Genomic DNA, 115343 nt, shown 5'->3' with positions numbered 1-115343 from the left:
CGGTGGCATAGCGCATCAGGCGGAATGCCATGTGCTGCACAGCTGTACTCTGATGTTCGATGACACAATAGATATAGCCATCACCTTCGTGGGTCTTTAGCGACCACAATATGTCGGAGTAGTACGCGCGGAGATCCTGTTCGATAAAACTGGTGGACTCCAGCTTCAGCGTTTGCAAATTGCAAATCTCACGTAATGTGACGGGGAGGTGAATCTCCAGAAAATCCCGGGCCATCTCAGGATAAGAAATGATCTTTTTAAAAACCGCATCATGCGGTGTGGATGTGGTGGGTTTAGCCATGGTAGTCCGTCACCAGAAAGAGAAGATGGCGTGACGGTATCCACTTTTCGCAAGTGCTGCATATGAGAAATTGATTCTTTGCGTGGGTGAATCAGAGATAAATACGCCCGACTGCAACGTATTCAAATAAGCGGAACTGGATGCACAAAAATGCCCGGTAGCAAACATCACCGGGCAACTGAGTTACCCCAACGCTTTGGCAAGCAGGGTGATAGGATGTTCGCAACGCTTACTTGTCGACATCTCAATCTGCCATTTACACGTTTCGCAGTCGGTCACGACGATATCCGCGCCGCTTTCTTCAATCTGGCGGAATAGCGGTGCGCCAATTGACTGTGACGTCGGATAGTTTTCCTTTTTGAATCCGTAAGTTCCGGCGATCCCGCAGCACTGTGAATCCAGCACGGTCAGTTCAAGTCCCGGAATTTGTCGCAGCAGTTCCAGCGTATAGAGTGTCCAGCCCATTTTCTCCATATGACATGGTGTGTGATAGACCACTTTTAGCGGCAACGTTTTCAGCGGCAACGTTTTCCCTTCGTCCAGCTTGCGCCACAGCCAGCGTGTAGCCAGTTCAATATGTTCGCGTAGCCCTGAGTTGTCGACATCCAGCACTTCAGGGTATTCATCGCGTAGCGCAAAGGTACAGGTTGAAGAGGTGGCAATAACCGGGATGCCTTTTCCGTCAATCGCTTCTCGCAGTGAAGCCACATTACTTACCGCCTGCTTACGTGCTTTATCGGTGAAACCGTTGGCGATCAGTGGTACGCCACAGCATTTCTCTTTACTCAGCAGTTGTACGCCAGTACCCATCGCGTTCAGCACTTTTATCAGATCTTTACCGAGTTGCGGATGGTTGTAGTTCACAAAGCAACCGTGGAAAAATGCAACTTGATCCTGATACTGCGCCTGCTGTGCGGCTATGCTGCGATACCAGCGGCGGAAGGTACCGAAGGAGTACTTCGGCAGCGTACGGCGATGATCGATTTTTAGTGCATAATCAAGAAGCTGGCGCACCGGTTTCAGTGAAGTCGCGGTGTTCACGATGGGTGCGAACGGCGTAGAAACACTGCCCATCAAATCGGTATGGCTTAAGACAAAGTTACGTATCGACGGACGTGTCGTGTCGTATTTGGCACGCGCGCGCTGGATGATATCGCCAATTTTGACATCCGAAGGGCAGGCCACTTCACAGCGTTTGCAGTTGATGCAATATTTCAGCGCATCGTCATATAACGCACCATCTTTCAAACGCAGACGTTCACCGTCAGGGCCGGCTTGTTTAGGGCCTGGGTAACCTGGGTTGACACGGCTTACCGGGCAGGCAGTGGTGCACACTGTGCATTTGATACAACTTTCAAAACGTGTGTCGCTCATTGCTGGCCTCCTGCACGTTTCGCAATATGATGTGCGGCGTGTAAAGCGCTCACTGCGCACACTCCGCCTCCGCAACCCTGGGCGATAGGGTCAAAACCGCCAAGTACCGATCCGATGGCAAACATATTCTCTACTGTTTTTCCTGCAAGCGATGGACGCAGTTCAGCATCGGTGGTTACGCCAAACTGTTGCCACGGTTGCGGATCAAAGACGTCACGCTGATACCACTGCGCACGTGTGGCGGTTTGGTGCACATCCAGACCGAGAATCGGCTCATGAACGGCTTCGCGCGTGGCGACCAGTCCGCTGCTAAAGAAACTACCGCTGGCGAGTACGGCGAAGCGTGGGCGCAATGGAATATCGGCATGGTTGCGGGTCCAGATTTCGCTGACAACGCCGTCCTGACAGGTGATTTTCTTCACTTCATCACCCGGCATCCACACACCGCCCTGGCGCACAAACTGGCGCTGCAATTTGTTGTGCAAACGCATGCCCAGTACCGAAGGCGGTAGGGTCGGTAACAGCGACAGCGAGCAGGGAAGGCGCTCATTCAGCCACTGCCAGAGCCGCTCATCCGCCAGACCGAAGCAGGCCGGCATGATTATCATGTCGCAGGTTTTTGCGATCGGCAGTAATGCGTCATAAAGCAGCGACCATTTATCTTCGTTATCCAGCAGGCGCGCAATGTTGACGGCACGAAACTCGGTCGGGTTATCACGCAGGACATCCAGTTCCGGCAGTTCGATTTCTGCCGTCTCGACGCTGAGATTGCGTTGGCGCAGTGAGGCTGCGGCGAGATGCGCCTGAAAATCCAGTAAACCACTAATACCCACAACGCAGATACGCTCTGCGGATAGCGGCCAGACCGGCACTTCCGGGGAACTTAACCAGGTTGAGCGCAGGGTTCCCAACGGTGTTACACGTTGATGAGCCTGATGAAGCTTACCGTGCAAATGCGTTCCGCACTCTTCCAGCAGATTTTGCGCCTGTTGAGCCAGTTCCAGAACGTTGTGCGTTCCTATGGTGCTATACGGATGTGCGGGGGCCTGAGTGCGCAGCGCATCCAAACCCGCTTCTATATCGGTCACCGGTTGGCCATCGGGTAAGTTGCTGAGCAAATCCAGTGAGCCGGAGGAAAAATGCAGGGCGCTTTGGCCGCGAGTGACAATCGTGCAGCGCAAACCGCTTTTTTGCAGTTGCAGACCGCACAGCAACCCGGCGAGGCCGCCGCCGATAATGACGGTATCAAATTTCATCCTGGTGCTCCTTTTCCAGACCACACAATCCCTGATAGACCCAGCGCGTGAATTCGCTTTCGCGCAGCGCATCTCCCCACGCGATAGGCTGCACGCCTTTCCAGCGTTCGTTGAGGAATTCAGAAAGCTGGGTGATAGATTGTGCGGCGGTGGTGACATTAAAACGTTGTAGCAAACCTGCAGCGCGGCAGGCACACAATTCGCCCTGACACGTCCCCATTCCAACACGGGTACGGCGACGCAAATCCAGCAGGCTGTTGACGGTTAAATTTTCAACGGCATATTGCACTTCGCCTGCGGTGACGGCTTCACATTCACAGACCAGGCTGCGGTGCTGACGGCCTTCGCTAAGCCACGCCGGGGTGCGGTCGCCATGGCGGTAGACCGCCGAGCCGCGCAGTGGCGCTGGCAAAGAGATAACGCGTTTAAGCGTGTGTTCGGTCGACTCCTGTGAGCCTGGCAGAGCTGTCTCTGCGGTTGTACAAGGGCGAGTATTGCCCAGTTTGCGGCATACTGCGTCGGTGGCCCATTCCGCCATCAGGCGGTAGGTCATCAGTTTGCCACCGGTAATGGTGATAAATCCGTCCAGTCCGTCGCGCGTTGCGTGATCGAATAACACAATACCGCGGCTGACGTTACGACCGGTCGGATCGTCGTCGCTGGCCACCAGCGGACGCACACCGGAGTAAGCACGCAGGATGCGAGTTTTCGCCATAATTGGCGCCAGCTTCTCACCCTCACGCAGCAGAATATCCACCTCTTCTGCGGTGACGCGGTTGCTGTCGATATCGTCGTAATCAATGTGTTGTGAGGTTGTACCGATCAGCGAAATGGTATCGCCAGGCACCAGAATATCGGCATCAGATGGCTTACGGCAGCGGTTGATAACATGCTGATTTATGCGATGATCCATGATCAACAGAGAACCTTTCGCCGGGAACATACGGATGCTCAGATCGGCATATTCCGCAATGCGCTGGCCCCAGATCCCGGCGGCATTCACGACCACCGGCGCATGCAGAGATTGCATCTCGCCCGTCAGATGGTTGCGTACGTTCACCCCGCACACCGTCGCACCTTCACGAATCAGCCCCGTCACTTCATGGGCCGTTAAGATAATCGCACCGTGCTCTCGTGCATCCAGCATGTTGGCGGCGGTTAAGCGGAAAGGATCAACGGTACCGTCTGGTACTTTCACTGCGCCAATCAGCTGTGGATTCACGGAAGGTTCGATAATACGCGCCTGTTGTGGATCAATCGCTTCTGCGCGGATGCCCGCGTCTTCACAGGCACGAATAAAGGTTGCCTGGAAAGAGAGTTCATCTTCCGGCAGCGTAATAAACAGACCGTCCGTTGGCTCAACGCAATGGCGGGCGATACGTTTCAGAATTTGGTTTTCGCTAATGCATTCGCGGGCAGATTCAGCGTCAGTAACGGCGTAACGTGCTCCGCTGTGCAGCAGACCGTGGTTACGGCCCGTCGCGCCTGTCGCGATATCGTGGCGTTCTACTAAGATGACGCGCAATCCGCGCAGGGCACAGTCGCGTGCGATCCCTGCACCTGTTGCTCCTCCACCAATGATAATCACGTCACTTGTTTGCGAGTCGCGAGTTTTCATTGTTTTTCCTCACAGTTCGTTTTTTATCATTTAGCCACATAAAAAACATGGATTGTTTGTTTTGCGCATAATCGCTCATAATTCGAAAATGAAACGTGATTTCGTGCGCTTTTATGAACATTTGTCATAAATGTGTAACAATCTGTGCTGTAATTCACATTATTGCCCGGAATGTTTCCTTAACATCGCGGCCACACTGGGAGCGGTAGGGTTGTTACGGCAATCTGCAGTGTTTCCTTCGAATGAAAGACGGCCACGGAGGCTACTATATATGTTGAGCATTTTTAAACCTGCGCCACACAAAGCGCGTTTAGCTGCAGCGGAGATCGATCCGACTTATCGTCGATTGCGCTGGCAGATTTTCCTGGGAATATTTTTCGGTTATGCCGCGTACTATCTGGTACGTAAGAACTTTGCTCTGGCCATGCCGTATCTGGTTGAACAGGGTTTCTCGCGTGGCGATCTGGGTTTTGCGTTGTCCGGTATCTCCATTGCATACGGATTTTCGAAATTCATCATGGGGTCCGTCTCAGATCGCTCGAATCCGCGCGTTTTCCTGCCCGCGGGTCTGATTCTGGCTGCTGCGGTGATGCTGTTCATGGGCTTCGTGCCGTGGGCGACATCCAGCATTGCAGTCATGTTTGTGCTGCTGTTCCTCTGCGGTTGGTTCCAGGGGATGGGGTGGCCGCCGTGTGGTCGTACTATGGTGCACTGGTGGTCGCAGAAAGAGCGTGGCGGTATCGTTTCTGTCTGGAACTGTGCGCATAACGTAGGTGGCGGTCTGCCTCCGCTGCTGTTCCTGCTGGGTATGGCCTGGTTTAACGACTGGAAAGCGGCGCTGTACATGCCTGCCTTTGGTGCGATAGTCGTTGCGTTGTTTGCTTTTGCGATGATGCGAGATACGCCGCAGTCCTGTGGCCTGCCGCCTATCGAAGAGTACAAGAACGACTATCCGGATGATTACAACGAAAAAGCGGAAGAAGAGCTGACTGCGAAGCAGATCTTCATGCAATACGTACTACCGAATAAACTGTTGTGGTACATCGCTATCGCCAACGTGTTTGTGTATCTGCTGCGCTACGGCATCCTCGACTGGTCACCGACCTATCTGAAAGAAGTGAAGCATTTTGCACTGGATAAATCATCCTGGGCCTACTTCCTGTATGAATATGCGGGGATTCCTGGCACGCTGCTGTGTGGCTGGATGTCGGATAAAGTCTTCCGTGGTAACCGTGGTGCCACCGGCGTGTTCTTTATGACGCTGGTTACCATCGCGACCATCGTTTACTGGATGAACCCGGCAGGCAACCCGAACGTAGATATGGCTTGTATGATTATCATCGGCTTCCTGATCTACGGCCCGGTCATGTTGATCGGTCTGCATGCGCTGGAACTGGCACCGAAAAAAGCGGCGGGGACGGCGGCAGGCTTCACTGGACTGTTCGGTTACCTGGGCGGTTCTGTCGCGGCGAGCGCCATTGTCGGCTACACCGTCGACTTCTTCGGTTGGGATGGCGGCTTTATGGTGATGATTGGCGGTAGCGTGCTGGCGGTGATTCTGCTGGTAGTCGTCATGATTGGTGAAAAACGCCATCATGAAGAGATGCTGCTCAAGCGTAACGGGGGCTAATAGATGAAAACCACATTGAAAAGTCTTAGCGTGGCGCTGATGCTGGCAGGTATGGTTGTGAGCAGTGCGGCGGTTGCCGCAGATAAAATTGTCATTGCGCACCGTGGCGCCAGCGGATATTTACCGGAGCATACGTTACCTGCGAAAGCGATGGCTTATGCTCAGGGCGCGGATTTTCTGGAGCAGGATTTGGTGATGACTAAAGACGACCATCTGGTCGTCCTGCATGACCACTATCTTGACCGCGTCACCGATGTTGCTGATCGCTTCCCGGATCGTGCGCGTAAAGATGGGCGTTACTATGCCATCGACTTTACGCTGGATGAGATCAAATCGCTGAAATTTACCGAAGGTTTCGATATCGAAAATGGCAAAAAGGTACAGACATATCCAGGGCGTTTCCCGATGGGTAAATCTGATTTCCGTGTGCACACTTTCGAAGAAGAAATTGAATTTGTTCAGGGATTAAATCATTCAACCGGCAAAAATATCGGTATTTACCCGGAAATGAAAGCGCCGTGGTTCCATCATCAGGAAGGGAAGGACATTGCGGCTAAAACGCTGGAAGTACTGAAAAAGTACGGGTACACCGGTAAACAAGACAATGTCTATCTGCAGTGCTTTGATGTTGCGGAGTTAAAACGCATTAAGAATGAACTGGAACCGAAGATGGGGATGGATCTCAATCTGGTGCAGTTGATTGCGTACACTGACTGGAATGAAACTCAGGAGAAAAAGCCAGACGGCAGTTGGGTGAATTACAACTACGACTGGATGTTTAAACCGGGTGCCATGAAGCAGGTTGCGCAGTATGCGGACGGCATTGGGCCGGACTACCATATGCTGGTTGATGAGAAGTCCAGTAAGGGCAACATCTCATTGACGGGTATGGTACAGGACGCGCACCAGAACAAGATGGTGGTGCATCCTTATACTGTTCGTGCCGATCAGTTGCCGGATTATGCAACGGATGTAAACCAGCTGTATGACGTGTTGTACAACAAGGCGGGCGTTGACGGGCTGTTCACCGACTTCCCCGACAAAGCGGTGAAATTCCTGCATAAAGAGTAAGGGCAGAAGGCCTGCGATGAACGTATTTCCGCAGGCCTTATTTGTGAAGCGTGAGCAGATTGCTAGATGAGGCCGTCAGCAGTCAACGATTCCATATATGCCTGCAGTAGAAATAAAGGGCTGCCGTCTACCGGCGGCTCTTTTGCCAATAACGATATTTGTCGATAAAACGTTGGCTCCAGCGCCACTGAGCGAATTTCCCCGCCAACCGCCTTCAGTGTGAGTTCCGGTAATAATGCAATCCCCAGCCCCTGGCGAATAAAGCTCATTGCGGTATCTGGATGGTTAAATTCGTATTTAATGACCGGCTCGATACCTTTCTCTTTAAATAGCGTCATGATGCTTAATTCATAGCGGCCTTTACTGATAATCAGCGGTTCTCCCATCAGTTCTTCCAGCGAAATAGTGGTGTTGGCTGCCAGTGGGTGGCTTTCGGGGACCACTACGGTAAATTTATCGCGGTAGACCGGTACGCAGTACATGCCATTGACCGGGAAATGCACAAATCCAGCATTGATATCCCCGCTGCGCAGGGAATCAACGATCGCCGGGCTGTTCTCTTCGAAGGGGATAATTTTGATGTGCGGATGCTGCTGTTCAAAGTGGCGGATAATGCCAGGTAAAATGCAGGCGCAGGCGCTGGGAAAACAGCCGATACGCAGGGTTCGGGCTGGGTTTTGTCGTTCCTGCTCGGCAATTTCTTTCACCGCGTTGGTTTCTGACACGATGGCTCGCAGGCGTGGCACGATCCGGTGTCCCGCCGGGGTGAGCCTGATGTCTTTGCGACGTTCGCGGATTAAAATATCAACGCCCAGCTCTTCTTCTAATGCTGAAATTGCCTGACTCACGGCGGACTGGGTCATATACAGCCGCTTGCTGGCTTCGGTAAAACCGCCGTACTCGAGCACGGCAAGCAAAGCGTGGATCTGTGTTAGTGTCATTAGTTTCTTCTAATTAATAATATTAAAACGATTAATTTCTCTAATATCATGAGCTTATTTATACTGGCGTTCTGGTGTTTAACTCACATTTTGACGCACTTGTCCGTCGTTCAGTTGTGCTGAGCGTTGCCTGCGTGCGCCGTCTGGACAAGGTTGTCGAATATGAAAGAAAAACTGTGGACGAAGGATTTCTGGGCAATAACGATTATCAGCTTTATTATCTTTTTTGTTTTTTATGTCCTGCTGACCCTGCTTCCGATCTATATTTCGGATCGCCTGCATGCTACTCCTGATAAGGCCGGTTTATTAGTCACGTTCTTTTTGGGCTCTGCCATTCTTGTTCGTCCTTTTGCCGGGCAGTGGGTGGGGAAATATTCGAATAAAACGATTCTGGTGCTCTCTTCTCTGGCCTTTTTGGTGGTCACTGCGCTGTATCCGGTTTGCCATTCAATTGAATCACTCCTGCTGATTCGGGTGCTTCATGGTGTAACGTTTGGCGTTATAACCACGGTAAAAGGAACGATTTCCGCGCGGTTGATACCGGCCTCCCGACGTGGGGAGGGCATCAGTTTTTTCTCTTTAGCCATGGGACTGGCAATGGTTGTGGGGCCATGGGTAGGGCTGAACATGGCGCGCTGGGAAGCCTACACTGCTGCATTCTGGTTGTGCACGGTTGTGGCGGCGTTGGGGATTGTGCTGTCACTGATTGTCGCCGTACCGCCAGTGATTTGTCACGCTGATGGTTCCAAACCGAATCTGGGCTTTGCCGCCATGTTTGACCGCGCCGCGCTGCCTTTCGCGATGGTGACATTCTTTATGACCTTTTCCTATGCGGGTGTTTCAGCCTTCCTGGCACTGTATGCCCGCGAATTGGATTTGATGGCAGCCGCCAGTAATTTCCTGCTGTGCTACGCTATTTGCCTGATGGTCTGCCGAACCTTTACCGGCAATATCTGTGATAGAAAAGGGCCGAAATACGTGGTTTATCCGTGCTTACTGGCCTTCACCGTTGGGCTGGTAGCGCTGGGCTATACCAACGGCAGCATCATGATGATTATTGCCGGAGGATTAATTGGTATTGGTTACGGTTCGGTTACGCCGGTATTTCAGACACAAATTATTAGTTCAGTGGAGCCGCACAAAATCGGTGTTGCCAATTCGCTGTTTTTCAATGCAATGGACGCGGGAATGGCGATTGGTGCGTTCATTATGGGGATGATGGTTGAAGGCGTGGGGTATAGGGCGATTTACCTGGTCGGGGCTTTGCTGGTGGTGCTGGCCGGGGCGTTGTATATCATGCAGATGAAAAAACGCCCAGACGTGGTATTGGTCTCCACGCATGAAGTCCACTAAGCACTACATTTCAATCTCAATATCCCCGTTTGCCCGGCAACAGCAGGGCAATATCTCACCCGGCTGAATAAAGGCCAGAGGTTCTGCAATCCAGTCAACCTGTCCCGCCACCAGGCGGGTACGGCAGGAACCGCAGTAACCTTCACGGCACTGATACTCGACTTCGACGTTGTGCGATTCGAGCGCGGCGAGCAGGGAAGGATGTTCATCCTGGCACAGCAGTTGTGTGCCAGAGATGCGCAGAGTAACGCGACCCATCAGAGCTGGAAGTTACTCAGGTCGTCGGTATCAACTTCGGCGTCGATTTGGCCGACCAGGTAAGAGCTGACTTCGACTTCCTGCGGTGCAACCTGGACGTTATCGGATACCAGCCAGGTATTGATCCACGGGATCGGGTTAGAGCGTGTCTGGAATGGCAAGTCAAGGCCAACAGCCTGCATACGGATATTGGTGATGTACTCAACGTACTGGCACAGGATATCTTTGTTCAGACCGATCATCGAACCGTCACGGAACAGATAATCCGCCCACTCTTTTTCCTGCAGCGCGGCCTGTACAAACAGGTCATAGCACTCTTGTTTACACTCTTCGGCGATTTCCGCCATTTCCGGATCGTCCACGCCGCTGCGCAACAGGTTCAGCATATGCTGGGTGCCGGTCAGATGCAGGGCTTCATCACGGGCAATCAGACGAATGATTTTTGCATTACCTTCCATCAGTTCGCGTTCTGCAAAAGCGAAAGAGCAGGCAAAGCTGACGTAGAAGCGAATCGCTTCCAGCGCGTTAACGCTCATCAGGCACAGATACAGTTTTTTCTTCAGTTCACGCAGGTTGACGACAACCGTTTTACCATTGACTGTATGGGTGCCTTCGCCCAGCAGATGCCAGTAGCTGGTCATCTCGATCAACTCATCGTAGTAGCTGGAAATGCCTTCCGCGCGTTTCTGGATCTGTTCGTTGGTGACGATATCGTCGAACACCACCGCAGGATCGTTCACGATGTTACGAATGATGTGGGTGTAGGAGCGGGAATGGATCGTTTCAGAAAACGCCCACGTTTCCACCCAGGTTTCCAGCTCAGGGATAGAAATCAGCGGCAGCAGCGCCACGTTCGGGCTACGTCCCTGAATAGAGTCCAGCAGCGTCTGATACTTCAGGTTGCTGATGAAGATATGTTTTTCATGTTCCGGCAGTGCCTGGAAGTCAATGCGGTCACGTGAAACGTCGACTTCTTCCGGACGCCAGAAGAAAGAGAGCTGCTTTTCGATCAGTTTTTCGAAGATGTCATATTTTTGCTGATCGTAGCGGGCGACGTTCACCGGCTGGCCGAAAAACATCGGTTCCAGAAGCTGGTCATTTTTCGTCTGTGAAAAAGTGGTGTATGCCATTGATGTGAATCCTTTGTGGGATGAGCGCCGGAGGCGGTGCAAGCACCTTGTCCGGCCTACAAACCGTGCAATCGTGGCCGGGTAAGCGTAGCGCCACCCGGCATCATTCATCAGATCTTACATGCGCCGCTTTCGCAGCCATCATCCTGAATGGATGGCACCAGATCGTCCTGAGAATCTTCCGCACCGTCACGGGTGTTCTGATAATACAGCGTTTTGACACCAAATTTGTAGGCGGTGAGCAGGTCTTTCAGCAACTGCTGCATCGGTACTTTTCCGGACGGGAAGCGCGACGGATCGTAGTTGGTGTTGGCAGAAATCGACTGATCGATAAATTTCTGCATGATACCTACCAGCTGCAGATAGCCGTCGTTGTTCGGCATTTCCCACAGCAGTTCGTATGCGTCGTGCAGGTGTTCGTAGTCCGGCACAACCTGGCGCAGAATGCCATCTTTCGATGCTTTGATGCTCACGTAACCGCGTGGTGGTTCAATACCGTTGGTGGCGTTGGAGATCTGCGAAGAGGTCTCCGACGGCATCAGAGCGGAGAGCGTGGAGTTACGCAGACCGTGGGTCTTAATGGACTCACGCAGTTGCTCCCAGTCCAGGTGCAACGGCTCGTTGGCAATGGCATCGAGGTCTTTCTTATAGGTATCGATCGGCAAAATACCCTGCGCATAGGTGGTTTCGTTGAACCATGGGCATGCGCCTTGCTCTTTTGCCAGTTCGTTAGAGGCTTTCAGCAGGTAATACTGAATAGCTTCAAAGGTTTTGTGAGTCAGATTGTTCGCGCTGCCGTCAGAGTAACGTTTACCGTTTTTCGCCAGCCAGTAGGCGTAGTTGATTACGCCAATACCCAGCGTACGACGGCCCATGGCGCCACGTTTAGCGGCCGGAATTGGATAATCCTGGTAATCGAGCAGCGCATCGAGAGCACGCACAGCCAGTACGGCCAGCTCTTCCAGCTCGCTCAGATCTTTGATTGCCCCCAGGTTGAATGCGGACAGCGTACACAGAGCGATTTCACCGTTTTCGTCGTTAACGTCGGTCAGCGGTTTGGTCGGCAGGGCGATTTCCAGGCACAGGTTGGACTGGCGCACTGGCGCGACAACCGGATCGAACGGGCTGTGGGTATTGCAGTGGTCCACGTTCTGAATGTAAATACGGCCGGTAGAGGCACGTTCCTGCATCATCAGTGAGAACAGCTCAACCGCTTTCACGCGCTGCTTGCGGATGCTGTCGTCGTTTTCATATTGGGTATACAGACGTTCGAATTCGTCCTGATCGGCGAAGAACGCATCATACAGGCCCGGAACGTCGGACGGACTGAATAGCGTGATGTCGCCGCCTTTCAGCAGGCGGGTGTACATCAACTTGTTGATTTGTACGCCGTAGTCCATGTGACGAACGCGGTTGCCTTCGACGCCGCGGTTGTTTTTCAGCACCAGCAGGCTTTCAACTTCCAGATGCCACATTGGGTAGAACAACGTGGCTGCACCGCCGCGTACGCCACCTTGAGAGCAGGATTTCACCGCCGTCTGGAAATGCTTGTAGAACGGAATACAACCGGTGTGGAACGCTTCACCGCCGCGAATCGGGCTACCCAGCGCACGGATGCGGCCGGCGTTAATACCGATACCGGCACGTTGAGAAACATATTTCACAATCGCGCTGGAAGTTGCGTTGATGGAGTCAAGGCTGTCGCCGCACTCGATCAGTACGCAGGAGCTGAACTGACGCGTTGGGGTACGCACGCCGGACATAATCGGCGTCGGCAGCGAGATTTTGAACGTAGAAACGGCGTCGTAGAAACGTTTTACATATTGCAGACGTGTTTCACGCGGATAGTTAGAAAACAGGCAGGCTGCTACCAGAATGTAGAGGAACTGTGCGCTTTCATAGATCTCACCGGTAACACGGTTTTGCACCAGATATTTGCCCTCTAACTGCTTCACTGCAGCATAAGAGAAGGTCATATCACGATCGTGTATGATGAACGAGTCCATCTGCTTGAACTCTTCTTCCGTGTAGTCTTCCAGCAGATGATTGTCGTATTTGCCCATTTCAACCATTTTCACGACATGGTCAAACAGTTTTGGCGGTTCAAACTCGCCGTAGGCTTTTTTGCGCAGATGAAAAATCGCCAGACGGGCGGCCAGATACTGATAATCCGGCGCTTCGCGGGAGATCAGGTCGGCGGCAGCTTTGATGATTGTTTCATGGATATCGGAAGTCTTGATACCGTCATAAAACTGAATGTGGGAGCGCAACTCGACCTGTGAAATCGATACGTTATTCAGTCCTTCTGCCGCCCAATCCAGAACTCGATGGATTTTGTCGAGATTGATGCGCTCTGTACTACCATCACGCTTTGTCACCAGCAGACTCTGATTCATGTGGTTTTTACCTGTCCGTGAAAGAAAAAATATCCCCCATATTATCCACAGTGCCACGTTGTGACTAAGTCTGTGGGTAAATACTATATGTAGGGGTTGTTTGATAAAATAGACGCTATATGGTGAGTATTCTAGTAGGGATTCTTTTCAGCACAAGAGTTGATTTTGAGGTTAAATTGAGGTTGCAAAAGGGTAAGAATCGCTAAGTGCGCGTCTTATAAGGCCTGGCGGGGATGTCAATAATTGAGAAAAAAAATAGAAAATTTGATCGAGTGCTGATTTCTTCATCTAAGGCAAAGAAAGTTCTTATGATCTGGCACAAAAATTGCCCTGAGACGCCTACTCAGGATCAGTAGGCGATGCATAATCATGTAGGCCTGATAAGCGAAGCGCCATCAGGCGTTAAAGCCCGGAGTCGTGCCGGATGGCGGCGCTGGCGCGCTTTATCCGGCCTACAATCCAGCGTCATCAGGCCATGAGAGCCGGTTTATTCGCTTTTGGCGGTGGTATGCACCATATAGTTCACATCCACGCCGGGGCCCAGTTTAAAGGTGTTGGTAATGGGGTTGTAGTGCAGGCCGGTCATATGACGCTCTTTCAGTACGGTCTGGTCAACCCACTCTAACAGTTCAGCGGGCTTAATAAATTTTTTCACATCGTGCGTACCTTTCGGCACCATGCGCAGAATATATTCCGCGCCGACCACCGCCATCAGCCAGGATTTGCCGTTGCGGTTAAGCGTGGAGAAAAAGACTTCGCCGCCCGGTTTAACCAGTCTGGCACAGGCCCTGACCACCGACTGCGGGTCTGGTACGTGTTCCAGCATTTCCATACAGGTGACGACGTCATACTGGTGCGCATATTTCTCGGCGTGTTCTTCGACTGTCTCCTGCACATACTCAACATGAATGCCACTTTCCAGCGCATGCAGTTTTGCCACCTGTAAGGGTTCAAACCCCATATCCAGGCCGGTGACTGTTGCGCCTTCACGCGCCATGCTTTCTGCCAGAATCCCGCCGCCGCAGCCGACGTCGAGTACCTTTTTACCAAACAGACCACCTGACCGTTCGGCGATATAGCCCAGACGCAGCGGATTTATGCGGTGCAGAGGCTTAAATTCACCCTCAAGATCCCACCAGCGCGACGCGACTGCTTCAAATTTGGCAATTTCTTCATGGTCAACGTTGTGAGTTACCGGGGGTTTTTCGGCATTCATTGGGGCTTCTACTCCTAAATTTGCGATGCAAACGAGTATATCAGCCTGACGGGATGAATAAAGCCTCTGTCTGGGGGAATCCATTTACCTGAATCTTCACGTATGTGTTATAATTTGCGACCTTTGAATCCGGGATACAGTAGAGGGATAGCGGTTAGATGAGCGACCTTGCGAGAGAAATTACACCGGTCAACATTGAGGAAGAGCTGAAGAGCTCCTATCTGGATTATGCGATGTCGGTCATTGTTGGCCGTGCGCTGCCGGACGTCCGAGATGGCCTGAAGCCGGTACACCGTCGCGTACTTTACGCCATGAACGTATTGGGCAACGACTGGAATAAAGCCTATAAAAAATCTGCCCGTGTCGTTGGTGACGTAATCGGTAAATACCACCCTCATGGTGATACCGCCGTTTACGACACCATTGTTCGTATGGCGCAGCCATTCTCCTTGCGTTACATGCTGGTGGATGGTCAGGGTAACTTTGGTTCTGTCGATGGCGACTCCGCAGCTGCGATGCGTTATACGGAAATCCGTATGTCGAAAATCGCCCACGAGCTGATGGCTGACCTGGAAAAAGAAACGGTTGATTTCGTCGATAACTACGACGGCACCGAACGCATTCCAGACGTTATGCCAACCAAAATTCCTAACCTGCTGGTGAACGGTTCGTCCGGTATCGCGGTAGGTATGGCAACCAATATTCCGCCGCACAACCTGACGGAAGTGGTCAACGGCTGTCTGGCATATATTGACGATGAAGACATCAGCATTGAAGGGCTGATGGAACATATTCCGGGTCCGGACTTCCCGACCGCAGCGATCATCAATGGTCGTCGTGGTATCGAAGAAGCTTACCGTACCGGTCGCGGCAAGGTATACATTCGCGCACGTGCAGAAGTCGAAGCTGACGCGAAAACTGGCCGCGAAACCATCATCGTGCATGAAATTCCGTATCAGGTGAACAAAGCACGCCTGATCGAGAAAATCGCCGAGCTGGTAAAAGATAAACGCGTTGAAGGCATCAGCGCGCTGCGTGACGAGTCTGACAAAGACGGTATGCGCATCGTGATTGAAGTGAAACGCGATGCGGTCGGGGAAGTGGTGCTGAACAACCTCTACTCCCAGACCCAACTGCAGGTTTCTTTCGGTATCAACATGGTTGCGCTGCACCATGGTCAGCCGAAGATCATGAACCTGAAAGAGATTATCGCTGCATTTGTTCGTCACCGTCGTGAAGTGGTTACTCGCCGTACTATTTTTGAACTGCGTAAAGCCCGCGACCGTGCGCACATCCTCGAAGCGCTGGCGATTGCTCTTGCCAACATCGATCCGATCATCGAACTGATCCGTCGTGCGCCGACCCCGGCAGAAGCGAAAGCGGCGCTGGTTGCGCGCTCCTGGGAACTGGGGAACGTCTCTGCCATGCTGGAACGTGCGGGTGATGACGCTGCGCGTCCTGAGTGGCTGGAACCTGAGTTTGGCGTGCGTGATGGTCAGTACTACCTGACTGAACAGCAGGCCCAGGCGATTCTGGATCTGCGTCTGCAGAAACTGACCGGCCTTGAGCATGAAAAACTGCTCGACGAATACAAAGAGCTGCTGGAGCAGATCGCCGAACTGTTGCACATTCTGGGCAGTGCCGATCGTCTGATGGAAGTTATCCGTGAAGAGATGGAGCTGGTTCGCGAGCAGTTCGGCGACGCGCGTCGTACCGAAATCACCGCGAACAGCGCTGACATCAACATCGAAGATCTGATTAGCCAGGAAGATGTTGTCGTGACCTTGTCTCATCAGGGCTACGTGAAATATCAGCCGTTAACCGACTACGAAGCACAGCGTCGTGGCGGGAAAGGTAAATCAGCAGCACGCATTAAAGAAGAAGACTTTATCGACCGCCTGCTGGTGGCCAACACCCATGACACGATCCTCTGCTTCTCCAGCCGCGGTCGTTTGTACTGGATGAAGGTTTATCAGTTGCCAGAAGCCAGCCGTGGCGCGCGTGGACGTCCAATCGTCAACCTGCTGCCGCTGGAAGCTAACGAGCGTATCACCGCGATTCTGCCAGTACGCGAGTACGAAGAGGGCGTTAACGTCTTCATGGCGACCGCCAGCGGTACCGTGAAGAAAACGGCGCTGACCGAGTTCAGCCGTCCGCGTTCAGCCGGTATCATTGCGGTTAATCTGAACGAAGGCGACGAACTGATTGGCGTTGACCTGACGTCCGGTTCCGATGAAGTCATGCTGTTCTCTGCTGCCGGTAAAGTGGTGCGCTTCAAAGAAGACGCCGTTCGTGCTATGGGGCGTACCGCGACCGGTGTACGTGGTATCAAGCTGGCCGGGGAAGATAAAGTTGTTTCTCTGATTGTTCCGCGCGGTGAAGGTGCCATCCTGACCGTGACGCAGAACGGCTACGGTAAGCGTACCGCAGCGGAAGAGTATCCGACGAAGTCTCGTGCGACGCAGGGCGTTATCTCCATCAAAGTCACCGAACGCAACGGCTCTGTTGTTGGCGCGGTACAGGTTGAAGATACTGACCAGATCATGATGATCACCGATGCCGGTACGCTGGTGCGTACACGCGTGTCGGAAATCAGCGTGGTAGGGCGTAACACCCAGGGCGTGATCCTCATCCGTACTGCGGAAGATGAAAACGTTGTGGGCCTGCAACGTGTTGCTGAACCGGTTGATGATGAAGAGCTCGACTCCATCGACGGCAGCGCTGCGGAAGGGGACGAGGATATCGCTCCTGAAGCTGAAAGCGACGATGATGCGGCAGACGACGCAGAAGAGTAATTAAGTTGTGATGAGAAGGGCCGGAGAAATCCGGCCCTTTTTTTTAGTTCATGCGCTCCACGATCATCGCAATACCCTGGCCGCCGCCGATACACAGCGTTGCCAGACCGAGCGTTTTATCCCGTGCCTGTAACGCGTGCAGCAATGTGACCAGAATACGCGCGCCGCTGGCGCCAATAGGGTGACCCAGCGCAATCGCACCACCGTTAACGTTGACCTTTTGTGCATCAAACCCCAGTGTTTTACCCACCGCAAGAAACTGCGCGGCAAAGGCTTCGTTAGCTTCGATAAGATCGATATCCGACAGTTGCAGCCCGCTCCGTTGTAGCGCTTTTTGCGTGGCAGGAACGGGTCCCATGCCCATCATCGCCGGGGCGACGCCGCCGCTGGCCCAGGCTTTGATCCGCGCCAGCGGTTTTAGCCCAGCCGCCAGTGCTGCCGACTCTTCCATTACCACCAGAGCGGCAGCACCGTCGTTAATCCCCGAGGCGTTGCCAGCGGTAACAGTACCTGCTTTGTCGAAGGCCGGACGCAATGCGGCAAGACCTTCCGCCCTGGAGTCTGCCTTGGGAAACTCATCGCGTTCAAAAATGAGGGTTTTCTTACGTGATTGCACGCTGACAGGGACGATTTCGGCCTGGAAAGCGCCGGACTCTATTGCGGCAATGGCTTTCTGCTGTGATAACAGTGCCAGTTCATCCTGCATTTCGCGGCTGATACCGTACTCTTTAGCGACGTTCTCGGCGGTAATCCCCATATGATAGCCATGTTCGGCGCAGATCAGCCCATCGCGCAGAATGACGTCTGCCAATTGCCCGTCACCGAGGCGATACCCCCAACGGGCTTTCGCGTCTAACAGGTAGGGGGCCAGGCTCATGTTTTCCATCCCCCCCGCGACGATCGCCTGGGCTTGTCCTGCTTTGATTGCCTGGGCGGCAAGCGCCACGCTTTTCAGGCCGGATCCGCACACTTTGTTGACGGTGAAGCCGCAAACGGTGTCGGAAAGACCGCTTCTTAGCAATGCCTGACGCGCCGGATTCTGTCCCAGGCCGGACTGCAGTACGTTACCCATAATCACTTCTTCAACCTGCTGCGGATCAAGATGAGCGCGCTCGATTGCCGCTTTTATCACGGTTGATCCCAACTCGATAGCACTGGTGGTCGCCAGTGCGCCATTAAAGCTACCGATTGCGGTACGTGCCGCGCTGACAATGACACAGTTTTTCATTTTTCTGTTCCTTTATGTAAGTAATGGCTGTCAGAACAAGGTCAATCCAATGACAAAAATGACGCCTGAGAAGAGCAGGGCGGTGATGCAGTACCCCATGATGTCGCGCACCCCCAATCCGGCGATAGCCAATGCAGGTAGCGCCCAGAACGGCTGCGCCATGTTCATCCACTGCTCGCCATAGGCGATAGCCATCACTGACTTACCAAGATCGGCACCAAGCGCCTGAGCGGCGGGCATGACGAACGGTCCCTGAATAACCCAATGGCCGCCGCCGGATGGCACAGCAAAGTTAATCAGTGCTGAACTGAAGAAGGTCATCAGCGGGAAGGTGTCTTTGTTGGCGACGTTGATGAAGAACTCGGTAATCAATCCGCCGAGACCAGAGTGCTCCATCATCAATTGAATACCGGCGTAGAAGGGGAACTGCACCAGGATGCCGGCGGTGCTACGTGCGGCAGCGCTAACGGCACGCATATAGGCCATCGGCGTTTTATGCAGCAGCAGACCGGCAATCATAAACATCAGATTGACGGTGTTGATGGTGATGTTGAAGCCTTTCTCGGTGAAATAGAGGGCCAGATAAGCAATCCCTAATGCCCCGATGATCAGGGCCAGAATGCGGCTCTCTTCCAGTTTTTCCGATGGTGGAGCGTCGGGTGGCAGTTTTTTCTGGAAATCAGCTTCTTCCAGTAACAGCTTCGGATCGATGCTTACCACATCGGAAGGTTTTGGCGTCATCATGCGTGTGATGAACGGCATTACGACGATCAGTGCCACGGTGATGAAGATGTTGAAACCGGTAAATAGCGTGTCTGCGACCGGAATTAACCCTGCGACGTGCTCAACCGGGTTGCCTGGCGTTGCCGCCAGCAATGGCATTGAACCGGAGAAGCCACCCCCCCAGGTGAGAAAACCGATGTAGGCACAAGCAATCAGCAGGGGATAGTCGGAGCCGGGTACCCGGCGTGCGACTTCACGGGCAAACATCGCCCCCACTACCAGACCAAAACCCCAGTTGATGACGCAGGCGACTGAACCGAAAAACGTCACCAGCATGACACCCTGAGCGGGGGTTTTGGCGGCAGACGCCGCCGTTCGCAGCAGACTTTTCACCGGTCCTGAACTGGCTAACGCATGGCCTGTGACGATGATCAGCGCCATCTGCATACCAAACGCCAGCAGGTTCCAGAAACCATCACCCCAGAATCTCACCATGCTGACTGGCGTTTGTGGCGTCAGCCACAGCGCGATGCCGAAGGTCAACAGCGTTAGCAGCATGGCGAAAATTAGCGGATCAGGCAGCCAGCGGCTGACCACGCGCGTCATAAAACGAGCAATGCGGCCGATCATGCATCACCTCGCAGGATAATCAGCTCGGCGGCGACATCAAACTGCGCTTCGGTTTTTTCACGCAGCGTGGCGATATCGCATCCTTCCGCGATTTCCGTAAGCCACATTTTGCCGTCAATGAAGCGGAAAACGGCGAGTTCGGTGACCAGCATATGCACCGCATGTTGTGCCGTCAGCGGCATGGTGCAATGTCGGAGGATCTTCGCTGAGCCGTCTTTTGCGCAATGCTCCATCGCGATAATCACTTTGCGCGCACCGGTCACCAGATCCATCGCTCCTCCCATGCCGGGAACCATTTTGCCGGGAACGACCCAGTTGGCGAGGTTGGCCTGCTCATCGACCTGTAACCCACCGAGCACGCAGGCATCGACATGGCCCCCACGAATTAACGCAAACGACATGGCGCTATCAAACATCGCCGCGCCCGGCAAAATACCGCACGGTTGGCCACCCGCGTTCACCAGATCAGGATGTGCAGTGGTGACCGGGCCCAGACCGAGAAAACCATTTTCTGACTGCAATGTGATATGAATGTCAGCGGGCAGGTAGTTGGCAACCATCGTCGGCAGACCAATCCCCAGGTTGACGACATCCCCATCGTGAAGCTCAAGCGCCACACGGCGCGCAATACGTTGTTTAGCATCCATGATTAGCTCTCCTGTGGAATGACGATATGGTCGATAACGGCACCAGGGGTGACGATCTGGTCTGGCTGGAGTTCACCGATCTCGACCATTTCATCCGGTTCTACCAGTGTGATGTCGGCGGCAAGGGCAATCAGTGGGTTAAAATTACGGGCGCTAAGTTGATAGGTCAGGTTGCCAAGCGTGTCTGCGCGGTGTGCGCGGATCAGCGCCAGATCGGCACGTAATGGACGTTCGAGCAACCAGACTCTGCCATCGAGCGTCATGGTCTGCTTGCCATCTTCTACTACGGTGCCGACACCGGTTGGCGTCAGAAAACCGCCAAGGCCTGCGCCACCGCAGCGAATTTGCTCAATCAGAGTGCCTTGCGGCACCAGTTGTACGTCCATTTCGCCGGCAATCATGCGGCGACCGGTTTCAGGGTTGGTGCCAATGTGCGAGGCAATCACTTTGCTCACGCGACCGTTGACGATTAAGGGGCCGATACCGGTATCGACAAATGCGGTATCGTTGGCAATTAACGTCAAATCTCTGACGCCAGATTCAAGTAAGGCTTCGACAAGGCGAGGTGGCGTGCCAACCCCCATAAAACCGCCGACCATGATGGTCATGCCGTCACGAAAGAGGCTCGCTGCGTCTTGTAAAGTAATCAGTTTTGTTTTCATTATGTTTCCCTTTTGCATACTCCATTTTGGGTACGCTCAGGGAATTGCAAGCCGGGTGCCAGAATGATAATGGTAAAATTATTTTTTAATTATTTGAATTTTATGGTTTATTTTTTATTGTCTGGCGAGAGGAAGGTGGAGTTGCTATGCAGAGTTTTGCGCAGTGTGCAAAATTCTGCATAGCAAATTTAGGTATCAGGAGCCTGACGGGTCAATGCCATACTCTTGCAATTTGTACATCAGAGCGCGCCGACTGATCCCCAGCATTAGCGCGGTGCGGGTGCGGTTGCCATCCTGATTGTCGAGCACCTCAAGGATGATGCGTTTTTCCTCACGCTTAATTTCTTCCTTCAGATTGCGTTCTCCGGTCTGAACTGCTTTTACTTCTGTTACGGTACTGACAGGTGATCGGAACTGCGCAGGCAGGTCTTCGGCAAAAATCACCGCGCCGGTATTCATGACCACTGCACGTTCGATGACGTTAGACAGTTCACGAATGTTTCCTGGCCATGGCCAGGCTGTAAGCATGGACATCGCCGTTGGATCGATCTCAATGATATCCCGCTGATTTTCTGAGCTAAATTTTTGTAAAAAGTGATTCGCTAACAGAGCGATGTCTTCGCGGCGTTCGCGTAACGGGGGAAGGGTCAGATGAATCACGTTGAGCCGGTAAAACAGGTCTTCACGGAACGTTCCTTCCTTCACCATTGTTTGCAGGCAGCGATTGGTGGCGGCAACAATACGGATATCGACGCGAATAGTTTGGTGTCCGCCGATGCGCTCGAACTCTCTTTCCTGCAAAATACGCAGCAGTTTGGCCTGCAGAACCAGCGGCATTTCACCAATCTCGTCGAGCAGAAGCGTTCCCTGATGCGCACGTTCGAACAGTCCCTGGCGTAGGGTTTGTGCACCGGTAAATGCCCCCTTTTCGTGACCAAACAGTTCGCTTTCCAGTAATGATTCCGGTAAGGCCGCACAGTTGATTTTGATAAAGGGACCGTTGGCGCGTCTGCTGTTGTAGTGGATGGCGCGGGCAATCAGCTCTTTTCCTGTGCCACTTTCACCGCTAATCAGTACGTTCGCCTGTGAGAGGGCGATTTTTGCCGTGTCTTTACAAATATCCATCATCACCGGGCTGTTAGTCAGGATATGCCCCCATTGCCAGCTGGTGCTTAGCGCCTGATGTAGATTGCGGATCTCCTGCTTCATTGCCTGAAGCTGTAGTGCGCGCTGAATGACCAGATTGAGCTCATCCAAATCAAAGGGTTTAATCACATAGTCAAACGCGCCGCTACGGAGAGCCTCCACTGCGGTCTCCACTTCGGCGTAGGCCGTCATCAGAATAACGGGGATCCGCGGCTGCTGGGCGCGCATGACTTTCAAAGCATCAATACCGTCCATCTCTGGCATGCGGATGTCCATCAGTACCACGTCAGGATGCGTATCAGCAAACAGAGTCAGCGCGGCTTTTCCATCGCTGGCGCAGTGCGTCTCATGCCCTTGCAGGGAAAACGCAGTGGCAAGCATACGGCGAACATTTTCTTCGTCATCAACGATGAGAATACGGTAGGTCGTTTTCATTCTGACGGATTTCCCTGCGGGTTAAGAGGTAAAATCAGGGTGAAGGTTGCGCCGCAGCCCGGCATACTTGTCACGTGGATATCCCCCTGATGCGCGTTGATAATGCGCTGGCTTAGCGCCAGTCCAAGACCCGTACCTGATGCTTTGGTCGTAAAGAAGGGGTCGAATATTTTCTTCTGAATGGCAATATCGATACCGTTGCCATTATCTTCAATCATCACCGTCTGCTGTGAGGCCGAGTATTGCCAGGTGCGGATTCGAATTTCGCCCCGTGCGGCTATCGCCTGCACCGCATTGATTAAAATATTGAGGATCACCTGCTTGAGGAGTTCGCGATCGGCGACGATGGCTGGCAGGCTGGTATCTAATTCCGTGGTAAACGTGATTCGAGCCTGTAGGCCCGCGGTTTGCACGAGGATCAGCGTTTCTTCAATCAACGCATTGAGCTGTACCTGCTGCCACTGGCTTTGTCGCGGGCGTGAGAAATCCAACAGTTGTTGGATGACTTTATTGATTGAGTCAATTTCGTTCAGCACAACGGATAAATATTCCTGATGTTCTGGTAAAGATGTTTGTTGGCGGATGATCTGTACATAGCCACGGATTGCCGTCAGCGGGTTACGTACCTCATGCGCCACTCCAGCCATCAACTCGCCGAGCGTCGCGAGCCTTTCCGTTTGTGCCAGCCGGCGCTGTGTCTCTTTGCGGGCCGTTAAATCAGAGAAGATCACCAGAGCTCCGATTAGTTCGCCATGCGCGTTATGGATCCTGCTGGTGGTGACGCTTATTTCAATAGTGCGGTCGCGGCCAGGAAAACTCACCTCCTGGGCGACATGTTCGGTGCCGTGCTCCAGCGTATCCAGTACCGGGCTGGAGAACTGAGTATCGGCAAAGAGGGTTGCATAGGGTTGCCCGACCAGTTCATGCAACTGATAGCCAGTGATTTGCTCTGCCGCCGGATTCATGGTGGTGACATCACCCTGTCTGTCGATGGCAATGACGCCGTCTGCTGCGTTCTCAATTATCAGGTCGTTAAGGGTTTTGGTTTCCCGAAGCGTTTGTGCCAGCGCATTGACGCTGCGGCTGATTTGCCCCAGTTCGCCGGGCAGTTCAGGCAGGCGGGCTGGTGTTTTTTGCGCCAGCGTGGAGAGGCCGTCGGTGATAATATCGATATTCGCACTGAGACGGCGAGAGAAAAGCACAATCAACAGCAGGCTACTGATGAGTCCGGCAGCCAGTACGGCAATGATCCTGACGTCCATTTTCCAGGCTTGCTGGCGGATATCTTCCGTTAGTTCATTCGCCCAGATATAGCCAATGACTTCACCTTGCCGTTCGATGGGGATCATGGAGTTGAGGATGTCGCCACGAACCTGTCGTCCGGAAAAAACCACAGGTGCGTTGCTGCGCATCACTTCGCGACCGGGGTGATCCTCGGTGATGGTGATACCGACATTACTTTGGTACAACGCAGAGGGGGCGTAGGTGATGATTGCATCCAGTGCTTTGTTGTAATACCCCGCACCGATGCCAGGAAATGCCTGGGTGATCCGTTCGGTGATGGGCCCCAACTCAAGATTCAGCGCCCGAATGCGCGCTTCACGCGGTAAATCCGCGTAGTGGCTAAAGCGATCGCCCAGCGCGCCGTTAAGCAGAGTGAGCACCGATGACAGTTTTTTCTCTTTTTCAGATAAGACTGCTGACCGGCCTTCGGTTTCTACGATATAACCAATAGAAATCGTCGGCACAATGACCATCAGAATGGCCATCATGATCATTTGGTTGCGTAAACGTCGCGGGTATAAACGACGCGTCAGCCATCTCAGCTTGCGCATTCTCACATCCGTGCAGTGTTTTTTAGGCAAACGACGATTATCAGGGGTTAAGACAACGGTGTCAGAGCGGTGTATCATATTCCCGTAAAGAGAGGGCATTGCGACGTCGGACATTTACCGCTACCTTAACCACACTCTATTGATACCCTGAGGCGGAGCTTCGCCCCTTTGAAATACCTTGCTTCCGTTCATTCAACTCTAAAAGTCTCACGCTACCTGTTCAGAGCGCTGGCCTTACTGGTCTGGTGTCTGATTGCTTTGGCTTCGGTGTTCTACATTGTGAATGCGCTGCACCAGCGAGAGTCTGAGATCCGTCAGGAGTTTAATCTCAGCTCCGATCAGGCCCAACGCTACATTCAGCGTACTTCTGACGTAATAAAAGAGCTGAAATACATTGCTGAAAACCGATTAACGGCAGAAAACGGCGTGATGTCATTGCGGGCACGGGATGATAAAACCGTGGTGCCGAATTTTGAACCGCTGTTTGCCGATTCCGACTGTGCGGTGATGGGTAATGCCTGGCGTGGCTCGCTGGAGTCATTGGCGTGGTTTATGCGCTACTGGCGCGACAATTTCTCAGCGGCTTATGATTTGAACCGTGTGTTCCTGATCGGCAGCGATAACCTCTGCATGGCCAATTTCGGTCTGCGGGATATGCCTGTCGAACGTGACGAGGCGCTGAAAGCACTGCATGAGCGCATCATTAAGTATCGCAATGCGCCGCAGGAAGAAAACGGCAATAACCTGTTCTGGATAAGCCAGGGACCGCGTCCGGGCGTGGGGTATTTTTATGCGCTGACGCCGGTCTATCTTGCCAATCGTCTGCAGGCGTTGCTGGGTGTGGAACAGCCGATTCGTATGGAGAACTTCTTCACGCCGGGCAGTTTGCCGATGGGGGTGACAATCCTTGATGAAAATGGTCATGCGCTGATTTCACTCACCGGTCCTGAAGGCAATATTCAGTCTGAACCGCGCTGGATGCAGGAGCGCTCGTGGTTTGGCTACACGCCGGGTTTTCGCAATCTGGTGTTGAAGAAAAACCTGCCGCCATCATCGCTCAGTATTGTGTACTCCGTGCCGGTCGATCTGGTGCTGGAGCGGATACGCATGATGATCCTGAATGCGGTTCTGCTGAATGTGCTGGTAGGTGCGGCGTTGTTTATGCTGACGCGCATGTATGAGCGGCGTATTTTTATTCCAGCGGAAAGCGATGCCCAGCGCCTGGAAGAGCATGAACAGTTTAACCGTAAAATTGTGGCTTCTGCGCCGGTCGGTATTTGTATTCTGCGCACAATTGATGGCATTAACATTCTGAGCAACGAGCTGGCGCATACCTATCTCAACATGCTGACGCATGAAGACAGGCAACGGTTGACGCAAATTATCTGCGGCCAGCAGGTTAATTTCGTCGATGTGTTGACCAGCAATAATACCAATCTGCAAATCAGCTTTGTGCATTCACGTTATCGTAATGAGAACGTAGCCATATGCGTCCTGGTCGATGTGAGTGCGCGTGTGAAAATGGAAGAGTCGTTACAGGAGATGGCGCAGGCGGCGGAACAGGCCAGCCAGTCAAAATCAATGTTCCTTGCGACGGTGAGTCATGAACTACGCACGCCGCTGTATGGCATTATCGGCAACCTTGACCTGCTGCAAACGAAAGAACTGCCCAGCGGAGTGGATCGCCTGGTGACGGCGATGAATAACTCCTCCAGCCTGTTGTTGAAGATTATCAGCGATATTCTTGATTTCTCGAAAATTGAATCCGAACAGTTGAAGATTGAACCGCGCGAATTTTCACCGCGGGAAGTAATGAGCCATATTACGGCCAACTATCTGCCGCTGGTGGTACGCAAGCAACTGGGATTGTACTGTTTCATTGAGCCGGATGTGCCTGTGGCATTAAATGGCGATCCGATGCGCTTGCAGCAGGTCATTTCTAACCTGTTGAGTAATGCTATTAAATTCACCGATACCGGATGTATTGTGCTGCATGTTCAGTGCAGCGGCGACTACCTCAGCATTCGTGTGCGTGATACTGGCGTGGGGATCCCGGCCAAAGAAGTCGTTCGTCTGTTCGATCCCTTCTTCCAGGTGGGGACGGGCGTGCAGCGTAATTTCCAGGGGACCGGGTTAGGTCTGGCTATCTGTGAAAAACTGATCAGCATGATGGACGGGGATATTTCCGTTGATTCTGAACCGGGGATGGGGAGCCAGTTTACGCTGCGGATACCGCTGTATGGAGCCCAGTATCCACAGAATAAAAGTGTGGACGGTCTTGCCAGTACCCGCTGCTGGCTGGCGGTGCGAAACGCGTCACTCTATCACTTTATCGAATCCAGCCTCACGCGTACCGGGATGACGGTGCTGCGTTATGAGGGGCAGCAACCTGATGCAAATGATGTATTGATTGCTGATGATGTGCTGGATCAGGCGTGGCAGGGACGAGCCACGGTGATTTTCTGTCGTCGCCACATTGGTATTCCGCTGGAAAGAACGCCTGGCGAGTGGGTGCACAGCGTGGCATCACCGCACGAGCTGCCGGCGCTGCTGGCGCATATCTACAGCGTTGAACTGGGCAGTGAAGCGCTTTCCACCGCACTGCCAGCTCCGGACAAAGTGGGAGCCACAAACGATGACATGATGATTCTGGTGGTTGACGATCATCCGATTAACCGTCGTTTACTGGCCGATCAGTTGGGATCGTTGGGATATCAGTGTAAAACCGCCAACGACGGTGTGGACGCGCTCAATGTGTTGAGTAAAAACCATATTGATATCGTGCTGAGCGACGTCAACATGCCGAATATGGATGGTTATCGCTTGACGCAGCGTATTCGCCAACTGGGGTTAACGCTGCCGGTGATTGGTGTGACGGCCAATGCTCTGGCGGAAGAGAAGCAGCGTTGTCTGGAGTCGGGAATGGACAGTTGCTTATCCAAGCCAGTGACGCTAGACGTGCTGAAGCAGACGCTAACGGTCTATGCGGATCGCGTAAGAAAAACGCGGGGATAAAAGAGGCAGGGTAGCGGTGTTTGCCTTATCCGGCCTACAGAACATACACAACACTGTATTGTTCGTAGGCCAGATAAACGCGGTGCCATCAGGCAGATGATATGAAACCGAATTACTCTTTGTCTGACGGGCTTAACGTCACGGATGACAGGTAATTCAGCAGGGCGATATCGTTTTCCACGCCGAGCTTCATCATTGCAGACTTTTTCTGGCTACTGATGGTTTTAATACTGCGATTGAGTTTTTTAGCGATTTCAGTCACCAGGAAGCCTTCGGCAAACAGGCGCAGAACTTCACTTTCTTTCGGTGACAGGCGTTTGTCGCCATAACCGCTGGCGCTGATTTTTTCCAGCAGGCGAGAGACGCTTTCCGGGGTGAATTTCTTACCTTTTTGCAGCGCCGCCAGCGCCTTCGGCAGGTCAGTTGGCGCACCTTGTTTCAGCACGATCCCTTCAATGTCGAGATCCAGTACCGCGCTCAGGATGGCCGGGTTGTTGTTCATGGTCAAAACGATGATCGACAGGCTCGGGAAATGGCGTTTGATATATTTAATTAACGTGATCCCATCACCATATTTATCTCCCGGCATTGAGAGATCGGTAATCAACACATGAGCATCTAATTTAGGCAAATTGTTGATCAGTGCAGTGGAGTCTTCAAATTCGCCGACAACGTTCACCCATTCGATTTGTTCAAGTGATTTACGAATACCGAACAGTACAATCGGATGGTCATCGGCAATAATTACGTTCATAGTGTTCATGTATTGGGCCACCTTGCTACAGCAAGCTCTTGACGTAAACGTCAATGTCGCTGATGTACTTTTCTATACCTGGAGCATCTTTCTCTTGAATAAGATGTTCCAGCGCTTCACATAACTGCTTGCCGGGTACCAGATTAAGCATGGCAAACACGCCTTTCAGGCGATGGGCCGTTTGGGCTAACGCAGCGAAATCGCTGGTTGCTGCCTCAGTATACAACCTCTTAACATCATCCGGTACTGTGTCTACAAAGAGTGCATAGTAACCACTGGCATGAAGTTCGGCGTTTTCATCACCGCCGAGGGGGAGTTCCTGGATCTCTTCTTGCGCCAGTTGTTCTTCTATTAGCTCCAGGACAGCTTCCTGCATAGCATTGCTCATATTAAAGTTGACGCGCAGCTGACCGGGGCCAATTTTTCGCACGCCAGACTCATCATCGCTTAAAAGCAAGCCCGAGGCAGTAAGATTAGACGGATTATCAGTGATAAAGAGATCATATTCTTGACTATTCAGTCGCTCATCGGGCGTGATGCAGGTTGCTCCCCAGTTTTCCAGCTGACGCAATACAATGCTGCGTACGTCATTCGAGGTGACGTCAACCATCACGCAGACGTCATCTAACAGCCGTTCTTCATTATCAGCATGTTGGTCATGCAGCGGCATCTTAACATGGACGATATAACGCGTTCCAAGTTCTTCCCGCGCTTTAATATTCAGATGTCCACCCAGTTTGCGCGCTAGCTGATCGCACAACCAGAACGTGAGTGGATTCGCTTTGCCATATCGATCGCTCTGCGTGTCATTGCTGAACGGAAAGTGCAGATTATCAATTTCATTCAGCGCGACGCCTTCCCCGGTATCCAGAATACGGAAGGTCAGACGCTCTGCCTCCGACTCATCCTGGTCGACGTCCAGCGTAATTTTGCCAATCTGCGTTGTGGTCACGGCATATTGGATGAGTAGCAGCAAAATACGACGTAGGGCATCGCGGTCGCCGCGGCGCTCATCATTGGCGCTCAGGTGATTTTTAATCAGCAGCTGTAACCCTTTACGCTTGATGGCGGGTAGTACTTCAGGTACTACGTCGTCAATTAACGCCTGCACGGAAAACAGCGTTGATTCACTTTTCCAGTCATCGCTTTCCAGAAGATTGGCCAACTGAATCTCATCGACCATACGTACCAGAACGTCTGCCTGGTTTGCCAGTTTGTGGCTGTCGGGCGTATTGAGTGCGGCAGCATTGATGGCCAGCGTTTTGGCGGGATCTTTCAGTGCGCGACCAATGTTTTGCATAAAGGCGGCGCGAGCCTGTTGGTTTTTCTCATACAGTCGCTGCGCTTGTTTCAGCTTTTTATTTACCAGCACTTCGCGGTCCTGGTCGCGAATGATAAAGATCTGCGTGCGGGCTGAGATCTGGCTGCGGAACAGCCTGATCTCATACAATTCATTATTGATTGTGGCCTGGATGACCCCCTGATGCTGCTCCGCCATGCTGGTGATATTTTGCAGATTTAAATGTGGCAGCAGGTGGTCGGCAATTTTATTGCTGATAACCGTGCGGTTGGATTCCTGGTCGTGTACCAATAACCCCAGCGGCAGCAGCGAAACAATTTCTTCATTGATTGCACGAAGCACCCGGAGTTCATTATTTGCGGCAAGGTTTGGCACCACTTCGTTTGAGCGGGCAGGGAGGTGGCGGAAAGTGGTATAGCCAAACAGCGCCAGCGCCAGCAGAGCGATATTCAGTAACAGCGGCAGCAGAATGCTTTGCAGCGTATCAAGCAGTAATGAACCAAAGGGAACCTGCCAGACCAGTCGCATATCCGTTGAATTTAGCGCTGAAGAGATCTCAATCTTGCTATTGTTAAAGTTGATGCTGACGCTGTCAGGCGACTCTTTTTCACTGAGATGTTCAGCCGTAGACGTGGCATCGGGCTCCAGATGAAAGCTGTCCAACTGCATGCCCGGGGGGATCAAATCATTAATCGGCAGGTCAAACGCGACCACGGTTGCCAGATGCCCTGGCTGATTAAAGGTTGTGCGTAACGTGAAGTAATGACCGTTTTGCCAGACCAGCCGGCGAAGGGACGAGAAGCTTTCACGCTCATCGAGCGCATTGGCCTGTTGTAACATCTCAGCGCGGCGCGAGTCGACAATGTTGCCAATTGTCGATTCTTTAAAGCCGGAGGTGAGATCTTTCAGCGGCAATGTTGAGATAAGAATCAGGCTATTGTCCTGACCATTCAGATAATACATGGACCATGGGACATTCTCCGCGCCCCACAGTGTATCCAGATAGGTTGAGATCCGCTGGGTCATTTCCAGCGTAGAACTGTCATGCGAGCCGAAAATCAGCGCTTCAGTCTTTCTACGGGGTTTTTCAAGATAGTAGACATCTTGCTTGAGTCGGGTTTCCTGTAACCCGTCGGCAGTCGATGAGTTGGTTGTCGCTGCAATATTGTCATAGATTTGCCAGGTCACGTATCGCCAGGTATCTACCCTTTTATGAATAGCGTGGGTGATATCGACAATCTGATAGCTCTTATCTTTAAGCCAGGTGTTGACCGCGCTCTGGACCATCACGCCCATCATCACCAACAGCACCACGATCAGTAATAAGAAGAAACGGGTAATACTTCCCGGAAGCAGGGAGAATCGGGTAGAAGCCGTTGTGTCAGACTGACTCATTCGTGTTTATGACCTGTTAAAACGACGCTAAAGATGAAGGGGCAGTATAAAGGGTAATGTATGAATTGCCATACTTACGCAACATCTGCGGAGCTGCGTTTTTTATTGCTGTGTATCGTTGCCAGGCAGGCAATGCAAACGTGTACAGCCGGTCACTATCAGTACAAATAAAGGTATGAAACCTACAGATTTAGCATTAAATAACAAGAAATTATTTGCCTGATTTATATGCGATGGTGAACAGGTGAGATAGTTAATAGTCGTTATAGTTTTTCATCGGTAGCACAGAACCGCGATGTTTGTGTAAAGAAGGGTAAAAAAAAACCGAACGCAGAGCATTCGGTTGAAATAGGGGTAAACAGACATTCATGAATGAATGACGGTAATAAATAAAGTTAATGATGATAGCGAGTCTATTTTAGTTGCGAGTGAAGATTTTGTTTTATCATTCAGTGCTATGGCTGTGCTTTATGTAATTTATTGATTTATATATATTTTGTAATGGTTCTTGACTATTCGTGCTTATTCTCTCCATTTTCTTAATTAAAAAAAGTTCCCTTTTGTTAATGTTTTGAAACATCTACATAGATAAATGAAACATCTTTAAAGTATTAGTATCATATTCGTGTTGGATTATTCTGTGTTTTTGCGGAGAATGAAGTTGCCGACTGGTTAATGAGGGTTAGCCAGTGAGCAGTGGCATAAAAAAGCAATAAAGGCATATAACAGAGGGTTAATAACATGAAAGTTAAAGTACTGTCCCTCCTGGTACCGGCTCTGCTGGTAGCAGGCGCAGCAAATGCGGCTGAAATTTACAACAAAGACGGCAACAAATTAGATCTGTACGGTAAAGTCGACGGTCTGCACTATTTCTCTGATGACTCTACTAAAGATGGTGATCAGACCTATATGCGTATCGGCTTCAAAGGTGAAACCCAGGTTAACGACCAACTGACCGGTTACGGCCAGTGGGAATACCAGATCATGGGTAACTCCTCTGAAAACGAAAACAACGCCTGGACGCGTGTCGCGTTTGCCGGTCTGAAATTCGCTGATGCAGGTTCTTTCGACTACGGTCGTAACTACGGCGTGGTTTATGACGTCACGTCCTGGACCGACGTTCTGCCGGAATTCGGCGGCGATACCTACGGTTCTGACAACTTCATGCAGCAGCGTGGTAACGGCTTTGCAACCTACCGTAACACCGATTTCTTCGGTCTGGTTGATGGTCTGAACTTTGCCCTGCAGTACCAGGGTAAAAACGGCAGTCCGGAAGGTGAAGGCATGACCGGCGTGACTGGCAACGGTCGTGACGCACTGAATCAGAACGGTGACGGCGTCGGCGGATCTATCACTTATGATATCGGCGAAGGCTTCTCCCTGGGTACCGCGGTCACCAGCTCCAAACGTACTGATGAGCAGAACAAGCTGAACTTCGGTACCGGCGATCGTGCTGAAACCTACACTGGCGGTCTGAAATACGACGCGAACAATGTGTACCTGGCAGCACAGTACACCCAGACCTACAACGCAACGCGTGCAGGTAAACTGGGTTGGGCTAACAAAGCACAGAACGTTGAAGCTGTTGCACAGTACCAGTTCGACTTCGGTCTGCGTCCGTCCGTGGCTTACCTGCAGTCAAAAGGTAAAGATCTGGACAACGGCTATGGCGACCAGGATATCCTGAAATATGTTGATGTTGGCGCGACCTACTACTTCAACAAAAACATGTCTACCTATGTTGATTACAAAATCAACCTGCTGGATGACAACCAGTTCACCCGTAATGCAGGTATCTCTACCGATGATATCGTAGCACTGGGTCTGGTTTACCAGTTCTAATCTGTATCTATTTCTATCAAAGGCCCTACGGGGCCTTTTTTAATGCCGTTTTTCTGACGTACAAACACTCTTTTTTGGTGTACTCTTGCGCCCGTTTTCATAAGGGTAATCACGTATGGATATGATTTTTTGTCGTGCAGCGCTCCTGGCTGTAACACTCTTTTTTGTCGGGTGCGATGAGGCCCCGAAATCAACCCAGACCCCGTCCTCAACCGCGACAGTCCTGGAAGGCAAAACCATGGGTACTTTCTGGCGGGTCAGTGTGGTTGGCGTGGATGCCAAACGTGCCGGGGAGTTGCAGGTGAAGATCCAGACTCAGCTCGATGCTGATGATCAACTGCTTTCTACCTATAAGAATGATTCTGCGCTGATGCGTTTTAACCTGTCAAAAAGCTTGTCACCGTGGCCGGTGAATGATGCGCTGGCGGATATTGTGACATCGGCGTTACGTATTGGCGCAAAAACCGACGGCGCGATGGACATCACCGTCGGTCCGTTGGTCAACCTGTGGGGCTTTGGTCCACAGCAGCAACCGCTGCATACTCCTGTGCAGGCAAGAATTGATGCGGCAAAAGCGCAAACCGGGCTTTCACATCTGAAGGTTGTTAATGAGGCGCACCAGAATTATCTGCAGAAAGATCTGCCGGCGCTGTACGTTGATCTCTCCACCGTGGGGGAAGGGTATGCGGCTGACCATCTGGCGCGATTGATGGAACAGGAAGGGATCGCCCGCTATCTGGTTTCTGTTGGCGGCGCGCTGAATAGCCGTGGAATGAATGCCGAGGGGCAACCGTGGCGTGTGGCAATACAGAAACCGACCGATCGTGAAAACGCGGTCCAGGCGATTGTCGATATCAATGGGCATGGTATCAGCACCTCCGGTAGCTATCGCAACTATTACGAACTGGATGGCAAGCGTCTTTCCCATGTCATCGATCCGCAAACCGGCCGTCCGATTGAACACAATCTGGTCTCTGTGACGGTGATTGCACCCACGGCGCTGGAGGCTGATGGTTGGGATACCGGGCTAATGGTGCTTGGCCCGCAAAAAGCCAAAGAGGTTGTGCGTCGCGAAGGGTTAGCGGTGTATATGATTGTTAAAGAAGGCGAAGGGTTTAGCACCTGGATGTCGCCGCAGTTTAAAAGCTTCCTGGTCAGCGAAAAAAATTAAAAAGCAAGATTGCGGGTTTTTATAACCCGCAATGCGGACACACTGAGGCTAAGCGCTATGCTTAACAAAGGAGTCCATCATGACAAATCTCTTACACATCACTGATGATGAACGCTGGCAGTCTGTGCTGGATCGTGACGCCAGGGCTGACGGTCAGTTTGTTTTTGCTGTTCAGACTACAGGCATTTTTTGTCGACCGTCCTGTCGGGCAAAACATGCGCTGCGCAAAAATGTCAGTTTCTTCGCGGATGCCGAGCAGGCACAGGCGGCAGGGTTTCGTCCCTGCAAACGCTGCCGGCCGGACAAAGATAGCGCGCAACAGCAGCGGCTGGACAAAATAGCCCACGCCTGTCAGTTGCTGGAGCAGGAGTCCCCCCTCACACTGGAGGCTCTTGCGCAGCATGTTGCGATGAGCCCGTTTCACCTGCATCGCCTGTTCAAAGCCACCACCGGGATGACCCCCAAAGCCTGGCAACAGTCGTGGCGTGCCCGTCGCCTGCGTGACGCGCTGGCAAAAGGCGCACCGGTCACGCAGGCGATTCTTGACGCCGGATTCCCCGACAGCAGCAGCTATTACCGCAAAGCGGATCAGGCGTTAGGCATGACCGCCAGGCAATTTCGTCAAGGCGGCGGTAATGTTTCTGTGCGCTATACCCTCACAGATTGCGCCCTCGGCCGTTGCCTGGTGGCGGAAAGTGAACGGGGTATCTGCGCGATCTTGCTGGGCGACGACGATGCTACGCTGATAGCAGAATTGCATGAACTGTTTCCGACGGCACGTGACGAGCCCGCCGATACGGAGTTTCAACAACATGTGCGTGAGGTGATCGCCGTGATTAACACGCGCAATACCGCACTGTCACTGCCGCTGGATATTCAGGGAACCGCCTTTCAGCAGCAGGTATGGCAAGCGCTGCGGGCAATCCCTTGTGGTGAGACGGTGAGTTATCAGCAACTTGCCAGCACTATCGGCAAGCCGAAGGCGGTGCGTGCCGTAGCCAGCGCCTGCGCGGCGAACAAGCTGGCGATTGTGATCCCGTGTCACCGCGTAATCCGCGGTGATGGCGCGCTTTCTGGCTATCGTTGGGGAATAACGCGCAAGGCGCAACTGTTGCAACGTGAAGCCACCCGCGAGGAAACGTAATGCTCGATCTCTTTGCAGATGAGAAACCCTGGCACGAGCCGCTGGCGTCAGGTGCGGTGATTTTGCGGCGCTTTGCATTTGAATCCGCCCCCGCTTTACTGCGGGCAATCGCGGCGACAGCCAGACAGTCGCCGTTTCGCCAGATGGTCACCCCTGGCGGTTATACGATGTCGGTAGCCATGACGAATTGCGGCCATCTGGGCTGGACAACGGATCAACATGGCTACCTCTATTCACCGGTCGATCCATTAACCGGCGTTCACTGGCCGCCATTACCCGAGGTCTTTGCTGAGCTGTGCCAACAGGCGGCAACGGCCGCAGGCTATCCTGATTTTCAACCGGATGCTTGCCTTATTAATCGCTATACGCCGGGGGCAAAACTGTCTTTACATCAGGATAAAGATGAGCCTGACCTGCGAGCGCCTATCGTCTCTGTATCGCTGGGCCTGCCGGCGATTTTTCAGTTTGGCGGCTTACGGCGCAACGATCCCTTAAAGCGAGTATTGCTGGAGCATGGTGATGTGGTGGTATGGGGGGGAAACTCGCGGCTGTTTTATCATGGCGTCCAGCCGCTTAAGACGGGGTATCATCCATTGACGGGAGATTGTCGTTATAACCTGACGTTTCGCCAGGCAGGTAAAAAAGAATAAAAATAAGAATTATTATTGCTGTCAGCGAAGAGATGTTTAAACTGCGGGCTGTTATTACTTGTCCGGGTTGTTTGCATGGAACTTTTACTTCTTGTCTGGCGGCAGTATCGCTGGCCATTTATCAGCGTCATGGCGCTCAGCCTTGTCAGTGCCGCGCTGGGGATTGGGCTGATTGCGTTTATTAATCAGCGCCTGATTGAAACGGTCGACACCACGCTGATGGTGCTACCGGAGTTTCTTGGCCTGCTGCTGTTACTGATGGTCGTCACCCTCGGTTCACAGCTGGCGCTCACCACGCTGGGGCACCACTTTGTCTACCGTCTGCGTAGCGAATTTATCAAACGAATTCTGGACACCCACGTCGAACGTATCGAGCAAATCGGTAGCGCCTCGTTACTGGCCGGTTTAACCAGCGATATCCGTAACATTACCATTGCCTTTGTCCGCCTGCCTGAGCTGGTACAGGGGATTATTTTGACCGTGGGGTCGGCGGCGTATCTGGCCATGTTGTCGACGAAAATGCTGCTGGTGACGGCAATCTGGATGGCAATCACCATCTGGGGCGGATTTGTGCTGGTGGCGCGGGTGTATAAACACATGGCTACCCTGCGTGAAACCGAAGACAAGCTGTACAACGACTACCAGACGGTGCTGGAAGGGCGCAAAGAGCTGACGCTCAACCGGGAACGTGCGGAGCATATCTTTAATCAGCTGTACGTCCCGGATGCCAAAGAGTACCGTCATCATATTATCCGTGCCGATACCTTCCACCTGAGCGCGGTCAACTGGTCGAACATTATGATGCTGGGCGCCATTGGCCTGGTGTTCTGGATGGCCAACAGTCTGGGTTGGGCGGATACCGCCGTGGCGGCGACCTATTCGCTGACGCTGCTATTCCTGCGCACGCCGCTGCTCTCTGCCGTCGGCGCGCTGCCAACGCTGCTGACTGCACAGGTGGCGTTCAACAAGCTGAATAAGTTCTCCCTGGCCCCCTTCAAGGCTGAATTCCCACGGCCAACCGCATTTCCGGACTGGCAAACGCTGGAGTTGCGCGATGTGGTTTTCCGCTATCAGGATAATGCGTTCGCCGTTGGGTCAGTGAATCTGACCATTCATCGTGGTGAACTGATCTTCCTGATTGGCGGTAACGGCAGTGGGAAATCTACGCTGGCGATGTTGCTGACCGGGCTATACCAGCCGCAGTCTGGTGAGATTTTACTGGATGGCAAGGCGGTTGCTGTCGAAAAACCGGAGGACTACCGCAAGCTGTTCTCCGCGGTGTTTACCGACGTCTGGCTGTTTGACAAATTGCTGGGACCTGAAGGCAGAGACGCTTCTCCGGCGCTGGTAGCGAAGTGGCTGGATCATCTGCAAATGGCGCACAAGCTGGAACTGAACGACGGGCGCATTCTCAACCTGAAGCTGTCGAAAGGGCAGAAAAAGCGTGTGGCGCTGTTGCTGGCCTTAGCAGAGGAGCGCGACATTATTCTGCTGGATGAATGGGCCGCCGATCAGGATCCGCATTTCCGGCGTGAATTCTACCAGGTGTTGCTGCCGCTGATGCAGGAGATGGGCAAAACCATTTTCGCCATTAGTCATGACGATCATTACTTTATTCATGCAGACCGTTTGCTGGAAATGCGTAATGGGCAATTGAGTGAACTGCTGGGCGATGAACGCGATGCGGCTTCGCGCGATGCGGTGGCGCGCACTGCATGATCCCACATGCCGCCGGTTTTTTATCCACCCGGCGGCCTCGTTTATTGTTATTTACATAATTCGGCATCATGATTGATGATATTTCATATCATGGATTTATGATTAATGTCCGCAATAAACAAAAACAGCGCCAGGCTACGTGATGAAGAGCGTGCGCGTCTAATCTGGCTGCTGACCACTGATAAAGCCATTATTTCAACACTGTTGGGCAAGCTTACCCTGGCTGAGCAATATGACGTCGGCACGTTAGCCGACGATATTGCTGAGGTAGGGGCTCTGGTGGCGCATCTGCCGCCACCCGATCTGGCCGATACCCTTGAAGCACTGCCCTCCGAAGAGCGTCACGCCCTGTGGCGACTGGTCGAAAGTGAAAAACGCGGCAACGTCCTGCTTGAAGCATCAGAAAATGTGTGGGATGACCTGATCGACGAGATGAGCGACCGCGAGCTACTGGATGCGCTGCAATATCTCGATATCGACGAACAGATTTATCTGGTACAGCATTTACCCCGTAACCTTACCGGTCGACTGCTGGCATCATTGCCTGCTGAAGAGCGTGCGCGCGTACGTCAGGTGCTGCACTACGAGAAGAATCGCGTCGGTGCGATCATGGAGTTCGAAGTCATCACCGTACGTCCGGACGTGACGCTGGAAGTGGTGCAGCGGTACTTGCGGCGGCTGGGAAAAATGCCGGAGAACACCGATAAACTCTTCGTAACCGATCGCAATAAAGTGCTGGTGGGTGAACTGACGCTAACCTGTATTCTGCTCAATGACGTGCAGCGTAAAGTCAGCGAAGTGATGGAGGATGATCCGCTCACATTTTCTCCGGAAGATATCGCCGAGAATGCTGCGCGTACGTTTGAACGTGACAACCTGGTCAGTGCTGCGGTGGTTGATCCCTCAGGCAAACTGATGGGACGCTTAACCATCGATGAGATCGTCGACGTGGTTTATGAAGAAACCGATACCGATCTGCGTCGAATGGGGGGCTTAAGTGCCGAAGAGGATGTATTCGCTCCGGTCACTAAAGCGGTAAAAACCCGTTGGGCGTGGCTGGCAATTAATCTCTGTACCGCTTTTATCGCCTCGCGGGTAATCGACGGTTTCGAGCACACCATTTCACAACTGGTGGCGCTGGCCTCGCTGATGCCGATTGTGGCAGGGATTGGCGGTAATACGGGTAATCAGACCATCACCATGATTGTCCGGGCGCTGGCGTTGCAGAATATTCAGCCCGGCAACCTGACGTTTCTGATCCTGCGTGAGATGGGGGTAGCGCTGATCAACGGCCTTGTCTGGGGCGGCATCATGGGCGGCATCACCTGGTGGCTGTACGATGACATGGCGCTCGGCGGCGTGATGACCCTGGCAATGATGCTCAATCTGCTGATGGCGGCGCTGATGGGCGTTATCATTCCGATGACGATGGTGAAGCTCGGGCGCGATCCGGCGGTCGGCTCCAGCGTCATGATTACCGCTATCACCGACACCGGCGGATTCTTTATTTTTCTGGGTCTGGCGACGCTGTTTTTGATGTAGACGCCCGTTTCCTACTGCCGATGCGCGGCAGTATCAACATCGTGATCACGCCGGCAACCACGCCAATCGCCAGGTTGCCGGTAGAGACTGTCGCGGCGACGGTAACCAACATTGCCAGCGTTTCGGTGACCGGCATGTTGGTCAGCGTCGCGGGTCGGATGCTGTGCCAGCTAAACGTTTTTACCGCCACAATCACCATAATTCCCGCCAGTACTGACATTGGTATCTTTGCCATCACCTCGCTGAGTGCGGTGACGAGCAGCAGCAAGACCAGGCTGGCGGCAAACGTGGAAACACGGCTGCGAGCTTTCCCCATCTCAACGTTGACAATCGTTTGACCGATCATCGCGCATCCGGCGATGCCGCCATAAAAACCGGCCAGGATATTGGCTACGCCCAGTCCGGTGCTTTCACGGTTTTTATTCGACGGGGTGACCGTCAGGTCGTCAACCAGCCGGGCAGTTAATAGCGATTCCATCAATCCAACAAAAGCGATGCTCAGCGCGCAGGGCCAGATAATGGCTAACGTTTGCAGGTTGAGTGGTACAAGTAACTGCGTCAAGCCCGGCAGACCGCCGCTCATTGAACCTTCGTCACCGACGGTCGGTAACAGTTGCCCGCTGGTGACAGTGAACACCGTCAGCAGCACGATAGCGATCAGCGGCGCGGGGATGGCTTTGATAAACCGCGGAACCCACAGCACAATCAGCAGCGTCAGGACGAACAGCCCCCAGATGAGCGGGCTTTTCCCCCAGAAATGCGGGACCTGGGCAAAGAAAATCAAAATACCCAGCGCGTTGACAAATCCTGTCATCACGGCCGTAGGGATGAACCGCATCAAACGCGCCATTCCTGACACACCAAACAGGATCTGAATAATCCCGGCCAGCACTACCGCAGGCAGGATGTACTGCACGCCGTGTTGATGCGCCATCGGGCCAATGACTAATGCAACCGATCCTGCAGCGGCGGTAACCATTGCCGGACGCCCACCTAAAAAGGACATCGCCAGGCATAGTACGACCGAGGCTATCAGGCTGACTTTCGGATCGACGCCAGCAATAACGGAAAAAGAGATCACTTCCGGGATCAGCGCCAGGGCGGTTACCACACCGGCCAGCGTTTCACGAACCAGCAGGCGGGGGTGGCGTAACACGGTGTGGGTGGTGTGTTCTGCCACCGCGGCAGGGGAAGAGTGTGTTGCAGACATAGTTACTCTCAGGTCAGAAAAGGCCTGATGACAGCAGACCGACAGGCATCCGTGCGGTGAATAGCAAAGCGCAGCATAGTACCCGTCTGACGGGGAGGTTTCCAGAAATGATTGTCAATAACCATATAAAGAATCAACGTATTAATAACATTTTTAAAATTTAAATATAATTTATAAACAATATTTAATTATTTTTACTTAAGTGTTACCGTTGTTACCGCTCGATTTTCACCTGCATAAAAAGCAAAAAGCGATACTAAAAGTAAGGCATTAACATTATGAAAAAAGTGACTGCCATGCTCTTCACCATGGCTGTAGGGCTGAATGTTGTCTCGATGGCAGCAAAAGCGAAAGCGGCGGAAGAGCAGGAAACGGATGTACTGTTGATTGGCGGCGGCATCATGAGCGCCACACTGGGAACCTATTTACAGGAGCTGGAGCCGCAATGGTCAATGACCATGGTAGAGCGACTGGATGGCGTTGCTCAGGAAAGTTCAAACGGCTGGAACAACGCCGGAACAGGCCACTCCGCACTGATGGAACTGAACTACACGCCTAAAAAGGCTGACGGTAGCATCAGTATTGAAAAGGCAGTCGAAATTAACGAAGCCTTCCAGATTTCCCGCCAGTTCTGGGCGTATCAGGTCAACAACGGCGTGATGCATGAACCCCGCTCGTTTATCACCACTGTTCCCCATATGAGCTTTGTCTGGGGCGACGAGAACGTGAATTTCCTGCGTGCCCGTTACACGGCACTCCAGCAAAGCACCCTGTTCCGCGGTATGCGCTACTCTGAAGATCACGCGCAGATTAAAGAATGGGCGCCTTTGGTTATGGAAGGTCGCGATCCGAAACAGAAAGTTGCGGCAACGCGTACCGAGATCGGTACTGACGTGAACTACGGTGAAATTACGCGCCAGCTGATTGCATCGTTGCAGAAAAAACCTAATTTTGCGCTGCAACTGAGCACCGAAGTTCGCGGCTTTAAGCGTAACGCGGATAATAGCTGGACCGTCACGGTTGCTGATCTGAAAAACAATGAAGCGGAACACGCTATTAAGGCGAAGTTTGTCTTTATCGGTGCCGGTGGCGCTGCCCTGAAGCTGTTGCAGGAAACCGACATTCCGGAAGCGAAAGGCTATGCCGGATTCCCGGTTGGCGGGCAGTTCCTGGTGGCGGAAAACCCTGATGTGGTCAATCGTCATCTGGCGAAAGTGTATGGTCAGGCCTCCGTTGGTGCGCCGCCGATGTCCGTACCGCACATTGACACGCGTATTCTGGATGGTAAACGCGTAGTGCTGTTTGGGCCGTTCGCAACCTTCTCCACTAAGTTCCTGAAAAACGGTTCATTGTGGGATCTGCTCAGTTCTACCACCACGTCGAACTTTATGCCGATGGTTAACGTAGGTCTGGATAACTTCGATCTGGTCAAATATCTGGTAAGCCAGGTGATGCTCAGCGACGACGATCGTTTTGCCGCGCTGCAAGAGTACTATCCACAGGCGAAAAAAGAAGACTGGCGTTTATGGCAGGCAGGCCAGCGTGTGCAGATTATCAAAAGTGATGCGGAGAAGGGCGGCGTTCTGCGTCTGGGGACTGAAGTGGTCAGCGATAAAGAAGGCACCATTGCTGCGCTGCTGGGTGCATCACCGGGGGCATCAACCGCGGCACCGATCATGCTGCATCTGATGGAAAAAGTGTTTAAAGATAAAGTTGCCAGCCCGGAATGGCAGGCGAAGCTGAAAACGATTATTCCGTCTTATGGCACGAAGCTGAACGGCAACGTTGAGGCTACGGAGCAAGAGCTGCAATACACCAGCGAAGTACTGGGTCTGAAGTACGATAAACCGCAGGTTGCTGATGAAGCGCCGAAACCACAGCTAAAACCTCAGGCGCAACCGCAGCCTGAGCAGAAAGCCGTGGCGGATATCGCGCTGTAAAAAAAGGCCGGATGGCGCTGCGCTTATCCGGCCTACTTCTACTTCATGCGTCTGTATGCCGGATAAGGCGGTACGCCGCCATCCGGCACATTCTCACTTATCGCACGACGGCGTCCTGAATTTTATCTTCTGCTTTCCAGATGCGGTATTTCACCTCCACGTTTTCCGGGGTGTAAACCACAATCGGTAATTTGCTGTTGTAACGCAGCATACCGTCTTCACCCAGATACGCGGTGATGAATTTCTTCTCTTTCTTGCCGTCCGGGCAGGCCATCATGGTTGAAACCGGAGACGTAACTTTGTCGAATACATAGTAGTCATAACCCCAACCTTCCAGCGTTTTGCTGTCCAGTTCTCCGCCAAGGCGATGTTTGTTGCAATCAACTTCCAGCGTTTGTCCGATCAGCAGTTCTACTTTCAGAGTAGATTCATCTTTCTCAGGAGTAAGCTGAATAACCTGACGCTTCATTCCCTTGTCCGCTTTAGGATAAGGGGCGACTTTTTCCAGCGGCTGAGCGCTGGCATCGGTGGTTGTCGCCCACACAGAGGTGCTGGCGAAGGCGGCAAGGAGTACGGCAGGGACAATTGTCTTCATCTTATTGTTCACAGTGTTTCCTTTCTTCTGTCTTATGAACGTATCAAGGGCAGGTTAGCATATTCATATCGTCTATTAATCTAAATTTACTTATATTTTAAGTGCATTAATTAAAGGTTTATAAGTTGTGTAGCGATAAATACCAGGAGTTATCTTAATTGTGAGATTATTCTCTGTTTTATGTTTTCGTTATATAATTGATTATATAACTCATTGAAATGTGAGCAAAAGCGCACTTTTTCCCGCCAACTCAACACTCTTTTGATCCGGCAACAGCATTTACCCCAATTGGGGTATGCACCTCAAACACATCCTGAAATATCTTACGGCTAAAAATAACTACTCATAAATAGTGCGTTTTTTATTGTCGTTCAACCCGCCGAGGGAGAGCGTCATTATGGAAGGACAATGTCATGGTTGATTTATCCCGTCGAGGCATGTTGACAGGCAGTTGGCGTAAAGCCAGCAATGGGATTCGTCCGCCGTGGAGCATGGAAGACTCACATTTTCTGGCTCATTGCCTCCGTTGTGACGCCTGCATCCAGGCGTGTGAAACCGACATCCTGCAGCGAGGCCAGGGTGGTTACCCGAGCGTAAATTTCAAACACGGCGAATGCAGCTTTTGTTACGCCTGCGCAGAGGCCTGTCCCGAATCACTTTTTCTTCCGCGCCACACCAGGGCATGGGATCTGAATTTTTCGATCGGTGACAACTGTCTCGCGCATCAGTCCGTTGAATGCCATCGCTGTCAGGATAGCTGTGAACCCATGGCCATAACCTTTCGTCCCACGCTGTCCGGTATTTATCAGCCACAGCTCGACAATCAGGCATGTAACGGATGCGGCGCGTGTGTCGCTATCTGTCCGGTATCAGCCATTAATGCGGAGTACAACCATGGACACTAACTGGCAGGTCTGCAGCCTGGTCGTTCAGGCCAAAAGTCAGCACATCAGCGATATCGCCACGCAGTTACGTTCGTTTCCGGGTTGCGAAGTTGCTCTCAGCGATGTGGAAAGCGGTCAACTGATTGTGGTGGTGGAAGCAGAGCACAGTGAAACGCTAATGAAAACAATTGAGTCAGTGCGCAACGTTGCGGGCGTGCTGGCGGTGTCGCTGGTTTATCACCAGCAGGATGAGCAAGGTGAGGAAACACCATGAAACTCAGTCGTCGTAGCTTTATGAAAGCTAACGCCGTTGCGGCCGCTGCGGCGGCTGCCGGGTTAAGCGTGCCGGGCGTAGCCCGTGCGGTAGTCGGTCAGCAAGAAGCGATCAAATGGGATAAAGCCCCGTGCCGTTTTTGCGGTACCGGTTGTGGCGTATTGGTAGGCACTCAACAAGGGCGTGTTGTGGCATGTCAGGGTGACCCGGATGCGCCGGTTAACCGTGGGCTCAACTGCATCAAAGGTTACTTCCTGCCGAAAATCATGTACGGAAAAGACCGTTTAACGCAGCCGATGCTGCGCATGAAAGACGGCAAATATCACAAAGAAGGCGAATTCACCCCGATTAGCTGGGACCAGGCCTTTGATGTGATGGAAGAGAAATTTAAAACCTCTCTGAAAGAGAAAGGGCCAGACGCTATTGGTATGTTTGGCTCCGGTCAGTGGACCATCTGGGAAGGCTACGCTGCCGCAAAACTGTTCAAAGCCGGTTTCCGTTCGAACAACATCGATCCGAACGCGCGTCACTGCATGGCGTCAGCCGTTGTGGGCTTTATGCGTACCTTTGGTATGGATGAGCCGATGGGCTGTTATGACGATATCGAGCATGCGGATGCTTTCGTCCTGTGGGGCGCAAATATGGCGGAAATGCACCCGATCCTGTGGTCGCGCATCACCAACCGTCGTCTGTCCGATCCTAACGTCAACGTCGCCGTTCTCTCTACCTTCCAGCATCGTAGCTTTGAGCTGGCGGATAACGGCATCGTCTTTACGCCGCAAAGCGACCTGGTGATCCTCAACTACATCGCAAACTATATCATTCAAAACAATGCGATAAACCAGGACTTCTTTAGCAAGCACGTTAACCTGCGTAAAGGGGCAACGGATATCGGCTACGGTCTGCGTCCAACCCATCCGCTGGAAAAAGCGGCGAAAAACCCGGGTTCCGATGCCTCGGAACCGATCAGTTTTGAAGAGTACAAAGCGTTTGTTGCGGAGTATACGCTGGATAAAACTGCAGAAATGACCGGCGTGCCAAAAGATCAGCTGGAACAGCTGGCGCAGTTGTATGCCGATCCTAAGAAGAAAGTCATCTCCTACTGGACGATGGGCTTTAACCAGCATACCCGTGGCGTATGGGCTAACAACCTTGTCTATAACCTGCACCTGCTGACCGGTAAAATTTCTCAGCCAGGCTGCGGCCCATTCTCGCTGACGGGTCAGCCTTCCGCTTGTGGTACCGCGCGTGAAGTCGGGACCTTCTCTCACCGTCTGCCTGCGGATATGGTGGTGACGAACGAGAAACACCGCGATATCTGTGAAAAACACTGGAATATTCCGGCGGGTACCATTCCGGCGAAAATCGGTCTGCATGCTGTGGCGCAGGACCGCGCACTGAAAGATGGCAAGCTCAATGTCTACTGGGTGATGTGTAACAACAACATGCAGGCTGGGCCGAACATCAACGAAGAGCGTATGCCTGGCTGGCGCGATCCGCGCAACTTTATCATCGTTTCCGATCCGTACCCGACGGTCAGTGCTCTGGCTGCCGACCTGATCCTGCCAACAGCGATGTGGGTAGAGAAAGAAGGGGCTTACGGTAACGCCGAGCGCCGTACTCAGTTCTGGCGCCAGCAGATTAAAGCACCGGGTGAAGCGAAATCTGACCTGTGGCAGATGGTGCAGTTTGCCCGCCGATTCAAAACGGAAGACGTCTGGCCGGAGGAACTGCTGGCGAAGAAACCCGAGCTGCGCGGTAAGACGTTGTATGACGTGCTGTTCGCCACGCCAGCAGTAACGAAATTCCCGGTGACTGAACTGGCTGAAGATCAACTGAATGATGAATCTCGCGAACTCGGTTTCTATCTGCAAAAAGGGTTGTTCGAAGAGTACGCCTGGTTTGGTCGCGGTCACGGGCATGACCTTGCGCCATTTGACGATTACCACAAAGCCCGCGGTTTACGCTGGCCGGTCGTCGAAGGCAAAGAGACCCAGTGGCGCTACAGCGAAGGCAACGACCCTTACGTGAAAGCAGGTGAAAGCTACAAGTTCTACGGTAAACCGGACGGTAAAGCGGTGATCTTCGCGCTGCCGTTTGAGCCTGCTGCTGAAGCGCCGGATAAAGAATATGACCTGTGGCTATCCACCGGACGTGTTCTGGAACACTGGCATACCGGCAGTATGACGCGTCGTGTGCCTGAACTGCACCGCGCTTTCCCGGAAGCCGTGCTGTTTATCCACCCACTGGATGCAAAAGCACGCGATCTGCGTCGTGGCGATAAGGTCAAAGTGGTTTCCCGTCGTGGCGAAGTGATTTCGATTGTTGAAACACGCGGTCGTAACCGTCCGCCGCAGGGGCTGGTGTACATGCCGTTCTTCGACGCCGCACAGCTGGTAAACAACCTGACGCTGGATGCGACGGATCCGCTCTCCAAAGAGACGGATTTCAAGAAGTGCGCCGTGAAACTGGCGAAGGTGTAACGCGTTATGTCCCGGTCAGCAAAACCCCAAAATGGCCGCCGCCGCTTTCTGCGCGATATGGTTCGCGCAGCGGGCGGGCTGGCCGTCGTTGGCGTGGCGCTGGGGTTGCAACAACAAACCGCACGCGCAACCGGCGTGCGGCTGCGCCCGCCTGGGGCTCTGAGTGAAGACGCATTTGCCAGCGCCTGTGTGCGCTGTGGCCAGTGCGTCCAGGCCTGCCCGTATGACACGCTGAAACTGGCAACGCTGGCCTCCGGGCTGGCGGCCGGAACACCCTATTTTGTCGCTCGCGACATCCCCTGCGAAATGTGTGAGGACATCCCGTGCGCCAAAGTCTGCCCCAGCGGCGCGTTGGACAGGGAAATTGCATCCATTGACGATTCGCGTATGGGACTGGCGGTTCTGCTGGATCACGAAAACTGCCTCAACTATCAGGGGCTACGCTGCGACGTTTGCTATCGCGAGTGCCCGAAAATCGATGAGGCTATCACCCTGGAGCTGGACCGCAACATGCGTACTGGTAAGCATGCGCGGTTTATTCCGACCGTGCACAGCGATGCCTGTACTGGCTGTGGGAAATGCGAAAAAGTCTGCGTACTGGAGCAGCCGGCAATAAAAGTGCTGCCGCTGTCGCTGGCGAAAGGGGAGTTAGGACACCATTACCGCTTCGGTTGGCTGGAGGGGAACAATGGCAAATCGTAAACGTGATGCGGGGCGTGAAGCACAAGCGAAAAAAGGGTGGTGGAAGAGCCATCGCTGGCTGGTGTTGCGTCGCCTGAGCCAGTTCCTGGTTCTGGCGATGTTCCTCAGCGGTCCGTGGCTTGGCGTGTGGATCCTGCATGGTAATTACAGTAGCAGCCTGTTGCTGGATACCATTCCGTTAACCGACCCACTCATTACCCTGCAAAGCCTGGCCAGCGGGCACCTGCCAGCAACAGTCGCGTTAACAGGGGCCGCCATTATTACGGTTCTGTATGCCCTTGCAGGTAAGCGACTGTTTTGCAGTTGGGTCTGCCCGATGAATCCGGTGACTGATTTGGCGAGCTGGCTGCGCAGAAGGTTTGACCTGAATCAGTCTGCGACCCTGCCGCGCCATATACGGTACGTCCTGCTGGTGGTTATCCTGGTCGGTTCTGCCCTGACAGGAACGCTGCTGTGGGAGTGGATAAACCCGGTTTCTTTGCTGGGACGTAGCCTGGTCATGGGCTTTGGCAGCGGTGCGCTGCTTATTCTCGCGCTGTTTTTATTTGATTTACTGGTCGTTGAGCATGGCTGGTGCGGACATCTCTGCCCCCTGGGTGCGCTGTATGGCGCATTGGGCAGTAAAGGTGCAATAACCGTATCAGCAAAAGAACGTAAGAGATGTAACCGCTGTATGGATTGTTTTCATGTTTGCCCGGAACCGCATGTGCTACGTGCGCCGGTGCTGGATGAGCAAAGCCCGGTGCAGGTGACCAGTCGCGATTGCATGGCCTGCGGTCGCTGTGTGGATGTCTGTTCTGAGGATGTTTTTACAATAACGATACACAAAATCATTTGAGATGCATCGCGGCGGCAAGCGAGAAATTCCCCAGGAGCATAGTAACTATGTGACTGGGATTTCGGAGCGCAGCCAACAAAGAGGCAGCTTAAAGGATGAAGTGTAAATGCGATGGAGTTCGGGAGCGAAACAATGAAAAGCCATGACCTGATTAAAGCGCTGAGTCAATGGACAGCCGCGCTGGCCCTGGTAGTCAGTGGGGCCGTTTGGGCTGCAAACGGAGTGGATCTGAGCCAGTCACCGGAGGTCTCAGGGACACAGGAAGGGGCGATTCGCATGCCGAAAGAGCAGGAGCGTATGCCGCTGAATTATGTGAATCAGCCACCGATGGTTCCGCACAGTGTTGACGGTTACCAGGTGACGACCAATACCAACCGTTGCCTGCAGTGTCACGGTGTTGAAAGCTACCGCACCACCGGTGCACCGCGCATCAGCCCGACGCACTTTATGGACAGCAACGGCAAGGTATTGGCTGAAGTCGCCCCGCGTCGTTACTTCTGTCTGCAGTGTCATGTCCCGCAGGCTGACGCCGCGCCGATTGTTGAAAATACCTTCACCCCCTCGAAAGGTTACGGGAAATAAGAGGTCATTATGGAAAATTCTAACCGTAAACCAGGCTGGATTAAGCGCGTCTGGCAATGGTGGCGTCGCCCCAGCCGTCTGGCGCTCGGCACGCTGTTGTTAATCGGCTTTGTGGGCGGCATTATTTTCTGGGGCGGCTTTAATACCGGTATGGAAAAGGCCAATACTGAAGAGTTCTGCATTAGCTGTCACGAAATGCGCAACACGGTATACCAGGAATACATGGAAACCGTACACTACAACAACCGCAGCGGTGTGCGCGCGACTTGCCCTGATTGCCACGTCCCTCATGAGTGGGGGCCGAAAATGATCCGCAAAATCAAGGCCAGCAAGGAGCTGTACGCGAAAGCTCTGGGGTTAATAGATACACCGCAAAAATTTGAAGACCACCGTTTATCGATGGCGCAAAATGAATGGCGGCGTATGAAAGACAATAATTCGCAAGAGTGTCGGAACTGTCACAACTTCGAGTTTATGGATTTAACCGCCCAGAAAGGCGTAGCGGCTAAAATGCATGATCAGGCCGTGAAAGAAGGGCAAACCTGTATTGACTGCCATAAAGGGATAGCGCACAAACTGCCTGATATGCGCGAAGTCAAACCGGGCTTTTAACAGGATGTAAATAATCAGGATGCTTGAGGCCAGAGAACTGCTCTGCGAGCGAGATGACAGAATACTGTTTAGCGATCTGTCATTTCGCGTCAATGCAGGGGAATGGGTACAAATTACCGGGAGCAATGGCGCAGGGAAAACCACCCTGCTGCGGTTGCTTACCGGGCTGGCTCGTCCTGACGCCGGAGAGGTTTGCTGGCAAGGGAAATCGCTGCACCAGGTGCGGGACAGCTACCATCAGGAACTACTGTGGATCGGACATCAGCCGGGGATAAAAACCCGGCTTTCGGCGTTGGAGAATCTGCGATTTTTCCATCACGATGGCGACTGTCTGGCGGCACTGGCGCAGGCAGGGCTTGCCGGATATGAAGATATTCCTGTTAATCAACTCTCCGCCGGACAACAGCGGCGCGTGGCACTGGCTCGCCTCTGGCTGACCCGCGCCAGGCTGTGGATCCTCGATGAACCCTTTACCGCTATTGATGTGCACGGCGTTAAGCGACTGACTCAGCGCATGGCACAGCATACAGAGCAGGGTGGTATTGTGATCCTTACAACGCACCAGCCTCTGGGTGTTGAGACCGATAAAGTTCGACGTATTGCGCTGACCAGCGAGAGGGCCGCGCAATGATGTGGCAAATCTTCCGTTTAGAACTGCGGGTTGCGTTCCGTCATAGTGCAGAGATCGCCAATCCGTTATGGTTTTTCCTGATCGTTATCACGTTGTTCCCTCTGAGCATTGGGCCGGAGCCACAGCTGCTGGCGCGCATCGCACCGGGCATTATCTGGGTTGCCGCATTGCTGGCCTCATTACTGGCGCTGGAACGTTTATTCCGGGATGACTTACAGGATGGCAGCCTCGAACAATTGATGCTGCTGCCATTGCCGCTACCGGCCGTGGTGCTGGCGAAGGTGATGGCGCACTGGGTTGTAACCGGTTTGCCGCTGCTGATCCTCTCGCCGCTGGTGGCATTGCTGCTGGGAATGGATATGTACGGTTGGCAAATTATGGCGCTGACGTTGCTGCTTGGAACGCCGACGCTGGGTTTTCTCGGCGCACCGGGCGTGGGATTGACGGTGGGGTTAAAACGCGGTGGCGTGCTGTTGAGCGTGCTGGTACTCCCGCTAACCATTCCATTGTTGATTTTTGCGACCGCTGCGATGGACGCCGCCTCGATGCACTTACCCGTTGAAGGGTACATGGCGATTCTTGGCGCGTTGCTGGTAGGAAGCGCCACGTTAAGTCCCTTTGCGACGGCGGCGGCGTTACGTATCAGCGTGCAATAGCGCAGATATGACTTGTGCCGGACAAGGCGAAGCCGCCCTCCGGTAAAACGGAAATTTACTAATTTATTGAGTCTGGTGACTGAACTATGTGGAAAACACTTCATCAACTGGCGATGCCCCCACGTCTCTATCAGGTCTGTGGCTGGTTTATTCCATGGCTGGCGATTGCCAGCGCAGTGGTACTGGTAACAGGATGGGTTTGGGGATTTGGCTTCGCGCCAGCGGATTATCAGCAGGGGCAGAGCTATCGCATTATCTATCTGCACGTCCCGGCGGCAATCTGGTCGATGGGCATTTACGCATCAATGGCGGTTGCCGCATTTATCGGCCTGGTCTGGCAGATGAAAATGGCCAATCTGGCGCTGGCGGCGATGGCGCCAGTTGGCGCAGTGTTTACCTTTATTGCACTGGTGACAGGTTCCGCATGGGGCAAACCGATGTGGGGGACCTGGTGGGTCTGGGATGCCCGACTCACCTCTGAACTGGTGCTGCTGTTTCTCTACGTTGGCGCCATTGCGCTGTGGCATGCCTTTGACGACCGCCGTCTGGCAGGTCGTGCCGCCGGTATTCTGGTGCTGATTGGTGTCGTGAACTTACCGATTATTCACTACTCGGTTGAGTGGTGGAACACGCTGCATCAGGGTCGACCCGCATGCAGCAAAGTATTGATCCGGCGATGCGTACGCCACTGCGCCTGGCGATCGTCGGCTATCTGCTCCTGTTTGTCACGCTGGCGCTGATGCGCATGCGTAATCTGATTTTATTGATGGAAAAACGCCGCCCGTGGGTGAGTGAACTGATCTTAAAAAGAGGCCGCCAATGACCCCTGCATTTGCATCATGGAGTGATTTTTTCGCGATGGGCGGTTACGCCTTATATGTCTGGCTGGCCGTGGCCATGAGTGTAATTCCGTTGCTGGTGCTGGTGCTGCATTCTGCACTACAGCATCGCGCAATCTTACGCGGTGTGGCGCAGCAGCGGGCGAGAGAAGCGCGTATGCGTGCAGCGCAAGTGCAACGGGAGGCGGCGTGAATATTCGACGTAAAAATCGGCTATGGATAGCCTGTGCGGTGCTGGCGGGCCTGGCTTTGACCATCACGCTGGTGCTCTATGCGCTGCGTTCCAATATCGATCTGTTCTATACGCCGGGAGAAATACTCTACGGCAAGCGCGAAACTCAGCAGATGCCGGAAGTCGGTCAACGCCTGCGCGTTGGCGGTATGGTTATGCCGGGCAGTGTGAAGCGCGACCCGCAGTCGCTGAAAGTTAACTTCAGCATCTATGACGCCGAAGGCGTGGTGGATGTGACCTATGAAGGTATCCTGCCGGATCTGTTCCGTGAAGGGCAGGGCGTCGTTGTTCAGGGAGAACTGGATCAGGGAAATCATGTGCAGGCCAAAGAGGTCCTTGCCAAGCATGATGAAAATTACACCCCGCCGGAAGTCGAAAAAGCGATGCAGGAAAACCATCGTCGTCCGGAAAGTGTTTATAAGGATAAAACGTCATGATGCCTGAAATTGGCAACGCGCTGTTGTGCCTTGCGCTTGGCGTTGCACTGTTGCTGTCGGTTTATCCGCTGTGGGGGGTTGCGCGTGGCGATGTCCGGATGATGGCCTCTGCGCGACCCTTTGCCTGGGTGTTGTTTATCTGTGTGATGGGGGCGTTTCTGGTGCTGGTAAACGCCTTCGTGGTTAATGACTTTACCGTGACCTATGTCGCCAGCAACTCCAATACGCAACTTCCGGTCTGGTATCGCGTCGCCGCGACATGGGGCGCGCATGAAGGCTCATTGTTGCTGTGGGTGTTGCTGATGAGCGGCTGGACGTTCGCTGTGGCGCTGTTCAGCCAGCGGATGCCGCTGGATATCGTCGCCCGCGTACTGGCGGTGATGGGCATGGTCAGCGTTGGCTTCCTGCTGTTTATCCTGTTTACTTCCAATCCGTTTGCCCGCACGTTGCCAGATTTTCCTATTGAAGGCCGCGACCTGAATCCGCTGTTGCAGGATCCTGGGCTTATTTTCCACCCACCATTGCTGTACATGGGCTATGTCGGTTTCTCCGTGGCGTTTGCCTTTGCGATTGCCGCACTGATGAGCGGGCGTCTGGATAGCACCTTTGCCCGTTTTTCGCGTCCGTGGACGCTGGCGGCGTGGGTGTTCCTGACGTTGGGTATTGTGCTCGGTTCCGCCTGGGCCTATTACGAGCTGGGCTGGGGCGGCTGGTGGTTCTGGGATCCAGTTGAAAACGCCTCGTTTATGCCATGGCTGGTGGGAACGGCGCTGATGCACTCGTTGTCGGTCACCGAACAGCGTGCCAGCTTTAAAGCCTGGACGCTGCTGCTGTCAATCTGCGCATTCTCGCTTTGCCTGTTAGGGACGTTCCTGGTGCGCTCTGGCGTGCTGGTGTCGGTGCATGCCTTCGCCTCCGATCCGTCACGCGGGATGTTTATTCTGGCCTTCATGGTGCTGGTTATCGGCGGTTCCCTGCTGCTGTTTGCTGTGCGCGGTCACAAGGTCCGCTCACGGGTTAATAACGCGCTGTGGTCGCGTGAATCGCTGTTGCTGGGTAATAACGTGCTGCTGATTGCTGCCATGCTGGTGGTGCTCCTGGGCACGCTGTTGCCATTGGTGCACAAACAGCTTGGACTGGGCAGTATTTCGATTGGCGAGCCGTTCTTCAACACCATGTTTACCTGGCTGATGGCGCCGTTTGCGCTGTTGCTGGGAATAGGGCCATTAGTGCGTTGGGGCCGTGACAGACCGCGCAAGCTGAAAACGCTACTGATTGTCGCGTTTGTCACCACGCTGGTACTGTCGCTGCTGCTGCCGTGGCTGTTTGAGGATCGCATCGCCGCTATGACGGTGGTGGGTCTGGCGATGGCATGCTGGATATTCGTGCTGGCGATGTCCGAGGCGTTCCTGCGTATTTCGCGCGGCACGAAGCTGACGCTGAGCTACTGGGGCATGGTTTCAGGTCACATAGGACTGGCTGTTACCATCGTCGGTATTGCCTTTAGCCAGAATTACAGTGTTGAACGCGATGTGCGCATGAAGGCAGGTGATAGCGTCAGTATCCATAACTATCAGTTCACGTTCCGCGAAGTGAAAGATATTACCGGACCTAACTACCGGGGCGGTGTCGCCATTATTGGCGTTACCCGAGATGGTAAACCAGAAGCCACGCTGCATGCGGAAAAACGCTTCTATAACAGCACCAGTTCGATGATGACCGAAGCGGCAATTGACGGCGGATTCACACGCGATCTGTACGCTGCGCTGGGTGAAGAACTGGATAACGGCGCATGGGCTGTGCGTCTGTACTACAAACCGTTTATTCGCTGGATTTGGGCCGGAGGATTGCTGATGGCGCTGGGTGGATTGTTCTGCCTGTTTGATCCACGCTATCGCCAGCGCACGCGTCCTCGCGCCGCGGTGCAAAAAAATGCGTCGGAGGCTGTATGAAGCGCAACGCACTGTTAATTCCGTTTATTATTTTTCTGATCATTGCGGCGGCGCTGCTGTGGCAGCTGGCGCGTAACGCTCAGGGGGATGATCCCACTAATCTGGAGTCGGCGCTGATCGGCAAACCCGTTCCGACATTCCGCCTGGAGTCGCTGGAAAATCCGGGTCAGCATTATCAGGCCGATGTGCTGACCCAGGGCAAACCGGTACTGCTGAACGTCTGGGCGACCTGGTGTCCGACCTGTCGCGCCGAACATCAGTACCTGAATCAGCTGTCTGCGCAGGGCGTACGGGTAGTGGGTCTGAACTATAAAGACGATCGTCAGAAAGCCATTGTCTGGCTGAAAGAGCTGGGCAATCCATATGCGCTGAGCCTGTTTGACGGCGACGGGATGCTTGGTCTGGATCTTGGCGTGTACGGCGCGCCGGAAACATTCCTGATCGACGGTAAAGGCATTATTCGCTATCGCCATGCCGGCGACTTAAACGCCAGGGTGTGGGAGAGTGAGATCAAACCATTGTGGGATAAATACAGTAAGGAGGCTACGCAATGAGGTTCTTTCTGGGCCTGCTGATGCTGGTTATCTCGGGATCGGCGCTGGCCACTATTGACGTGATGCAGTTCAAAGATGAGGCGCAGGAACAGCAGTTCCGTCAGCTCACTGAACAGTTACGCTGCCCAAAGTGCCAGAACAACAGCATTGCTGACTCTAACTCAATGATTGCCACCGATCTGCGTCAGAAGGTTTACGAACTGATGCAGGAAGGGAAAAGCCAGAAAGAAATTGTCGATTACATGGTGGCGCGCTACGGCAACTTCGTGACTTACGATCCGCCGTTGACGCCGCTGACCGTGCTGCTGTGGGTGATGCCGGTGGTCGCGATTGGTCTGGGTGGCTGGATTATTTTCGCCCGTACTCGCCGACGTGTCCGGGTGAAACAGGAAGCGTTTCCTGATGACGTTATCCCGGATGGCAAGCGCGGTGGGTTCGGGTTGTTTGTGCCCGGCATCGTGGTGGCGCTGGGGGTTGGCGCAGTGAGCTATTATGAAACCGGCAACTATAAGCAGGTTCAGGTCTGGCAGCAGGCGACTGCACAGGCCCCGGCGCTGCTGGAGCGGGCGTTAGATCCAAAGGCTGAACCGCTGAATGAAGAGGATATGGCGCGCCTGGCGCTGGGATTACGCACCCGGCTGCAAACCGATGCCGGAAACGTTGAAGGCTGGATTATGCTTGGTCGCATAGGCATGGTTCTCGGTAATGCCAGTACGGCGACTGAAGCGTATGCCAATGCGTACCGACTGGATCCGAAAAACAGCGATGCTGCGCTGGGCTATGCGGAAGCGCTGACCCGTTCTTCCGATCCTGACGATAACCGTCGGGGAGGGGAGCTGCTACGCCAGTTGGTACGCGGCGAACATGCCAACGTGCGGGTTCTCAGCATGTATGCGTTTAACGCTTTTGAACAGCAGCGCTTTGGCGAGGCGGTTGCGGCGTGGGAAATGATGCTGAAATTATTACCGGCCAATGATACCCGTCGGGCGGTGATAGAACGCAGTATTAAGCAGGCGATGGAGCAGCTAACGCCGCAGGAGAAGTAAGAGTGGAAGATGCCGGATGGCGACGCAAGCGTCTTATCCGGCCTACTGATGCACGTGACTTGTAGGCCCGATAAGCGTAGCGCCATCGGGCAATATCTGATTACTGCATGCCGCGTGTTTGTAAAAATAGAATGGTGGCAGCTACACGAGAACGCACGTTGAGTTTGCGCAGCAGATTGCGAATATGCACCTTCACCGTCTGTTCAGAAATATTCAGCACTGATGCAATCTGTTTGTTCGACAGCCCCTGAGCAAGTTCATGTAACACATCCAGTTCGCGTTCGGTGAGAATGCTGAATGGGTCTTCCTGGGCGCCAAACAGGTCGCGCTCGCGCAAATATTCGCTGACGCGGGTACTAAAGGCTTTACCACCTTTGGCACCACTGCGAATAGCCTCCAGCAGAACTTCAGGATCGCTGTCTTTGAGCAAATAACCATCCGCGCCGGCATCAATTAAGGCATACACATCGCTGGCGGCATCCGAAACGGTAAGAATAATAATTTGCGCGGTGACGCCGTCCCGACGCAGCGCATTCAGGGTATCCAGTCCGCTCATGCCTTTCATATTGAGATCCAGCAGGATCACATCAAGATCCAGACGGTTTGCCAGATCGATAGCGCTTGCGCCATCGCCGGCTTCGGCAACTACGTCAAATGCGCTATCCAGCTGCAGTAATTGACTGATTCCTCGCCGCATGAGTGGGTGGTCGTCAACAATCATCACCTTAAAAGGTGTTAATTCAGGCATCTTCTTCTCCTGAGCACTCTTAATTTCGTTATATTCCGGGGCATGGGATAATCCTGATTTATCACGTAGATGATAAGGCAACGTGACCTTACTTTTTACAGGTGCAAATAGTATATCCTGACTCAAAAAGCTCTCATTGGAATTTTTACAAAGAATACTCTTTATGATTTGAATCAAGGTGCTGGCGGTTTGCGAGACGAAAGTATTCTCGATTTGCTGTTTGACAACATTAATTAAATATCAACATTAATAAGTGGCAATAATAAGCAATGTTGATATTAAGGGTGCGAGCAGTTGGAAGAAAACTTCGCAGACGTCACCCATGCGGCACGACGTGCGCGACATACTCATCCCCGCGATCTTCCTGCAAATGGGCGACTAGCTATGGGATTGGGCCAATAGAGTAATTTAACTTAAGAATATAAAAAATCCTGAAATGCAATAGGAATAAAGTGAAAACGCATTTATTGCCTTTACTTTTGTTTGCATTTTGTGCTTTTTTGGCAAGAGTCGTACAGCCAGGTTCGGTTTCGTACTTTTTGGGGGGTAGGGTGAAGTTCAGGGATGAAAGAAAGTTGGCATTACTGATTGGGATGTTAGTTTTGCCGTTCACAACGGTTTCTGCCGCACTACTCTCTCCTGCGGATCGTAATACCATTCAGCAGCAACAACAGCAGCTACTTAATGAAAACCAGCGCCAGCGTGAAGAGCTGGAGCGTAGCGTTACGCTGCCCGAAGCCGTCACGCCGGAAACGCCAGCCCGGACTGAAGGACCATGTTTTATGATTTCGCGCATTGATATTGACGGCGCAACGAAGTTGTCCGTCGCTGCCTCGGCAAAGCTTACCGAGCCGTGGGTGAATCAATGCCTGGATATTCCTCGCCTGACGGAACTGACAAATGCAATTTCCGACTGGTATATCAGCCGAGGTTACATCACCAGTCGTGCCTTTTTAACCGAACAGGATCTCTCCTCTGGGGTGCTGCACATTGCGGTGCTTGAGGGAAAATTGCAGCAAATACGTCTGGAAGGTGTCCCATCGCGCACGCTGAAAATGATCTTTCCTGGGCTGGAAGGAAAGATTCTCAATCTGCGTGACATTGAACAGGGTATGGAGCAGTTGAACCGGGTTCGCCAGACGCCGGTGGAAATTGAAATTTTGCCGGGCAGCCAGCAGGGGTTATCAATAGTTAATCTGAGCGCCACGCCTGAATTCCCCGTTAACGGCTCCGTCAGTTTTGATAACAGCGGACAAAAGAGTACCGGAACCGGACAACTAAGCGGGGCATTATTTTTCAATAATATGCTTGGGCTGGCGGATAAATGGTTTATCAGCGGCGGGCGTAGCAGCGATTTTTCGAGCAGTAAAGATGCGCAGAACGTTGCTGCTGGTGTGAGTGTTCCTTACGGCTACGGATTGCTGGATTACAGCTACAGCTGGAGTAACTATCTCAGCACCATTAATAACAATGGCTATGCCTGGCGCTCCACTGGTGACAGTGAAACCCATCGTCTGACCGGCTCCTGGGTTTTGTTTCGCAACGGTGATATCAAAACCGCAGCATCGCTGGGTCTCACGCATCGAATCAACCGTAACAGATTGAACGATGTGCTGCTGGAAACCAGTAGCCGCAAGCTTTCCAGCGTTTCGCTGGGTATCAACCATACGCAAAAAATTGCGTCCGGCGTTGCGACGTTTAACCCCACATTCACCCAGGGCGTGCCGTGGTTTGGCGCAGAGGATGACAATGATAAACAGGGTGATGTGCCAAAGGCAGAATTTCGCAAATGGAGCGTCAGCGGCAGTTTTCAGCGCCCGCTGACAGAAAAACTGTGGTGGCTGAGCAGCCTCTATTTTCAATGGTCACCGGACCGCCTTTACGGCAGCGAACGCCTGACGCTGGGCGGTGAAACATCGGTACGCGGCTATAAAGAACAATACATTTCAGGAGATAACGGCGGCTACTGGCGCAACGAAGTGAATTACTCGCTTTTTACGCTGCCGGTGTTGGGACAGATTGGCGCGATAGCGGCATTCGACGGCGGCTGGCTGAAACAAGATAGCGTTGACAGGTATGCCTCTGGCACGTTGTGGGGGGCCGCGCTGGGATTAACCAGCTCAGGGCGCTGGTTCTCCAGTCAGTTTACCGTAGGAACACCGGTGAATTATCCGGACTGGCTGGCACCGGATCATCTCAATGTGTATTACCGCGTTGCGGTGGCTTTTTAAGGAACAAGGATGATGAAAAAGGATCAGGTTCGTTTCTCCCAGCGTTTGCTAAGTGGCATGTTGAGTTTCCTGCTGGCTACCCAACCACTGCTCCCGGCGATGGCTGCCGCCATCACGCCTGAAGGCAATACGCAGATGGATAAAGCCGCCAATGGTGTTCCGGTGGTGAATATTGCCACGCCGAACCAGTCCGGGATTTCACACAACAAATATAACGACTACAACGTGGGAAAAGAGGGACTGATCCTCAACAACGCGACCGGGCAATTTACCCAAACCCAGCTCGGCGGCATCGTCCAGAATAACCCGAACCTGCGTCCCGGAAAGGAAGCATCAGGGATCATCAACGAAGTTACCGGCGCTAACCGTTCGCAGCTACAGGGCTATACCGAAGTCGCGGGGAAAGCCGCCAACGTCATGGTCGCCAACCCCTACGGCATTACCTGTAACGGGTGCGGGTTTATCAACACGCCTAACGCCACACTGACTACCGGTAAACCGGTGATGGATGCTAACGGTAACCTGCAGTCGCTGGATGTGAGCAAAGGCAGCATTACCATTGAAGGCAAAGGGCTGGATGGAAGCCAGAGCGATGCGGTGTCAATTATTGCCCGCGCCACGGAAATTAACGCAGCGCTACACGCCAAAGATCTGAATGTTATCGTCGGCGCGAATCGCATCGCGGCGAATGGCCAGACGAGCCCGCTGAATGGCGAAGGAGAAGCACCGAAAATCGCGGTAGACACTGGCGCATTAGGTGGGATGTACGCTAACCGTATTCATCTGGTCTCCAGCGAGAAAGGGCTGGGGGTCAACCTCGGGGATCTGAATGCCCGCCAGGGTGATATCACCCTCAATGCTAACGGGAAATTAACGATCGGCAACAGTCTGGCAAACGGTGGTCTTTCTGCCAGGGGAGAAGGTGTCACGTTGACCGGTAGTCATAAGACCGCAAGCGGGATGGCCATCAACAGCACCGGGGCGTTAGCGCTACAAGGTGCAAATCTCTCCAGTGGTGCAGGCATGCTGCTGGGTAGCGATGGCAAGATGACGATCGATGGTGGCGGGGTTGCCGCAGCTGGAGAGTTGCAGATTACGGCTAAACAGGATGTAGCCATTGCCGCAACCACTCTGGTTAGCCAGAAAAACACCTCACTGCGTAGTAACGGTTCGCTGACAATCACCGACGGCAGCCTGACCAGTAAAGAAAAACTGGATGTCGCGGGCACTAATGGGATGACGCTGACCCGTTCCACGCTGGGGAGTGATGCTGATGTTAGCCTTAACAGTCACGGCAATCTGTCGGCTAAAGGGGGATTGCTCTCTGCAGGTAACGGACTCACGCTGAAGGCACAGCGCATAGCACTGGATAACGCCAGTCGGGCCGATGCGAAAGGAGCATTAAGCCTGGCCGGTAGCGAAATGAACAACCAGGGACAGGTCAATGCGGGAGGCGCGTTGTCTCTTTCCGGTGACCACCTCGTGAATGGTGGTCAACTGGCTGCGAACGGCCATCTTGATGCGTCGGTAACCCGCCTCGAAAATGGGGGGCTGATGCAGGGTAACAGCGTATCGATCCATAGCGGGTCGCTGGATAATAGGGGCACGCTGGCGAGCGGTGGCCTGCTTTCAGTACAGACAACAACGCTGAACCAACAGGGCACCCTCAGCGCGAAAAACGATGCGGATATCCGGGCAGATGCCACGCTGCTAAACGGTGGAACGTTGCTCTCTGATGGCTCATTAACGGTGCAGGCCGCGACAGTTGAACAATATGGCGTCCTCTCTGGCAGCCGGGGGGTGACAGTCAATGCTGAAAACCTCACCGCCGCGAAAGATTCGCTGATCGCCGGGCAACAGGGCATACAGTTAAACGCTGCGCAAAACCTGAACCTGAACGGTCAGGTTAATGCCGCTGGTGCGCTTAACGTGGGCGCAAAGCAGCTGACTACTGGCAAGGACGGCCATCTGCAGAGTGGTCTGGACCTTGCGATTACCGGCAACAGCGTCACGCTGGACGGTGTACAGGCGGCAAAAGGTTCGCTGGACGTAACGGCGGACAGGCTCAGTCATGGCGGAAAATCCACCGGGACACGCGTTGGTTTCAGCGCGCAGCAGTCAGTTGATAACCAGGGTGAACTGCTGGCCGATACCCTGATGCTCAGCGCGGCGACGCTGACTCATAGCGGTAGCGCCAGCGCTGAACGCATCTCGATTATTGCCCCTGAACTTTTCACCAGCAGCGGCTCTCTGGTAGCCGAAACGCTAGCTCTTCACAGTCAGCATGTTGTGAATAGCGGTCTGATGCAGGGCAACGCGGCAATGGACCTGCAGATTGATACGTTAGATAACCTTAGCGGCGGCTCGCTCTATGCCCGGCGTTCTCTGGCGCTGGATATACCGTATCTGACCAACCATGGGCTGATTACTACCGACGGTTCATTGCACCTCAACGGTCGCCAGTTGGTTAATGGCGGAGAAATTAACGGCGTTGATCTGCAAAGTGAATATGCGACGGTAAAAAACGAAACCGCGGGGCGCCTGCTGGCGGACACGTCATTATCTGTTAACGGACAGAAGACAGATAACCTCGGACTCATGGCCGCCGATACGCTTGTGCTGAACAGTCGGGACGTGAATAACGACGGCAATGTGCTGTCGGTGGGGGAATTAATCCTGAAGAATCAGACCCTCCACAACGCCGGCTTGCTGCAGGGCAGCACGCTGAATCTGGAAGCAAATACGTGGCAAAACAGCGGTAATGCGTTGGGTGAAACAGGGGTAGCGGCAACGGTACACGACGTGTTCACTAACCAGGGCAACGTACTCAGCCAACAGGGTATGACCGTGCATGCCGCCAGCGTGAATAACGGCGGACTGCTGGCGGCGAAGGTGCTGGCATTACACGGCGATCTCAGTAACAGCGGGATCCTGCAGGGGAATCAGATGCTCGGCTGGGATGGCAATCGCTTCACTAACCTTGCGGGTGGGCAGGTAACCAGCGGCGAAGCGTTGCATCTTAGCGGAAAGCGTATCGACAACGATGGCCAACTGGAGGCCCGTACGGCGGCGATTACGCTGGACATCCTGCGGAACGGCGGCAGCATTCAGGCTCAGAATAGCCTGAAGATCACTGCCAGCGAGCGACTGGACAATCAGGGAGCGCTGCGCAGTCTGAATCTGTTCGAACTGGCTGCAGCGCAGTTGTTTAACGACAAAACGATTGCAGCAAAATCCCTTAGCATTTCCGCGCCGGAGCTTATGAATAACGGCACTGTGCAGGGTAATTCGGTGCTACAGCTCACCACCCGCAATCTGTTTAATGGTCAGCAGGGACAACTGGTTAGCGGCGCGGGGCTGGATTTAGGCCTCGACACGCTGGAAAACCACGGTCTGCTGTTGACGAATACCGACTTCACGCTGCGCGGCAGCACATTAATTAACGCCGGTGATATTCAGGCCGATTCCCTGGATCTGACGTTGGCAAACTCAGTTGAAAACCAGGGTAACCTGGTGGCGAAACAGGGGGCGTCGATAAATACCGCCTCTCTGGATAACCGCGGTACGCTGGCGGCGAAAAGTGTCACTCTGGATGGAAAATCTATCCGTAACAGCGGTCTGGTTCAGGGTAATGACAGTACCACGGTTTCTGCGAATACCTTCACCACGGATGCCACTGGTAAATGGCTGGCCGGTAATGCGCTGTTGGTGCATACCAGTGCGATGGAAAACGCCGGCGTACTGCAGGGCGATGTCCTGACATTCACTGCCGACTCGCTGAATAACAGCGGCGTGCTTAACGGTTTACATGGCCTGGAAGGCAAGCTATCCGGGCGACTTATCAACCCCGGATACATTCAAAGTGGCGGCGCACTGACGCTGACGGCTGATGATATCAACAGCGCCGGGCGTATTGCCGGTGACAGGCTGACACTTGCAGCCTCGACGCTAAACAATACTGGCCTGTGGCAGGGGACGAACGGGCTTGCAGTGTCTGGCGATGTGCTCACGACGGGTATAACGTCCCGTACGCTGAGCGGTGGCGCGTTGACCTTCGATGTCGGCAATATTACGACGCAGGGAACGCTGCAGGGGCAGCAACTTACGCTGACCGCTGATGACTGGCTGCACAAAGGCTCGCTGATAAGCCTGGGTAATCTGACGGCGACTGTAAACAACGGCCTTACCACGTCAGGCGACATGATGAGTCATGGCGGAATGTCACTGACCGCGCAGCAGCTTGATAACAGCGGAAAGCTGCTCAGCGAAAGCGACGTAACGCTCGACGGCGCACAGCTTGATAACCGCGGCACGGTACAGGGAAATACCCTGACCCTGCAGCAAAACCGGATCCACAACCAGGGCACGCTGACCGGCCTGCAAAGCCTGACGCTGGAAGCACGTCAGCGTCTGATGGCGCGCATGGCGATGGCTTCACCGCAACAGGAATTGATTAACGCAGCAGGTGGTTCACTACTGACGCAGGGAACGCTAAAACTCACGTCTGGCGATGTGACGAATAATGGTACATGGCAGGGGCAGTCGATTCTGCTCAATGCGCAAGCGCTGACAAACAATGGGGCAATACACAGCGCCGACGCCCTGCAGCTTACGCTCGCGAATAACCTGACTTCTGCGGTTGGCAGCAAAATTACCGCGCTGGGTAACGCGACGCTACAGGCGCTTTCTCTGACTAACGCCGGGCAATGGACGGCGAAAAATCTTACGCTGAAGGGGACAACCCTCGATAACAGTGCGGCAATTAGCGGCGTAAATGCGCTCACGCTTGCCATGAACGGCGCGGTCAGGCAGCAGAAAGCGGGCAGTATGCTGAGCGGCGGCGCGTTGGATCTGAATGCGGCGTCAGTCACCAACGAGGGCAAAATTCAGGGGGCGACGCTGGGCATGACGTCCGGCACATTGACCAACAGCGGACGCCTACAAGGGGATAATGGCGCAACGCTGTCGCTGAGCAGCGATTTGATAAACCAGGCTTCCGGGGAGATTGTCAGCCGTCAGGGGCTGACACTTTCTACTCCAGTGCTGTCCAACTACGGTTTAATGCAGGGCGGTGGAGAGACCCATCTTAACGCCACAGCTCGCGCGCTCAATGACGGCAAACTGCTTTCCGGCGCGGGAATGACGCTGACCACGCCGCAGTATTCCGGCGCAGGCTGGTTACAGGCGACAAACCTCATTCTGAATGCGGCAACGGCCGCCAATGGCGGGAACTGGCTGGCCGACAGCGCCACGCTTACAGGTAACAATTTTACCAACCAGGGAACGACGCAGGCCGGTCGACTGGCGGTGAAATACACGCAGGTGACGAATAACGGTACGCTGTTGGGCAACTCGCAACTGAGTGTTAATGCCAGTCAGGTTAATCAGAATGCGGCAGGCAAACTGTTCAGCGGTGGCGATCTGACCGTTGAAAGCCACGGGCTGGATGCGTTGGGGCAGGTGGTTGCGCTGGGTAATCTGACGCTGAAACTGGTGAATGGCTTTACTGCGCAAAGCGCGTTTGCCGCGGGTAAAACGCTGACCATGACCAGCGAGGGTGCTATCGACAACCGTAGCGTGCTTCAGGGGCAGTCGCTCAACCTGACGGCGGGCGGGCAGCTCAGCAATAACGGGCAAATCACAACGGGCAACGGTGCGAGCCACCTCAGCGGCAGCAACGTGGCGCTCAATGCCGCCGGAACGTTACAGGGCGGTGGGGATATTACGCTGACCAGTCGCGGTAATATTTCAGTCGATGGTTTCACCGGCACGCGTGGTTCTCTGACGCTCAATGCGCCTGGCGCTATCGTTAATACGGCGCTGTTGTACGCGGCAAATAATCTGGCGCTTTATGCCAACACCATTACCAACCAGCGCGGCGATATCCTTGCAGGCAACAATCTGTGGATGCAACGAGATGCGGCGGGAAATGCCAACAGCGAAGTGGTCAACACCTCCGGCAATATCGAAACCCAGAACGGTGATATCACCATCAAAACCGGGCATCTGCTGAACCAGCGGGATGGGTTGACGATTAACCAGTCCGATAAAAACTATCCGGATGCTGTTCCTGCTCCGGAAAAGTATCCTGCTTACTCCAGCTCTCTGGGCCAATATGCGGATTTTGCTGTCAGTCTGAACGAGTGGATTGACCGGGGTGATAATGTCGTCTGGAAGGAGTGGGAGCGTTGTACAGGTGGTAAGAATGACAACTGCCGGACTGGCGTTTCTTACCTTCTTACTGGTAATGATATCCGTCAGTTTGTACAGAGTGAGTCGGTTGTCACGGTCTCTGTGACGGGGGGGGCAGCCCGTATTGTGGCCGCCCGCGATATTATTGTTGATGCCAGTAACCTGGATAATCGCGCCAGCCAGATACTGGCCGGACGCAATGCAGGGCTTACCGGAGAAATACTGAATAATCTCTCCGCTGAGAGCGGGCGGCGAGTAACTTATATTCAGGCAGAATACCGTTGTGAATGGTTCAGTAATGAGTGCGGCAGTGAGGATTGGCGCCCACTTTCTGGTGAGGGGGATAAATGGTACTGGTGGCGGGACAAAGAACGTGACAGGACATCGGTCTCTTATATCCTGGGTGAAAGAAAAACTGAGTTTGTCGCTGATGGTGATGCTTATCGTGCGGTGATAAGCGCAGCTGGCAATATCAGCGCGATGTTCACTCATAACATCAGTAATACCAATACAACAGCAAACAGTGGAGTTGGCACCACTATTTCTGTGCCAACCCTCAACACCCTCAGCAACCAGACCATTGGCGCCGGGGGGCAAAAACAGGCGCTGGCAGACAATGACACGGTGAGCGTCAGTTCCCCACAGTGGAACGACCAACTGCAGGATGCATTACAGCAGATTACCGGCGGCGGCGCGCTGGAAAGCGGTGGCGTATCAGACGCCACGCTCAGTTCTGTTTCTACCACGCAGAAAGGTGATGCCAGCCTCGGTCAACTCAATGGCCTGATTAACCCAGGCGAGAAGGGCGTGAATACCGCCGGGCAAAATCAGGGCAAAACGGTGGATACCAGCGCGTATCCGTTGCCTTCCGGAAAGAACGGTTATTTCGTCGTCTCCGACGATCCGAAAAGCCCGTACCTGATCAACGTCAACCCGAAACTGAATGGTCTTGGTCAACTCGATCCCAGCCTGTTTGGTGATTTGAATGCCATGTTGGGTATCAAACCGGGCGAAGCGCCGCGTGAAACTAACGTTGCGTATACCGATCAAAACCAGTTTCTGGGATCGGCCTATATGCTCGATCGTCTCAAACTGAACCCGGAATATGACTACCGTTTCCTCGGTGATGCGGCATTCGATACCCGCTATGTCAGTAACGCCATGCTGAATAAGACGGGAAGTCGTTACATCAACGGTATAGGTTCTGACCTGGAGCAGATGCGTTATCTGATGGACAGCGCTGCCAGTACCCAGCAGTCGCTGGGGCTGAAATTTGGGGTGGCCCTGACGGCCGATCAGATAGCGTCCCTTGAGCACAGCATGCTGTGGTGGGAAGCCGCGACCGTCAACGGTGAGACGGTAATGATACCGAAGCTGTATCTCTCGCCGAAAGATATCACGGTGAGCAACGGTAGCGTCATTGCCGGGAATAATGTTCAGCTTACCAGCGGGAATATCACCAACGCTGGCAGTACGCTGCTGGCGAGAAACGATCTCACTCTCGACAGTCAGAACAGCATCAGCAACCTTAACAATAGTCTGATGCAGGCCGGGGGCAACCTTGAGCTGAGTGCGATTGGCGATATCAACAACGTCAGCTCCGCCATTAGCGGAAAAACGGTGACGCTGGAAAGCCTGGGCGGCAACATCAATAACCTGACGCTGGCGGAGCAGATTGATGTAAGTGCCAGGGACAAATACCGCAATGTGAGCTTTAAAGATACGTTGCTAGGTTCTGTGGCGTCCATTACCGCGCAGGACGGATTGTCGCTCTCGGCAGGCAAGGATATCACCGTTACTGGCGCGAATCTCTCTGCGGGTGGCTCATTGCTGATGGCTGCGTGGGGAGATATTGCGGTAAATGCCAACCAGATTAACGATGCCCGGAGCCATTCCGGACGCAGGGTCACAGAGACCGGTCGTTCGTCCGTGGACTGGCAGGGGAGCACCATCAGCGCGGGCGGTAACCTCGGTATCAATGCCGGGAATAACCTCAACGTCACCGCCAGCAATGTTAACGCGGGAGGGAATGCTCAGCTTACAGCAGGTAACGATCTCAATCTGAATGCGGCCACCACTCAGCAGAATAGCCGTAACGGCGGCAGTGAATCGCACAGCACCGGGCTTTCCCGTACCACCGTCTCAGCGGGTGACAATCTGGTGTTAAAAGCGGGTCAGGATATTAATTCTCACGCGGCCGGGCTGGCAGCGGAAAATGATGTGGGTCTGCTGGCCGGGCGTGATGTCAACCTGCTGGCTGAAGTAACAACCGACGGCGACAGCTATCGTGCGAAGAAGAAAACCGTGGTCAATGACGCCGTACGCCAGCAGGGGACGGAAATTGCCAGCGGTGGCGACACGGTCATTATCGCCGGGCGCGATGTGAGTGCGCAGGCAGCGGATGTTACGGCGCAGGGCGATATCGGCGTCACGGCAGGCCGGGATGTGAATCTCACGACCGCCACAGAGAGCGATTATCACTACCAGGAAACCACGAAAACCAAAAAAGGATTCCTCAGTAAAAAGACTACCCATACGATTGAAGAAGACAGTGCTACGCGGGAAAAAGGCGCGTTGCTGAGCGGGGACAATGTGGCTGTCGCCGCCGGGAATAACATTCTGGTACAGGGCTCAGCCGTTGCCGGTGACGGCAATGTGGCGCTGGGGGCTGGCAACAATGTGGATATCGTTGCTGCCACCAATACGGATACCTCATGGCGCTTTAAAGAGACGAAAAAGAGCGGGCTGATGGGGTCGGGCGGGATCGGCTTCACCATCGGTAGCAGTAAAACGACGCACGATCTGCGCGAAAAAGGCACCACCCAAAGCGAGAGCTTCAGTACGGTCGGTTCTACGGGGGGCAACGTCAGTATCACCGCAGGCCAGCAGGCACATATCGGCGGCGCGGATATCATCGCCCAGAAAGATATTGCTGTTCGCGGCGATAGTGTACTTATTGAACCGGGACACGACAAACGCACCCGAGATGAGAAGTTTGAGCAGAAAACCAGCGGACTGACGGTGGCGTTGTCAGGGGCTGTGGGCAGTGCGGTGAACAGCGCGGTTTCAGCAGCGCAGGATGCGAAAGATGAGAGTGACGATCGTCTTGCGGCTCTGAAGGCAACGAAAGCGGCGCTTTCCGGCGTGCAGGCTGCGCAGGGGGTTGCAGTTGCTCAGGCTGGCGGCGATCCGAATAACGGTATAGGCGTCAGCATTTCTCTGACTTCCCAGAAATCAAAGTCTGAGCAGCATGCCCGGAGTGATACTGTGGCAGGCAGCACCCTGAATGCAGGCAACAATCTGGCTATTACGGCGACGGGTAAAGGTCAGAGCGGGAACAGCGGCGATATTCTGATCGGCGGCAGCCAGATAAAGGCGGGTGGGGACACCACGCTTGCAGCAGCGAATGATATCGTACTGAGCGGTGCGGCAAACACTCAACAGACAACCGGGAAAAATAGCAGCAGCGGCGGCGGTGTAGGGGTCAGCATTGGCGGAGGAACCAATGGCTATGGTATCAGCGTCTTCGCCAACGTGAATGCGGCAAAAGGACATGAGAAGGGTAACGGCACGGCGTGGACGGAGACCACGCTGGACAGCGGTGGCATTGTATCGATGACCAGTGGTCGCGATGCCCTTCTGAATGGCGCGCAGGTCAGCGGCGATAAAGTGGTCGCGGATATTGGTCGCGACCTGTGGATGAGCAGCCAGCAGGACAGCAACGACTACAAATCGAAGCAGAACAGCGTAGCGGCAGGCGGCAGTTTTACCTTCGGTAGCATGACCGGTTCGGGCTATATCAGCGCCAGCCAGGACAAGATGAAAAGTACTTATGACTCGGTTCAGGAGCAGACAGGGCTTTTTGCCGGCGATGGCGGATTTGATGTGACGGTGGGACGTCACACGCAACTGGATGGCGCGGTAATCGCTTCGACGGCAACGGGGGATAAAAGCAGCCTGGATACCGGAACGCTGGGGTTCAGGGACATTCATAACGAAGCGGATTTTAAGGTCAGTCATTCAGGCGTCAGCCTGAGCGGCGGCGGTTCTTTTGGCAGCGACGCGTTCAAAGGCAATATGCCGGGTGGAATGATTTCAGCGGGTGGCAACAGCGGGCATGCGGAAGGAACTACGCAGGCGGCGGTAGCGGAAGGAACAATTACGGTTCGTGATACAGCGAACCAGCAGCAGGATGTATCCGGTCTGAGCCGTGATACGGAACATGCGAACGACAGCATCAGCCCGATTTTTGACAAAGAGAAAGAGCAGAAGCGGCTGCAGACGGTAAGTCTCATCGGTGATATTGGCGGTCAGGCAGCGGATATTGCCAGAACACAGGGAGAGATAAATGCGCTGAAAGAGGCGCGCAGGGACAATCCGAATCTGCCTGCGGATAAGCTGAAAGATACGCCGAAGTATAAGGAAGAACTGGCGAAGTATGGCACGGGCAGCGATATTCAGCGGGGGATTCAGGCGGCAACGGCGGCGCTTCAGGGGCTGGCTGGCGGTGATATGGGGGCCGCGCTGGCGGGGGCGTCGGCACCGGAGCTGGCGCATCTGCTTAAATCGACAGAGGGCAATACTGCGGTAAATGTCATTGCCCACGCGATATTGGGCGGCGCAGTGGCGGCGATGCAGGGCAACAGCGCGGCGGCGGGCGCAGCGGGTGCGGCAACGGGTGAACTTGCGGCCCGGGCGATTGCAGGTATGCTGTATCCTGATGTGACTGACCTGTCGCAACTGAGTGAGGATCAGAAGCAGACCATCAGCACGCTGGCAACGATATCAGCAGGGATGGCCGGTGGTCTGTCGGGCGATAGCACGGCGTCGGCGGCTGCCGGGGCGCAGGCCGGGAAAAATGCGATTGAGAATAACTATCTGAGCTACGACGAGGCTCATGCTTTTGACAGAGAAATGACTGCCTGTCGTAAAGCCGGTCGTGAATGCGGAGATATTCAGAACAAGTATGCTGTAATTAGTGCTGATAACCGGCTGAAATTGCATATTGATTTGGCTGCCGACCCTCTGACGGCGCTGTCCGGGGAAGATAAATGGAATATTGAGGGCGGACTTAGCGCGGCAGGTCGGCCTGGCTGGCTGTATGGTTCGCTGGAAAACCCGGATGTGAAGGACTACGTCATTGAAGGTAACCGCTACGACTTAAACTATCTGAATAGCAATACGTCACAGGGTGATAGAGCTCTGGCTTTCTTCGGTGAGCCAGAAAATTATTGGGGTACGGTTGCCGGAGCGGGTTCGTTGTTAACGTCATCAGCCACGCTGACGGAAAAATTTGTTAGTGCCGGGCTGAGTTACGGAGCAAATGGGGCTGTCCAGGTTGCAACCGGCAATACCGGTGAGAAGTTCGATTACCTCAGTTTCATGATGTCAGGCTTAACTGGTGTAGGTACAGCCAGGAAAGGATATTACGCTAACCAGTTGTTAGGGGCCGGTAGCGCTTACATGAACAGTCAGATTGAAGGCCAGGACAGTACCGCATCAGTAGTGGGCAGTATGGCCGGTACAGGTTTTGGCTATAATATTGGTGCTTCAATTACTAATAAGTTTGAATCACAGTATATAAAAAATCAGCTAGGAATGGATGCCAGTAAGTATTCACTGAAATATTCGGAAAAATCTATCGGATACGGTATATATCAGGGCGGTCAAATGAGCCCATACCCTGGTATACTGGGTGGTTTTGGTGGTTCTGTAATCTCAGAATGGACTGGCAATGTGACGCAAAAAGAAGCTAATGGAGATAGTAAATGAAACATCCTCTATTAGAACTTATTAAGTTGGTGTTTATACTGGCAGTTACGTTCTCTATTGGAATGGTTGCTAGTACCTGGCTGATCAGTAAAGGAGATGTTCCCTTTTCGGAATATATCTTAGCTGGAAAAATTGGTGCAATTGTTGGTGTGTGGGGAGGGGCAGGAGTTTGGCTACTGCTCTATTTACAAGTACTAAAATATAATCGTAAGTAGTTGTTGTTGAGAATGATTTCCTTTGTGCAACATCTTCAGACAAACTTGATAAGGCCGTTGAGAAAATTAAGAACGGTGATAAGTCATTAGCAACTGCTAATGACTTATCAAGCTGGAGAATGCCGATAAACGTAGCGATGCACTGGTTCCTAAATTCACCAAAGATCCTTCACATATGCGCCGGGGTTTTTCCCCGATAATTCCCCATTGCTTCCCCATACAGAAAACAGGCATAAAAAAACCAACCGTAGAAGGTTGGTTTTTTGGGGAATTTTGGTCGGCACGAGAGGATTTGAACCTCCGACCCCCGACACCCCATGACGGTGCGCTACCAGGCTGCGCTACGTGCCGACACTTATGGCTGCTAATACTACTGCTTTCCACCACGAATGCAAGAGGATGGACTGCTAACTGATTTATAATTAATCAGTTAGCGATAAATCGTTTCTCATCCGTCAGCACTTGCAGCAGCAAACTTAGCTGCGGTTTCTGATCTTTAATTTTCTCGCCGCGTAAATTATAGGTCTGGTAATTACCGTTGTTATTAAGCACCAGCGTCATCTCTGGTGTGGTAATGGCCATGGTGCTGCTGTCAGCTGCCGTGACCCAGTAATGGCGGCGTGTTGCATTAAACAAATCCTGACCCTGTGAGTACTCGCTTGCTGGGGTACTGACGTGGAGCAGGCGCTGCATCAGTGTTGTCATCAGGTCAGTATGATCGGTCAGGCTATTAATACGCTGCGCAGGTGTTCCCGGCCAGTGAATAACCAGAGGCACCTGTAGATGGCCACGCGACCATGCGAAGTTATTCTCTTCCTGCGTCAACGGCACGCCCCGGCCCGCGGTAATAATGACCACCGTGTTGTTCAGTTTGCCGGAGTCACGCAGGGCGCTGAGTATACGGTTGATGTTGGCATCCACATCTTGCGCCGCGCTGGCGTAGCGTTTGGCAAAATTCTTCTGGTTGCTGTCATCAAGGTTCGTTCCGTTAAAGGAAACCCATGAGAACCAACGGTTATCATCTTGCGCATAGCGGCCCAGCCAGTTAATCCACTGGCTTGCAGTTTGTTGATCAGATTGCGTTTGCACGTTTGGCATCGAAAAGTCTGACAGCAATGCCTGGCGATACAGTGGGCTAGTGAAGCCATCAGAGGAGAACAATCCCAACTGATAACCTTGTTGATTCAGCGCAGAGATTAGCGCGGCAGGCGTTCGGGTCGACAAAATGCCGTCCATGTAGCTTGGTGAAACGCCATAAAACAGGCCAAAAATCCCGTTGTCGGCAGTATTTCCCGAACTCATGTGGCGCGTAAAGGAGATATTCTGCCCGGCAAATTCTGCCAGAGCAGGCATTTGCTGTTCAAAGCGCGAGTAGTTCAGACCGTCAACGGTGATCAGCAGGACATTCTGACCCGTTCCCATATCACGGTAACGCAGCTCACTGAGCGGATACTGGACGGAGACCGCTTCCGGATTACCCTGTTCAATCAGGCGGCGTTGATACTCTTGCGCATCCAACAGACCATGTTTTTCCAGAAACTTACGCGCCGTCATTGGGTAAGAGAGCGGCAGGTTCGCGCGCTGCATGGTAATCGGGCGATAGAAGTTGGCATCAGCCCAGATATACACCACGTGCGAGGCGATAAAGCAAATGAAGAAGAATGCGGCTAACGGTTTGGCAAAATGGCGGCGACGCGTCAGGCTGCGCAGTTTCTGCCAGCTCCAGGTCGCAAACAGCATTTCGATTAGCAGAATGATTGGCACACTGATAAACATCAGTTGCCAGTCACGCGCCGCTTCATTCTGGTCAGGGTTAATGACCAGCTCCCAGACGATGGGGTTGAGATGCAGGTGGAAGCGGGTAAACACTTCGCTGTCGATGAGCAACAGCGTCATGCCTGCTGTCGCCAGGATGGCTGATAAGAATCGCATCAGCCTCTGGGACATGACGATAAACGTCAGAGGAAACAGGATTAGCAGATAGGTGGCAAACACCAGAAAACTAAAATGTCCGACCAGGCTTACATAGGAATAAACACGCCCTGCAAGCGTTGTCGGCCAGTCGGCGACAAACAGGTAACGGCTACCGAGTACCATGGCCAACAGAATGTTGAACAAGGCAAACCAGTGCCCCCAGCTAACCATCTGGGAGACTTTCTCACGGTAGCGCTGACGATGAGTTACCATAAACTGTTGTTCGTTTCCCCGGAGCAGGCTCTTAATGCGCTTGGTCGTCGTTTACCGAAGACTGCAATGCGCGGGCAAAAGAGTTGGCAATCGCCTGGCGCTGGGCCGGTGCGATGCTTGTATTGATAAGGTTAGTCACCATATTTCCCAATACCATCAGGGAAAGATCGGTTGGCGCCTTATGTTTTTCCAGTACGTTGAGCATCTCATTCAGCAGTTGTTCAACGTGTTCGTCACTATAGCGGGAAATTTGTGGCATAAATCGAAATCAGTCTGTTCATGAAAGGGCAACATATTACCGTACAGACAGTTTTTTTTCTGCTTTTTTATCTTCTATTGCGTCACTGCCCGGCAGGTGGTTGAATACCGCCCGGTCTAAAAGGAGAGTTTATCATGAGTCTGGATATCAACCAGATTGCCCTGCACCAGCTTATCAAACGTGACGAGCAGAACCTTGAGCTGGTCTTGCGCGATTCATTACTGGAACCGACAGCGACGGTTGTCGAGATGATGGCTGAGCTGCACCGGGTGTATAGCGCCAAGAATAAAGCCTATGGCCTGTTTAGCGAAGAGAGTGAACTGGCGCAAACGCTGCGTTTACAGCGTCAGGGTGAAGAGGATTTTCTGGCATTTAGTCGTGCCGCGACCGGACGCTTGCGGGACGAGCTGGCGAAATATCCTTTTGCCGACGGCGGTATTGTCCTGTTCTGCCATTACCGTTATCTGGCGGTAGAGTATCTGTTGGTCGCCGTGCTGAACAATTTAAGTAGCATGCGCGTCAATGAAAATCTGGATATCAATCCGACGCACTATCTGGACATCAATCATGCGGATATCGTGGCGCGTATTGATTTAACCGAGTGGGAAACCAATCCGGAGTCCACGCGCTATCTGACGTTCCTGAAAGGGCGGGTAGGGCGCAAAGTCGCCGATTTCTTTATGGATTTCCTCGGTGCCAGCGAAGGTCTGAATGCCAAAGCGCAAAACCGTGGCCTGCTGCAGGCAGTGGACGACTTTACTGCCGAGGCGCAGCTCGATAAAGCTGAACGCCAGAACGTGCGTCAGCAGGTGTACAGCTACTGCAACGAACAGCTACAAGCCGGTGAAGAGATCGAGCTGGAGTCGCTGTCCAAAGAGCTTTCCGGCGTCAGTGAAGTCAGCTTCAGCGAATTTACCGCAGATAAAGGCTACGAGCTGGAAGAGAGCTTTCCGGCGGATCGCAGTACGCTGCGTCAGTTAACCAAATTTGCCGGAAGCGGCGGTGGGTTAACCATCAACTTCGACGCCATGTTACTGGGTGAACGTATTTTCTGGGATCCGGCTACAGATACTTTGACCATCAAAGGTACGCCGCCGAACCTGCGCGATCAGCTCCAGCGTCGCACGTCGGGCGGGAAATAAAACCGTTTGCCGGGTGAGAGCGTATACGCCTTATCCGGTCGACGAGAACCATCAGTATCGATTACAAAATCCCATAAAAAAACCCCGCCTTGGCGGGGTTTTTCTTCAACTTGTTTGCGATTACGCGCGAACGAAGTCGATGTGAGACAGCTTCGGCTTGAACGGGTGACGCTGTACAGCCTGAGCTTTAACTTTAACTTCTTTACCGTCAACAACGATGGTCAGAACTTCGCTGTAGAATTCAGCTTTAGCTTGCATGTTCATAACTGCATCGTGATCCAGTTCGATAGCAATCGGGGCTTCTGCGCCACCGTAGATGATTGCCGGGAACTTGTTAGCGGCACGCAGGCGGCGGCTCGCACCCTTACCCTGCTCTTTACGTACTTCAGCGTTGATAGTAAACATTTAAATCTCTCTTTAATAATTCCTGCTACAGGCGACCCAGCAACAGGTAAGTGATCTGCTTTGCGTATGCAAAAGCGGGCGAGATTCTATACTCAAACGGCTGGTACATCAATCAAAAGTACGATTAACCGCGTAATTCATGTGCCCGACGAAAGCGTCCTTCATAATCGAAGACCTTTTCACGGACCTGCCAGTACTGACCTTTCATGCGCGCGACCACGAAATCAGGATGACGTAACAGCGCCTGCTGGGCGAGGATATCGGCGGCGGTTATCCAGCGTAAGGGAATGCCGGGCGTTCGGGTGTGCGGGCGAATAAACAGTTGCTCGAAGGCTGTACGCTGCGCGGGAGTATGCAGGCGAAAGCGTTCGCTGACGTCGGCGCCATCTTCATCGTAATAGGTAATTTTCAGCCATTCGCCTTTTTCATCCTGCCCATTTTGTAGCGCCATCCCGCTGCAGCGCAAAACCAGCGCATCTTTAAGCCTGAGCGCGGCTTTCAGCATGTCATCCGGGTCAACCAGTACCGTGTCGCACTCCCGACAACGGCGGGCGGCGATGTCATTTTCCGCGTTGCACTGCGGGCAGTTTTTAAAACGGAAACGAAAATCGCACTGTTCGCGATGGCCGTCATCATCTTCAAACCATCCCTGACAGCGGCGGCCAAAGTGCTCAATCAGCGTGCCGTCGGCCGTTGTTTTTCCCCAGAAGGTGTTGGCAAAGCCGCAGGCAGGACAGAACACCTGTACCGGAACGTTGTCACTTTTCCCTTTGGGCGCACCCACTTCCGGGGCGTACAGGTCGTGTGGATTCCCGGCGTAATCAAGGATCAGACAGTCCGTTTTCCCCGGCGCCAGGCGCAACCCACGACCGACAATTTGTTGATACAGGCTAACTGACTCGGTCGGGCGCAGAATGGCGATAAGGTCGACGTGCGGGGCATCGAAGCCAGTGGTCAGGACCGACACATTCACCAGATAGCGAAAACGTTGGGCTTTGAACTCTTCAATCAACACGTCGCGTTCAGCGCCAGGCGTGTCCCCGGTGATAAGCGCCGCATCATCAGCAGGCAGCAGGCCGACTATCTCTTTGGCGTGCTCAACGGTAGCGGCGAAAATCATTACCCCTTTGCGTGTCTGAGCAAACTCGACAATCTGGCTGATGATATGCGGCGTTATTCGCTGCTGCTTTTTCAGTTCCTGATTCAGGTCCGCTTCGCTAAACAGGCCGTTACTTTGCGCCTGCAGGCGGCTGAAATCATATTGTACGACCGGCATGTCGAGGCGTTCTGGCGGCGTCAGGTAGCCATGTTTAATCATGTAGCGCAGCGGTAATTCATAAATGCAGTCGCGAAACAGTGCTTTTTCATCGCCGCGCACCATTCCGTGATAATGAAAATGATAAATCCAGCCTTTGCCCAAACGAAAAGGCGTGGCGGTAAGCCCGAGCAGGCGTAAGTGAGGGTTTACGTTGGTCAGGTGTGTCAGGATTTGTTGATACTGGCTCTCTTCATCATCACCAATGCGATGGCATTCATCGACGATGAGCAGGGAGAATTCTCCCTGAAAGGCGTCCAGATTGCGCGCCACCGACTGTACGCTGCCAAAGACCACTTTCCCGTGACTCTCTTTACGCTTCAGACCTGCGGCAAAAATATCGGCTTCCAGCCCCAGCGCGCAATATTTCGCGTGGTTTTGCGCGACCAGCTCTTTGACGTGCGCCAGTACCAGTACGCGACCCCGCGCCACGCGAGCCAGCTCGGCAATCACCAGGCTTTTGCCTGCGCCTGTGGGGAGGACGATAACTGCCGGAGTACGGTGATGGCGAAAATGGTTGAGCGTGGCATCCACGGCTTCTTTTTGGTAAGGACGAAGAGTAAAAATCATGGGCTCACAATATGTAACAGTCTCGCGTATAGTATGCCACGAATCTTTTTCCCTTGAGGGAAGTTGTTAGCTCGTTATACTGAGCGGAAAACGGCTCCACTTTTCGGGCATAACGCCCGATTTCCGTATTGTTACAGGCAAAATCACACTCATGCGACTTGATAAATTTATCGCTCAGCAACTCGGCGTCAGCCGCGCTATTGCCGGGCGTGAGATCCGTGGTAACCGTGTTACCGTCGACGGCGAAATCGTCAGAAATAGCGCTTTTAAGCTGCTGCCAGAGCACGACGTAGAATATGACGGTAATTCCCTGGTTCAACAAAATGGCCCGCGCTATTTTATGCTGAATAAGCCCCAGGGTTATGTTTGCTCAACGGATGACCCGGATCACCCGACTGTGCTCTATTTCCTTGATGAACCAGTGGCGCACAAACTACATGCGGCAGGGCGTCTGGATATCGATACCACCGGACTGGTGTTAATGACCGACGACGGACAGTGGTCACATCGCATCACTTCGCCTCGCCACCATTGTGAGAAAACCTATCTGGTGACGCTGGAGTCGCCAGTGGCAGATGATACCGCCGAACAGTTTGCCCGTGGCGTACAGTTGCACAATGAGAAAGACCTGACCAAACCCGCCGTGCTGGAAGTGATTACGCCGACTCAGGTACGTTTGACCATCAGTGAAGGGCGCTATCATCAGGTTAAACGTATGTTTGCCGCCGTGGGAAACCACGTTGTGGAACTGCATCGTGAACGCATCGGTGCCATCAAGCTTGATGAGGATCTGGCGCCCGGAGAATACCGTCCATTGACCGAAGAAGAAATCGCCAGCGTTAACTTAACCCCGCGTTAATTTCAGGAGCTAAATGTGACCACCCGGCAGAACTCTTCAATTGCCATTGTTTTTATCCTTGGCTTATTGGCCATGTTGATGCCGTTGTCGATCGATATGTATCTTCCGGCACTGCCGGTGATCTCTGCTCAATTTGGCGTGCCGGCAGGCAGCGCGCAAATGACCCTCAGTACCTATATTCTGGGGTTCGCGGTTGGGCAGTTGATCTATGGTCCGATGGCCGACAGCATCGGGCGTAAACCGGTGATACTGGGCGGGACTCTGGTTTTTGCGGCAGCAGCGGTCGCCTGTGCGTTGGCGCAAACTATCGATCAGTTGATCACTATGCGTTTCTTCCATGGTCTGGCAGCTGCGGCGGCAAGCGTGGTCATCAATGCCCTGATGCGCGACATCTATCCGAAAGAAGAATTCTCGCGCATGATGTCATTTGTCATGCTGGTGACGACGATTGCGCCACTGATGGCACCTATTGTGGGCGGTTGGGTGCTGGTATGGCTGAGTTGGCACTATATCTTCTGGATCCTCGCTGTGGCGGCGATTCTGGCCTCGGTGATGATCTTTACGCTGATCAAAGAGACCTTGCCCGTAGAGCGTCGCCAGCCGTTTCGCTTGCGCACGACTCTGGGCAACTTTGCCTCGCTGTTTCGCCACAAGCGCGTCCTGAGTTACATGCTGGCCAGTGGGTTTAGCTTTGCCGGGATGTTTTCTTTCCTGAGCGCCGGACCTTTTGTCTACATTGAGATCAACCACGTTTCACCGCAGAATTTCGGCTATTACTTCGCGCTGAATATTGTGTTCCTGTTCGTGATGACCATCATCAACAGCCGCTTTGTTCGGCGGGTTGGTGCACTAAATATGTTCCGTACCGGGCTGTGGATCCAGTTTGTGATGGCGGGCTGGATGGTATTCAGCGCGCTGTTCGGCGTTGGATTCTGGGCACTGGTTGTCGGTGTTGCGGCGTTTGTAGGTTGTGTGTCGATGGTGTCATCAAATGCGATGGCGGTCATTCTGGATGAGTTTCCACACATGGCCGGGACGGCCTCATCGTTGGCGGGGACGTTTCGTTTTGGCATCGGCGCGATTGTTGGCGCGCTGTTATCTCTGGCAACCTTTAACTCGGCCTGGCCAATGATATGGTCGATAGCGTTTTGCGCCACCAGCTCAATTCTCTTCTATCTCTACGCCAGTCGCGCCAAAAAACGGTGATCTATTACACAACCTGGGGGTCATAAGGCCTCCAGAGTTGATGTACATCAACCGCAAATCTATCATTTTCCCCGCTTATGTTTATTTTATGTAAAATCAATTTATGTAAAAAGTCACATCATTGTAGTTAAAAAGGTTGAGTTAGATCGCAGAAACGAGTACATATAGCGCGGAAACATGCCTGAACCGTTGAATAAATTTAAATAGTGGGTTCGGAAAGCGGCATAAAGACTGGGTGTAAACGTTTACCAACTGTCTAAAGACGTATTGTCAATGATGTGTTAATATTGATGTAAAATAATTGTGAAGTGATTGTACTTCCAGGGAAAGAAAGTGATGACATTACAACTCTCAATCGTTCATCGTCTGCCGCAGTGCTATCGTTGGTCGGTGGGTTTCGCAGGTTCAAAGGTTGAACCGATTCCGCACAACGGTCAGAGCAATGAGAACAGCCTGGTGGCCCTCAAATTGCTTAGTCCTGATGGTGACAGCGCATGGTCAGTCATGCATAAACTTAGCCAGGCTCTCAGCGACATTGAGGTACCTTGTTCCGTGCTGGAATGTGAAGGGGAACCGTGCCTGTTTGTGAATCGCCAGGATGAGTTTGCCGCGACCTGCAGACTGAAAAATTTCGGCGTGGCCATCGCAGAACCGTTTTCAAACAACAATCCGTTTTGAGCGTCAGCTTAGCGCGAGCAGCTGACGCGTATAGGCCTGTTGTGGCGCGTTAAATACGTGCTCGCATTGCCCCTGTTCCACGACTTCTCCCTGCCGCAACACAATTACCTGATGGCATAACGCACGTACAACATGCAAATCATGGCTGATAAAAATATAAGCCAGACGATGCTTTTCCTGTAAGGACTTTAACAGCGTGAGGATTTGCGCCTGTACGGTTCTGTCGAGCGAGGATGTTGGCTCATCCAGAATGATCAGCGAGGGTTTGAGAATCAATGCCCTGGCAATGGCTATGCGCTGGCGTTGACCGCCAGAAAACTCTGCAGGATAACGATGGCGGGTTTCGCTATCGAGTCCGACTTCAGCCATCACTGCTTTTACCTGCGCTTCACGCTGTTCAGCGGAAAGCGTTGGCTGGTGAACGCGCAATCCCTCTTCAATAATTTGTAATACGCTCAAACGCGGATTCAGTGAAGAGTTGGGGTCCTGAAAGACCACCTGAATGCGGTGACGTACTGGCAACAGTTGGCGGCGATTTAAGGTATGCAGCGCCAGACCATCGAACACAATACTGCCTTGCGATGTGATTAATCGCAGTAGCGCCAGACCAGTGGTACTTTTCCCGGAGCCTGATTCACCCACCAGTCCCAGTGTTTCACCGGGTCTGAGGGTAAAACTGACGTTGTTAACCACGACGTTATGATCCACCACGCGCTTGAGGATACCCTTGCGTACGGGAAAGGCGACCCTGAGCCCATTCACTTCCAGCAATGGCGGTTGTCCGGCGGCTAAAGGTACTGGATCGCCGGAGGGTTCGCTATTTAACAGTTTCTGTGTGTAGGAATGGGTTGGCGCGGCAAGCAGTGGCTCGGCACGGTTTTGTTCAACGCATTGACCGTTCTGCATGACGGCAATGGAATCGGCTAGCTTTCTCACGATGCTGAGATTATGAGTGATGAACAGCAATCCCATGTTCAGCTCACGCTGCAACTCCCGCAGCAGTTGCAAAATTTGCGCCTGCACAGAGACATCCAGCGCGGTGGTTGGTTCATCAGCAATTAGCAGCTCCGGGCGGGTTAACAGCGCCATAGCAATCATTACGCGCTGGCGCTCACCGCCGGAAAGCTGGTGCGGATAATCTGTAAGGCGTTTCGCTGCATGGCGAATGCCTACACGATCCAGACAGGTCAGAATTTCTGCCCGTGCGGCTTCCCGACGCATTCCCCGATGCAGCGACAGCACTTCATAAAGCTGCTTTTCCAGGTTGTGGAGTGGATTTAGCGACACCATTGGTTCCTGGAAAATCATGGCGATTTTATTTCCCCGCACACCGCGAAGCGTCTGCTCGTTAGCGTGAAGTAGTGATGCGCCGTGAAAGCGGATATCACCGGAGAGGTACACCGCAGGCGGCGTGGGCAACAGACGCAACACCGAAAGCGCGGTGACGCTTTTACCTGAGCCGGACTCGCCCACCAGCGCCAGCGTTTGTCCGGCATCAACGCGCAGTGACAGACTGTTGACCACGGTGCGCACGGTGTTCTGTTGGCGAAAACCTACCGATAAATTGTCAATAGCTAACAGAGGTTGTGTCATCTTAAATCGCCTTATTGGGATCAAATGCGTCGCGTACCGCTTCACCAATAAAAATCAGTAGCGATAATAAGAGGGCAACGGAGATGAACGCGGTGATGCCAAGCCACGGCGCCTGCAGGTTGTTTTTACCCTGCAACAGCAATTCTCCCAGTGATGGCGAGCCAAGCGGTAATCCGAACCCGAGAAAATCCAGCGAGGTGAGTGTGGTGATTGAGGCACATAAAATAAACGGTAAAAAGGTCAGGGCGGCAACCATCGCATTGGGTAGCATATGACGCAAAATAATACTGCTATCGCTAACCCCGAGCGCCTGAGCGGCACGAATATAATCAAAGTTTCGGGTGCGCAGAAATTCCGCGCGTACCACGCCCACCAGGCTCATCCAGCCAAACAGCACGGTGATCGCTAATAGCCACCAGAAGTTAGGCTGAACGACGCTGGATAGCAAAATAATCAGAAACAGCGTTGGCATACCGGACCACACTTCGATGAACCGTTGTCCCCACAGGTCTACCTTACCGCCATAATAGCCCTGTAGCGCGCCAGCCATCACCCCCATGACGCTGGAACACAGGGTCAGCATCAAGCCAAACAGAATTGAGATGCGGGTGCCGTAAAGGATACGCGCCAGCACGTCACCACCATTTGCGTCAGTACCCAGCCAGTTTTGCGCAGAGGGTGGAGAGGGGAAGGGCTTATCGGTGGCAAAGTTGATGCTGGTAGCACCGAACCGGATGGGGGCCCATAGTATCCAACCCTGTCTCTCCAGACGGTGTTGCAGCCACGGATCCTGATAATCAGCCTTTGTTGCTAACGGGCCGCCGAAATCGCTCTCACTGTAGTTTTTAACCAGAGGGAAATACCAGCTGCCGTCATAGCGTACCAACAGCGGCTTATCATTAGCGATCAGCTCGGAACACATGCTCAGGCCAAACAACACCAAAAAAATCCATAATGACCAGTAGCCGCGGCGGTTATGACGAAAACGCGCCCAGCGGGCCTGATTGACGGGGCTTAATCGCGACATTAGCGTCCCTCAAAATCAATACGAGGATCGACCAACGTATAGCTGATATCACTGAGGATATTGAGCAACAGGCCAATCAGGGTGAAGATGTAGAGTGTGCCGAACATCACCGGGTAGTCGCGCGATACGGTAGATTCATACCCCAGTAATCCCAGACCATTAAGCGAAAACATCACTTCAATCAGCAGTGAGCCGGTGAAAAACATACTGATAAATGTGGCGGGAAATCCTGCGATTACCAGCAACATGGCATTGCGGAACACATGCTTCCATAGAATATTTTTCTCACTAACGCCTTTGGCGCGCGCAGTAACGACATACTGCTTACGAACCTCATCCAGAAATGAGTTTTTGGTCAGCATGGTCAGCGCGGCGAACCCACCTACGACGGTTGCCAGCACTGGCAGGGTAATGTGCCACAGATAATCGGTAATTTTTTGATACCAGGGCAGGGCATCAAAGTTAGCGGACACGAGCCCACGTAGCGGGAACAGGTCGTAATAGCTGCCCCCGGCAAAAAAAACGATCAGCAAAATGGCAAACAGAAAGGCCGGAATGGCATAGCCAATAATAATAAATGCGCTGCTCCAGACGTCAAAACGACTGCCGTTGTGAACCGCTTTGCGGATCCCAAGCGGTATCGACACCAGATAGATGATGAGCGTACTCCACAGCCCCAGGGTAACGGACACCGGGAGGCTGTCTTTGATTAGCGTAAGAACAGAGGCACTGCGAAACAGACTATCGCCAAAATCAAAACGGATATAGTCCCAGAGCATCTTGAAATAGCGTTCATGAATGGGTTTATCGAATCCGTAACGACGGGTAATTTCCGCGATGACTTCCGGATCCAGACCCCGACCGCCACGGTAGTTACTGTCGCTGATATTCCCTACGCCGGTTTGCGCGTGGCTGGCGCGAACACCTTCGCTGCCCGCACCGGGCAACGCACCGCTTTGTCCGAACTCAATGGCGGCGACGGCCTGCTCAACAGGACCGCCAGGTGCTATCTGTACGATAAAAAAGTTGATAGTAATGATGGCCCAAAGCGTTGGGACCACCAGCAGCAGACGTCGAATCAGATAAGCGCCCATTTACTCTCCCTGTCGTCTGGCTGCGGGAAGCTTCGCCGCTTTGTTGACGTCATACCACCAGTTGTCGATGCCAATGGTATAAATCGGGCGGATCGCCGGATGCGAAAACTTATCCCACCAGGCGATACGATCTTCAGCCATGTACCACATCGGCAACATGTAGTAGTTCCAGGTTAATACCCGGTCCAGTGCCCGCCCCAACGGGATCAGTTTGGCTTTATTCCCTTGTGCGGCAATGATCTGGCTAATCAGTTTATCAATGACCGGGCTTTGCACTCCGGGCGCGTTATAGCTGGAGTCTATATATTCAGAGGCCCAGAGAATTTGCAGGTCTGAGCTTGGCCACGGCATTGCGCGATACAACCTTGGCATCATGTCATAGTCGCGACTGCGCAAACGGTTAGTGATTTGCGAGTTATCGACCTGGCGGATATTCATCGTAATGCCTAAGCGTTGCAGGTTGTGCTGGAACGGCAGCACCCACTGGCTGTTGCTACCTGCCGGGAGTAATAACTCGAAGGTCAGCGGTTTACCGCTGGTGCTATTTATCCGTTGTTGCCCTTTCAGTATCCATCCCGCCTGTTGGAGTAACGTATCGGCTTTCAACAGGTTTTCACGATCGTAGCCATCGCCTTTCGACATCGGTGGTTGATAGATTTGACTGAAGACTTCCGGTGGCAGCTCTTTTTTCAATGGCGCGAGGATCACCAGTTCATCCGCATCGGGATAACCCCTGGCTGCATACTCGGTGTTCTGGAAATAGCTGTTTGTCCGACTCCAGGCATTATAAAACAGGGCCTTATTCATCCATTCGAAATCAAAGGCCAGCGTAATCGCTTCCCGTACACGTCGGTCACTAAACATTGGACGTTGAATATTAAAGGCTAACCATCGTGTGTCCTGCGCGGACTCATTCTTTTGTTCGTCTTTGACAATGTAATGATTGGCGAAATTCTTGCCGGTATAACGGGTTGCCCAATTTTTTGCATCGTTTTCCAGTCGCAGGTCGAACGCTCCAGCCTTAAATGCTTCAAAAGCGACGTTATCATCTAAGTAGTAATCGTAGCGGAGGGTATCAAAGTTCCAGCGTCCGCGATTGACGGGCAAGTCAGCAGCCCAATAATCTTTGACGCGCGAATAAACAATGTACTGGCCCATTTTCCATTGACTGATGCGATAAGGGCCGCTGGCGAGCGGAGGTGATGATAAGGGATCGCTGAGCTTATGATCTTTCCAGTACTTCTCTGGCATCACCGGTAATGAAAACAGGCTGAGCATGTCCTCTTTACCCGGTTTGGCGAGTTCAATTCGCACTGTTAACGGGGCAATTGCCTTTACCGTCGTTCCTTTGTAGACCAAACGAAACTGCGGTACGCCTTCGGTCATAAATTTATGGAAGGTGAATTCAACATCGCGTGCGGTAATGGGTGAACCATCATGAAAACGGGCCCGCGGATTAATCGCGATTTCTACCCACGAATAATCATCGGCATAACGCGCTCTGTCAGCGATGAGCGGGTAGTAGCTGCCGGGTTCGTCATCCGAGGTGGTAAACAGCGTATCGTAGAGCGTTTCAGTGCGTGCGCCAGGGTTGCCGCGCATCGAATAGCGGTTGAAGTTGTCGAAGGTACCCAGGGCGGAGAGGGTGAGCTGCCCGCCTTTAGGGGCCGCGGGGTTAACATAATCAAAGTGATTAAAATTAAACGCGTACTTGGGTTCGCCCAACACGGCAAAGGCGTAGCTTTCTTTGATGGATTGGGCATGAACGTTAAACCCGATAAGGGCGATAAACAGAAGCAGTACGCGAGGAATCATATCACAGAGGTTTCCTTGTCCTGCCACAACCCGACAGGCTTCTTGCCTGAGAAATAGCGGTTGGGGTGGCGAGTGAAAATATATGAATCGCCTGGTGCGATCACCACGTTGGCTTATCGGATTGCGTCATCCAACGTACAAAATCATCAAGCATTAATGGGCGGCTGATCCAGTATCCCTGGAAGAAATGAACCCCGCGATCGCGCAGCCATCGGGCTTGCTCAGGCGTTTCTACCCCTTCAGCAACCGTCAGCATATTAAGACGCTTAGACAGTGTCAACACCGCATCCAGTACCGGAGACGTTAGCGTTTCTGTCCCAATGGCGTTGATAAATCCTCGGTCGATTTTCAGATAGTCAACGGTAAAGCGTTCCAGATAAATGAGTGCGCTATGGCCGGTACCGAAATCATCAATGGCAATTTCGAATCCGGCAGCGTGTAGCCATTCAAATAACTTTGAGGCTTCATGCTGATTGAGCATATCGCGTTCGGTGATTTCGAGTACAACCTGGAAATGGTGTGGCGGCAGGGAAGCGTTCAGGTGTTGAATATCGTCTTTAAAGCTTTCACCATGCAGGTGCGTTGGGGCGATGTTGAGCCCGAGCTTTGCGCCTTGCGGTAACACTTTTTTTAATGCGGGGGCATCACGGGCCACCAGTTTGAACAGATGCTGCGTCAGCGGCACGATCATTTGCTGTGATTCAGCGTAGTGAATAAACGCATCTGGCGGGATCTCACCTGTTGTCGGGTGGCGCCAGCGTAACAATACTTCTACCCCTTTTACTTCCAGCGTCTGCATTTCAACGACTGGTTGGTAGACCACATAAAACTGATCGTGCTTGATAGCGTTGAGAATATCCTTTCCCGGGCGTAAACGAACGGCGTAGTTGTAGTACCACAAAAGCAACCCGGTCATGATCCCGGCCATACATCCCAACATGACGGCATACCAGACGTCAGTGTACGTCCACTCTTGCGCGTATAACCGGATCTTCATCGGGATCCCTTTCAGCGTCGTCTGGCGCCAGGTGGTATCCGGAAGCGCGGAAACGTCCATCAGTTGGGATGAAAATGTCGTGATAGCGGTATCACCAACAATAATTGCAATACCGTCAAAATCATCTTCTCGGGCGGTATAGAGAAGGTAAGGCGCCAGATTGATATTCAGTGAGGAAAACACGCCGCTATTCTTAAATGAAGGATTCCGCTGCCAAATCATGATCGCCGGATTGTCCGGCATCATCGGGGTACCGGACAGTAATTCCACATCGACATCTTGCTTGAGATCCAGCTTCGGAACCAGCGACAGAATAGGCGAGTCCATCGCGCCAGTTGCGGATGAGCAGAAAGCAATACCATCTTTTACCAATAAAAAAGCGCGTACATTGAGGTTAAACGCTGCGCTGGCGGTTAGCCTGGCGGCAACTTGTTGGCAATTGTATGAGACCAGCGGCTGCAGGGCATCTGTTGTGCTTTTGAGGTCTGAGAGGTAACTGCTGATGTAATAGTCGATATCGGAAAGAAGCGTTTCGTACTTTACATCTCGTTTGTGCCAGGTGGCAAAAAACTGCAGGGTGCTGACAAGTACCGCGACGACTACCCCCGTAAAAATACAGGTAAAAAGGACATTTCGACTGGAAGATGAAGGACGTCTGAACATAGTTCCTTATGTTTACCTGGGGTATCTGCTTATTATTAAACGGCTTGATCTGTAAAACTATAACCTGGATTGATTCGTATAGTGAGATTTTTCTTAAACATAGCGCAACGCAAAAAGCACTGCCGAAGCAGTGCTTTTGATAAGTCTCATCAGGATAGCCAAGGGATAGCTGCCAAACGAAATTAACTGCGGCTCAGGACCCGGCGAGCTTCGTTGTAACGTTTTTTCCAGTAAGGCTCGTTCATGCTGGAAATGATAACGCCACTGCTGGTCGAGGCATGTACAAACTGGTTATTGCCGATATAGATACCGACGTGACGGCCGGTGGAACCCGCACGGAACAGAACCAGATCGCCTGTGCGCAGATTAGTGCGCGAAACGGATTTGCCCGTTTCCTGTTGCTCGTAGGTTGAGCGCGGAAGCTCTAAACCAAATTGCTCACGAAACGTACGCTGTACGAAGCTTGAACAATCAATACCTTTTTTGGTGCTGCCGCCAAGGCGGTAACGCACGCCTTTCCAGTCAGCATATTGGTCCATAATACGTGATTTAACATCGATATTACGTACCATATTTTCAAATTCATCCTGAGAGGCTTGCAGTGAAGAGTTATCTCCATTGCCCACAGCATGCGTCTCAGAATGCATATTCCTGGCGGTGTTCGTTGTGCTACATGCAGAAAGCAGAACCGCAACTGCTATCGCGGGTATGCCCCGCAAGATATATCTCAAAATCGGTTGAGATTTGACCATTTTGTTTGTTTTCCCTTGAAGTCCTTAACGATAAATATCGTTATAAAAAATGCCAAACGTGACGAGACTAATTACCAACGCATGATGAGACAATTCTTTAAGGTCAAATCTGTGGCAGAACGCACAAATTTATTCTTATAGTGAATAATTATCCCGCGAGGCAAAACGAGTCTGAGGTTACCCGATCGCTCCGGTCATTGCGAGTGATTTTATGTGATTTCTTATAAGAAAAAGTGATACAGAAAGTGAATAGACTGCATTGGCTAAATTAAGAACAAATAGAGTGAAAAACACGCAATTCATTCATTTTAAACAGGAATAATATGACAGGAGAATGACAGTCAGAAGGATAATTTCCTGGCAGATATCATCAGGAAATCAGAAGCATTCCTGATGATGTTAATTACTTTGCGTTATTTGTTTAAAAATTGTTTGTTTTTGCCGGGAAGATAATGAATAAACAGCGTAACCAGACGGTCGCTTAATGGCGTCATTAACCACCAGGGCAAGCCAATCAATACGACGGTCATAGAACCTACCACGATATCTGTAAGCCAATGTGCGCCGATCATTACGCGTGGAAAGGCAAAAACCACAGTGATAATAAGGCCGATTATTCCTGCGACTTTTCCGAAATAACGTAGCATAAATGCGGAAAAAATAAGCAGCATCATACCGTGATCGCCAGGAAAACTGTCTCTGGACGCATCTTTTGTTGAAATATGCAGCAGCTCGCTGACGCGATTAATATTATCGAACGTGAGGGTGGGGCTGGCGCGCTTAACCGGAATAAGCGCCTGGCCCAGTTGGTTTAATATCACCGCTGTTAGCAGCATCACCAGCCCAATTGCCACAATACGACGACGACCTTCCTGCGTTTCTTTTAACCAAAAACTCAGCATTAATGTGCCCATCGCCAATAATGAGCAGCCGTCAAATGCCCGGTTATTGGTGACCGCGACAATCCACAGGAAGAGCGGGCTCTCAACCAGCTTATGATTGAAGAAGTGGAAGATGCCCGAATCGAGAGAAAACCAGAGCCCATGCCCATGTGGAAGGTACCAGGACAAAAACAGCGCCAGACCAGCAATATTAAGCAGGAGTATTAGTGGGTATCGGGTTTTCATCGTCGTTTACCATTGCCATAAAACGGAGGCAACCTTACGCGCCAGCGTCTAAACGAAGCCTCAACAATGCACTCTGTAATGCATTCCAGTCGGTCTCGGTATCGGAGATGAGTTCAATGCGGCTGTCTGGAGGGGCGACGTTTTGGGTCTCAATATGCCAGTCCTCACCCTGACGATTGATACGCACCAGCCCCTCTTTAATACGCATCACTCCCTTCACGCGGCCGACAGGGGCGAGACGTGACCATTCCAGCAGGCCGATGGTATCGAACACCGTGTCAGCGTCAAAAATCCAGCCGCAGGCCTGATGCCCCTGACCGCTGTTCAGACTGCGGCGCCAGCGTTGCTGGGCAGGCAGGCTTAGTGCTGCCAGCCCTTTTTATCAGCATGCTGGTGAGTATGTGCCGCACTGGAGGGAAGTTCTGTCAGATTCAGTCGGGGCAAATCCAGTAATTGTCCGTCGATCTGTCCATGATCGGCATAAACTAACTGGCGGTTACCGCCGTAGTGCTGCCACCAGGTTTGCAGAGCAGTTTCGCTTTCTGTCGTGGCACGATCGGATTTATTGGCAACGATGATATCGGCAGAGGCCAACTGATCGCGGAAATTCTCATTCGCGACGCTTTTTTCATCCAGCAACAGGCGCGGATCAAGGATACAGAGAGTTGCGCGCAAGTCGATCCACGGTTCGTAAACCGGCGCGGTGAGTAAATCCAGAATCTGTTTGGGATGCCCGAGGCCGGTGGGCTCAATCAGCAGCCGATCCGGTTTTCCCTGACGTAACAGCGTATTGAGGCCAACCTGCATGGGCAAACCATTAACGCAGCACATACAGCCGCCGGGGATCTCTTTGAGCATTGCGCCGCTGTCGGCGAGCAGTGCGCCGTCGATACCCACTTCGCCAAACTCATTGACCAAAACGGCCCACTTCTCTGCGGGATCTTTGTTGGCCAATAGATGAAGAATAGATGTGGTTTTGCCACTGCCGAGAAAACCCGTGATGAGATTGGTTTTAGTCACGCTTACTCCAGATTCATAAATTACCGTAATGGCTTTTAACAATCCTGGCGAAAAACGGGGGAAAAGAGAAGCGCAGAGAGGACGAAGACGAACTTCGTCCTGTTTAATGGCAGAAATCGTTAACTTTTTAACGTCTCGATGACCGCCTGATGTGCACCGTATTGGGCGATACGTTGCCAGGCTCGTTCCACGGTATCGATGAATTGTGGGTTCTGCGCGAGGTCAGTGGCAAAGATTTCGTGCAGTGAAAGCAACGCGCTGACGCGTTCTGATTCCGTACTCTGTTCGACGATAGTGCGGATTTTGTCACTCATCGGGTCACGAATATCGATAATTTCACCTGAATCATCAATCCCGCTTACGTAGCGCATCCAGCCCGCAATGCCGAGTGCCAGCAGCGGCCACTCGCTTTGACGTGCTAAATGAACGCGGATCCCGTCCAGCATACGTTGCGGTAATTTTTGGCTGCCATCCATCGCGATTTGCCAGGTTTTATGTTTCAGCGCCGGATTGGCAAAGCGTTCCAGCAGGCTGTCGGCATACTGGTCCAAATCTACATCGGTAATTTGCAGCGTGGGGGCCTGTTCGCTGAGCATCAGCCGGTAAGCGGCTTCACGAAATGCGCTGTCCTGCATACAGTCGCTGATATGCTGGAATCCCGCCAGATAGCCGAGATAAGCGAGAAACGAATGACTGCCGTTCAGCATCCGCAGTTTCATTTGTTCCCACGGCAAGACGTTTTCGACCATCTGGACACCTGCCGTTTCCCATTGCGGACGGCCGCTGACAAAATGGTCTTCAATAACCCACTGAATAAACGGCTCGCAGCTGATTGCGCAAGGGTCTGCCACGCCTAATTCGCGGGCGATTTCATCCAGTGATTCTTCCGTCGCTGCCGGGACAATCCGGTCTACCATGGTTCCCGGGAAACTGACGTGCTCCCGAATCCAGTTAGCCAGTTCAGGTGAGCGTTTCTCCGCCATTCCCAGTACAGCGTTTTTTACCACATGACCGTTGTCCGGGATGTTATCGCAGGAGAGGACGGTAAACGGTTGCAGCCCACGTTGACGTCGGCGGTGCAGTGCTTCAACAATAATTCCGGGTGCGGAGTGCGGTTCAGCCGGTGTCTGCAGATCGTGAATAATACGCGGGTTAGCGATATCGAGTGACCCCGTGGCAGGATCAATACAGTAGCCTTTTTCCGTAATGGTTAACGAAACAATAGCGACCTGAGGCTCGCAAAATTTTTCGATAATAGCCGCCAGTGAATCCAGCTTTGCATTCAGGCACTCGTTGACGGCCCCGACGATAATCGGCTGGTTGCCGGCCGCACCTTTTTCCAGCACGGTAAATAAATGATCCTGCTCGCGTAGCTGGCTCATCAGCCGGTCGCCGCTGAACAGGCTGATCTCACAAATCCCCCAGTCTCCACCCTGCGCATTCAGCACCCGGTCGGTCAATAACGCCTGATGGGCGCGATGAAATGCACCGAAACCAAAATGTACGATCCGCGTTTTTAGCTGTTGGCGATCGTACTGAGGCATCACGACATTTTCCGCAAGAGACGCTGAGGCAATAGTCTTCATTAAATACACCTGATTAACCATTAATTAACAATGGTAGTATAAAGTTATATGACAACAAATTGAATTGGTGTGCCTCATTTATCCGGGTAATGTGAGCTGGATCAATCAATGATGGGCGGTGTGTTGATCGTATACCGGATGCCTGTATGGTAGTCGTCATAAAAGTCGTTTAATTTGGTATAACAACTTGTGAGGTGAAGTAATGGAACAAACCTGGCGTTGGTACGGACCAAACGATCCAGTATCGCTTGACGATGTGCGTCAGGCTGGCGCAACGGGTGTTGTGACCGCCTTGCACCACATTCCCAACGGTGAAGTGTGGCCCGTAGAAGAAATTCAAAAGCGCCAGGCTACCCTGGCCGAAAAAGGGCTGACCTGGTCGGTGGTGGAAAGTATCCCTGTTCACGAAGATATCAAAACGCGTTCAGGTCAATATCAAACGTGGATTGCCAACTATCAGCAAAGTATTCGTAACCTGGCGACCTGCGGCATCGATACCGTGTGCTACAACTTCATGCCGATCCTGGACTGGACGCGTACTGACCTTGAATATCAGCTACCGGACGGGTCCAAAGCGCTGCGTTTTGACCAGATTGCCTTTGCGGCTTTCGAGCTGCACATTCTGCAACGCCCGGGAGCTGAAGCGGATTATACCGACGAAGAACAACGCCAGGCGCTGGATTACTTCAATGCCATGAGCGATGCAGAAATTGAAAAGCTGACCCGCAACATTATTGCTGGCCTGCCTGGTGCCGAAGAAGGTTATACGCTGGATCAATTCCGCTCGCGTCTGGCGGAATATGATGGGATCAGCAAAGATGATTTGCGCAATAACATGGCTGTCTTCCTGCGGGCGATTGTGCCTGTTGCTGAGGAAGTTGGTGTACGTCTGGCAGTGCATCCTGACGATCCGCCAAGGCCAATCCTCGGTCTGCCACGTATCGTGTCGACCATTGAAGATATGCAATGGCTGAAAGAAACGGTAGACAGTATCAATAACGGTTTCACCATGTGTACCGGTTCGTACGGCGTGCGCGCCGATAACGATCTGGTAAAAATGATTGAGACCTTTGGCGATCGTATTCACTTCACACACTTGCGTTCAACCTGCCGTGAAGAAAACCCGAAAACCTTCCACGAAGGCGCACACTTGCAGGGCGATGTGGATATGGTATCGGTGGTGGCAGCTATTTTGAGCGAAGAGCAACGCCGTAAGAAAGCGGGTGATTTGCGTCCGATCCCAATGCGCCCGGATCATGGGCATCAGATGCTTGACGATCTGCATAAGAAAACGAATCCGGGCTATTCCGCGATTGGTCGCCTGAAAGGACTGGCAGAAGTTCGCGGCGTGGAGCTGGCGCTGAAAAAAACGCAGTTCCGCGATCTGCTGTAATTCGCCCAACACCAGGCAATAAATTGCCGGATGGCGCTTGTCCCGCCCCCGGCAATACTCAGGTGCGTTGTTATTGCTGTAATAACGCACACCTCTCCTGCTCCAGTACGTTTAATACCTTTCTGAGGTGCGGCACCTGCAGTCCGCCAAAACCAAAGAACATCACCGCATCGGAATTTTTTTGCCGCCACGCTGTTTCTGAGCCGTTTTCAATTTCCTGTAATGTATCAAAGCGCACCCCTGCCTGCAGGCAGCGCTGGCGTAGTTTTGCGATGACGTCAGGCGACCAGTCAATGCGTAATGAGAGATGTAACCCTGCCGTGGCACCATCGATCTTTCCTTCAGGGAACAAGGCTGATAAGCCATCACGCAGTAATGCGAGGCGTGCTGCATAGTTGCAGGCTAGCTTACCGAGATGGGTATAAAACACCTGGTTTTGCATTAACTCGGCTAAAAACTGCTGCAATAACCACTGGCTACCATTGTTGTTCAGCGCTTTCATATTTTGAACGGCGGGCAGCAGCTCATCGGGGCAAACGAGGTAACCGAGACGTGCCCCCGGTCCCAGCGTTTTTGAGAAAGTCCCCATGTAGATAACCCGGTTGTGGTAATCCATGGCTTTCAGTGCCGGAAGGGGATTCTCGCCATACGTAAATACGGCATCGTAATCGTCTTCAATAATCCAGGCGCCCACTCGCTGTGCCCAAGTGAGTAATGACTTACGTCGTTCAAGTGACAGAACACTGCCCATTGGATACTGGTGAGCAGGTGTCACATAACAAAGCTGGGTTTCAACCTCGGGTAAATTATCGGTGCACAGCCCGTGATTATCCACGGCAATAGACGTAATATCGGCACCATAATAATTAAACAGATGCCATGCGCCAGAATAACAAGGTGATTCGGCGACCACGTGACACTTTTTATTCTGGCTTAGTGCATGATGAATAATGAATATTTGACTGAGCAGTGACAACCCTTCCTGAATTCCATCAGTAATGATGATGTTTTGTGCACTGGTATTAATACCACGGGATAAATTAAGGTATCTGACAATTTGCTCACGCAATGAAAATAATCCATTTGGTGAATGATATCGAGTCAGTAGCTGCTCTTTAAGTACGCTGGGGGCATTATTCCATTTACGCCAGCTTGACCAGGGAAACGCATTGGGATCAGGGACGCCCATCCGGCAATAGCACTCACGTCCCATTTCAGCGTAAACATCGGTAGAAACACCGGCAGGCTTAGGCTTTATCGGTGGTGAGCCTTCCGCAGATGGCACGTGTGTTGGGGGACTACGCATAGGTGCCGTAAATGTGACTTCATAGCCGATACCCTGCCTGCTCTTAATAAAACCGGCCGCCATCAGTTTTTCATACGCCATCACCACCGTGATTTTGGCCACGTTTAGCGTCTGTGCCTGTTCGCGGATAGAGGGCAGTTTATCCCCACAAAGCAAATCGCCTTGCTGAATTGCCTGAAAGTAGAATTGAAAGATCTGTAATTGTAGCGGGGTGCGACTTTCCCTATTGAGAAACAGTGCCAGCATGAGGAAATTCCTTGTTTAAACAATAGCGGCATATTACACGTTTCAGAATATTGCTATTTTGACACGCCTCATAGAGTTAAGGCTGTTCCTATAATCTGAAATCGCTGTCTCTATTTTTGCTTTTTAATATCCCTTAGCGTGACGCTATTAAAAAAATGGAGGCAGGTATGTCGTGGATAAAAAAGAACGCGCTTTGGTGTGCGTTAGGTGGCGCTGTCGTAATGGCCATTGTTATTTGGGGAACATGGCAAGGAGTCCATTACACCAGCACTACGGAGTTTTGTTTATCGTGCCACTCGATGCGCACACCTGGAGAGGAGTATAAAACCAGCGTGCATTTTCGTAATGCCTCTGGCGTACGAGCGGAGTGTAAGGATTGCCACATTCCCCCGGGAGTCGTCCCGACGTTGATGCGTAAAACCGAAGCCCTAAACGATCTCTATCACACCTTTATCTCACCCTCTATCGATACCCCGGAAAAATTCAATGCTAAACGGGCTGAGCTCGCCCAGCGAGAGTGGGCGCGGATGAGCGCCAACAACTCGGCAGCCTGTAAATCGTGTCACAGCTATGAAGCAATGGATCATGGAAAACAATCCGCCAATGCCGCGGCACAGATGACGGCGGCAGCGGCGAAGGACAGCAACTGCATTGATTGCCACAAAGGGATCGCGCACCACAAACCGGACATGAGCAGTGGTTTTCGCGATCGCTACAAGCAGCTACAACAGCAGGGAGAAAAACTGTCAACTGCGACGACGCTGTTTTCGTTAAGCGAAAAAACACTGACAGCCACGGCAGGGGCACCAGCAGGGAAAGCGCTGTTATTTCCGGCGACCCAGGTCAAGGTGCTGCAAAAAGAGGGAGGCAACGTCCAGTTGGAAGTGACGGGCTGGCGTGAAAGCAAGGGGCGTGGGCGGGTGATCACCCAGTATATGGGTAAACGCGTATTCTCCGCGGTTCTGGATGCTTCACTGATGGAAAACGTGACAGTCCTGCAAACCCAGACTGACCCAGGTTCGCATCAGGAATGGCAGCAGGTGAGCGTGACCGCATGGACCTCCGCGCAGGGACTCATCGATAGCATTACTCCGGTATGGGAGTACTCAGATCAGATGCTGCAATCGACGTGTAGCGCCTGTCACAGCACGCCGCCGGCTACCCGATACACCGCCAATGGCTGGATTGCCGGACTGAAAGCGATGTCGACGTATTATCGACTCAATCCGGTGGAAGAACGTACGTTGTTGAAATACCTCCAGACACACGCCAGCGATGTGTCTGAACCCAACAAATAATAAGGATAAGATATGGATATTCATGACTTTAATCCGTCCCGCCGTCGTTTTCTGACCGGAATGCTGGCGGTTGGCGCAGCCAGTGTGCTGGCGCCTAATCCGCTGATATCAAAAGTATGGGCGGCGGGGGAAAACCCCGAACAATGGATCCAGTCCGGCTCACATTATGGTGCTTTTGAAGCCAAAGTGGTTAACGGCGAGTGGACGGAAACGCGTCCGTTCAAACATGACAAACACCCGTGCGATATGCTCAATGCGGTACGTGAAATCGTCTACAACCCTTCACGGGTTCGCTATCCGATGGTTCGACTGGACTGGTTACGCAAGCGTGAGAAGTCGGATCGTAGCCAGCGGGGAGATAATCGTTTTGTGCGGGTTAGCTGGGATCAGGCGCTGGACCTGTTTTATGAAGAGCTTGAGCGGGTGCAAAAAACCTACGGTTCATCCGGCGTCTTTACCGGGCTGGCGGATTGGCAAATGGTGGGCAAATACCACAAGGCTGGCGGTGCAATGGACAGAGGGCTCGGCCTGCATGGTAGCTATGTGACGACCGTAGGCGACTATTCAGCGGCTGCAGCCCAGGTGATTTTGCCGCATGTTATTGGTTCGCTTGAAGTCTATGAACAGCAAACCTCGCTGCCGCTGGTTATCGAGAACAGCAATACCATCGTACTGTGGGGCTGTGATCCCATTAAGAACTTGCAGATTGAATTTTTGGTTCCCGATCACGATGCGTTTGGCTACTGGCAGCAGATCAAAGAGGCCGTCGCCCAGGGCAAAATGCGCGTCATCAGCGTTGATCCGGTGCGCAGCAAATCGCAAAATTTTCTGGGGTGTGAACAGCTGGCGTTACGACCACAGACCGATGTTGCGTTACTGCTGGCGCTCGCACATACCCTGCATGAAGAAAAACTGTACGACACGGCATTCATTAACGACTACACCGTCGGCTTCGAGCAGTTTTTACCCTACCTGATGGGAGAAACAGACAAACAACCGAAAAGCGCCGAGTGGGCTGCTGAAATCTGTGGGCTGACAGCGGATCAGATCCGTGACTTTGCCCGGCTGCTGGTGAAAGGTCGGACGCAGTTTATGGGCGGCTGGTGCGTACAGCGTATGCACCACGGCGAACAGTATCCCTGGATGCTGGTGGTGCTGGCCAGTATGGTTGGTCAAATTGGCTTACCGGGCGGCGGTGTGGGGTTCGGCTGGCACTACAACGGCGGAGGGACGGTGACGTCAGCCGGGCCGGTACTTTCTGGTCTGGGGAGCATTAACAATCCGCCAGAGGCGAAGTATAAACCAGATTTTCGCGGCGTATCCGAGCATATTCCTACCTCACGTATTGTTGATTGCCTGCTGGAGCCGGGCAAAAAGATTGCGTTTAACGGTGAGACGTTAATCTACCCTGACATCAAAATGGCGATCTTCAGCGCGGCTAACCCGTTCCACGCCCAGCAGGATCGCAACCGGATGATCGAGGCGTGGAAGAAACTGGAGACCGTGGTGGTGTTAGATCACCAATGGACCGCATCCTGTCGTTTTGCCGATATCGTCCTGCCTGTTACCACACGCTTTGAACGTAACGATATTGAGCAGTTTGGCACCCATTCGAATAAGGGACTGATGGCGCTGCATCAGGTCGTCAAACCGCAATATGAAGCGCGGCATGATTTCGACGTGTTTGCCGGACTCTGTAAACGTTTTGACAAGGAGTCGGTATACCGGGAAAACCGCGATGAAATGCAGTGGGTACAAGCGCTTTATGACGAAGGGGTCAAAATGGGGGCCTCGCTCGGTGTTACGTTGCCAGACTTTGACACGTTCTGGAAAGGTGAAGGGTATGTTGAATATCCCGCGGGACAACCGTGGGTGCGTCATGGCGAATTTCGCGATCAGCCCGATCTTAATCCCCTGGGCACACCATCAGGTCTGATTGAAATTTACAGCAAAACGATTGCCGGTTTTCAGTATGACGATTGCCCTGGACATCCGGTGTGGATGGAGCCGTTTGAACGTAGCCATCAGAGTAGGAAAGATAAATATCCACTGCACCTGCAATCCTGTCATCCGGATAAACGCCTGCACTCCCAGTTGTGCTCAAGTGATGCGTTTCGCAGCACGTATGCGGTAGCGGGAAGAGAACCGCTTTACATCAGCGAGCAAGATGCTGCCGCGCGGGGGTTAAAAGCCGGGGATATTGCGCGGGTCTTTAACGCGCGCGGTCAGGTGCTGGCGGGGGTGGTGATTAGCCCTGATTTTACCCCTGGCGTGATCCGCATTCATGAAGGGGCATGGTATTCCCCACAGGAAGGTGGGAAAGCCGGGACGCTATGTACCTATGGCGATCCTAATGTCCTGAGCGCGGATATTGGTACGTCTCAACTGGCGCAAGGGCCTTCAGCGCATACCGTGCTGGTGGATGTCGAGCGCTATCAGCAACATGTTCCACCGGTCACGGGATTTGGTGGGCCGGAGATAGTGAAAGAGGAGGGGGACAATGCAGCATAGCCTTATTTTCCAGCAACGTGCCGCGGTCTATCAGTGGTTTTCACAATTGCTGTTTCGTGAGCTGGACCAGAAACAACTCGCTCGTCTTGAAAGCGAGGATACCCGACAGTGGCTTGCGTCGCTGGCGGGTATCCCTGGGCTTTCGCTGGATGTCAAAAAACTGGAGCGTAGCCTGACGCAGGCTCTGCGTCGTGAAAGCCGACAACTGGAGCTGGCCGCAGATTTTGCAACGTTATTTCTGCTGGCGCCGCCTGGCGGTGTTTCCCCGTATGCGGGACATTATCCGCACACAACGGCGGCCGAAGAACGTCGACAAATGAATGTACTGTTGGTTGAACACGGGCTGGCTGCGCAGGAAAATGAGCCCTCCGATCATATCGCTATACAGCTGGCTTTGATGGCGAGGATGGCAGCCAAAGAGGAAACGCTATCTGCACAATATTACTTTTTACATCATCATATTATGTGTTGGGCACCCTTGTTTCGTGATAGCTGCCTGCAGCGTGATGAGAAGGGATTTTATGCGCGGGCGGTTAGCGTCATTGTGGGTTTTATACGGGAAGATGAGCAGTATCTGGAATCATTGTTGATGGATGATTTTTACCTCAGCAGTCAGCGCTGAAAATGACAAAGGGACAGCCTGCGCTGTCCCTTATACGTCAATGTGCGGCAGAAAATTAGTCTGCACGGCCCATATAGCGGCGTTCTTCGATATGAATACGGATTTTCTCACCCGCACTCAGATACTCAGGAATCTGGATCACCAGACCGGTGCTCAGGGTTGCTGGCTTGTTACGTGCACTCGCTGAAGCACCTTTAATACCCGGTGAGGTTTCAACGATTTCCAGGTCTACGGTCTGTGGCAGTTCAAGCGCCAGCAGCTGGCCGTCCCAGGTCAGTACCTGCATGTCTGGCATTCCGCCTTCCGGGATGAACAGCAGCTCTTCTTCAATCTGGTCTTTGGTGAAGGTATACGGGGTATAGTCTTCTTTATCCATAAAGACATATTCGTTGCCATCAACGTAGGAGAAATCAACCCCGCGGCGGCTTAGGGTGACGGTATCCACGATATCGTCACCTTTGAAGCGCTCTTCAACTTTCAGACCGGTACGCACATCAGAAAAACGCATTTTGTACAGCGTAGCTGCACCACGTGCGGACGGTGATTGAATATCGATATCTTTTACAATCAGCAGCTTGCCGTTGTAGTTCAGTACCATACCTTTTTTAATTTCGTTCGCTCTTGGCATCGAAAAAATCCTGTAGTGAGGAGTGTCTAAAATATCGCGTAAAACTACTCGCGCCGGGGCATTCAGGCAAGCGGAATTCATGCTTTTGCTGGTGCCAAAAAGGTGGTACTGTGCGCTTCCCGCACAATCCGATGGTTTACGATAAAGAGAGTACTGTATGGAATGCCGTCCGGATTGTGGTGCATGCTGCACCGCGCCTTCAATCTCCAGTCCCATCCCTGGCATGCCTGATGGCAAACCTGCTAATACGCCATGCGTTCAGCTGGATGAATCCCTGCGTTGCAAAATTTTTGCGTCTCCGTTGCGACCAAAAGTGTGCGGCGGTTTACAGCCCAGTGCGGAAATGTGCGGACAGACGACGCACCAGGCCATGATTTATCTCATCGAGCTTGAAGTGCTGACCGCGCCTTAAACGTCCTTGATGCGCGCCAGGCACACAACCGTCGCGACGATCATCACCAGCGCAAACCAGAACACCGCGTGATAGTTCCAGATTTCAGCGGCAATCCCCGCCAGTGAGCCGGCAATAATCCAGCCGACGCGGATGGTATTGGTGTACAACGTTGTGGCTGATCCCGCCTGCCCCGGCATTAAATCCTGAAAATAAAGCATGCCAATCCCGCCGAGGATGCCGATGTAAATCGCGTTCAGCAACTGTAAGCCGAGCAAAACAGCCGGTGAATGTGCCAACAGCATGCCTGCATAAAAAAAGAACCCGGCGATGGCGGCGATTCTCATCAACAGACGTTTGCCCAGACGTTTGGCAAAATATCCCGCAATCAGCATGGTTGGGATTTCCAGTCCTGCTGCGGTGCCCATCATGATACCGGCGAGTTTTTCAGGCAGATGCAGTTCGTTGATGATAAACAGCGGCATATTAATGATATAGAGGCTGTTGGTGCCCCACATTAATGTGCAGATAGCAAAAAGCAGCAGCGTATCACGACGATTACGGCGTGGAGCTTCAACCACCCCTGTTGCGAGAGGTACGCTTTTGTTCATTGACGGTAAGAAAAACCAGACCATCACGCCGCAGACAATAAATGCCACCGCGGCGCTGAGATACATCACCGTAAAGCTGAACCCCATGGCCAGCGCGTAGGCCAATGGTGGGCCGATCACCCAGGCCAGTGAAACCTGAGCACGTAAAATCGAGCTGAACATAACGGCTTCCCGGCCCGTGCGATCGGCATGTTCACGAGCAAGCGCAAACATTTGCGGGTTAGCGGTGGAGCCAAAGCTACTGAGAAATACGCCGACAAACAGCAAAATAAAATAGTTACGGTTCCAGGCAAACAACACGCAGGCCAGCATACCCAGCACACAGCAAAAAACGATCAGGTTTTTACGATCGCCTTTTTTGTCAGAGCGTCCGGCCAGAAACTGGCTTACCAAAATGCCGATGACGGCGCTACCGGTAAAAAAGAAACCTACCATTCCCGGACGTGCATGGACCTCATCGGTCAGAAAAAGGCTGAGCGTGGGCGTCTGTAATGCCCCAGCGATGCCCGTGAGAAAAGCGACAAGCAGGAACGCCGAAGACGTTAAATCAAACGCCTTGGGTGTGGCGGCTACGGGGGTGTTATGCATGTTTAGCTATCAGTGGAGTGAAGAGAGGCGGAGTTTACGCTGCTCGCCAGAAAATAAACAGGGCACTAAATCAAAATCGGTATGGAAAATCAAAATGTCATTTCAGTCTGAGAAGTCCACATGCTGACGGTGCTGAAGTTGAATAGCTGAACACGTTTTTGCGTCAGCTTGTTTCAAAGAAACGAAGAGAAAATGTGCGGTACATCTAAATTCAGCAAGTTAATTGTTAACTTTACTTGCGTGCTGAAGCAGAAAGATCCAGACTCCTTGAAACGTTTCAGCGTCATCTTACCTTAACTGATGGAGTCGGGTGACGCCTTTTTTCTCATGTTAGCTGAATCGTTTCAATTCAGCAGGAGAGGAGAATCATGTTCCAGTTATCTGTTCAGGATATTCACCCGGGCGAACAGGCCGGGAACAAAGAAGAGGCTATTCGCCAGGTTGCCGCAGCCCTTGTGCAAGCGGGCAACGTTGCGGACGGCTATGTCAATGGCATGCTGGCGCGCGAACAACAAACATCGACGTTTCTCGGCAATGGTATTGCCATTCCTCACGGTACGACAGACACACGCGATCAGGTGCTGAAAACCGGGGTGCAGGTGTTTCAGTTTCCGCAGGGTGTGACGTGGGGCGAAGGTCAGATTGCGTATGTGGCTATCGGCATTGCGGCCAGCTCAGATGAGCACCTTGGGTTGTTGCGTCAGCTGACTCATGTATTGAGTGATGACTCGGTTGCGGAACAGCTGAAATCAGCCACCACGGCAGAAGAATTACGCGCATTGCTGATGGGCGAAAAGCAGAGCGAGCAACTGAAGCTTGATAACGAAACGCTGTCGTTGGACGTCGTCGCCAATTCGCTGGTGACGCTGCAGGCGCTGAACGCCGCGCGTCTGAAAGAAGCCGGTGCAGTAGATGCCACCTTTGTGGCCAGAACGATTAACGAGCAACCAATGAATCTTGGTCAGGGCATCTGGCTGAATGACTGTGCTGAAGGCAATGTGCGCAGCGCCGTCGCGGTCAGTCGTGCGGCAACCGCATTTGAGGTGCAGGGCGAAGCCGCTGCGCTGCTGGTGACTGTCGCGATGAATGATGACCAGCCCGTTGCGGTGTTGAAGCGTCTGGGCGATCTGTTGCTGAGCAATAAAGCTGACCGTTTGCTGAAGGCGGATGCTGCAACGGTGTTAGCGATGCTGACCAGCGATGATGCATTAACTGATGATGTACTGAGTGCCGAGTTTGTAGTGCGTAATGAGCATGGTTTACACGCCCGTCCGGGCACCATGCTGGTGAATACGATTAAACAATTTAATAGTGAAATAACCGTGACAAATCTTGATGGAACCGGAAAACCGGCAAATGGACGCAGTTTGATGAAAGTTGTGGCATTGGGCGTGAAAAAAGGACACCACCTGCGCTTCACCGCACAGGGTGAAGATGCTGAACAGGCGCTAAAAGCCATTGGCGATGCCATCGCGGCAGGCCTTGGGGAGGGCGCATAATGAGCAGACGTGTTGCAACTATCACCCTGAACCCGGCTTACGATCTGGTCGGTTTTTGCCCGGAAATTGAACGCGGTGAAGTCAATCTGGTGAAAACGACCGGTCTGCATGCGGCGGGAAAAGGGATTAACGTCGCAAAAGTACTTAAGGACCTGGGGATTGACGTGACGGTCGGCGGCTTTCTGGGTAAGGACAACCAGGATGGTTTTCAGCAATTGTTCAGTGAACTGGGCATCGCTAACCGTTTTCAGGTGGTGCAGGGGCGTACCCGAATTAACGTCAAGCTGACTGAAAAAGATGGTGAAGTTTCTGACTTCAATTTCTCCGGCTTTGAAGTCACCCCGGCTGACTGGGAACGCTTTGTGAATGACTCACTAAGCTGGCTGGGGCAATTCGATATGGTGTGCGTCAGCGGCAGCTTGCCGACCGGCGTGAGCCCTGAAGCATTCACTGACTGGATGACGCGCCTGCGCAGCCAGTGTCCATGCATTATCTTTGATAGTAGTCGTGAAGCGCTGGTCGCTGGCCTGAAGGCAGCTCCGTGGCTGGTGAAACCAAACCGTCGTGAGCTGGAAATCTGGGCTGGCCGTAAGCTGCCAGAAATGAAAGATGTTATCGATGCGGCACATGCTCTGCGTGAGCAAGGCATTGCGCACGTGGTGATTTCACTCGGTGCGGAAGGCGCGTTGTGGGTCAACGCTTCGGGTGAATGGATTGCTAAGCCACCGTCAGTTGAGGTGGTCAGCACTGTAGGTGCGGGTGATTCGATGGTTGGCGGTCTGATTTATGGCTTGCTGATGCGTGAATCCAGCGAACATACCCTGCGTCTGGCGACGGCAGTTGCCGCCCTGGCGGTAAGCCAAAGTAATGTGGGTATTACCGATCGTCCTCAGTTGGCCGCAATGATGGCGCGTGTCGACTTAAAACCGTTTAACTGACAGCAGGAGAGGCATAATGAAAACGCTGCTGATTATTGACGCTAATCTCGGCCAGGCTCGCGCCTATATGGCGAAAACCCTGCTTGGAGCGGCGGCACAGAAAGCGCATCTGGAGATCATCGACAATCCAAATGATGCAGAGCTGGCGATTGTCCTGGGCGATAAGCTGCCTGTCGACAATTCGCTGAACGGCAAAAAAGTCTGGCTGGGTGACATCGGTCGTGCGGTTGCGCATCCCGAGCTTTTTCTCAGTGAAGCAAAAGGTCATGCGCAGCCATATAGTGCGCCGGTTGTGGCAACGCCAGCGGCAAGCAATGGTCCAAAACGTGTGGTGGCAGTGACAGCCTGTCCGACAGGCGTCGCACATACGTTTATGGCTGCTGAAGCTATCGAAACCGAAGCGAAAAAACGCGGCTGGTGGGTGAAAGTGGAAACCCGCGGCTCAGTAGGGGCAGGTAATGCCATTACGCCGGAAGAGGTTGCCGAGGCCGATCTGGTGATTGTGGCGGCTGATATTGAGGTTGATCTGGCGAAATTTGCTGGAAAACCGATGTATCGCACGTCTACGGGCCTGGCGCTGAAGAAAACGAAGCAGGAACTGGATAAAGCGCTGGATGAAGCGACCCCGTATCAGCCAGCCGGGAAAAATCAGACTGCGGCCACCGAAGGAAAAAAAGAGGGCGCGGGCGCGTATCGTCACCTGCTGACCGGTGTGTCTTACATGCTGCCGATGGTGGTTGCGGGCGGTCTGTGTATTGCGCTGTCATTCGCCTTTGGTATTGAAGCATTCAAAGAGCAGGGAACGCTTGCGGCAGCACTGATGCAGATTGGTGGGGGCTCAGCCTTCGCACTGATGGTGCCCGTTCTGGCAGGTTACATTGCATTTTCTATCGCTGACCGCCCTGGTCTGACGCCGGGTCTTATTGGCGGTATGCTGGCGGTAAGCACCGGTTCTGGCTTTATCGGTGGGATTATCGCCGGTTTCCTTGCCGGTTATGTGGCGAAGCTCATCAGCACGAAGCTGAAACTCCCACAGAGTATGGAAGCGCTGAAACCGATTCTGATTATTCCGCTGCTTTCGAGCCTGGTCGTTGGTCTGGCAATGATTTACCTGATTGGTAAACCGGTTGCGGGCATTCTGGAAGGCCTGACTCACTGGCTGCAAACCATGGGGACGGCGAATGCGGTTCTGCTTGGCGCTATTCTTGGCGGCATGATGTGTACCGACATGGGCGGTCCGGTGAACAAAGCGGCCTACGCGTTTGGGGTGGGGCTGCTGAGTACGCAAACTTATGCACCGATGGCAGCCATTATGGCGGCAGGTATGGTGCCACCGTTGGCGCTGGGTCTGGCAACGCTGGTTGCGCGTCGCAAGTTCGACAAAGCACAACAGGAAGGTGGCAAAGCGGCGCTGGTTCTGGGTTTATGCTTTATCACCGAAGGGGCAATTCCGTTCGCGGCACGCGATCCGATGCGTGTTCTGCCATGCTGTATCGTCGGTGGCGCGGTGACGGGAGCAATCTCAATGGCTGTGGGTGCGAAGTTGATGGCGCCACACGGCGGACTATTTGTACTGCTGATCCCAGGAGCCATTACCCCTGTACTGGGTTACCTGTTGGCGATTGTTGCTGGTACGCTGGTGGCCGGTCTCTCCTACGCGGTGCTGAAGCGCCCGGAAGTGGACGCTGTCGCGAAAGTAGCCTAACTCTTCTTTACTTCCCTGGGCAGAGATTTCTCTGCCCTTTTTTATTCTTTGATCCCGGCAGTTGCGGCACCGCCACAATAATCCATCCTGTCTTAACCAAATTCGATAAAGTGCCCTTAAATCAAACTCGTCACGGAAATCGAATATGAAAAAAACGCACATTTTTGCCTCTCTGTCACTCGCTACGCTGTTGCTTACGGGGTGCTCAACCACTTGGGTGATGACAACAACATCAGGGGCAACGATAGAGACGCAAGGCAAGCCTGAGCAGGATTCCGGGACTGGACTGACAAAATATGCTGACACCTATGGCTATCACCGCGTGATTAAAAGCAGCGATGTGAAGCAAATAGATAAAGGTAAGACGGTATTGCTATGGTGAGTCAGGTCAGGTAAGTCGCGAAGTATTCAGGAGGCGATATCGCTTTCGGCCCCCTGAATAAAACGGGTCAGGCAATCATTGGCGCGATGATAAAACCAAAGGCAACGCCCGCGATGATCCCACCCAGTCCTGGCAACATAAACGGATGGTTTAAGACATATTTGCCCACGCGCGTTGTCCCGGTGGTGTCGAACTCCATTGCCGCCAGTGAAGTGGGGTATGTGGGTAGAACAAACACACCTGTCACTGCCACGTAGGAAGCCAGAATGGCCCAGGTGGGTACGCCGAGCGCGACGGCAAGCGGGATAATCAGCGGCGTGGTGGCTCCCTGCGAATAGAGCAGCGCGCAGGTCCCAAACAGTACCAGAGCCAACAGCATCGGGTAGGCCTGTAGAATATTACCCGCGATGTCTTTAATTTCCGCTAAGTGTGCGTCAATGAATGTGGTTCCCAGTGTAACAATGCCGAGAATGACGGCCAGCGAACTCATACCTGCTCGAAAAGTGGATGTCAGTACAATGGCATCTGTCGATGTTTTGCACAGTACGACCATCAGACAAGCGGCAGATAACATGCAGATAATGATGATATCCCGGGTATTCATTGGGTTACCTGCATCGAATCCAGGACGTAGTTGAGGACATGCTGCAAGAATAACGATGACGACCGTTGCCAGCATAAACAGGGCAACGGAAAGCACGGCACCCGGCGTCGTGCTACTCTGGCTTTCATATTTACGGACCAGACCTTTTTGCAGGCGTTGCAGATACACTTCATCATCCTGTAGTTCGCACCCCTGGCGTGAAGCGATTAATGCCGCCACCATTGCGGCAACGAACGAGGCCGGCAGGCATACTGCCATGACCTGTATAAAGCTGACGCCGTTTCCCTCCATGATGGTCAACATTGCGGCCATTGCAGCGCTGATCGGCGAGCCGGATATTGCCACCTGGGAGGCGACGACGGATCCTGCGAGCGTGCGTGAGGGGCGGATACCGGACTCTTTTGCTACTTCGGCAATGACCGGTAGGGTAGAGAAGACAATAAATCCGGTCCCCGCCATAATGGTCATCGACCAGGTAATAATGGGCGCAATAACATTGATATATTTAGGGTTACGCCGCATAAAATTCCCGGCAACGCGTACCAGATAATCCATACCACCCGCGGCCTGTAGTGCTGAGGCAGCCACTACCACCGTCATAATAATGAGAATCACGTCAACGGGTGGCGAACCAATTTGCAACCCAAATCCCAGTGTTAAAATAGCCAGCCCCAGCCCGCCACATAAACCAATACCAATACCGCCGAAGCGGATACCAAAAAATATTGCGCCCAACACTACGATAATTTCCAGCCAAATCATAATGGCCTCCGCCAGAGAATAATTCGTTATTAAAATGGGTGTTTATTTAATTCAATAATTAGCCAGGCATAGATTTTCATTGCACCAAAAGATGATCTTTACCAACGCGTTTCTCGTACCATTTAATACCGGCGCGAACCAACGAACCGGTTGAATCAATATATTTTTCAGGTGCCGTTTTGACAGCCTCAGCAAGGATGACGGGAACTTCAGTACATCCCAGTACGATAACTTGTGCGCCGCGAGAGAAGAGTGCTTGAGCCTGTTCATTCATCAGCGTTTGCGCCCGCTTAACATCACCGGCTTTTAAGCAATAGATACTTTCCATCACTTTTTCCTGACTGGCAGAGTCAGGACTGATGCAGGTTAACCCAAGAGATTCAATGCCTTTTTGATAGAGACCCATATACAACGTGGCGTTGGTGGCGAGTAGTCCAATACGTGATTTTCCACAGTTCCTGACCTCGCTGATGGTCGTTTCAACGATACTGAGCAGCTCTGTGTGACAGCACTCTTTTAATTCATTAAACCAAAAGTGGGCGGTATTACAGGGGATGACAATACACTCAGCGCCAGCATCTTCGAGTTTATGCATATAATCGCGCATTGCCGGGAGTGGGGAATTACCATGATGCATTAACGCGTCAGTTCGGTCAGGAATGTCAGGAATAGATGAAATAATTAATGGGATATGTTCCTGGTCACGTTGTGCCGCGGTAAAGGTGACGAATTTATTAAAGAGATCGACGGTTGCCGCTGGCCCCATACCACCCAGTACGCCAATTAAACCTTTCACGATATATACCTCGATTTACCGTTAAATAATATTCAGGCTGTTTTTATCTTGCCCTAATGTTTAACAGCAGAGAGTCGAGAGGAGAAATGCAATAATGTTTGTCTAAATGCAAAAACTGCATGACTGTAGTTTCTTTCGTCCTCCCATGAGGTTCGGAAAGCGTGCGAAACCTGAAGTTTTGCCTGCAGAGAAGGGGGATGACTGAATGGCGAAGCCAACATGTTAATGCCAAAAACGAAGGCTTGATGCAAAAAACGAATCATCGGTGGCTAATCGCCAATATCATCTCTGGAACGCCTCTGGCATGATGTTTTAGGTTAATCACCCTATTTAAACATCCGCGTGACAGGCATGAAAAATATTGAGACAAAATGGTTATATGATTTCCTGACGCTGGAGGCGTGTCGTCATTTTTCCCAGGCGGCTGAGGAACGCAATATATCCCAACCGGCATTTAGCAGGCGGATCAAGGCGCTCGAATCCGCCGTGGGAGTACAGCTTTTTGATCGCACGACGAGTCCACTACAACTCACGGAGGAGGGCAAGCTATTCCATTCGCAAACCCGTAGCCTGCTGCAACAGCTGGAATGCAATCTGGATGAGCTAAGTGGGCACAACCTGCTTGGGGTTCCCAATATTAAAATAGCGGCGGCACATTCTCTGTCGCTGACGATGTTGCCCAGATTAGTGCACTCAATGGCGGCCTGGGGGGAAGAGTTTGTTTATCACGTCGAGGCGATTGATGTGGTGCAAGCGGTGAATACCCTGCGTGAAGGGAAAAGTGATTTTATTATCTCTTTTCGGGATGAAGATTTAATGCAGTCACCCTTCTGCGGTTTGAAGGTTTTTGAGTCTGAGTTGTATCCCGTTTGTGCGGCTGACGCGCAGGGGAAGGCGTTGTTTGATATCTATCAGCCGCAGGTGCCGATTCTGAACTATACCAGTACATCCTACATGGGAAGATTGGTAAACCGTCATCTGGCGGAAGTGGGCGGTATTTCTGCTCGTACACTGTTTATGTCTTCGATGAGTGAGTTATTGAAAAATATGGCATTAGATGGCCATGGTATCGCCTGGCTGCCGGCGTGGACTATCGTAAACGAACTGCGTGACAAGCGGCTGGTTTGTCTGCAGACGCCGGAACTGATGGTGCCTATTCAGGCCTATATTTACCGGATGGATACCCGCTTGAATAAAACGGCTGAGCACTTCTGGCGGATTTTGTACAACCACATGCCGGAGGACCTGGTTTCGCTCAGTTAATACACACCAGTCTGCCTGGCACATCTGAAAAACCTCCGGTTGTCCGGAGGCTTTTTTCTGGTTTGCTCAATTTGTGTTCTGCCTCTCATTTTTTCTCTCCCTTGCAAACTGTATCTATAAAAAATTGTGACTCTGTTCATATCTATTTGTTTTAGATCTTGCGGATGGATTTACTTTACAAAAAACCTGGCTAACATGAACACATGTTTGATAGTGAACATGTGCTCTAATAACCTTTGCTGTAGCAATGGTTATTTTTGACGAACTCATTAGTGGTAATTATATTGCCAGGGGACGTGCTATGCGTGAAAAGGAATACATAGTAACCATTGGCTCGGCCAATATGGATGTCGCCGGGTATTCGCATGCTTCTCTGAATTATGCGGACTCGAATCCAGGGAAAATAAAATTTACGCCAGGCGGCGTGGGACGCAATATCGCTCATAATTTGGCGCTGCTGGGAAAAGATTCATGGTTACTGACTGCTGTTGGTAACGATTTCTATGGACAATCACTGCTGGCGCAAACTAATCAATCTGGCGTTCATGTCGAAAAATGCCTGGTTGTTGCTGGAGAAAATACATCAAGTTATTTGTCGCTGCTTGATAATACCGGTGAGATGCTGGTTGCCATAAATGATATGAGTATTACCGACCACATTTCAGCGGATTTTTTGTCGCAACATCGTGATTTTATTCGTGCAGCAAAAGTCATTGTCGCTGACTGTAATATCAGTGAAGACGCGCTGACATGGGTGTTGGAAAATGCGGGCGAGGTACCGGTGTTTATTGACCCGGTATCGGCATGGAAGTGCGTTAAAATTCGCGAGCAGCTCGGCAAAATCCATACCTTAAAACCTAATCGACTTGAAGCTGAAACCCTGAGTGGGATTGCACTCTCCGGGCGAGAGGATGTTGGCAAAGTTGCCACGTGGTTTCATGAACGCGGCCTAAACCGCCTGGTGCTCAGCATGGGGGGGGACGGTGTTTATTACAGTGATATCTCGGGGAGTAGCGGCTGGTCGCTGCCCATTAAAACTCACGTCATTAATGTCACGGGGGCTGGTGATGCCATGATGGCGGGACTGGCTTCCTGCTGGGTAGACGGTCTGCCCTTTATTGATTCGGTTCGATTTGCGCAGGGTTGCTCATCTATGGCACTGGCCTGTGAATATACCAATAACCCTGATTTGTCTGTTGCGAATGTTAGCTTAATAGTGGAGAACACAGAATGTCTGAACTAACTCTTTCCTCTGAATTATTACAAATATCTCCAGAAGTTCAGGAAGCATTAAACAGTAAAAAACCCATTGTTGCACTTGAATCAACCATTATTTCCCATGGCATGCCATTTCCACAAAATGCGCAAACAGCAATTGAAGTAGAAGAAACTATTCGCAAACATGGTGCTGTGCCTGCAACCATTGCCATTATTGGCGGGGTAATGAAAGTTGGCTTGAGTAAAGACGAAATTGAACTTTTAGGACGTGAAGGGCATAACGTTGCTAAAGTTAGCCGCCGAGATTTACCGTTTGTTGTAGCCGCAGGGAAAAATGGCGCGACTACCGTTGCCTCTACCATGATTATTGCCGCTATGGCGGGAATTAAAGTATTTGCAACCGGGGGGATCGGCGGTGTTCACCGCGGGGCTGAGCATACATTTGATATTTCTGCGGATCTGCAAGAACTGGCTCATACCAATGTCACGGTTATTTGCGCAGGGGCAAAATCTATTCTCGATCTCGGATTAACAACTGAATATTTAGAAACCTTCGGTGTGCCGCTCATTGGTTATCAGACAACATCGCTGCCAGCATTTTTCTGCCGCACCAGCCCGTTTGACGTCAGTATTCGTCTGGACAGCGCAAAAGAAATTGCCCGCGCGATGGCGGTGAAATGGCAAACCGGTCTGAACGGCGGCCTGGTTGTCGCCAATCCAATCCCGGAGCAGTTTGCCATGGCAGAGGAAAAAATTAACGCGGCAATCGATCGGGCCGTGAAGGAAGCTGAAGAACAGGGCGTTGTGGGCAAAGATAGCACGCCGTTCCTGCTGGCGCGGGTTGCGGAACTGACCGGAGGCGACAGTCTGAAATCAAACATTCAGTTGGTGTTCAACAACGCTGTACTGGCTTGCGAGATTGCGAAGGAATACCAACGCCTCGCCTGACCAAATTTTTCGGGCAGAAAGCGGTCGCCCGTGAATATCAAACCTACCAAAACCTGGCGTTAGCGCCGGGTTTCCTGGCATGAAGGGATTTCATTATGGATATAATGAGAAGTGTTGTGGGTATGGTGGTATTACTGGCCATCGCGTTTCTGCTGTCAGTAAATAAAAAACGGATTAGCCTGCGTACCGTTGGCGCTGCGTTGGTTTTGCAAATCGCCATTGGCGGTATCATGTTGTATTTCCCTCCGGGGAAATGGCTGGTTGAACAGGCTGCACTCGGCGTCCACAAGGTCATGTCATATAGCGATGCGGGAAGCGCATTTATTTTCGGCTCGTTGGTCGGTCCTAAAATGGATGTGCTGTTTGACGGTGCCGGTTTTATCTTTGCCTTCCGGGTACTCCCCGCGATCATTTTTGTTACCGCGCTGATAAGCCTGCTTTACTACATTGGCGTAATGGGACTGTTGATCCGTATTCTCGGTGGTATTTTCCAGAAAGCGCTGAACATCAGCAAAATCGAATCATTTGTCGCGGTGACGACGATTTTTCTCGGGCAAAACGAAATTCCGGCAATCGTGAAACCCTTTATTGATCGCCTGAATCGCAATGAGCTGTTTACTGCAATTTGTAGCGGGATGGCATCTATTGCGGGTTCAATGATGATTGGTTATGCCGGAATGGGTGTACCCATCGATTATTTGTTGGCGGCATCATTGATGGCAATCCCTGGCGGTATTTTGTTCGCGCGTATGCTGAGTCCGGCAACGGAAGAGTCTCGCGTTACCTTCGAGAATCTGTCGTTTACTGAGACACCACCGAAAAGCATCATCGAAGCGGCGGCCAGTGGGGCGATGACCGGGCTGAAAATCGCCGCAGGTGTGGCGACAGTAGTCATGGCATTTGTCGCCATTATCGCGCTGATTAACGGCATTATCGGCGGAATTGGTGGTTGGTTTGGTTTTGGTCATGCCACTCTGGAAGGGATCTTTGGCTATGTGTTAGCCCCGCTGGCGTGGATTATGGGCGTGGACTGGAGCGATGCGACGCTGGCAGGTAGCCTGATTGGACAGAAGCTGGCGATCAACGAATTTGTCGCTTATCTCAACTTCTCACCGTATCTGCAAATGGGCGGTGCGCTGGACGTGAAGACCATCGCGATTATCTCGTTTGCTTTGTGTGGTTTTGCAAACTTTGGTTCAATTGGTGTTGTCGTCGGTGCGTTTTCAGCCATTGCGCCACAGCGCGCACCGGAAATCGCGCAACTTGGAATGCGTGCTCTGGCAGCGGCAACGCTTTCTAACCTGATGAGCGCCACAATAGCCGGTTTCTTTATCGGACTGGCATAAAATAAAGTTTGTAGGCCGGATAAGCAGAGCGCCATCCGGCATTATATCTAAGCGGTTTTCAGCAAATACAGGGCATTATCGGCGGAGAGCGTTGGGTTGTTGATACTGACGCTGGCCCGCGATAATGCCGCGCAGGCCATGGCAAACTGCGCGCTTTCACGAAACTCGCTACCTTCCAGAAAGCTGTACAGTAATCCCGCCATAAAAGCGTCATCGGCGCCAAAACTGTCTACCACCGTATGCTCAGGCGGCGTCAATAAAAACTGTTCGCCGTCCTTTTCGCTGCAAAAAACGGATTCGTCTTCCAGACATACAAAGATGCGTTTTACTCCTTGCTGATGAAGGTCGTTGACGGCCTGCATGCGATCCGCATCCGACTGGACAGGCTTACCCCATAAAATGCCCAGCTCTTTCTGCGTGGGTTTGAGCGTATGAATACGTGTAAACCAGGTCTTCATTTTTGCCGCTTTGAACTCTGAAACGGTATCAATAAATACCGGAATGTCATCAGCAATAGTAAATACCCACTCGATGGCTTCAGCAGTCAGGTTGCAATCCGCCAGCACGACGCCGGAATGGCGGATAAGATCCCGTGAACCGTTCAGCAACTGCGGCGTTAGCTGTTGCAGAATGTGGGTATCGTTAATCGCCAGTACGGTCTCTTCCTGCTGATTCGCGATCGACAAATAGGTGGAGGTGTTATGTCCATGCAGACGAATGCAATTGGAAACGTTAACACCAGCCTGACGGGTCTGTTCCAGCAGCGTTTCGCCATAGAAATCGCTACCAACAGCGGAGATTAAATGCACGTCACGGCCCAGCAGCGCCAAATTATGAGCGATATTGCGTCCCACGCCGCCTGCAGAACAGTGGATGCTGCCGGGGTTAGATGCGGCTTGAGGATAGTGGATGTCTGCAATACCCCGGATATCCATGTTGATAGCTCCGACGACGACGCAATAATCTTGTTCGGTAAGGATATAACCTTTACCTTTGATCATTCCTTTGCGCATCAAATCCATAATATGTGCGGCGACGCGCGAACGGCTGATCTGCAAAATATCGGCGATTTCATTCTGCTGAATCAACGGATTACGTCGCAGGATCTTAAGGATCTGCTTTTCCCTGTCGTTCATGATTAGGCCACCGCTTTTTCAGTTTGCTGCGCTTTCAGCCAGGCAATCTCTTCTGCCCAGATATCTGGATTAATGGTTTCCAGTATCAGTGGGATGCCGTCAAAACGGTTGTCCTGCATGATCCAGCGGAATGCATCGTGACCGATATTACCTTCCCCTAAGCTATGGTGACGGTCAACGCGGCTGCCAAATGCGCTCTTGGCATCGTTCAGGTGCATACCGCGTAAATAGTTAAAGCCGACAATACGTTCAAATTCAGCGAATGTCTTTTCACACTCGTCAACGGAACGCAAATCGTAACCGGCCGCGAAGGCGTGGCAGGTGTCGATGCAGACGCCGACACGGGATTTATCCTCGACGCCGTCGATGATTGCCGCCAGATGCTCGAATTTAAAACCAAGATTACTGCCTTGCCCGGCGGTGTTTTCAATGACTGCCGTCACGCCCTGAGTTTGAGCAAGGACAATGTTGATTGATTCGGCAATACGCGCCAGGCATTCATCTTCCGGGATCTGCATTAAGTGGCTGCCCGGGTGAAAGTTAAGCAGGGATAAACCAAGCTGCTCGCAGCGCTGCATTTCATCAAGAAAAGCATCGCGTGATTTTTCCAGCGCGTCGCTGACCGGATGACCGAGGTTTATCAGGTAGCTGTCGTGAGGCAGGATTTGCGCAGAAGTATAGTGATACTTCTCGCAGGCAGATTTGAAATCATCAATGATTTCGGTGGTCAGCGGCGCGGCACGCCACTGACGCTGATTCTTGGTGAACAGGGCGAATGCGGTCGCTTCGATTTCTGCGGCTCGAATAGCGGCGTTAGCCAGACCGCCAGCGGCGCTTACGTGCGCTCCAATATATTTCATAAATTAAACCCGCCATACTCAAAAGGGGAGAGTATAGCGGGTTAATGGGGGGGAGTCGTGCTCGTTTATGCCATCAGCGCGTGGATAGCGAGGTTAATCGCGCCACCGCCCACAATCAGCCAGACAAACAGCACCAGTGCCATCAGCAGAGGTTTTGCACCGGCTTTTTTCAGGGCGCTAACGTGAGTGGTCAGCCCCAGCGCGGCCATCGCCATTGCCAGCAAAATGGTATCCAGCGTTACCAGCATGTTCACTACCGACTGCGGCAGCAGGTGGAACGAGTTAAAAATCGCGACCACAATAAACAGGATGGCAAACCACGGAATAGTGATTTTACTTTTTTCTCCGCTGGCCGCCGGAGACAGTTGTTTAACACGTGCTGCCAGGATGATGAGGAACGGAGCCAGCATCATGACGCGCAGCATTTTAGCAATGACGGCTGCGTTTTCAGCTTCCGGGGTGATTGCATGCCCGGCAGCAACAACCTGTGCGACTTCATGCATCGTGGAGCCAATATAAATCCCGTAGGTTTCCGGGCTAAACCAGTGCGCCAGTAGCGGGTACATTGCCGGGTACAGGAAGATAGCAATGGTCCCGAAGATAACCACGGTAGCAACGGCGACCGTTACCTTACTGGCTTCTGCTTTCACCACCGGCTCGGTGGCTAATACGGCGGCGGCACCACAAATGCTGCTCCCCGCGCCAATCAGCCAACTGGTGTGGCGGTCCAGACCAAACACTTTCTGCCCAAGGAAGCAGGCAATCATAAAGGTGCTGCTGAGCGTTAACACATCAATCACGATACCGCTGACGCCGACGTCAGCAATTTGCGCGAAGGTGAGGCGGAAACCATAAAGGATGATCCCCAGACGCAGTAAATGTTGCTTGGCAAACAGCACGCCACCGTCACAGCTTTTCCAGATTTGTGGATACACGGTGTTGCCGATAACCATCCCGAATAAAATGGCTAAGGTGAGGGCGCTGAACCCGGCACCTGCGACGGCGGGAATGGAACCTCCCCATAAGGCGGCCCCGGTGATAACTGCACTAAGGGCAAGCCCCGGAATAAAATGCCACACTGTACGACGATGATTCTGTAGGGCGAGTTCAGTCATAACCCCTCCTGAACAATTTGAATGATTTCTTGGCAAAAATTGTAAGGTGAAGTGGCTTAAAAAATAAAATTGATTATATA

At 52.6% G+C, this 115343-nt stretch carries 86 protein-coding genes, 1 tRNA gene and 3 pseudogenes (1 of these 90 running past the window's edge); 48 read left to right on the top strand and 42 right to left on the bottom strand.

Annotated features, from left to right (window positions below):
* The 4 genes from EHN13_RS17310 to glpA all read right to left on the bottom strand — a co-directional run.
* Positions 1–301, bottom strand: partial view of an Rpn family recombination-promoting nuclease/putative transposase gene (locus EHN13_RS17310; RefSeq protein ID WP_124021798.1) — the beginning only. The gene continues 617 nt to the left of window position 1, outside the view; 301 of the gene's 918 nt are visible here — the first part of the coding sequence; its start codon is at positions 299–301; its stop codon lies beyond the left edge, outside the window.
* 183 nt (positions 302–484) lie between these two features.
* Positions 485–1675, bottom strand: coding sequence for an anaerobic glycerol-3-phosphate dehydrogenase subunit GlpC (glpC, locus tag EHN13_RS17305; RefSeq protein WP_048211095.1), 1191 nt, complete (start codon positions 1673–1675; stop codon positions 485–487).
* Entirely contained in the window at positions 1672–2931 is a 1260-nt protein-coding gene (gene glpB, locus EHN13_RS17300) for a glycerol-3-phosphate dehydrogenase subunit GlpB (RefSeq protein WP_124021797.1), read from the bottom strand. Before glpB ends, glpC begins: the two co-directional genes overlap by 4 nt.
* A complete protein-coding gene (glpA, locus tag EHN13_RS17295; RefSeq protein ID WP_124021796.1) occupies positions 2921–4549 on the bottom strand; it encodes an anaerobic glycerol-3-phosphate dehydrogenase subunit A in 1629 nt (542 codons plus the stop codon). The genes glpB and glpA overlap by 11 nt, the downstream gene beginning before the upstream one ends.
* A 271-nt stretch (positions 4550–4820) precedes the next feature.
* Between glpA and glpT the strand changes: the two genes are divergently transcribed.
* Positions 4821–6179 (top strand): glycerol-3-phosphate transporter, encoded by a 1359-nt coding sequence (glpT, locus tag EHN13_RS17290; RefSeq protein WP_048211098.1) that lies wholly within the window; start codon positions 4821–4823, stop codon positions 6177–6179.
* 3 nt (positions 6180–6182) lie between these two features.
* Positions 6183–7250: a glycerophosphodiester phosphodiesterase gene (gene glpQ / locus EHN13_RS17285; RefSeq protein ID WP_061068203.1), complete on the top strand. Its 1068-nt coding sequence runs from the start codon at positions 6183–6185 to the stop codon at positions 7248–7250.
* Positions 7251–7312: 62 nt separating this feature from the next.
* Here the strand turns inward: glpQ and EHN13_RS17280 are convergent, their stop codons facing one another.
* Positions 7313–8191: a LysR family transcriptional regulator gene (locus tag EHN13_RS17280; RefSeq protein ID WP_124021795.1), complete on the bottom strand. Its 879-nt coding sequence runs from the start codon at positions 8189–8191 to the stop codon at positions 7313–7315.
* Positions 8192–8353: 162 nt separating this feature from the next.
* Between EHN13_RS17280 and EHN13_RS17275 the strand changes: the two genes are divergently transcribed.
* A complete protein-coding gene (locus tag EHN13_RS17275) occupies positions 8354–9544 on the top strand; it encodes an MFS transporter (RefSeq protein ID WP_115602396.1) in 1191 nt (396 codons plus the stop codon).
* Positions 9545–9547: 3 nt separating this feature from the next.
* Here the strand turns inward: EHN13_RS17275 and yfaE are convergent, their stop codons facing one another.
* The 4 genes from yfaE to ubiG form a co-directional block, all read right to left on the bottom strand.
* Positions 9548–9802: a ferredoxin-like diferric-tyrosyl radical cofactor maintenance protein YfaE gene (yfaE, locus tag EHN13_RS17270; RefSeq protein ID WP_115643144.1), complete on the bottom strand. Its 255-nt coding sequence runs from the start codon at positions 9800–9802 to the stop codon at positions 9548–9550.
* Positions 9802–10932 (bottom strand): class Ia ribonucleoside-diphosphate reductase subunit beta, encoded by a 1131-nt coding sequence (gene nrdB, locus EHN13_RS17265; protein ID WP_003834668.1) that lies wholly within the window; start codon positions 10930–10932, stop codon positions 9802–9804. Before nrdB ends, yfaE begins: the two co-directional genes overlap by 1 nt.
* A 110-nt stretch (positions 10933–11042) precedes the next feature.
* Positions 11043–13328 carry a class 1a ribonucleoside-diphosphate reductase subunit alpha gene (gene nrdA, locus EHN13_RS17260; RefSeq protein WP_124021794.1) on the bottom strand — a complete coding sequence of 762 codons (2286 nt, stop codon included), beginning with the start codon at positions 13326–13328 and terminating at the stop codon, positions 11043–11045.
* Between the two features lie 487 nt (positions 13329–13815).
* Entirely contained in the window at positions 13816–14544 is a 729-nt protein-coding gene (gene ubiG, locus EHN13_RS17255; RefSeq protein WP_048211104.1) for a bifunctional 2-polyprenyl-6-hydroxyphenol methylase/3-demethylubiquinol 3-O-methyltransferase UbiG, read from the bottom strand.
* Between the two features lie 158 nt (positions 14545–14702).
* Here ubiG and gyrA point away from each other — a divergent pair, with 158 nt between their 5' ends.
* Positions 14703–17339 carry a DNA topoisomerase (ATP-hydrolyzing) subunit A gene (gyrA, locus tag EHN13_RS17250; RefSeq protein WP_048211105.1) on the top strand — a complete coding sequence of 879 codons (2637 nt, stop codon included), beginning with the start codon at positions 14703–14705 and terminating at the stop codon, positions 17337–17339.
* A gap of 43 nt (positions 17340–17382) precedes the next feature.
* Here gyrA and EHN13_RS17245 read toward each other — a convergent pair whose 3' ends face one another.
* The 6 genes from EHN13_RS17245 to atoS all read right to left on the bottom strand — a co-directional run bounded on the left by EHN13_RS17245 (position 17383) and on the right by atoS (position 24645).
* A complete protein-coding gene (locus tag EHN13_RS17245; RefSeq protein WP_124021793.1) occupies positions 17383–18567 on the bottom strand; it encodes an acetyl-CoA C-acetyltransferase in 1185 nt (394 codons plus the stop codon).
* A 30-nt stretch (positions 18568–18597) separates the two neighbouring features.
* The gene (locus EHN13_RS17240) at positions 18598–19920 is read right to left on the bottom strand and encodes a TIGR00366 family protein (protein ID WP_048211107.1); all 1323 of its coding nucleotides are present in this window, start codon (positions 19918–19920) and stop codon (positions 18598–18600) included.
* The gene (locus tag EHN13_RS17235; RefSeq protein ID WP_048211108.1) at positions 19917–20567 is read right to left on the bottom strand and encodes a 3-oxoacid CoA-transferase subunit B; all 651 of its coding nucleotides are present in this window, start codon (positions 20565–20567) and stop codon (positions 19917–19919) included. The genes EHN13_RS17240 and EHN13_RS17235 overlap by 4 nt, the downstream gene beginning before the upstream one ends.
* A 2-nt stretch (positions 20568–20569) precedes the next feature.
* Positions 20570–21229, bottom strand: a complete 660-nt coding sequence (gene atoD / locus EHN13_RS17230) for an acetate CoA-transferase subunit alpha (RefSeq protein ID WP_061068199.1) — start codon at positions 21227–21229, stop codon at positions 20570–20572.
* Between the two features lie 195 nt (positions 21230–21424).
* Positions 21425–22810, bottom strand: a complete 1386-nt coding sequence (gene atoC, locus EHN13_RS17225; RefSeq protein ID WP_048211110.1) for an acetoacetate metabolism transcriptional regulator AtoC — start codon at positions 22808–22810, stop codon at positions 21425–21427.
* Positions 22807–24645 (bottom strand): two-component system sensor histidine kinase AtoS, encoded by a 1839-nt coding sequence (gene atoS, locus EHN13_RS17220; protein ID WP_124021792.1) that lies wholly within the window; start codon positions 24643–24645, stop codon positions 22807–22809. The genes atoC and atoS overlap by 4 nt, the downstream gene beginning before the upstream one ends.
* A 168-nt stretch (positions 24646–24813) precedes the next feature.
* Between atoS and rcsC the strand changes: the two genes are divergently transcribed.
* On the top strand, positions 24814–27660 hold the full coding sequence (gene rcsC, locus EHN13_RS17215; protein ID WP_124021791.1) for a two-component system sensor histidine kinase RcsC: 2847 nt from the start codon (positions 24814–24816) through the stop codon (positions 27658–27660).
* A 112-nt stretch (positions 27661–27772) separates the two neighbouring features.
* On the opposite strand, the gene rcsB is transcribed toward rcsC, so the two are convergent.
* Both rcsB and rcsD read right to left on the bottom strand, forming a co-directional pair.
* Positions 27773–28423, bottom strand: coding sequence for a response regulator transcription factor RcsB (gene rcsB, locus EHN13_RS17210; protein WP_003027592.1), 651 nt, complete (start codon positions 28421–28423; stop codon positions 27773–27775).
* A gap of 16 nt (positions 28424–28439) precedes the next feature.
* Positions 28440–31109: a phosphotransferase RcsD gene (gene rcsD / locus EHN13_RS17205; protein ID WP_115601748.1), complete on the bottom strand. Its 2670-nt coding sequence runs from the start codon at positions 31107–31109 to the stop codon at positions 28440–28442.
* Positions 31110–31850: 741 nt separating this feature from the next.
* On the opposite strand from rcsD, the gene EHN13_RS17200 reads away from it, so the two are divergent.
* The 6 genes from EHN13_RS17200 (at position 31851) to mgtE (ending at position 39177) form a co-directional block, all read left to right on the top strand.
* Positions 31851–32951: a porin OmpC gene (locus EHN13_RS17200; protein ID WP_005129375.1), complete on the top strand. Its 1101-nt coding sequence runs from the start codon at positions 31851–31853 to the stop codon at positions 32949–32951.
* A gap of 115 nt (positions 32952–33066) precedes the next feature.
* Positions 33067–34122 carry an FAD:protein FMN transferase ApbE gene (gene apbE, locus EHN13_RS17190; RefSeq protein WP_115643147.1) on the top strand — a complete coding sequence of 352 codons (1056 nt, stop codon included), beginning with the start codon at positions 33067–33069 and terminating at the stop codon, positions 34120–34122.
* Between the two features lie 79 nt (positions 34123–34201).
* On the top strand, positions 34202–35266 hold the full coding sequence (ada, locus tag EHN13_RS17185) for a bifunctional DNA-binding transcriptional regulator/O6-methylguanine-DNA methyltransferase Ada (RefSeq protein ID WP_048211116.1): 1065 nt from the start codon (positions 34202–34204) through the stop codon (positions 35264–35266).
* Positions 35266–35916, top strand: a complete 651-nt coding sequence (gene alkB / locus EHN13_RS17180) for a DNA oxidative demethylase AlkB (RefSeq protein WP_124021790.1) — start codon at positions 35266–35268, stop codon at positions 35914–35916. Before ada ends, alkB begins: the two co-directional genes overlap by 1 nt.
* Before the next feature lie 75 nt (positions 35917–35991).
* The gene (locus EHN13_RS17175; protein ID WP_124021789.1) at positions 35992–37635 is read left to right on the top strand and encodes a multidrug ABC transporter permease/ATP-binding protein; all 1644 of its coding nucleotides are present in this window, start codon (positions 35992–35994) and stop codon (positions 37633–37635) included.
* A gap of 105 nt (positions 37636–37740) precedes the next feature.
* Positions 37741–39177 carry a magnesium transporter gene (gene mgtE / locus EHN13_RS17170; RefSeq protein ID WP_048211119.1) on the top strand — a complete coding sequence of 479 codons (1437 nt, stop codon included), beginning with the start codon at positions 37741–37743 and terminating at the stop codon, positions 39175–39177.
* On the opposite strand, the gene EHN13_RS17165 is transcribed toward mgtE, so the two are convergent.
* The gene (locus EHN13_RS17165; RefSeq protein WP_124021788.1) at positions 39140–40387 is read right to left on the bottom strand and encodes a SulP family inorganic anion transporter; all 1248 of its coding nucleotides are present in this window, start codon (positions 40385–40387) and stop codon (positions 39140–39142) included. The two genes, mgtE and EHN13_RS17165, sit on opposite strands and share 38 nt — an antisense overlap.
* A 278-nt stretch (positions 40388–40665) precedes the next feature.
* On the opposite strand from EHN13_RS17165, the gene mqo reads away from it, so the two are divergent.
* On the top strand, positions 40666–42327 hold the full coding sequence (mqo, locus tag EHN13_RS17160) for a malate dehydrogenase (quinone) (RefSeq protein WP_101741544.1): 1662 nt from the start codon (positions 40666–40668) through the stop codon (positions 42325–42327).
* Positions 42328–42424: 97 nt separating this feature from the next.
* Here mqo and eco read toward each other — a convergent pair whose 3' ends face one another.
* Positions 42425–42922: a serine protease inhibitor ecotin gene (eco, locus tag EHN13_RS17155; protein WP_048212557.1), complete on the bottom strand. Its 498-nt coding sequence runs from the start codon at positions 42920–42922 to the stop codon at positions 42425–42427.
* A gap of 413 nt (positions 42923–43335) precedes the next feature.
* Here eco and napF point away from each other — a divergent pair, with 413 nt between their 5' ends.
* The 15 genes and pseudogenes from napF (at position 43336) to EHN13_RS17080 (ending at position 55644) form a co-directional block, all read left to right on the top strand.
* Entirely contained in the window at positions 43336–43827 is a 492-nt protein-coding gene (gene napF / locus EHN13_RS17150) for a ferredoxin-type protein NapF (protein WP_048211122.1), read from the top strand.
* The gene (gene napD / locus EHN13_RS17145) at positions 43817–44080 is read left to right on the top strand and encodes a chaperone NapD (protein WP_048211123.1); all 264 of its coding nucleotides are present in this window, start codon (positions 43817–43819) and stop codon (positions 44078–44080) included. Before napF ends, napD begins: the two co-directional genes overlap by 11 nt.
* Positions 44077–46563 (top strand): nitrate reductase catalytic subunit NapA, encoded by a 2487-nt coding sequence (gene napA, locus EHN13_RS17140; RefSeq protein ID WP_124021787.1) that lies wholly within the window; start codon positions 44077–44079, stop codon positions 46561–46563. Before napD ends, napA begins: the two co-directional genes overlap by 4 nt.
* A gap of 6 nt (positions 46564–46569) precedes the next feature.
* Positions 46570–47265 (top strand): ferredoxin-type protein NapG, encoded by a 696-nt coding sequence (napG, locus tag EHN13_RS17135; RefSeq protein WP_048211125.1) that lies wholly within the window; start codon positions 46570–46572, stop codon positions 47263–47265.
* Complete coding sequence (gene napH, locus EHN13_RS17130; protein ID WP_048211126.1) at positions 47252–48103, top strand: quinol dehydrogenase ferredoxin subunit NapH; 852 nt, start codon at positions 47252–47254, stop codon at positions 48101–48103. The genes napG and napH overlap by 14 nt, the downstream gene beginning before the upstream one ends.
* Positions 48104–48235: 132 nt before the next feature.
* Positions 48236–48685 (top strand): nitrate reductase cytochrome c-type subunit, encoded by a 450-nt coding sequence (gene napB / locus EHN13_RS17125; RefSeq protein WP_048212558.1) that lies wholly within the window; start codon positions 48236–48238, stop codon positions 48683–48685.
* 9 nt (positions 48686–48694) lie between these two features.
* Positions 48695–49297: a cytochrome c-type protein NapC gene (napC, locus tag EHN13_RS17120; protein WP_005129332.1), complete on the top strand. Its 603-nt coding sequence runs from the start codon at positions 48695–48697 to the stop codon at positions 49295–49297.
* A 13-nt stretch (positions 49298–49310) separates the two neighbouring features.
* A complete protein-coding gene (gene ccmA / locus EHN13_RS17115) occupies positions 49311–49928 on the top strand; it encodes a cytochrome c biogenesis heme-transporting ATPase CcmA (protein ID WP_101741546.1) in 618 nt (205 codons plus the stop codon).
* Positions 49925–50584, top strand: coding sequence for a heme exporter protein CcmB (gene ccmB, locus EHN13_RS17110; protein ID WP_005129323.1), 660 nt, complete (start codon positions 49925–49927; stop codon positions 50582–50584). Before ccmA ends, ccmB begins: the two co-directional genes overlap by 4 nt.
* Before the next feature lie 86 nt (positions 50585–50670).
* A pseudogene (locus EHN13_RS17105) lies at positions 50671–51407 on the top strand (heme ABC transporter permease).
* Positions 51404–51616 carry a heme exporter protein CcmD gene (ccmD, locus tag EHN13_RS17100; RefSeq protein ID WP_005129320.1) on the top strand — a complete coding sequence of 71 codons (213 nt, stop codon included), beginning with the start codon at positions 51404–51406 and terminating at the stop codon, positions 51614–51616. The pseudogene EHN13_RS17105 and the gene ccmD overlap by 4 nt, the downstream one beginning before the upstream one ends.
* Complete coding sequence (gene ccmE / locus EHN13_RS17095; protein ID WP_005129319.1) at positions 51613–52092, top strand: cytochrome c maturation protein CcmE; 480 nt, start codon at positions 51613–51615, stop codon at positions 52090–52092. Before ccmD ends, ccmE begins: the two co-directional genes overlap by 4 nt.
* Complete coding sequence (locus tag EHN13_RS17090) at positions 52089–54044, top strand: heme lyase CcmF/NrfE family subunit (protein WP_124021786.1); 1956 nt, start codon at positions 52089–52091, stop codon at positions 54042–54044. The genes ccmE and EHN13_RS17090 overlap by 4 nt, the downstream gene beginning before the upstream one ends.
* The gene (dsbE, locus tag EHN13_RS17085) at positions 54041–54598 is read left to right on the top strand and encodes a thiol:disulfide interchange protein DsbE (RefSeq protein WP_121584831.1); all 558 of its coding nucleotides are present in this window, start codon (positions 54041–54043) and stop codon (positions 54596–54598) included. Before EHN13_RS17090 ends, dsbE begins: the two co-directional genes overlap by 4 nt.
* Positions 54595–55644: a cytochrome c-type biogenesis protein CcmH gene (locus EHN13_RS17080; protein WP_061068187.1), complete on the top strand. Its 1050-nt coding sequence runs from the start codon at positions 54595–54597 to the stop codon at positions 55642–55644. The genes dsbE and EHN13_RS17080 overlap by 4 nt, the downstream gene beginning before the upstream one ends.
* Before the next feature lie 100 nt (positions 55645–55744).
* Here the strand turns inward: EHN13_RS17080 and narP are convergent, their stop codons facing one another.
* The gene (gene narP / locus EHN13_RS17075) at positions 55745–56392 is read right to left on the bottom strand and encodes a nitrate/nitrite response regulator protein NarP (RefSeq protein WP_124021785.1); all 648 of its coding nucleotides are present in this window, start codon (positions 56390–56392) and stop codon (positions 55745–55747) included.
* 593 nt (positions 56393–56985) lie between these two features.
* On the opposite strand from narP, the gene EHN13_RS17070 reads away from it, so the two are divergent.
* The 4 genes and pseudogenes from EHN13_RS17070 to EHN13_RS24640 all read left to right on the top strand — a co-directional run.
* Complete coding sequence (locus EHN13_RS17070; RefSeq protein ID WP_124021819.1) at positions 56986–58623, top strand: ShlB/FhaC/HecB family hemolysin secretion/activation protein; 1638 nt, start codon at positions 56986–56988, stop codon at positions 58621–58623.
* Positions 58624–58635: 12 nt separating this feature from the next.
* Entirely contained in the window at positions 58636–70587 is an 11952-nt protein-coding gene (locus EHN13_RS17065) for a hemagglutinin repeat-containing protein (protein ID WP_249039299.1), read from the top strand.
* On the top strand, positions 70584–70802 hold the full coding sequence (locus EHN13_RS17060; RefSeq protein ID WP_061068184.1) for a hypothetical protein: 219 nt from the start codon (positions 70584–70586) through the stop codon (positions 70800–70802). The genes EHN13_RS17065 and EHN13_RS17060 overlap by 4 nt, the downstream gene beginning before the upstream one ends.
* A 5-nt stretch (positions 70803–70807) precedes the next feature.
* A pseudogene (locus EHN13_RS24640) lies at positions 70808–70980 on the top strand (VENN motif pre-toxin domain-containing protein); the annotation flags it as partial.
* Between the two features lie 96 nt (positions 70981–71076).
* Here the strand turns inward: EHN13_RS24640 and EHN13_RS17055 are convergent.
* From EHN13_RS17055 to EHN13_RS17045, 3 genes are all read right to left on the bottom strand, one after another.
* Positions 71077–71153 (bottom strand) — tRNA-Pro (locus EHN13_RS17055).
* A 75-nt stretch (positions 71154–71228) separates the two neighbouring features.
* On the bottom strand, positions 71229–72989 hold the full coding sequence (gene yejM / locus EHN13_RS17050) for an LPS biosynthesis-modulating metalloenzyme YejM (protein ID WP_061068183.1): 1761 nt from the start codon (positions 72987–72989) through the stop codon (positions 71229–71231).
* 31 nt (positions 72990–73020) lie between these two features.
* Complete coding sequence (locus tag EHN13_RS17045; protein ID WP_003027506.1) at positions 73021–73248, bottom strand: YejL family protein; 228 nt, start codon at positions 73246–73248, stop codon at positions 73021–73023.
* Between the two features lie 134 nt (positions 73249–73382).
* On the opposite strand from EHN13_RS17045, the gene yejK reads away from it, so the two are divergent.
* Positions 73383–74390 (top strand): nucleoid-associated protein YejK, encoded by a 1008-nt coding sequence (yejK, locus tag EHN13_RS17040; protein WP_005129293.1) that lies wholly within the window; start codon positions 73383–73385, stop codon positions 74388–74390.
* Between the two features lie 120 nt (positions 74391–74510).
* Here yejK and rplY read toward each other — a convergent pair whose 3' ends face one another.
* Both rplY and radD read right to left on the bottom strand, forming a co-directional pair.
* Positions 74511–74795, bottom strand: coding sequence for a 50S ribosomal protein L25 (rplY, locus tag EHN13_RS17035; protein ID WP_003027502.1), 285 nt, complete (start codon positions 74793–74795; stop codon positions 74511–74513).
* Between the two features lie 124 nt (positions 74796–74919).
* On the bottom strand, positions 74920–76680 hold the full coding sequence (gene radD, locus EHN13_RS17030) for a DNA repair helicase RadD (protein WP_061068182.1): 1761 nt from the start codon (positions 76678–76680) through the stop codon (positions 74920–74922).
* 151 nt (positions 76681–76831) lie between these two features.
* Here radD and rsuA point away from each other — a divergent pair, with 151 nt between their 5' ends.
* From rsuA to EHN13_RS17010, 3 genes are all read left to right on the top strand, one after another.
* Entirely contained in the window at positions 76832–77539 is a 708-nt protein-coding gene (gene rsuA / locus EHN13_RS17025) for a 16S rRNA pseudouridine(516) synthase RsuA (RefSeq protein ID WP_101741551.1), read from the top strand.
* A 15-nt stretch (positions 77540–77554) separates the two neighbouring features.
* Complete coding sequence (locus tag EHN13_RS17020; protein WP_048211138.1) at positions 77555–78745, top strand: Bcr/CflA family multidrug efflux MFS transporter; 1191 nt, start codon at positions 77555–77557, stop codon at positions 78743–78745.
* Positions 78746–79078: 333 nt separating this feature from the next.
* On the top strand, positions 79079–79423 hold the full coding sequence (locus EHN13_RS17010; RefSeq protein WP_087051313.1) for a YejG family protein: 345 nt from the start codon (positions 79079–79081) through the stop codon (positions 79421–79423).
* 3 nt (positions 79424–79426) lie between these two features.
* Here EHN13_RS17010 and yejF read toward each other — a convergent pair whose 3' ends face one another.
* The 9 genes and pseudogenes from yejF to EHN13_RS16965 all read right to left on the bottom strand — a co-directional run bounded on the left by yejF (position 79427) and on the right by EHN13_RS16965 (position 91097).
* Positions 79427–81016: a microcin C ABC transporter ATP-binding protein YejF gene (yejF, locus tag EHN13_RS17005; RefSeq protein ID WP_048211140.1), complete on the bottom strand. Its 1590-nt coding sequence runs from the start codon at positions 81014–81016 to the stop codon at positions 79427–79429.
* Between the two features lies 1 nt (position 81017).
* Positions 81018–82043, bottom strand: a complete 1026-nt coding sequence (locus EHN13_RS17000; protein ID WP_061068180.1) for an ABC transporter permease — start codon at positions 82041–82043, stop codon at positions 81018–81020.
* Positions 82043–83137, bottom strand: a complete 1095-nt coding sequence (locus tag EHN13_RS16995) for a microcin C ABC transporter permease YejB (RefSeq protein WP_115643154.1) — start codon at positions 83135–83137, stop codon at positions 82043–82045. Before EHN13_RS16995 ends, EHN13_RS17000 begins: the two co-directional genes overlap by 1 nt.
* Positions 83138–84952, bottom strand: a complete 1815-nt coding sequence (locus EHN13_RS16990) for an extracellular solute-binding protein (protein WP_124021784.1) — start codon at positions 84950–84952, stop codon at positions 83138–83140.
* Between the two features lie 100 nt (positions 84953–85052).
* Entirely contained in the window at positions 85053–86612 is a 1560-nt protein-coding gene (locus EHN13_RS16985) for a cyclic di-GMP phosphodiesterase (protein ID WP_124021783.1), read from the bottom strand.
* 182 nt (positions 86613–86794) lie between these two features.
* Positions 86795–87364 carry a bifunctional murein DD-endopeptidase/murein LD-carboxypeptidase gene (gene mepS, locus EHN13_RS16980; RefSeq protein WP_003027474.1) on the bottom strand — a complete coding sequence of 190 codons (570 nt, stop codon included), beginning with the start codon at positions 87362–87364 and terminating at the stop codon, positions 86795–86797.
* Between the two features lie 413 nt (positions 87365–87777).
* Positions 87778–88491, bottom strand: a complete 714-nt coding sequence (locus EHN13_RS16975) for a phosphatase PAP2 family protein (protein WP_048211144.1) — start codon at positions 88489–88491, stop codon at positions 87778–87780.
* Positions 88492–88525: 34 nt separating this feature from the next.
* Positions 88526–89511: pseudogene (locus EHN13_RS16970) on the bottom strand (CobW family GTP-binding protein).
* Positions 89512–89630: 119 nt separating this feature from the next.
* Entirely contained in the window at positions 89631–91097 is a 1467-nt protein-coding gene (locus tag EHN13_RS16965; protein ID WP_115643156.1) for a mannitol dehydrogenase family protein, read from the bottom strand.
* A 202-nt stretch (positions 91098–91299) separates the two neighbouring features.
* Between EHN13_RS16965 and uxuA the strand changes: the two genes are divergently transcribed.
* On the top strand, positions 91300–92490 hold the full coding sequence (gene uxuA / locus EHN13_RS16960) for a mannonate dehydratase (RefSeq protein WP_124021782.1): 1191 nt from the start codon (positions 91300–91302) through the stop codon (positions 92488–92490).
* A 70-nt stretch (positions 92491–92560) separates the two neighbouring features.
* Here the strand turns inward: uxuA and pdxR are convergent, their stop codons facing one another.
* Positions 92561–94042, bottom strand: coding sequence for a MocR-like pyridoxine biosynthesis transcription factor PdxR (gene pdxR, locus EHN13_RS16955; protein ID WP_061068176.1), 1482 nt, complete (start codon positions 94040–94042; stop codon positions 92561–92563).
* Positions 94043–94209: 167 nt separating this feature from the next.
* Here pdxR and torC point away from each other — a divergent pair, with 167 nt between their 5' ends.
* Genes torC through torD form a run of 3 tightly spaced genes read left to right on the top strand, consistent with a single transcriptional unit; the run spans position 94210 to position 98473 of the window.
* On the top strand, positions 94210–95340 hold the full coding sequence (gene torC, locus EHN13_RS16950) for a pentaheme c-type cytochrome TorC (protein ID WP_124021781.1): 1131 nt from the start codon (positions 94210–94212) through the stop codon (positions 95338–95340).
* A gap of 12 nt (positions 95341–95352) precedes the next feature.
* Entirely contained in the window at positions 95353–97851 is a 2499-nt protein-coding gene (gene torA, locus EHN13_RS16945; protein ID WP_124021780.1) for a trimethylamine-N-oxide reductase TorA, read from the top strand.
* A complete protein-coding gene (torD, locus tag EHN13_RS16940; protein ID WP_048211151.1) occupies positions 97841–98473 on the top strand; it encodes a molecular chaperone TorD in 633 nt (210 codons plus the stop codon). Before torA ends, torD begins: the two co-directional genes overlap by 11 nt.
* A gap of 55 nt (positions 98474–98528) precedes the next feature.
* Here the strand turns inward: torD and yeiP are convergent, their stop codons facing one another.
* Positions 98529–99101, bottom strand: coding sequence for an elongation factor P-like protein YeiP (yeiP, locus tag EHN13_RS16935; RefSeq protein ID WP_124021779.1), 573 nt, complete (start codon positions 99099–99101; stop codon positions 98529–98531).
* Positions 99102–99258: 157 nt separating this feature from the next.
* Between yeiP and EHN13_RS16930 the strand changes: the two genes are divergently transcribed.
* Positions 99259–99513: a YkgJ family cysteine cluster protein gene (locus EHN13_RS16930; RefSeq protein WP_124021778.1), complete on the top strand. Its 255-nt coding sequence runs from the start codon at positions 99259–99261 to the stop codon at positions 99511–99513.
* On the opposite strand, the gene setB is transcribed toward EHN13_RS16930, so the two are convergent.
* Positions 99510–100691, bottom strand: coding sequence for a sugar efflux transporter SetB (gene setB, locus EHN13_RS16925; RefSeq protein WP_124021777.1), 1182 nt, complete (start codon positions 100689–100691; stop codon positions 99510–99512). The genes EHN13_RS16930 and setB overlap by 4 nt on opposite strands.
* Positions 100692–101059: 368 nt before the next feature.
* Here setB and fruB point away from each other — a divergent pair, with 368 nt between their 5' ends.
* From fruB to EHN13_RS16905, 4 genes are all read left to right on the top strand, one after another.
* Positions 101060–102190, top strand: a complete 1131-nt coding sequence (fruB, locus tag EHN13_RS16920) for a fused PTS fructose transporter subunit IIA/HPr protein (RefSeq protein WP_048211153.1) — start codon at positions 101060–101062, stop codon at positions 102188–102190.
* Positions 102190–103128: a 1-phosphofructokinase gene (gene fruK / locus EHN13_RS16915; protein WP_003027446.1), complete on the top strand. Its 939-nt coding sequence runs from the start codon at positions 102190–102192 to the stop codon at positions 103126–103128. Before fruB ends, fruK begins: the two co-directional genes overlap by 1 nt.
* A 16-nt stretch (positions 103129–103144) precedes the next feature.
* Entirely contained in the window at positions 103145–104833 is a 1689-nt protein-coding gene (gene fruA / locus EHN13_RS16910) for a PTS fructose transporter subunit IIBC (RefSeq protein ID WP_048211154.1), read from the top strand.
* A 145-nt stretch (positions 104834–104978) separates the two neighbouring features.
* Positions 104979–105215, top strand: coding sequence for a YgdI/YgdR family lipoprotein (locus tag EHN13_RS16905; RefSeq protein WP_048211155.1), 237 nt, complete (start codon positions 104979–104981; stop codon positions 105213–105215).
* 67 nt (positions 105216–105282) lie between these two features.
* Here EHN13_RS16905 and EHN13_RS16900 read toward each other — a convergent pair whose 3' ends face one another.
* A complete protein-coding gene (locus tag EHN13_RS16900) occupies positions 105283–106581 on the bottom strand; it encodes an anaerobic C4-dicarboxylate transporter (protein ID WP_101741562.1) in 1299 nt (432 codons plus the stop codon).
* Positions 106582–106657: 76 nt separating this feature from the next.
* A complete protein-coding gene (cuyB, locus tag EHN13_RS16895) occupies positions 106658–107377 on the bottom strand; it encodes a cysteate racemase (RefSeq protein ID WP_124021776.1) in 720 nt (239 codons plus the stop codon).
* Positions 107378–107728: 351 nt separating this feature from the next.
* Here cuyB and hypT point away from each other — a divergent pair, with 351 nt between their 5' ends.
* The 4 genes from hypT to EHN13_RS16875 all read left to right on the top strand — a co-directional run bounded on the left by hypT (position 107729) and on the right by EHN13_RS16875 (position 112152).
* Entirely contained in the window at positions 107729–108640 is a 912-nt protein-coding gene (gene hypT, locus EHN13_RS16890; RefSeq protein WP_061068168.1) for a hypochlorite stress DNA-binding transcriptional regulator HypT, read from the top strand.
* Between the two features lie 301 nt (positions 108641–108941).
* A complete protein-coding gene (locus EHN13_RS16885; RefSeq protein WP_124021775.1) occupies positions 108942–109883 on the top strand; it encodes a pseudouridine kinase in 942 nt (313 codons plus the stop codon).
* Positions 109871–110806, top strand: coding sequence for a pseudouridine-5'-phosphate glycosidase (locus EHN13_RS16880; protein WP_048211160.1), 936 nt, complete (start codon positions 109871–109873; stop codon positions 110804–110806). Before EHN13_RS16885 ends, EHN13_RS16880 begins: the two co-directional genes overlap by 13 nt.
* A 95-nt stretch (positions 110807–110901) precedes the next feature.
* Complete coding sequence (locus EHN13_RS16875; protein ID WP_101741565.1) at positions 110902–112152, top strand: NupC/NupG family nucleoside CNT transporter; 1251 nt, start codon at positions 110902–110904, stop codon at positions 112150–112152.
* 47 nt (positions 112153–112199) lie between these two features.
* Here the strand turns inward: EHN13_RS16875 and EHN13_RS16870 are convergent, their stop codons facing one another.
* The 3 genes from EHN13_RS16870 to EHN13_RS16860 form a co-directional block, all read right to left on the bottom strand.
* Complete coding sequence (locus EHN13_RS16870; protein ID WP_048211162.1) at positions 112200–113288, bottom strand: sugar kinase; 1089 nt, start codon at positions 113286–113288, stop codon at positions 112200–112202.
* Between the two features lie 2 nt (positions 113289–113290).
* Positions 113291–114148 (bottom strand): deoxyribonuclease IV, encoded by an 858-nt coding sequence (gene nfo / locus EHN13_RS16865; RefSeq protein ID WP_048211163.1) that lies wholly within the window; start codon positions 114146–114148, stop codon positions 113291–113293.
* A 65-nt stretch (positions 114149–114213) separates the two neighbouring features.
* The gene (locus EHN13_RS16860; protein ID WP_048211164.1) at positions 114214–115263 is read right to left on the bottom strand and encodes a YeiH family protein; all 1050 of its coding nucleotides are present in this window, start codon (positions 115261–115263) and stop codon (positions 114214–114216) included.
* Between the last annotated feature and the right edge of the window lie 80 nt (positions 115264–115343).

The organism is Citrobacter youngae (genome assembly GCF_003818115.1).
GTDB classification, from domain to species: Bacteria; Pseudomonadota; Gammaproteobacteria; order Enterobacterales; family Enterobacteriaceae; genus Citrobacter; species Citrobacter youngae.
This window is presented reverse-complemented; position numbering and strand designations above follow the sequence as displayed.

What these genes read in the sequence shown, in the direction of transcription:
- glpC (WP_048211095.1), bottom strand. Translation starts at nt 1,675, where the DNA reads ATGAGCGACACACGTTTTGAAAGTTGTATCAAATGCACAGTGTGCACC.
- glpB (WP_124021797.1), bottom strand. Translation starts at nt 2,931, where the DNA reads ATGAAATTTGATACCGTCATTATCGGCGGCGGCCTCGCCGGGTTGCTG.
- glpA (WP_124021796.1), bottom strand. Translation starts at nt 4,549, where the DNA reads ATGAAAACTCGCGACTCGCAAACAAGTGACGTGATTATCATTGGTGGA.
- glpT (WP_048211098.1), top strand. Translation starts at nt 4,821, where the DNA reads ATGTTGAGCATTTTTAAACCTGCGCCACACAAAGCGCGTTTAGCTGCA.
- glpQ (WP_061068203.1), top strand. Translation starts at nt 6,183, where the DNA reads ATGAAAACCACATTGAAAAGTCTTAGCGTGGCGCTGATGCTGGCAGGT.
- EHN13_RS17280 (WP_124021795.1), bottom strand. Translation starts at nt 8,191, where the DNA reads ATGACACTAACACAGATCCACGCTTTGCTTGCCGTGCTCGAGTACGGC.
- EHN13_RS17275 (WP_115602396.1), top strand. Translation starts at nt 8,354, where the DNA reads ATGAAAGAAAAACTGTGGACGAAGGATTTCTGGGCAATAACGATTATC.
- yfaE (WP_115643144.1), bottom strand. Translation starts at nt 9,802, where the DNA reads ATGGGTCGCGTTACTCTGCGCATCTCTGGCACACAACTGCTGTGCCAG.
- nrdB (WP_003834668.1), bottom strand. Translation starts at nt 10,932, where the DNA reads ATGGCATACACCACTTTTTCACAGACGAAAAATGACCAGCTTCTGGAA.
- nrdA (WP_124021794.1), bottom strand. Translation starts at nt 13,328, where the DNA reads ATGAATCAGAGTCTGCTGGTGACAAAGCGTGATGGTAGTACAGAGCGC.
- ubiG (WP_048211104.1), bottom strand. Translation starts at nt 14,544, where the DNA reads ATGAATGCCGAAAAACCCCCGGTAACTCACAACGTTGACCATGAAGAA.
- gyrA (WP_048211105.1), top strand. Translation starts at nt 14,703, where the DNA reads ATGAGCGACCTTGCGAGAGAAATTACACCGGTCAACATTGAGGAAGAG.
- EHN13_RS17245 (WP_124021793.1), bottom strand. Translation starts at nt 18,567, where the DNA reads ATGAAAAACTGTGTCATTGTCAGCGCGGCACGTACCGCAATCGGTAGC.
- EHN13_RS17240 (WP_048211107.1), bottom strand. Translation starts at nt 19,920, where the DNA reads ATGATCGGCCGCATTGCTCGTTTTATGACGCGCGTGGTCAGCCGCTGG.
- EHN13_RS17235 (WP_048211108.1), bottom strand. Translation starts at nt 20,567, where the DNA reads ATGGATGCTAAACAACGTATTGCGCGCCGTGTGGCGCTTGAGCTTCAC.
- atoD (WP_061068199.1), bottom strand. Translation starts at nt 21,229, where the DNA reads ATGAAAACAAAACTGATTACTTTACAAGACGCAGCGAGCCTCTTTCGT.
- atoC (WP_048211110.1), bottom strand. Translation starts at nt 22,810, where the DNA reads ATGAAAACGACCTACCGTATTCTCATCGTTGATGACGAAGAAAATGTT.
- atoS (WP_124021792.1), bottom strand. Translation starts at nt 24,645, where the DNA reads ATGCGCAAGCTGAGATGGCTGACGCGTCGTTTATACCCGCGACGTTTA.
- rcsB (WP_003027592.1), bottom strand. Translation starts at nt 28,423, where the DNA reads ATGAACACTATGAACGTAATTATTGCCGATGACCATCCGATTGTACTG.
- rcsD (WP_115601748.1), bottom strand. Translation starts at nt 31,109, where the DNA reads ATGAGTCAGTCTGACACAACGGCTTCTACCCGATTCTCCCTGCTTCCG.
- EHN13_RS17200 (WP_005129375.1), top strand. Translation starts at nt 31,851, where the DNA reads ATGAAAGTTAAAGTACTGTCCCTCCTGGTACCGGCTCTGCTGGTAGCA.
- apbE (WP_115643147.1), top strand. Translation starts at nt 33,067, where the DNA reads ATGGATATGATTTTTTGTCGTGCAGCGCTCCTGGCTGTAACACTCTTT.
- ada (WP_048211116.1), top strand. Translation starts at nt 34,202, where the DNA reads ATGACAAATCTCTTACACATCACTGATGATGAACGCTGGCAGTCTGTG.
- alkB (WP_124021790.1), top strand. Translation starts at nt 35,266, where the DNA reads ATGCTCGATCTCTTTGCAGATGAGAAACCCTGGCACGAGCCGCTGGCG.
- EHN13_RS17175 (WP_124021789.1), top strand. Translation starts at nt 35,992, where the DNA reads ATGGAACTTTTACTTCTTGTCTGGCGGCAGTATCGCTGGCCATTTATC.
- mgtE (WP_048211119.1), top strand. Translation starts at nt 37,741, where the DNA reads ATGTCCGCAATAAACAAAAACAGCGCCAGGCTACGTGATGAAGAGCGT.
- EHN13_RS17165 (WP_124021788.1), bottom strand. Translation starts at nt 40,387, where the DNA reads ATGTCTGCAACACACTCTTCCCCTGCCGCGGTGGCAGAACACACCACC.
- mqo (WP_101741544.1), top strand. Translation starts at nt 40,666, where the DNA reads ATGAAAAAAGTGACTGCCATGCTCTTCACCATGGCTGTAGGGCTGAAT.
- eco (WP_048212557.1), bottom strand. Translation starts at nt 42,922, where the DNA reads ATGAAGACAATTGTCCCTGCCGTACTCCTTGCCGCCTTCGCCAGCACC.
- napF (WP_048211122.1), top strand. Translation starts at nt 43,336, where the DNA reads ATGGTTGATTTATCCCGTCGAGGCATGTTGACAGGCAGTTGGCGTAAA.
- napD (WP_048211123.1), top strand. Translation starts at nt 43,817, where the DNA reads ATGGACACTAACTGGCAGGTCTGCAGCCTGGTCGTTCAGGCCAAAAGT.
- napA (WP_124021787.1), top strand. Translation starts at nt 44,077, where the DNA reads ATGAAACTCAGTCGTCGTAGCTTTATGAAAGCTAACGCCGTTGCGGCC.
- napG (WP_048211125.1), top strand. Translation starts at nt 46,570, where the DNA reads ATGTCCCGGTCAGCAAAACCCCAAAATGGCCGCCGCCGCTTTCTGCGC.
- napH (WP_048211126.1), top strand. Translation starts at nt 47,252, where the DNA reads ATGGCAAATCGTAAACGTGATGCGGGGCGTGAAGCACAAGCGAAAAAA.
- napB (WP_048212558.1), top strand. Translation starts at nt 48,236, where the DNA reads ATGAAAAGCCATGACCTGATTAAAGCGCTGAGTCAATGGACAGCCGCG.
- napC (WP_005129332.1), top strand. Translation starts at nt 48,695, where the DNA reads ATGGAAAATTCTAACCGTAAACCAGGCTGGATTAAGCGCGTCTGGCAA.
- ccmB (WP_005129323.1), top strand. Translation starts at nt 49,925, where the DNA reads ATGATGTGGCAAATCTTCCGTTTAGAACTGCGGGTTGCGTTCCGTCAT.
- ccmD (WP_005129320.1), top strand. Translation starts at nt 51,404, where the DNA reads ATGACCCCTGCATTTGCATCATGGAGTGATTTTTTCGCGATGGGCGGT.
- EHN13_RS17090 (WP_124021786.1), top strand. Translation starts at nt 52,089, where the DNA reads ATGATGCCTGAAATTGGCAACGCGCTGTTGTGCCTTGCGCTTGGCGTT.
- dsbE (WP_121584831.1), top strand. Translation starts at nt 54,041, where the DNA reads ATGAAGCGCAACGCACTGTTAATTCCGTTTATTATTTTTCTGATCATT.
- EHN13_RS17080 (WP_061068187.1), top strand. Translation starts at nt 54,595, where the DNA reads ATGAGGTTCTTTCTGGGCCTGCTGATGCTGGTTATCTCGGGATCGGCG.
- narP (WP_124021785.1), bottom strand. Translation starts at nt 56,392, where the DNA reads ATGCCTGAATTAACACCTTTTAAGGTGATGATTGTTGACGACCACCCA.
- EHN13_RS17070 (WP_124021819.1), top strand. Translation starts at nt 56,986, where the DNA reads ATGTTAGTTTTGCCGTTCACAACGGTTTCTGCCGCACTACTCTCTCCT.
- EHN13_RS17065 (WP_249039299.1), top strand. Translation starts at nt 58,636, where the DNA reads ATGAAAAAGGATCAGGTTCGTTTCTCCCAGCGTTTGCTAAGTGGCATG.
- EHN13_RS17060 (WP_061068184.1), top strand. Translation starts at nt 70,584, where the DNA reads ATGAAACATCCTCTATTAGAACTTATTAAGTTGGTGTTTATACTGGCA.
- yejM (WP_061068183.1), bottom strand. Translation starts at nt 72,989, where the DNA reads ATGGTAACTCATCGTCAGCGCTACCGTGAGAAAGTCTCCCAGATGGTT.
- EHN13_RS17045 (WP_003027506.1), bottom strand. Translation starts at nt 73,248, where the DNA reads ATGCCACAAATTTCCCGCTATAGTGACGAACACGTTGAACAACTGCTG.
- yejK (WP_005129293.1), top strand. Translation starts at nt 73,383, where the DNA reads ATGAGTCTGGATATCAACCAGATTGCCCTGCACCAGCTTATCAAACGT.
- rplY (WP_003027502.1), bottom strand. Translation starts at nt 74,795, where the DNA reads ATGTTTACTATCAACGCTGAAGTACGTAAAGAGCAGGGTAAGGGTGCG.
- radD (WP_061068182.1), bottom strand. Translation starts at nt 76,680, where the DNA reads ATGATTTTTACTCTTCGTCCTTACCAAAAAGAAGCCGTGGATGCCACG.
- rsuA (WP_101741551.1), top strand. Translation starts at nt 76,832, where the DNA reads ATGCGACTTGATAAATTTATCGCTCAGCAACTCGGCGTCAGCCGCGCT.
- yejF (WP_048211140.1), bottom strand. Translation starts at nt 81,016, where the DNA reads ATGACACAACCTCTGTTAGCTATTGACAATTTATCGGTAGGTTTTCGC.
- EHN13_RS17000 (WP_061068180.1), bottom strand. Translation starts at nt 82,043, where the DNA reads ATGTCGCGATTAAGCCCCGTCAATCAGGCCCGCTGGGCGCGTTTTCGT.
- EHN13_RS16995 (WP_115643154.1), bottom strand. Translation starts at nt 83,137, where the DNA reads ATGGGCGCTTATCTGATTCGACGTCTGCTGCTGGTGGTCCCAACGCTT.
- EHN13_RS16990 (WP_124021784.1), bottom strand. Translation starts at nt 84,952, where the DNA reads ATGATTCCTCGCGTACTGCTTCTGTTTATCGCCCTTATCGGGTTTAAC.
- EHN13_RS16985 (WP_124021783.1), bottom strand. Translation starts at nt 86,612, where the DNA reads ATGTTCAGACGTCCTTCATCTTCCAGTCGAAATGTCCTTTTTACCTGT.
- mepS (WP_003027474.1), bottom strand. Translation starts at nt 87,364, where the DNA reads ATGGTCAAATCTCAACCGATTTTGAGATATATCTTGCGGGGCATACCC.
- EHN13_RS16975 (WP_048211144.1), bottom strand. Translation starts at nt 88,491, where the DNA reads ATGAAAACCCGATACCCACTAATACTCCTGCTTAATATTGCTGGTCTG.
- EHN13_RS16965 (WP_115643156.1), bottom strand. Translation starts at nt 91,097, where the DNA reads ATGAAGACTATTGCCTCAGCGTCTCTTGCGGAAAATGTCGTGATGCCT.
- uxuA (WP_124021782.1), top strand. Translation starts at nt 91,300, where the DNA reads ATGGAACAAACCTGGCGTTGGTACGGACCAAACGATCCAGTATCGCTT.
- pdxR (WP_061068176.1), bottom strand. Translation starts at nt 94,042, where the DNA reads ATGCTGGCACTGTTTCTCAATAGGGAAAGTCGCACCCCGCTACAATTA.
- torC (WP_124021781.1), top strand. Translation starts at nt 94,210, where the DNA reads ATGTCGTGGATAAAAAAGAACGCGCTTTGGTGTGCGTTAGGTGGCGCT.
- torA (WP_124021780.1), top strand. Translation starts at nt 95,353, where the DNA reads ATGGATATTCATGACTTTAATCCGTCCCGCCGTCGTTTTCTGACCGGA.
- torD (WP_048211151.1), top strand. Translation starts at nt 97,841, where the DNA reads ATGCAGCATAGCCTTATTTTCCAGCAACGTGCCGCGGTCTATCAGTGG.
- yeiP (WP_124021779.1), bottom strand. Translation starts at nt 99,101, where the DNA reads ATGCCAAGAGCGAACGAAATTAAAAAAGGTATGGTACTGAACTACAAC.
- EHN13_RS16930 (WP_124021778.1), top strand. Translation starts at nt 99,259, where the DNA reads ATGGAATGCCGTCCGGATTGTGGTGCATGCTGCACCGCGCCTTCAATC.
- setB (WP_124021777.1), bottom strand. Translation starts at nt 100,691, where the DNA reads ATGCATAACACCCCCGTAGCCGCCACACCCAAGGCGTTTGATTTAACG.
- fruB (WP_048211153.1), top strand. Translation starts at nt 101,060, where the DNA reads ATGTTCCAGTTATCTGTTCAGGATATTCACCCGGGCGAACAGGCCGGG.
- fruK (WP_003027446.1), top strand. Translation starts at nt 102,190, where the DNA reads ATGAGCAGACGTGTTGCAACTATCACCCTGAACCCGGCTTACGATCTG.
- fruA (WP_048211154.1), top strand. Translation starts at nt 103,145, where the DNA reads ATGAAAACGCTGCTGATTATTGACGCTAATCTCGGCCAGGCTCGCGCC.
- EHN13_RS16905 (WP_048211155.1), top strand. Translation starts at nt 104,979, where the DNA reads ATGAAAAAAACGCACATTTTTGCCTCTCTGTCACTCGCTACGCTGTTG.
- EHN13_RS16900 (WP_101741562.1), bottom strand. Translation starts at nt 106,581, where the DNA reads ATGATTTGGCTGGAAATTATCGTAGTGTTGGGCGCAATATTTTTTGGT.
- hypT (WP_061068168.1), top strand. Translation starts at nt 107,729, where the DNA reads ATGAAAAATATTGAGACAAAATGGTTATATGATTTCCTGACGCTGGAG.
- EHN13_RS16885 (WP_124021775.1), top strand. Translation starts at nt 108,942, where the DNA reads ATGCGTGAAAAGGAATACATAGTAACCATTGGCTCGGCCAATATGGAT.
- EHN13_RS16880 (WP_048211160.1), top strand. Translation starts at nt 109,871, where the DNA reads ATGTCTGAACTAACTCTTTCCTCTGAATTATTACAAATATCTCCAGAA.
- EHN13_RS16875 (WP_101741565.1), top strand. Translation starts at nt 110,902, where the DNA reads ATGGATATAATGAGAAGTGTTGTGGGTATGGTGGTATTACTGGCCATC.
- EHN13_RS16870 (WP_048211162.1), bottom strand. Translation starts at nt 113,288, where the DNA reads ATGAACGACAGGGAAAAGCAGATCCTTAAGATCCTGCGACGTAATCCG.
- nfo (WP_048211163.1), bottom strand. Translation starts at nt 114,148, where the DNA reads ATGAAATATATTGGAGCGCACGTAAGCGCCGCTGGCGGTCTGGCTAAC.
- EHN13_RS16860 (WP_048211164.1), bottom strand. Translation starts at nt 115,263, where the DNA reads ATGACTGAACTCGCCCTACAGAATCATCGTCGTACAGTGTGGCATTTT.